Source organism: Cellvibrio polysaccharolyticus (assembly GCF_015182315.1).
Taxonomy (GTDB): domain Bacteria; phylum Pseudomonadota; class Gammaproteobacteria; order Pseudomonadales; family Cellvibrionaceae; genus Cellvibrio; species Cellvibrio polysaccharolyticus.
Window position 1 is genome coordinate 2648057 of sequence record NZ_PRDL01000001.1, and the last position, 115343, is coordinate 2763399.

A 115343-nucleotide genomic window follows, 5' to 3' on the forward strand; every position below is an offset into this window, starting at 1 on the left:
TCAACCCGAACGATCCGCGCAGGTGCTATAAACCGCACGAATAGTGTTTATTCAAAAAAGAAAGAACGTGCCCGTGGTGGCCTCAAACCAATGAGTGCTGTGTGCAAGCTGCACCTCAATCACAAACCGTTAATGACAGGATTTGACTCATGTTAAATTGGGACGATTTCAATACCGACGAAGTAACCACCAAAGCGCCCGAAGCCCCTGCCAAACCGGCAGCACCCGCTCGCACTGAAGCGGCTGCCCCTGCAACGCCGCCGGCAAAACCGCAAAATGTCAGCCCGGAGCTGGCCAAAGCCCGTGCAGCGCTGGAAAATCTTGATCCCACACCAGGCCTCGAAGAACTGGAAATGGGCGCTGCCCGTATTCAGGTTGACGACAAGATGATGATCAACTGTCGTGCCGACCTTAACCAGCTGGTGCCTTTTAAATACGATTGGGCATGGCAAAAATATCTCGACGGTTGTGCCAACCACTGGATGCCGCAAGAAGTTAACATGACCGCCGACATCGCCTTGTGGAAAAGCAAGGACGGCCTCACCGAAGACGAGCGCCGCATTGTCATGCGCAACCTCGGTTACTTCTCTACCGCTGACTCACTGGTTGCCAACAATCTGGTGCTGGCGATTTACCGTCTGGTGACCAACCCGGAATGCCGTCAGTACATTTTGCGCCAGGCCTTTGAAGAAGCGATTCACACCCACGCTTATCAATACTGCATTGAATCGCTGGGCATGGATGAAGGCGAAGTATTCAACATGTACCGCGAATTGCCCTCCGTTGCCAACAAAGCAGCTTGGAGTTTGAAACACACCCACTCACTGGGCATCCCGACCTTCACCACCGGCACCCCGGAAACCGATCAGGAATTGCTGCGCAATCTGGTAGCGTTTTATGCGGTTACCGAAGGCATTTTCTTCTATTGCGGCTTTACCCAGATCCTGTCCATGGGACGCCGCAACAAAATGACCGGTGTTGCCGAGCAGTTCCAATACATTCTTCGCGACGAATCCATGCACCTCAACTTCGGTATCGATATGATCAACCAGATCAAAATCGAAAACCCGCACTTGTGGACCGCAGAATTCCAGGAAGAAGTGGTACAAATGATTCTGCAAGGCACCGAACTGGAAATCGCCTACGCCCGTGACACCATGCCACGTGGTGTACTCGGCATGAACGCCACCATGATGGAAGAATACCTGCACTTTATCGCCAACCGCCGCTGTGCGCAGATGGGCTTGAAAGAACAATACCCGGGCGCTCAAAACCCCTTCCCGTGGATGAGCGAAATGATGGACTTGCGCAAAGAGAAGAACTTCTTCGAAACCCGCGTGATTGAATACCAAACCGGCGGTGCGTTAAGCTGGGATTAATCGACATATCGAAGGCAAGGATGCCTGATAATGACTTATTGAATATTTGATCTATATTAAAATCTCTGCCTGAAATAAGCCTTATCATGCAGGGGTTTTAACGAAGTACAAAAAACACGTAAAACACTATTATAAAAGTAACGCAACCCGTATTAGTCAGGATGATCTCTCCAGGAATGTGTTCCACATTCAGCCCAGGCTGAACAACACAAACCAACCAAGAGATTACCAACATGAGCACAAAGAAAGCTTTCTCCCCCGTCGCAGGTCTTATAGCCTCTCTGCGGCAAGATCCCAATGCCTCTGCCCTTTTCAAACACCTGGCCGCCTCGGCGCTAATTCAATTCAATGCAGGCCTGCAAACTGACACGCTGCCTGTCAACAAAACCGGCAAATCAATGAAAGTGTCTTGAACGTTACCTGCAAAAAATGCCACTGGAAAAGTTGCATCCTGTTCAGCAACACCGGTGGCATTTGAATAGTCTGTTTAATACTGATTGATGTGCGTGCATTACACGCAATACGCAATACGCAATACGCAATACGCAATACGCAATACGCAATAGCATGACAGTAACCGGAAGTAAAACGAAAATATCCCGGGATGTTTCGCACAGGCCGTTGGGCCAAGCGAAAATTTAATATTGATATTACTGAAAAGATACCAGCGGATTATTCAGAAGACATTTCTTGAGCAGCAGAACTCGCACTATCAACCTGCCCTTTTGCCATAACGATGTTATGGGATATCCCTGCCATGCTCAGCAACAAAACGATTACAACAAATGCGAAAGCTTTCATAACCTGGCTCCAATAGCGCTAATTGCATTGTGCAGACCGGCTTTGCTTTTATTTTCCGTCCATTATTAAATTCTATAGATTGTCTTCTTTACAACCATGACTCAGATCAAGTTTAAAACCATTAACATGCATATTAAATACCCATTAATGGATAAATAACACCCTGATTTTTCAGAGATATTTTCATTAGCTTTGAGGATTGCTATTCGGGATTTATTGAAAGAATAAAAAAGAGACTTCTCTGCTGGTCAGGGAAGTTAATGGAATAGATATTTTGAAAAAAATAACGGGTTTGCGACAACCGCAAACCCGTTTTTAACTTAGAAAAAAGCGGACTTCTAATCCTGCCGACTGATTTCCTGAATGTTTATACCACCCGTGCTCAGTCCTTCCCGACCATAAATAATTTTGATCGCTGACTGTGAATGGGTTGCGTCGAGGTCAAGGGAAATACTGTCGCCTTCCGAGGCAACTGCAAAACTCGCGTCCTTTGCTGCTAGCACCGTTCCATCACTACCGACCAGCGCAATTTTTCCCGCAGTTGCGCCACTACCTGTTTGGCTATATTTTATAGTTATATTTAGTGCTTTACCTGCTTCTACGGGAATAGCAATGTAGGTACGCACATTAGGAGGAAGGCTCTCACCGACGTTCGGCATCATTGTTGTATTGTTGCTAAAAAATGCGCCATTAGTATTCCACAGTGCTGAAGTCGAACTATTGTTAACAGAACCCGCAGGACGATAACGCAACACATTTGCTGCGGTGGAATAGAATGTCAGACCATCAACACTTACTTCACCGTCGGTGACTTTGATACTGTTATCGGCAACGGCATTATAAGCAGCGCCAAAAAGATTGGTATCTGCAGCCGCGTATGCAGCGGAATCAAATCCCCAGGTTGTGGTCACGGCAGATGCAGCGCTTGAAGAAGAGCTGGAAGATTCACCATTTCCCTCATCGCTGGAAGCAGCACTGCTTGAGCTACCGCCTTCGCCGCCGCTTCCATCTTCACTACTGCTACTGTTGCTCTGCGCACTGGAAGATTGACTGCTGGACGACTGTCCATTACCACCAGGATGAGAGAAGTTAATACAATCAGTGTCATTGCCAGGCAACGGGTCCCAACCTGCACCACCATTAAAAGCTGAGAAGATTTGGGCACGGTTGCAGTATTCGGCACTCACTTCACCTGGAGATAACTCATACCCACCAACGCGATTTGCAAGGTTGATACTATTACCATCGGTATCCACACTGCCAACTTCACGCCAACCACTGATCGCAGTAGGAGTTACCGGGTTTGGCGCCGGTTGACCATTTACACCCGCACCAGCCCAGCCCGCAGCATTGATGTGGTTTTCCATTTTGCTATTCACAAATACTACGTTATCAAAACTGCTATTACCGCCGGGGCTACGAGCCAGGTAAGTTGCACCCGCCGGAACAGTATGACCAACAGGCCCTACGCCGTGAGTTAAATGGCTGTTAAGAAAAACATAACCTTTGTCGGTCGCATTGACGACACGCGCCTGAACCAGGTAACCACCGTTATTGGCATTGCTGCTATCGCCCAGTGAGCGGATTTCACTTTCTTCAAATAAAGCAACGTTACTGCTGCCCCAGATAAAGTCTACGTTACCTGCTACCAACGTTTGATAAAACCAGCTGTAACCTTTCAGCTGAAGCGTGTCCTGCTCACTGATAAAGTCAGCATTTTTTGCAATCAAACGACCGGTCGAATTGAAATACAAGGTTTCTGCCTGGCCGCCACTGCTGGTTTTAATGGTGGTGTTTTTCAGGGTCAGGTTTTCCAGCGTTAACATGTCTGCCAACTCAACCAGAAATACCGGGCGCCCCGCCGAACCGGGATTAAAACCTTCAGAGTTTTGATATTGAATTACTACGCCTTCACGGCTTTCGCCAGTAATGGTCAGGTTATCTTTATTACGCAAATACAACAGCTCGGAATAGGTACCGTTATTCACAGTAATCGTTGCCGGCTCGGATTTGTCAAGATTCTCCATCACATGATTTAACGCGCCTTGCAGGGTGCGGAAATCAGCCAAACTACCGTTGTCATCCACCGTTAATGAGGTGAGGTTTACAGCAGGTGCTTCGCGGGTGGTAAATGACCAGTCAGCATTTTTGCCGATGCCTTGAAATGGCAAGGTTGCAAGCGTGGCGCCAATAAATGCCGACTCACTAATCGCTACGTAGTAACTGGTGTTGGGCTCCAGCTTTTTACTTTGCAATGCAATGGTCGCGGTGTTGCCAGCAATACTAATGGGTCGGGTATTCAGCGTGCGATAAGAGCCGTAACCAATAGTGTCTTTGTGATCGACCAATTTAATGGTGTCCACTACCGAGTCATCGCTACTTTTAAAAATACGGATAGCTCCAGTAGAGCCCAACACTGGCGGTGAATCAAAAGTCAGCGTCAGATTGGTATCCGCATAAACTTCCGCTTCGTTAACCGCTGGCGATACGAGGCCGTTCAGATTGTAAGTCGCCACCGGCATTACAAATGCCGGTGCAATGGTCGCGGTAATGGTACGAGTAAGATCCGCATCGGAACCGCTGGTAAAGGTGATAGTAGCTACACCTGCAGCCAGTGGATTCAAGGTGACTTCATAACCGTTTTGACTAACGCTCACTACCGAAGGATCGCTGGACGTTACGGTAAAGGTGTCATCCGCATTCTGCGTATTTTTGGCATTAACGGTAATAACTCTCGGTGCATCACCGGCTTCTACATTGAAGGCAGTCGCAGGTGAGATAGCCAGTTGCGATGGCACCGGCGGTTTATCATTGGCATTGCCGACTTTGATGTCATCAATTTCGAATGAGCGATTGTTTGAGAAAATACCAATCAACCCGCGCTCGGTAAGGCTGGCGTCACTGAAACTGGCAACTGCGAGATCGTTCAAATACAGTTTCATTTCAGTACCAATTAACTCCAGACGCAATTTGTACCACTCACCATCGGTACCGCCTGGCGTTCCCAGAGAAATGGCAGCAAGGTGACGCATAGTCCCTGTACTGGTTGGATTCCCTGTGGAGTTTCGCTCTACAATTTCGAAACGCGGCGGATTGGTTTCGTGAGCAACCATGCCCATGCCATACCAGTTATTTACATCCTGATAACGCGCCATCACGTATATGCTGCGCTGGGACTGGCCATTAGTATTCAGACGTGGACGGATACGCGCTTCAACATAGTAATCGGCTGAAGTAACGCTTGCTAACGCTTCGGGTTTAATTAAAGCCAGTACCCCACCGGTTGCTCCACTGCTCGCTACCGTATGACGTAAAACATTGTTATCCCCCGCATCATTCAAAACATCTAAAATGCCGTTGGCCCCCAGCACAGGCAACAAATCCCAGTTGCCTGTCCCGTTGGAAAAATCATCGCAGAAATACAAACCCGACTCGGAAGCACAGTCGAAAGCAGGTGCAATACTGCTTGCACTGCTGGATGCGCCATTGTCATCACTGGAGACGGAAGAAGCACTGCTTTCACCGCCACCGGATGGAACCGAGGAATTGGAACTGCTACCGCCACCGTTGTTACCACCATCACTGCTGGAAGACGAAGATGAGCTGGATGCGGAGGATGCATTCCCCAAATCAGTAAAGTCACAATCCAGCAGGTTTTCCGAAGCACCGTAACCTTTTACGCAACCGATATTGGCAGGCAGCAAACCGGATATTTGTGCAGGTGTATAAGCGCCCTCATCTGTCCAGACGACCCAATCAATCAGTGCCTTATAGCTGTTACTACCACCATCGCCAATTTGCAAATAGTTATTTGTCGCTGCTGTAGGAGAGAACTGCACCTCTTCCTGATTCAGAACAGGGATATTGGAGCCATCCAGATACGCTCGTGCCCAGCCGACAGTAGGGCTGGAGAGTGCTACTGTAAAGTGGTAAATACGGTACTCATCCATCGCCAAACCATAAGCATTATTAGGTGCAGGCGATCCTTCAAACTGTACGCCATAATTACTGGCACCATCCGCACGTAACACCACCTTCAAACGGCTGGCTGTAGCATCTGCCGCACCACCAAATGTGGTTTCCAATTCCAGCACGCGTGCATTGGCTGGTGGATTAAAGCCTTTAATTCCGGCAATAAGAGTAAAGTATTTAGGATATATACCATCGTTACGCACTACATCACTTATACGCGCACGATTATTTTTAGTACCCAATGAAGTTGAATCGAACACCACTGAGCCCAGCCCGGTTGCAGTAAAGTCACTGGCAGACCCCTGTATACCGAAAGAGGTAGTAGTCACACCATCAGCCAAAGTAATAGCACTGGCATCAAACGGTGAAACATCACCACTAAAAACATTCCAACCAACCGAAGATGGATCCTCTGTCACAGGCTCTGGTACGGGCGGTGGTGGTGGCTCGATATCCCACTCCGGGCGAGTACATGCCAACACCGGAGAACCGGTATCCAACTTGCCCACACCGGCATACTGTTGCACATGCGCAGGTACATCTGCAGCAGGAATCAGGCTTGCCTGATATAAATAACCCTGTGGCAGATTCAACGTGCCGGTAGAGGTATGATCAGCCAATTGCTGATCAGCAATAATATTGGCATCACCGTCTTTCTCTACCCAGATAACGCCATCACGCAACTGGTTACCGATTAATTCCCAGTAACCAATCGCAATACTGTCTTGCGACATCACCGGATTTTTTACCTGTTCAAACACGTTGTTTTCAACGCGAATGATGGCGCCCATACGGGAGTTAATCGCCGAGGTATCTACATTGTGGTAATAGTTGTTGTAAATATGCCCTTTACCAAAACGGAACAACGGCAAACGGGAATTTACTTTGTGCCAATAGTTATGGTGCCAGGTAATACGACGATCAAAGTTATCTTCATCAGAAGAACCCCAGAGAGACGTTTTCCAGCTGTCATGCAGGTAGTTGTAGGAAATGGTGATGTCTGCAACATCGCTGCGGCCACTGACCAGCTCATCGTAATAATCTTTTTGATAAGCTTCTTGTGCTACCGGATCGGTAATTGACGGTGGCACAGGTACATTCAGATCATTAAACAATTCGTTGTGATCAATCCAGACATTTCTTACCGGACCATTACGACCATCAATAGTAATAATGTCACCCTGGCCACGAACCTGCGGTACTTTGTGCATTTTCAGGTTGCGCACAATCACGTTACTGGCAGTGATGTGGATACCCACACCCCAAAACTCGGCATCAGCGCCTCGACCAATAATAGAAACATTCGGACGATTAAGTTTGATATCCGTATTGCCGGAGTTATGCCAGGTAATTACACCATCAATATAAACCGTAAGCGGTTGGTTGGCATAAGAAGGGTTGTTAAGCGCTGCGCGCAACTCTTCACCGCTACACACGGATACTTCAACCGCATTGGCACCGGAACCACCTGTGGTGCCGCCATTGAGGGAGGCGAAACCGAATACCGTATCAAAGTCAGGCCCGGAACTAATTACAGAAGAAGAACTGCTGCTCACTGCCTCAGATGATTGACTGGAAATACTGGACTCGCTTGAAGCGCTCGATTCACTTGAAACACTAACGTCGCTTGAACTACTGGAGATACCAATGTCACTCGATGAACTGGATTCGCTTGATTCGCTGGAGCTACTTGACTCACTCGAAACGCCAGCTTCACTTGAGCTACTAGACTCGCTGGATACACTCACTTCGCTTGAACTGCTGGACTCACTCGAAACGCTGGATTGACTGGATAAACTGGAAGCGCTCGAAATAACAGGCTGGCTTGATGCACTGGAGACCGGCGGGATTACCCCACCACCGGTTGAAGAGCGGGAACTCAGGCTGGATTGAGAGCTGGCACTACTACCGGGAACTACCGGCGTTGAACTTTGGCTTGAGGAAGAAGAGCTTTCTTCCATCGGCACGCCATGAAATATCAGGGTTTCGCGTAAATGATCCAGCGCTTGTTGCAGGGAAATAACAACGGTATTCACTGAGCCTGAATTGGCCACCAGCTCTACCACTGCCGGCGACGCCGCAAATTGTTCGGGCGCCAATGCGAAATCAAGCGGTGTAGCGAAATTGGCGGGTACGGGAGTTAGGTCAATACCATTGGCCGGATCAGCATCGGCATCAAGGGATTGCAGTAATCGGGCGATGTTAATCGCTATTGGCGATGCCGGATTAAGCGACTGCGCCATATCCAGAGGCGTCACTAATGCCTTGGCCGGAATTGGCGGAAATTCGAGATCGCCAATAAAAAAGGTCACCATCTCACCGGGGCGGTAATTAAATTCGCCCCGCTCATTGGTAACACCATTTTGTGTTTCTGTGCGGTAACCGATTCCCACCACAAACGAATCCACAAATACACCGACAGAAACTGCCGCGGCACTCGAAACCGACTGGGCAGAACTGCTAAGCACGGGAGCGCTGGACTGATTATTTATGCTGGATGATGAGCCGGGTTGAGGTAAACCTTTGTTGGAGCTACCCCCACAGGCAGCCAACAACAGTGCCATTGACAGGCCTGTCAGTAGTTGAGTTTTCATAATACTCTCTCTTATCGTTATTTTTGCTGCGCAAAATAAAACGCAGGCACAAAAAAACCACCGGAAAAGCCTGCGATGGCTCCGGTATTGATCCGATAATTGAATGCATTGCCTGGTATTACTTTTTATTTTATAAGGTCTGCCGGGGCAGCCCGAGCTCGTGGGCTCATAGTGATAACGCGATAAAACGGCAGAACGTCCCTGAACCTATAATTTTAAATATGAAATCGACAATCTATATTTGAAAAAAGGGATATTACAAAACGGGATATTGCATGGAATCGACCAACATGGAATGTAACGATAGCTCAATTTATTAATGTTATTTAAGCATTTCATTTCCAGAGGCAACGCTGGAGCCGTGTATCACGCCACACCCACCGTTCGCTTCCGTTCTTGCACTTGAAAAAAACTATCGCCAACTATAACCCATGATTTCGCGGCGCGTAATCCCCCACCACGTGAAAAACTTAAACCCGCCTGAAAAACATTATGATTTTTGCGCCATCCGCTTCGCCACAATTGGCTATAGCCCTCTCTTTTGAAAAACCCGCAATTTTCTATCCCTTGATACCACTTGAATATCGAATACTGTTTTTACATACAGTATACTCGACCCATTACTTCCGCTCTTTTGTCAAACAGTAACCTGCGGGGATTCTGGCAGACTCACCCTGGCAGTGCACATACCAGACGTTTCAAAAGGCACGAACTACCGGACCCCATCCACATGACTCACGCAACCACCCCGCCCGACCTCGCGCCGGACTACTACCTTACCAACTTTCGCTTTTTAGTAGATTGGGTGGCGGCGCGTTATAACGACTTGCTGGATAAGGATGACCTGGCCTTTATACAAACATTTCAGCAATTGGATCACCCGGCACAATGCCTGCTGGTGCGCTTATGCAGCCGCAAAGGCCCCCTTTTTCGCCAGGACAAACTTCGTTATCCCGAGGTTGACAGCATCAGCAATGCTGTCCAAACCCTGCTTGATGCCGGTTTGATGCAACAACACTTACCCATCTCTCTTACTGAGTTGGCAGCCAGCCTGACCAGGCATGAACTACTGACATTATTTGAAAAGCCGCTGACGGGTCTGAAACAGGCGCGCAAAGACGTGTTGATTCAAACCCTGGCAGCCAGCCACAGCGAACCGCAAACCTGGCAAAACTGGACCCGGAATCAATTGGGCGAAGCCTGGCACCTTGATCATCAAGCTATCGTTAGTCGGCTGCTGATACTGTTTTTTGGCAACCCTTACCAAAACCTCACCGACTTTGTTTTGCAGGATCTCGGGCTATTTCGCTACGAAAACTACCAGATTGATCACCGGTACCGCCTTTTTAAAAGCCGTGATGAACTGGAACAATACCAGCAGCTGGTTGCTCTGCGTGATGCGCTGGATGGCGAGCACACAATAGAAACACTGCAACAACTCGGCGAACAGTTGCCGCCGGTTAGCGATAATGAAAGGTTGCAGCGGCGGCGCGCCCGTTTGTGCAACGACATTGCTTACAAGCTGGAACGCAATGGCAATCATGAAGCCGCTCTGCAACTCTACGGGCAAAGCCATTTGCCCCCGGCGCGGGAACGCCGTATTCGTCTGCTGGAAAAACAGCAGAACTATACCGCTGCCTGGGCGTTGCTGAATGAACTATTGGCAACGCCCGCCAATGAACAGGAACTACAAATTGCCCGGCGTATGGCCCCCAAAATCGCCAAAAAACTGGGGCATCCGTTATTGCCGAAGACGGTGGGCTTTATTATTGAACAGCAACTGAGCTTGACCCCGTTACACAATGAGGCTGGAGAAATACTACGCGTTGAGGAGGTGGTACGACTGATATTGAACACCGAAACCGCCCCCTGTGTTTATGCCGAAAACGCTTTGCTAACCGGCATGTTCGGGTTGTGGTTGTGGCCGGAAATGTTTCGCGGTATTGAAGGCGCCTTTGCCAACCCTTTTCAGGCGGCACCGCTGGATATGTATCAGGAAAACTTTGTTAGCCGCCGCCCGGGAATTGATGAACTGCGCAGCCTGTTAAAAAATGGTGATTACCGGGAACATACTCTTCGTTGTTGGCAAGAAAAATTCGGCATTACCAACCACTTTGTGAATTGGTCTTTTTTAACCCGGGAACGGATAGAACTGGCGCTGCATTGTATTCCGGCGAGCCATTTAACATTGATTTTCGAGCGCATTTTATTTGATATAAAAAATAACCGCAGCGGCCTGCCGGATTTGATTCAGTTTTTCCCTGAGCAGGCAAGCTATCGCATGATTGAGGTGAAAGGCCCGGGTGATCGCATTCAGGATAACCAGCAACGCTGGCTGGATTATTTTGCGCAACATAGTATTCCTGCCGAGGTAGCCTATGTTCGCTGGCAATAAGCCCAAACAGGTAGCGATTAAAACGCTGGTAGAATTTGCCGCAAAAACCGGCAGTCTGGATCGTCGTTTCACCCCCGCGCCTACCGGGCTGGAAGGTATTGAGGGTCACAGAAAAGTAACCGGTAGCCGCCATGCGGATTACCAAACCGAAGTGACATTGAGCCTGATCTGGGACGATATTACTTTCCGTGGCCGCGCCGATGGTTATGATCCGCAAGCACACTGCATTGAAGAAATTAAAACCTTTTATGGCGATGTAGAACGAATACCCGAAAATCACCGCAACCTGCATTGGGCGCAAGCCAAATGTTATGGCTGGCTGTATTGCGCACAACATCAATGCGAAGAAATTGCTATTTCACTGATTTATTTTGACCTGGCCCACGAACAGGAATATCCGCTTGAAGAAACCTGGTCTGCCCTCGACTTGCAGGAGCACTTTGAAACCCTGGCAAAAAAATATTGTGCCTGGCAAGCGCAACTGAATCAACGCCAGCAACAGCTTCACGGCTGGCTGGAAAAGCTTCAGTTTCCTTATGGTGAAATGCATAGCTCACAGCGGCTTATGGCGGAAGCCGTTTATAAAGCCGCCGCCACCGGTCGTGTGGTAATGGCCGAGGCGCCCACCGGCACCGGAAAAACGCTGGCGGCTCTTTTCCCTGCCCTGAAAGCCATGCCGCGTACACCGGTCGATAAGATTTTTTATCTCACCGCAAAAACCACCGGCAAACAATTGGCGCTGGATAATATTCAACTCATCAGCAGCGACAAAACGCCGCTGCGCACTCTGGAGTTAACCGCACAGGAAAAAGCCTGCCTGGAACCGGACAAACAATGTCGCGGTGACGAATGCCCTTACGCGCTGGATTTCTACAACAAATTGGAAACCGCTCGCCAGACAGCGTTCAATGAACCGGTATTGGACAAAAGCACCCTCAACCGGCTGGCTTTCGAGTTTGAAATTTGCCCCTTTTATCTCAGCATGGAGATGAGCCGCTGGGTGGATATTGTGGTAGCCGATGTTAATTATTTTTTTGATGGCTCCCCCTTATTGCTGGCACTCACCAACGAATTCGATTGGAAACCTTACTTGCTGGTGGATGAAAGCCACAACCTGATTGATCGGGGTCGCGGCATGTACACCAGCAGCCTTTATCGTGCAGACGTATTGACTGCAAAAAAACAGGCCCCGACCGCGCTTAAAAAACCACTGGAAAAAATCAATAAAGCCTGGTTGATGCTGTTAAAAAGCTTGCCAGACGTTGACACAGATCTGGTACAACTTGACGTAATGCCGGAAAAACTCGGGCAGGCATTACTTGAGCTCAGTAATGTGTATATCGAATTTTTACAAAAAAATCCGGATCATCCGGTTCAGGAAGGCATTCTTCGCGAGGTATTTTTCGCCGCACTGGGCTACCAGCGGCTGGTGGAAATATTTGATGAAGACTTTTGTGTAGATATGCAAGTGCCAGGAAGCAAGCAGGAAGTACTTACATTACGCAATCTGATCCCCGCACACCAATTGGCAGCCCGCCTGGCGTTCGCCCATTGTGCCTGTTTTTTCTCTGCCACCTTACACCCTGCTCATTACTACCAGACGCTACTGGGCTTGCCCGACGACACGGTACACATCAAAGTGCCCTCACCTTTTCAGGCAAAACAATTGCGAGTACATGTGGCCAATCAGGTATCTACTCGATACCGGGATCGCCAGGCCGCCATCTCGCCCATTTGCGACATTATCCAGCAGCAGCTCGATGATCAGCCGGGCAATGCACTGATCTTTTTTTCCAGCTACGACTTTCTGCAACAGGCAGAAAAAAACTTGCGCCAGTGCTTGAAAGATCGCGACATTCAACTGCTGGTGCAATCCCGCCGCATGAGCGAACAGGACCGCGAAAATTTTATCGCGCAATTCAATCAGCACAATAATTTGTTAGGGCTGGCGGTATTGGGCGGCGCGTTCAGTGAAGGGGTAGATTTGGCAGGCGATGCCTTAAAAGGCGTATTTATCGCCACGCTCGGGCTGCCACAAGTAAACCCGATCAATGAGCACCTGCGCAACGTCATGCAGGAAAAATTTGGCCAGGGTTACGACTTTACTTATACCTATCCAGGCATTCAAAAAGTGATTCAGGCCGCTGGCCGGGTTATTCGTAAAACATCGGATTCCGGTTATTTGTGGCTGCTCGATCAACGCTTTCAGCAACCGCAAATTGCCGCACTCTTGCCGGAGTGGTGGCATAACGAAGAAAATCCTCCACACGGCTAATTATTCAACGCAGATAATCCGCCATTAATTGCTCCAGCCACTGCGCAAACACCCGTAATTTTCTGCTGACCAAATGGCGGTTGGCATACAGCAAGGAAACCGGCATGGGCGGCGCCTTGTGGTGTGGCAAAATCGGTATGAGCTTGCCGGTGTCAAACAAGGCATGCGATGTCGCATGAGGAATCTGGATAATACCCAACCCGGCAATGCAGGCAGCGTTGTAGGCTTCCACACTGTTCACCGTAATACGGCTGCGCATGGGCAAATAATCCACGCGACCATTGTTAACATATTCGAACTCGGCTTTACGGCCACCAAGTTGCTGGCTGTAATTTACCAGGTAATGATGTTCAAGATCCTCCAGGTTCAGCGGTTCGCCGTAACGCTCCAAATACGCCGGGCTGACACAATTACTTTGCGATAACTCACCGAGTTTGCGAGCAATAAGACTGCTATCGTTGAGCTGCCCTACCCGCACAATCGCGTCAAAACCCTCAGCCACCAAATCCACTTTCCGGTCAGTGCTGCTGAGTTGAATTTGCAGATCCGGGTGCTTTTCAAAAAATGCCGGTAACGCGGGGATAACCAGATCAGCGGCAAAGTTGGTTTGCATATCAATGCGCAGCACGCCGTGCAACTGCTGATCCTGCGGCTGAAACATTTGTTGCAGCTCATCAAAATCGGTTAACACCTCAACACAGCGCTGGTAATAACTTTGGCCATCGCGGGTCAATTCAACCCGCCTTGTAGTCCGGTTAAGCAGGCGATTACCCAGCTGTTGTTCGAGGCGCTGCACCGCTTCTGACACGCTTGTTTTCGGCAAGCCCAGCTGCTCCGCGCACCGGCTGAAACTGCCCAATTCAGCCACTCGCTGGAAAATCTGCATTTGTAAAATTCTGTCCATTCCGGCCTCCATTGTCCGAATATAACGAACAGTGTATTCGCTTAAAGCACGTTTATCCGAAAAGTTTCGATCAATAAACTGATCTTCGACCTACTTCATCAATCAGGAGAATTCAGGATGAGCAACAAAATCGCATTGATTACCGGTGGCAGCCGCGGGCTTGGGAAAAACGCTGCATTGGCGCTGGCGCGTGCCGGTCACGACCTGGTGATTACCTACCAGAGCAAGGCCGATGAAGCCGCTGCCGTGGTGGCAGAGATAAAAGACATGGGTCAACAAGCCGTTGCGTTGCAACTGGACACGGCACAGGTAGCAGGTTTTGCAGATTTCAAAGGCCGTTTGCAGCAGCAACTGGGCATTTTGTGGCAGCGCGATCGCTTTGATTATCTGGTCAACAATGCCGGTACCGGCATTCATACCAGCTTTACCGAAACCACCGAGCAACAGTTCGATGCAATGCTGAACCAGCACGTGAAAGGCGTCTTTTTTCTCACCCAAACCTTGCTCCCGCTGATCAACAACGGCGGCAGCATTCTCAATGTATCCAGCGGCCTCGCCAGGTTCAGCGTTGCCGGCTACGCTGCTTACGGCACCATGAAAGGCGCGGTTGAAGTGCTCACCCGCTACCTGGCATTGGAATTGGGAGAAAGAAAAATCCGTGTCAACGTGCTGGCACCCGGCGCCATTGAAACCGATTTTGGCGGCGGCGCGGTGCGGGATAACGCGGAATTGAACAAAACGTTCGCCGCCGGAACCGCCCTGGGCCGGGTCGGATTACCGGATGATATTGGCAACGCGGTGGTTGCCTTACTCTCCGAGCAAACCGGCTGGATCAATGGCCAGCGTATTGAAGCCTCTGGCGGGTTTCGTTTGTAATCTCACTCCGCCCCTTTTTCCTCTATTCACTTCCCGCCTCCCGAAGCCGTCTGCAGCGGCGGTTTCGGGAGCATTGCTATTTGCATTGCCTCCCATCCCGCCATAGAATGCGAACAATTATCATTATTCACTAAAACTGCCCCGTTGCCGTATCCGGAGTTCACCATGTCTACGGTAGAGCTTGATAATCAAGCCGATATCCAATCGCTCTACACCCACCATCACAGCTGGCTGAAAACCTGGCTTCGCCGCCGTTTGGGTAACGACAGTGACGCGGCTGATCTCGCCCAGGACACCTTTGTTCGCCTGCTGGTTAACCGACAGTCACTGAAAAATCCGGAAAGTCCGCGCGGTTATTTGCAGGTTATTGCCAAGCGTTTATGCATTGATTTATGGCGCCGTAAATCCATCGAGCAGGCATGGCTGGAGATAGTGGCCAGCCGACCGGAAGCCGTGCACATTTCACCCGAAGAACACGCCATTGTGCTGGAAACCTTTTACGAGCTGGATGAGATGTTGCACCGGCTGCCGCAGAATGTTGCCACCGCTTTTATGCTGGCGCAGGTCGACGGCCTGACCTATCGCGAGATTGCAGAGCAAATGTCGGTGTCCGAGCGCAGTGTGAAAAACTGGATGGCGAAAGCCATGTTGGAGTGCCTGCTACTGGAAGCCCGCTTCCACGAGTCGCTGACACCATGAGCCAGCCATTACCTCAGCACAAGGTTTTGCAGGAGGCGGCAAACTGGTTTGCCACCCTGTCGGATGAGCTGGTCAGCGAACAGGAAAAAAACCAATGGCAGTCCTGGCTGGATCAACACCCGGATCATCGTCAGGCCTGGTGTTATGTAGAAAATATCAGCCAACGATTCAATGTAGCCAGGCAACAGGCCGGTACATCCGGCACCAGCACCATACTCAATAACAGCCGTATGGAGCGCATCAAACGCCGGCAGTTGATGCGTAATACGATGGTGGTAATGTTGGGCGGCTGGCTTGGCTGGCAATACACCCCTCTCCCGGAGGTAACCGCCCGCGTTGCACATCGCTGGCGTGCTGACCATTACACCGGCATCGGTGACGTGCGTGAATTGGCCCTCGACGATGGCGGAAAACTGTGGCTCAACACCGACACAGCGCTGGATGTGCATTACTCCGCCGGTCACCGTAATTTGCTGCTGCACAGTGGTGAAATTTATATTGAAACAGCCGTTGACCCTCAACAGCGCCCCTTCACGGTAACCAGCCAACATGGGCAAATACGAGCACTCGGCACCGGTTTTACCGTACGGCAATATAAAACTGACACGCAAGTGTCGGTGTATGAAGGTGCGGTAGAAATTACTACCCGCTCGGGCCTGAAACAGCGATTGAACGCAGGGCAACAAACCCTTTTTAATGCCCACACTATTGCTGCCGAAGCGCGCGCTCGCCCGGGTCACAAATCCTGGAGCCAGGGCGTCATCGTCGCCGAGGATATGACTGTACAACAACTGCTGGATGAGCTGGGCCGCTATCACACAGGGCATATTGGCCTTCACCCTGCGTTGTCAAAACTTCGAGTAACGGGAACCTATCCGCTGCATCAGCCGCACCATGTTCTTGCCATGCTGGAAAACACACTTCCGCTAAAGGTGAGCCGTATTTTTTCCTGGTGGATTACCCTGGAACCAACGCCCTGAACTGTCAGATAGCTGATTTTTATCATTCACGCTTCCCCTTTTGCCATCTCAACCGTGTTTAACAAGCGAACACACCCTGTTTATAGATTGGAGTCTCGCTTGATGAAGTACTGCGGCAATACACGCACCACACTTGCCTTACATTCGCTGACCCTGGCAGTCAAACTCGTTTGCAGTGGTTTACTGTTGACGACTACATTGGCCTTGCCACTTACATTCAGCAACCCGGCAACCGCTCAGGAATTGCCGGCAACCACTCGCCTTCAGTTTGATATTGCCAAAGGGGATCTGGCGCAAGGCCTCAACCAATTTGCATCTCGTGCCGGTATTTATCTGAGCGTTAACAGCTCGATTACCCAGGGCAAAACAACCGCCGGGCTGCGCGGACAATTCACTGTTGAAGAAGGTTTGCAACGATTGCTGCAAGGCAGCGGCCTTCAATACCGTTTCCAGGATGCAAAAACCGTCACCATTACCGCAACCGGTGACGGCCCGGTAGCACTGCCTGCCGTAAAAGTGTCAGGTGCAGCATTGGGTTCTGCCACTGAAGATTCCAACTCCTACACCACGCAATCTGCCGGTGTGGGTGGAAAAATGGATGAATCCTTGCGGGAAATTCCGCGCTCGGTTTCGGTGATTACCCGCCAACAACTGGATGACCAACGCACGCTGAGTTTCTACGAGGTCATGAACCAAATGCCCGGCGTAACCACAACCTACGGCGGCGGTAACGATCAGGAAGTGAGTTTTCACTCGCGTGGTTTTCGTCTGGATAATGTCACCGCCGATGGCATGAGCATCTCAGCGGCCGGGCTTGCCGGTGGTAATACCCGCGGTGGCGGAAATAATAGCGGCATGGCCAAGTACGATAGCGTGCAATTGTTGCGAGGCCCGAACGGCTTGTTTTCCGGCAATGGTCAACCGTCCGGTACCGTGAACCTGGTGCGCAAACGCCCGACGGACAGTTTGCAAATAAAAACCGCATTGTCTGCGGGCAGTTGGGATAACTACGCCGGTGAAGTTGACCTGAGTTCGCCACTCACCTCGGATGGGCGACTGCGAGGTCGTGTAGTTGCGGCGCGACAGGATGCGGATCATTTTTATGATAGCGAGGGCAATCGCAAAACAACGCTGTATGGCATTGTCGATTTCAAGCTGGCAGACAGCACGGTGCTGAGTGTGGGTGGCAGCCGCGACACCCAACACGGTGCGCCGGATCAGCCAGCAGGTTTACCCCGTTACACGAATGGCGCAACACTTGATATCAGCCGTCGTGCCGGTTATCCCGGTTGGGCGGTGCGCAATTACGATGTCGATAATATATTCCTTACCCTGGAACACCGTTTCAACGAACAGTGGCGATTAAAAACTGGAGCATCCGACACCCGAACCCGTAATGGCGTTAACGAAATACCGGTGTATTCCGGAGCGGTTGACCTGCAAAGCCATATTGGCCTGGGCAGCTACGCAACCCTTGCGGATTGGAACCGTCAGGTAAAAACCTTCGATTTCAATCTGATTGGCGAATTGAATTTATGGCAGCGGCAACAACAACTGGTGTTCGGTGCTGACCTTAACGATTCCAGTCAATACAGCCTTATTGGTAGCGTTCCCGCGAATGATCCTGTTCGCAATCAGCCCATCGACTGGTCACAATTCAACTCGGAAACCGCGCTGAAGCGCTGGAGCAATACACCGGCGTGGGATAACGATACCCGGCACAAACAACAAGGCCTCTACGCCTACGGCAAGTTTCAACTCTACGGCCCATTGAGCCTTACGCTCGGTGGGCGCTATGCCGTATTTGATGGATACAGTACCGGCCTCAATGCCTACCCTGCCGAGGGGGAACCTTGCCCGAGCTGGGCAACAACCTGCGGTACTGCCGTTTCGCTTAATAATATGAGTAGCGATAATATTTTTATCCCCTATTACGCACTCACCTACGATATCAGCACAACCTGGTCTGCCTATGTTTCGCTATCCCGTAGTTACGAAAATCAAAGCAACTACTATGACCGAAACCACAACCCGCTCGACCCCACCGAAGGTAATAGTTGGGAGCTGGGGCTAAAAGGCGAGTTCTTTGAGGGGCGCCTTAACAGCAATATCACCTTTTATCGCAGCAAGCGCGATAACTATGCGGTATCGGTAGGCGGTGATGAAACCTTCAATCAAATTGGAAAAAGTTGTTGCTATGCAGGTAACGGGGAATTTCTGGCGCAGGGGGTAGAAATTGACCTCAGTGGTGCATTAACCGCTAACTGGCAAATCAATGCCGGTTACACCTACGACGACAACAAAACCGAGTACGGCAGTAATGAGGGTATCCGTTACGCCAGCTATGCGCCTCGCCATATTTTGCGGCTTTGGAGCAGCTACCAATTGCAGGGCGTTTTTGCCGGTTTGAGATTGGGTGGCGGGGTGCAGGCTCAATCCGACTTCTTCCGCAGCGGAACCGTACGAACCTGGAATCCAACCGGAGGACGGGATGGCGCTGGTGCTTTTGATGGCCCGAATGTGCCCTATCAATTTAACGAGCCGGGCCGCGCCTTGTGGAACTTCTTTGCCGAATACCGTTTGAATGACAACTGGTCTGCCGCGCTTAACGTCAATAATGCCTTCGATAAACGTTACTACCAGTCTGTCGGCACTACAACGGGTGGCAACTACTATGGCGCACCGGGCAACTGGACGTTAACCTTGAGAAGCACCTTCTGATCACCCGCCTTTTTAAAAGGCACACGCTTTTTACTGACATAAAAAAATACCTGCCGGGGTAACGGCAGGTATTTTTCAGAGAGATAAAAAATTGGCGCCAGTGATGCGCCAATTTTTTATCAATTTACTTCTTGAAGGTCAGAACCAGCCCGACAACCAGGCTCACAATCCCGCCGATGATCAGCGTCATGGAGCGGTCTGTTCCTGTACCGGTAACAGCCTCAGAAACTTCTGAAACGACTGATTGAGATTCCTGATAACCCATAAATGCAAGGCCAACACCCAGTACAATTAATGCAATGCCAATTATTCTTACCGGACTCATGCAAATTCTCCGTGATTGGTTTCCGATGGAAACAGCCCCTTGTATCGGTGGCCGTTAAATTTCAGTCTAGCAGCAGAAACAAACTTTGCCGCCCGCAAACCCATTTATGAGAACCGGATACAAAAAACGGTGACATAGCAATAAAGGCTGGACAAAAAACAATCAGCCCGCAATAAGCGGGCTGTTGTCTCAACACCTACTCAAAGTCCGGCAACTCATCCAGAGTGATTACCCGTTCATGGTTGTAGACATGGATTTTGTGGGCGTTGGTGTTGTAGTACTCACCAGTCCAGAAGTTACTGGAGCTGGTTACGCCTTCTGCGGTGTCGGTATCATTCCACACTACAAAGTAAAGCCACCAGGCACCGTCGGCTGCCATCAAATCCGGATCAGGAATATTACTGTTTTCACTGAGTGCGACCATCTTGCGCTCTTGTGGAAACTCGCTGGTCAGATTGTAGAAAGACAACTGCGATTCGTAATTCTGATTACCGTCATAAATATCGTAGCTGACAATATCCACATACTCATCACCCGGATACCAGGCTGCGCTTTGGCCGTTCCACACCCAGATCAAATTATTCAAGCCATAGTGATTGGTCAAACGATCGTACAGATGGCGCCACAAAACTACCTGGGCGTAAGCTGGCGGAATACCATCGGTACGATCACTGCGTCCCCACCAGAACCAGCCGCCAGACGCTTCGTGTAAAGGGCGCCACAGCACCGTTACACCGGCATTTTCCAATCGCTGCAACTCCGCCGCAATCAGGGCGATATCCGCCTCAATACTGGCAAAACTCAAGCTGCCGGTATCCAGCACTCCGTTGGCAATCGGGATAGTAAAGTCGGTGCTGTCCGTGTAGAACTCACCAATGGTCAGATCACTGGCATCAGGGTCGCGCCAGTGCCAGGCAAAGGTTACCAGGCCACCGCGGTTCCAATGGGTAATGGCTTCTTCTGTTTGCAACAGCCCCGGATTGCCTGCCCACAAGCCGTAGTTCATAAAGTCGTAACCCATAATTGCTGGCGCACGTCCGGTATCGTTGATCACTCGCTGATACTGGTCAATGTTGTCCTGCCAGGTCAGATCCTGCTGGCCGGATAGCATGTACTCACCCCAAATGGATTTCAAATAGCTGTAAACATTCTGTGTCGTGGTATTGGCGTTGTCATTAACCGGAGCATCACGCAGCGGGTCCTGGCTAGTGCTGCCAAAACCCGGGCACATACTTTGCGACAAACACACCTGGCCACTTTCGCTGCCCCAGCTGCCGTTGTCTACCGCGCAGAAATTCAACTGCGATGCACCAATCATGCAATAAGGATAACTGCCAGGGCCAGGATCTGCGGCTGAACCGTAAACGATACAGGAGTGGCTGTTTTCCCAACCCCAACCATCGCCATCCGGATCGGAATCTGCCGTACGGCAATAAGGCCAACCGTTACCCGCCGCATTGGGAATTACATTGCCGCCACCAACACTGCTCGATGAGCTGGAAACGGCACTGCTAATACTGCTCGAAGAATCGCTGGATGAGGATTCACTGGATGAAGCGTCACTACTGGTCACCGATGAAACACTGCTTACCGACGACACACTACTGACAGAAGAAACCGATGAGGCCGAACCGCCGCCACTGACTACCAGGGCGGTGAGCGTCGGCAAATAATTGCTGCCGAGTACATCCGCACAAAAACCGAAGGAGGTTTGATTACCCGCGTTGATTGGATTGTTGTAGGACAACCCGCTAACCGTGTTACCGCTGACCTGGCCATTCCACAAATTATTAATTTGTGAGTTGGCAAGATTAAGCGTCACCTGCCAGGAACTGACAGCAGCCGAACCATTATTCGCTACAGTAACTGCGGCACAATAGCCGCCACCCCAATCATTTTGAATAGTTAATGTAGCAACCGCCGTACCATTGTCAGACGTTACGGAATTGGCGTGACTGATGGAAGCGAATAACAGAAGGCTTGAAGATAGCGCATAAACTGCCGCGCGCCTGAAAATAGAAATCTCCATATATTTCTCCAGGAAATTAAAGCGTAGCAAGAAGGAAGGCAGCACCCGAAAACAAACAACCGGATTACCAGAGTGAATAAAAAAATTATTTTTATCTTGAATGGAAATCAAAATCCATAACATCAATTTCCGAAAAAATAGTGACAGAAAATTTTGGAAATAAGTATATGCAAATCACGTTTTAACGAGGAGGATTGCGACAAAATCACTTCAGAATGCGCTTATGTGACGATAAAAACGCATCAAGGTATAAAAAGGAAAACAACGCGACAAAAGGTTGCGCGACTCTGCGCATAACACAACAGCGTTAATTTTTAATCGTTATTCTTCAATTAACACCGGCAACTGGCAGGCAGTGATTAACATTAACTGCTTTCCCGCTCGATGAGTGTACATTGCAAATGAAAATGCGCCGGGGCGTTTTCCGGCGCGGGTAACGCGCCCACCAATTCGAGAATACGGCGCGCAGCAACTTCACCAATTTCCGTTGCCGGTGGACGAATGGTAGTAAGGCTGGGGTAAAGTTTGTCGGCAATAGCGTAATCACCAAACCCGACAATGGCACACTGCTGAGGAATATGAATACCGGCGCGCTGCGCTGCCAGCAGAGCACCGCAGGCCAGATTATCGTTAGCAAAAATAATCGCATCCGCCGGTTTATCACCGCCGATTAATGCTTTAAACGCTTCTTCGCCCGCTTCCAGCGGCAGCCTGGCGGTGGGGGTAAATATCTGTGCCGCTCGCCCCTCCTGTTCCACCACCTCTTTGTAACCATTGCTGCGGTCTACTGCGCTGCCATCACCGGCAATGCTGTTGGTCACAAAGGCAATGCGCTGGTAGCCCTTGCCAATCAGGTAGCGTGCGGCCATGCGCCCCACATCTTCGTGCATAAACCCGACCTGGATCGGGCTGCGTTCCGTTTGCAGATCCCAAATTTCCAGCACCGGAATGCCCGCCTGGGCAATCATTTTTTCTGTTGCTTCGGTATGAAAATAACTGGTCAGCACCAGCGCAGCAGGCGACCAGCCCAAAAAGCTGCGCACCGCATTTTCTTCCTGCTCCGACGAAAAATAGCTCGAAGAGAGCATCAGCTGATAGCCATTCTGGCTGAGGATATCGCTGAAACTCTGGATGGTATTGGCAAAAATTGGCCCGGAAATATTGGGAATGACCATCCCCACAATACGTGAGCTGGCAGACGCCAGACCACCCGCCACCAGATTGGGCACATAACCCAGCTCGGCCACCGCCGCAGCAATTTGCCCGCGCAGTTCTTCCGACACGGAATCCGGCTGTTTGAAATAGCGCGACACCGTAATGGCCGACACGCCGACATGACTGGCGACCTGGCGGATGGTAACGCGGCCAGCGGTGCTGCGGGGTTTTCGAGTGGTTGCGGGGAGTGAATTGTCCATATGCCTTTATCGTATATGAGGATAACCAACTGTTCTTTTCAATCTTAATTGCCATTCATTATATTGCGCAAATGTTACCGGTAACAAGAAGAGTGTTGCGCCGTGGGTATTTCCAATCTGATTTCTGGTTTTGGCCTGTTTTACCGTTCCCGTACGGAAGGTGAATCAACGAGCCATATTGATAAGAGTGCCGTTGCCAGCCCTGCATTGAATCGCAGCGAGGCGCGCTTTGCACTGACCTTGCAGGCGGTTGCCAAACGCTATGACCAGGCACGCCAGACGCTCACCGGGGTAGACCTCACCGTCAACGCCGGTGAATTTGTCGCCCTGGTAGGGCCATCAGGCTGCGGAAAATCCACGCTGTTGCGCATGGTCGCCGGGCTTGAAAGCGTTACCGGGGGCGAAATTCGCATTGGCGAACAACGTATTAATGAACTGACGCCGGGCGAGCGCGATATCGCCATGGTGTTTCAGGATTACGCGCTCTACCCCCATAAAACCGTATTTGAAAACATCGCCTTTGGTTTGCGCGTACGCGGTGCCGCGAAAGATGACATCAAACGTCGCGTCCATGAAGTGGCCGCGCAATTACAAATCACTGAATTCCTGTCACGCAAACCGGCCGCACTGTCTGGCGGCCAGCGCCAGCGGGTAGCAATAGGCCGCGCCCTCGCCCGCCATGCGCGGTTATTTTTATTTGATGAACCCCTCTCCAACCTGGATGTAAAACTGCGCAATGAAATGCGTGTAGAGATTAAAAAATTGCATCAGCAATTTGGTATTACCACGCTCTATGTTACGCACGATCAGATTGAAGCCATGACCCTCGCCGATCGCATAGCGGTGATGTCCGATGGCAAAGTTGAACAGTACGGCACCCCCGATGAAGTTTACAACCAGCCGGCAACCACTTTTGTGGCCAGTTTTATCGGGTCGCCGGAAATGAATTTGCTCACCCTGCCGCTGCAATCACGCGCCGGTATTCGCGGTGTGCTATTGGGAGATGTATTCCTGCCTTTGCCTGCAGAATTCTCTGCCTTTAAAGGTGACGATGTGGTGGTCGGCTTGCGCCCCGAAGCAGTTTTGCCTGCACAGGACGCGACCAATGCGACCACTGCTCGCTTGTTATTGATTGAACCGCTGGGTGCAGAAACCATTGTTACGCTGGATGTGCAAGGCCAACAACTTACCGCTCGCTGGGCAGCAGAGCGCAGCTTGTCAGAAGTCACTCATTTACCCATCACCGTTGATAACAAAAAACTGCATTGGTTTAACCCGAAAACGCGGGTGAACTTAGCCGTACATTTTTCCAACCCGGCTGGAGCGCAAGCCTGATGAAATGGCTGCGTTTAAAATGGCTGTTTGCTGCGCTGTTGTTCAGCACCAGCTTGCTGGTATCCGCAGCGGATACGCCCATCGAATTGCGTTTGTTTGCCGGTGGCAACACCACCCGCCCGGATCTGTTGCGCCAACTGTTGGATGACTACGAGGCGAAAAATCCCGGTGTGCGCGTGCACATCAGTGTGGGCAGTGCCACCGCAGAATTACAGCGCAAATATTTGACCACCCTGCTCAACGCACAAGACTCCACGTACGACGTGTTTATTCTGGACATTACCAGCCCGGCACAATTTGCTGCCGCGGGCTGGACCGAACCACTGAATGCCTACCTCGGTAATGAAGCCGCTCAACTGTTTAATGACTATTTACCGGTGTACCGCGAAGCCAACTGGTTTGACGGTCGGCTGGTCGCCCTGCCCGCTTACAGCGACGCCATGTTTATGTATTACCGCAAGGATTTGCTGGCGCAGTATGGCATCAATCCACCGCAAACCTGGCAAGAACTGGCCAGCGCCGCCAGTAGCATTCTTACGTCGGAAAATGATGGAAATTTACAAGGTTTGTCTATTCAGGGTGCACCTATTGAAGGCGCTGTGTGCACTTTTTTGCTGCCCTACTGGAGCCAGGGTTCGGATGTTATTGATCAACAAGGTCAGCTGAATTTCAACCGCGAGCACGCCAGCAAAGGTTTGCAACTATGGCGGGATTTAATTACCCGGGGCGTTATTAAAAAAACCGTAGCAGAAGTAAAAACCGGCGATACCTTGAATGACTTCAAAGCAGGAAAAGCCGTGTTTGCCATCAACTGGGGTTTTGCCTGGGACAGATTTCAGCGCGATGCCGACTCGCGCGTGCGCGATAACGTAGGCGTATTACGCTTACCGAAAATGATTGGCGGTGAGCATGCGAGTTGTATTGGCGGTTATCAATGGGCGGTGTCAGCCTTTTCCCGCCACAAAGCAGCATCGGTAGCGCTGGTGCGTTTTCTAGCGTCGAAAGAAGTCTCCACCCACCTGGCTTTACACGGCGGGCTGCTGCCTACCCGCACAGCACTTTATCGCAACGAGGCATTAACTGCGCAAATTCCCTGGTTGCCTTTTGCAGAACCGGTATTGCTTTCAGCCAAACCGCGCCCGGTAACACCGCGCTACGCCGAAGTTTCCAACGCGGTTCGCTCCACCACCTCGGCGGTGCTGGGCGGCTCCATGAGCGTGGACGAAGGCGTGAAGGATATCGAACGCCGGCTCACCCGCATTTTGCGCAACGCCAATACAGCAGGAGCGGCAAGCCATGATTAGCCCACGTCTGCGCCACTCTGGCGCCCTTGGCCGCAGTGATCGTCTGCTCGGTTTGGCGCTGGTAACACCGGCGGTGATTTTACTGGTCGCGCTTGTTGCCTGGCCGTTGGTGCGAATTTTTCACGATAGCTTGTTTGCGCTGCGCCTGACCGACCAGGCACCCGGATTATTTATCGGCCTGGAAAATTTTCTCTACGCATTGGAAGACCGCGATGTGCGCCGTGCCATGTGGGTCACCCTCGGCCTCACCCTGATTACCGTTCCGGGTGCGCTGGTATTGGGTTTGTTGCTGGCGTTGGCAGGCAATATCAATTTTCGCTGGCGCTGGCCCATCCGCCTCGCGTTGCTGTTGCCCTGGGTTTTACCCATGAGCTTTACCGGCATGATATTCGCCTGGTTTTTTAACAGCGACTACGGCGTGATTAACGATCTGTTGCGGCGCATGGGATATCAGCCGGTTGCTTTTTTATTGTCACCGGGCTGGGCATTTTTCTCGGTAGTGGTTGCAGTCACCTGGAAGACCTCATCCTTTGTTGCCCTGATTTTATTACCCGGCTTGCAAACCATTCCGCAAAGTTTGTATGAAGCGGCAAATCTCGAAGGAGCCAGCCGCTGGCAGCGTTTTTGCCACGTTACTTTGCCGCTGCTGATACCGGCCATTGTGGTTGCACTTATTTTTCGCACGCTCAGCGCGGTACAAACTTTTGATATTCCCTACGCCATGACCCAGGGCGGCCCCGGTCAGGCAACACAAACCCTGGCAATGCTGGTGAATACCGTGAGTATGGAATATCTGGATATCGGTTACGGCTCGTCGTTAGCGGTGCTGCTGTTTTTAATGTCGCTGATTATCAGCCTGCCCTATCTCGTGCATTTGCGCCGGAGTGTGTAATGAGCAACACCCAAAAAACTCGTCAGTTTTTTTCCAATGTGTTCGCGTCAAAAGCACTCTTGTGGTTGATAGTGGCGCTGGTGCTGATCAACGGATTATTCCCGGTGATGTGGATTTTTCTCACCTCGTTGAAAACCGAAATAGAGCTGACTGCCACGCCCATTACCTGGCTACCGCAGCAAGCCTCGCTGGTTAATTATCAGCAAGCTTTTAGCGAACAGCCGCTGTTGTTATTTCTTGGCAACAGCCTGGCGATTGCCTTCCTGTCGGCCTTGCTCGCGCTGGTAATTTCTATTGGCGCTGCCTACGCCTTTGCGCGGCTGGCATTGCCCAAAGCAGGCTTGTTGCTGGTGGGGTTGATTGCTCTTGCCATGTGCCCGCCCGCCACCTTGCAAGTTCCGTTATTTGAAATGATGCGCAGCCTGGGTTTGCTCAACACCTGGCTGGCATTGATTCTGCCGAATGCGGTACTCAGTTTGCCAGTGTGCATTCTGGTGCTGGTGGCTTTTTTTAAAAGCCTGCCGGAAAGCCTTGAACACGCGGCGATGCTCGACGGTTGCAGCCGCCTCAGCGCGCTCTGGCGCATTGTGCTGCCGCTTTCCTTACCCGGTGTGATTACCGCCGGCACCCTGGCGTTTGTAAATGCCTGGGACGAATTTTTATTGGCGCTGGTGCTTAACGCCGCGCCTGAAAACCGAACCCTACCCGTGGGAATTTTGTTTTACCAGGGCGAATTTACCTTTCCCTGGCCGCTTATTTCAGCAGCACTGATCGTAGGTATTGTGCCGCTGGTGGTGTTGATTGCTTTTTCCCAGCAACGGCTGGTCGGCAATCTCACCGCTGGCGGCATGAAAGGCTAACCACCACCAAAGCCTCGCTGTGCAAAGCGCATAACACGCACGCCCCGGCGATCAGTTTTGTATTCACCACTTGTTACGCGCCCGGAAAATACCAGGCGCTTTGGGAGACATCATGAGTTACCGCAACGCCACACAACACACTATCCCTTATTTCCGTCTTCGCCCGTTGGCACTGGCTACCGCGCTGGTTGCCACACTTCCAGGCATTGCTCTGGCACAAAGCACTGGCAATAACTCTTCCAGAAATATTACCGACGCCAGCCAGCTGGAAACCATTACCGTTACCGCTACCCGCCGTGCAGAGTCGCTACAAAATGTTCCCATTGCGGTTTCAGTGCTCAAAGGCGACGAGCTTGCGAAAACCAACCGCAACAGTGTTGCCACCATCGCTGCTGTGGTGCCCACCCTGAACTTTCGCACCAACGCTTCGAATAAAGATGCCTCTTTATTTGTGCGCGGTGTAGGTACCATTTCTACGTCACCGGGTGTTGAGCCAACTGTGTCTACGGTTATTGACGGTGTGGTTTATGCCCGTGCGGGTCAGGCGACCCTGGATTTATTTAATATCGAACGTGTTGAAGTGTTGCGCGGCCCGCAAGGCACGCTCTTTGGTAAAAATGCCTCTGCCGGTGTGCTCAATATTGTCACCAAAGAGCCCACCACAGACACCAGCGGTTTTATCGACACATCCTATTTTGGTGGCGGTGATGAAAAGCGGATCAGCGCCGGCATTTCCGGTTCCTTAAGTGATAACGCCCGCGCTTCGCTGGCCGTGCTGTGGGGTGATTACGATGGCAACGTCACCAACCTTTTTAATGGCGATAACGTGAATGGCTACAGCAAGGAAGGCATCCGCGGCAAACTGGTATTAACACCGTCCGACGATTTAAAAGTCACCCTCTCTGCTGACTACCTGAAGTCGGACGATACCATCCCGGTAGGTGTGCTCTACCGCAATAGCACCGCGGCCTACCCCACGGGCGTTATTACACCGACCAACCCCGCACTGGTGGCAGGAGGCGCACCAGTGGTTGCCAGCGAAGACAATCGCATCATCAACCAAAACCTTAAAACCCGTGTTGACGATGTAAACCAGGGTTTCTCTGCTCAATTGGATTGGTCACTGGGCGAGCATACCTTAACGTCCATCACCGCTTACCGCACTTGGGAAAATACCCAGATTCAGGACGGCGACCGCCTGCCAGCGATTCTTCCTGGCGTACAGGCACAATCGCATGACCGGGGAGATGTAGACTTCAATCAATTCTCCCAGGAATTGCGACTGGCCTCGCCGAAAGATAATTTTATTGAATACGTCGCCGGTTTATATTTCCTCACAACCGAAGATGAACAACGCTATCAGCGTGACATTATTACCGCCACGGGCGTACCGCACACCGGCGTGGCAGATTACAACGTCGATACCACCAGCTACTCGGTATTTGGTGAAACCACTTTCAACATCACTGACCGCTTCCGCACTCTGGCCGGCTTGCGCTGGACTAATGACGACATTGAATTTGATCATGTACGCGTTTCTACCTCTGACGTATCACAACCGGGTATTCGCCCGGGCGAGTCAGGTTCTGGCAGCACCCGCGAAGACGAAGTGTCTGGCCGTGTGGGTGTCGAGTTTGACCTGAATGATGAAATAGTTACTTACCTCACCTATTCACAAGGCTATAAAGGCCCGGCATACAACGTATTTTTTAACGCAGCTACCGTGAATGGTGATTACCTTCCGCTCGCACCGGAAACGTCTGAATCCGTAGAGCTGGGTTTAAAATCCACGCTGTTTGATAATCGCTTGCGCTTTAATGCCGCCATTTTTGACACGCAATATGACAACTACCAGGCCAACTTCCGCGATGTGGTGGGCGGTACGGTGGTCACCCGATTGATCAATGCCGGCGAAGTTTCTTCAAAAGGTGTGGAAGTGGATTTTGAAGCAAAAATCACGTCGCAATTTACCTTGTCAGGCGCCATCGCAAAAATTGATGCCCGTATTGACGACTTCAAAATTCCGGTGGGTTTAACCCCGGCACAAATCGCAGCGGCCAGCGTCAATGGCAAACCCTTGCCCTTTTCACCGGATGTAAAAGGCAGCTTGCAAGCCACTTACCTGATTGAACTCAACAACGGCTTGCAGGTGGAATTGGGAACCGACTACAACTGGCAAAGCAAAGTGCAATACGACCTGAGCCAAACTCCGGATACCATTCAAGGTTCTTATGGCATCTGGAATGCCAGCGTTGCCTTGTCTGACCCGGCTCAAGGCTGGCGCGTTGCGTTGCTGGGCAAAAACCTCGCGGACGAGTCTTATGCCTCTTTCCTGCAACAAGCTAACGGCGCTCTTTATCGCGCGGTACCCCGCGATGATGAACGCTACTTTGGCGTGAATGCGCGCTGGGATTTTTAAAAAATCAGAATGTATTTTTAAAACAGGATTGTTATGACATCGTCAATCGATTCGCCAACAGAAAAAACGGCAACCCGAAAAATTAAACTCGGGGCCTTTTTAATCCCCACCGGACATCACGTTGGCGCCTGGCGCCATCCTGATGTACCGGCAGACAGCGGGCTTAATTTTTCGCACTACAAACAGTTGGCGCAAACTGCCGAGCGCGCCTTATTCGATGCCGTATTTGTGGCCGATAACGTAGCGGTTACTCTGGGCAAAGGTGCCGACAAAGTCGCACGCGCCGATTACTTTGAACCACTGACATTGATGGCGGCACTGTCTGCGGTTACCGAGCATATCGGTCTGGTTTGCACACAAACCACCAGCTTTAACGAGCCGTACCACATTGCCCGAAAATTTGCCTCGCTGGATTATTTAAGCGGGGGCCGTGCGGGCTGGAATCTGGTTACGTCCGATGCCGCCGCTGAAGCCACCAACTTTGGCCGCGCCGAACATTTTGCCCACGCAGAACGTTACGAGCGCGCCGAAGAGTTTTTTGAAGTGGTCAGCGGTTTATGGGACAGCTGGGATGACGATGCCTTTGTTCGCAACAAAGCCAGCGGCCAATACTACGATCCGCAGAAATTGCATGTATTGAATCATACCGGCAAACATTTTTCGGTGAGCGGGCCGCTTAATGTGGCGCGCCCGGTACAAGGTCGTCCGGTTACTGTACAGGCAGGCTCCTCCGAGGCAGGCCGTGCATTGGCCGCTCGTACCGCTGATGTGGTATTTACGGCGCATCCGGCGCTGGCACCGGCACAGGATTTTTATCGCGATATCAAAAATCGCGCGGCGCAATTCGGTCGCGACCCCGACTCTGTAAAAATCATGCCGGGTATTTATGTGGTGGTAGGAAAAACTGCTGAGGACGCCCGGCAAAAATTTGAGCAGTTGCAACAACTCATCGAGCCGGAAGCCGGTTTGGCGTTGTTAGGGCGAATGATTGGCAACTTTGATCTGAGCGGTTATCCGCTGGACGAACCCTTGCCGCAACTTCCCCTTACCGAAACCGGGCAGCGCAGCCGCCAGGCATTGCTCACCAGTTTGGCAAAAGATGGCAACCTCACCCTTCGTCAGTTGTATACCCGCATTGCCGGTGGCCGCGGCCATAATGTGGTGATCGGCACCGCCGAAACGGTTGCCGATGTGATGCAGGAATGGTTTGAGCAAGGTGCGGCAGATGGATTTAATGTGCTGTCGCCCATGTTGCCGAGCGGCTTGACTGACTTTGCAGATCTGGTAGTTCCCGAGCTGCAAAAACGCGGATTATTCAGAACCGAATACGAAGGCAGCACCCTGCGCGATAACCTTGGCTTAAACCGTCCGGAAAGCCGTTACCGGTAGATTTGGCCTGCCAAAAAGCGGCCAAAACAACTGCCTTGCAAAAACGCCCATCATCCCTGAAAGGGTTTGATGGGCGTTTTTAGTGGGCAGAATAACGCTATTGTCTTTCCCAAAAGCGCTGATTCATTTTGAAAATATTTTTCTCCAGCACTGAAAAATACTTAAGCGCCTTGCGGAATTTTGGCAAATCACAGGCAGGCACTTCATACACCTCTGCGTCGTAACCGTCGGTATCCTGGGTGTATAAAATGGGCTTGAGGCTACCATCCATCGCTTCTTCCAAATCAATGTGATAAAAGTCGTAAACCTCTTCACCATCTTCATCATCTGGCAGTTGCTGCACCAGGCTGATACGAGCGCATTGCTCTTCCTCTTTATTTTCTACCCGGAACTGCCATTGCGCACCGCGGATATAAAGTGATGCATCATCGTCATCGCTGTAATATTTCTTGCCGTGGTATTGCGCCAGAGGAAGATTCATCATTTCTTCAAATTTTTCTCGCGATACCTGACTGAAAAATGCCGCTTGCAAGCTGATCATTTCCGAATATTCGCGCAGCAATATTGGCCAGTTTTCCAGCAAAAAATCCCTGTAGCTTTGTTCGGTGTTGCCGTCTATCGGTTGCCAATTATCATTATCACCGTCTTCAATCACTTTAAAGGCGGTGGAGAGCACATATTTCTTTTTGCCGGTCAGCGCGCCATAGAGGCTTTTTTGCTCCGCCAAATACACCATACAGGCGAAAGATTCGCCCGACTGAAAATAGGCCAATATCGAATCCGGCTGGCCGTGAATCATAAACACCCGTTTATAAACGCTACCGCTCCAATACTGTATATAAAGCTCGTCGCCCGCCTCAGGCGCCCAGCCGGTTAATACCTTGCTCTGCGCAAAACGCCGCAGATTTTCTTCACTGAGTGCTTCATCGTTAAAGAAAAAGGGAATTTCCGGTGGCGTGTTATCCGGTGTTTCAATGGTATCCAGCAACAAAGGGGAGGATTGGGCGAGTGCCGTAAAAATAGCCGTGGTATTCAACCAGCATTTCCATGACCAGATATCGTCATTATCCAGCTCATCGGGGGTTAATAAAAACTCCGGGCGGAATAACTGCTGCAAATACTCAATATCACTGAAATCATCGTCAGCATCGTCCCACAGCAGATGAGCAATGTGAATATTGTCTTCGCTTTGGAAGCGCTGGCGGTCTACCCCGTAATCGGTATTAATAAATACCCTGGCCCGAATACTGCCCTTCACTAACAGGCTACCGTGATTATAATCGCCCCAGAAAAGGTCTTTTACTGTCAGATTGCCCGTTACAAAAATTTCCTGGCCGCCCACCACCAGGTTATCGACGTCGAGATTACCCAGCACAATCAAACCGGTAGAGCCGTCGGTTTCGGCGTTAAATAGTTGGCTTGCTTTCAGGTTGCCATTCACCACGATAAACGGGTAAAAATCGTCCGTTTCGTCAACCGCATAAGCTTCATCAAGATCCAGCGGCTTATGCCACTGCTGATCACCGTCAAAGAAAATAATGTCGCACTGGTAGTCTTGCTGTTTGTACCAGCAATCTTCCGGAATCAGATGTTTAATGGCTTGGTAGGCAACCTTTTTCATACTTTCCTCTATCAATGGCTTGCAGGCATCCGTTTCGCGGTTATCAAATCACCATCACTAAAGACGGGTAACTACCTGAAAGATTACCGTGCACCCCACAAATACGACGACCGCAACCAGCGCCGCATAGTGAATGAGTTGGCGCGCATCTTTGGCGGCTTGTTGTCGTTGCAAGGTAAGTTCATAGGACAACTGGGCAACGGCGTCTTTCACTTCGAAGGCGGCTTTATCGAGTGCCAGCGACATTTCCTGAACACCGCGATCCAGCGCACGGTCTATCATCGGCTCGACTTTTTCGTCCATGAGTTTGCCCATGGATTCGTTGACCTGTTCAAGTTCTTTGGTCCAATCGGTTTCAAGCCAGGCCATGATGGGAATTCCTCTGCAAAAATATCTACCTTAACAGCTTTTGGTAGAAACGGACGACTTGAAAAGCCGCCATACCTTTTGACCAATGCCTCAAATTTGAAAAATAAAAAAGGCGCGCAGCTTAAACTGCGCGCCTCATGTCAGCACAATCCCCGTGTGACGTCAGGAGGTTTGCTCCAACACTGTCGACTCAGGGAAGCGTCCAGCGAATATTATCCAATTGCAAATGAACACCTTGTTGCTGACCCCAGAGTGGCAAGAGTACAAAAGGTGTATCAATTTTGCTCAAATCCAATCCGCCCGCTACCAGGTCAGCAACCGGCACAGTGATCGTTTCCCAACCATTTTCGCCTACCCGGCCGATAGGAATATCACCCGACGAACAGGGGTTAACACAATCGGCTTTTACTACCAGCCCGCCGGTATTGCTGCCGTAATCCAGCACGTTGATATCAAAACTCAGTGTGCCTGCTTGCAGGGCTGTGGCGTTGTAAGGCGTAGTGGATTGAAAAAATACAATGCCATTTTGCGCCGCACTGGTGAATTGCACATCAACTACTTTGCCGCGCGCCGGCTCATCAGCATCTACCACAGCGGTTACTACATGAGGCCCGGCAGTTTGCCAAATGCCAAGGCCAAAATCCCACAGGGCATCCACGTCGTCATTAAATACGTCAAAGGTTTCGGTGAGATTTACCGCTTCAGGAATGGGGTTGATATCACAACCACCATTGACATCGGCAAGGCAAACAATGCGAATATTATTCAATTGAATATGGGCGTTACCGCGAATCGGCTCAATTAAAAACGGGTTAACAATGTGCGTGTAATCAGCGGTGGGCCGCCAGGCTTCACCATCATTGCCTTCCATGGTGTAAAAACGCACTGACACTTCTGACCACTCACCGGTTGGCGGTACATCAATTTCGTGAAAGCTCAGGTTGGGCCAGCCGCTATCCAGTTTAATACGCAAACCGGCACCGGCATCAATGCTTAACACCCGCAAATCAAATTTCATCTCTCCGAGATTTTTTACCCGGCTGTGTAAATTGTCACCAAAATGAAGGCCATTGGTTGACGTCAAAAATGCACTGCCGGCGCCATTGAATTGAATATCCCACAGCGTTTGATCACCGTCTGCATAGGCCGGGTTGGAAACCACCGTGCCAGCATCCGGGTAAAAACCCGGGGTTAATATTTCAGTAACCGGCGCACCGTCTTTGTCTTCAAGCTGCAAGGTTTCAACACCATCGCGAAATAAAGACATTTCGGCACGCACATCTGCCGGTGGCGCATGACCGACCACTTCTGTTGCCTGGTCGCCAATAGTCGCGCAACCTTTGCCGGTTAGCGGGTCATTGGCACACTGATAAACGCGTACAAAATCCACTTCCATGGCTTGCGGGAAAACGCCCGAGGGTTCCGGCTCCGGCAGGAAAGAGGCACCTACCGCCACGTTCAACACAATATGAAATAACTCATCAAATGGCTGCGCACCGCTGCCCACTTGATAACCACGCTGCTGGCCGCCCCAGTAATAGGTGAACCAGCCTGCGGAGGTTTGTGTGGCGAAATGGTGATCATCCAGGTACCAGCGAATTTCGCCTTCTTCCCATTCAACGCTGTAAGTATGAAATTCTTCCCACACATTGGCCGGTGGCGTGTAACCCGCGCCGCTGTATTGATTCCATGGCCAGGAAAAACCGTAATGCAGTGTGCCGTGCACTTCATTTTCCGGGCCGAAATCGCTGTGCCCGGGCGCGAAAATTTCCAGAATATCTATCTCCCCGGAATGCGGCCAGGCACCGTAAACGGTTTGCGATGGTAGCGCCCAAATGGCGGGCCATAAACCTTTACCGAACGGAAGTTTGGCGCGTATTTCCATGCGGCCGTATTTCCAGTCGGCCATGCCACGGGTACGCAACCGTGCCGATGAATAAGGTTTACACACGGAAACATCGTTGGGGTTGTAGTTGGGGTCTTCCTGGTTAGTGGCCGGGCCGCAGTTATGTTCGCGGTGCGCAACCAGGTTCAAAATACCGTTATCCACGAAACTGTTTTTCGGGTCATCGGTGTAGCATTGGAATTCCCCATTGCCGCCGCCCCAGCAGTTCACTTCGTTTTCCCATTTGCTGCGATCAATGTCGGCGCTGTCAAATTCATCGCTCCATACCAACGCCCACCCATTGGCGGTGCCTGCCGCCGAACTGGAGCTGGCCGCTTCACTGGATGCGTCACTGCTGGAACTTGCCAGCTCACTGGATGCTTCACTGCTTTCGACGCTGCTGCTTGCCTCACTGGAGCTGGCCGGTGTCGCAGAAGACATACTTGATGCCTGGCTGGAAATAACCAGTACCGCCGAACTTACCGCCCGCGAAGAAATACTGCTGCTGGATAGCGCACTACTGGAAGACAGGCTGCTGGAAGAACTCTGGCTGGAGACAAGGCTGCTACTGGCGGACGACTCACTGCTGTGGCTGGAAACCACTTCTTCGGCAGGCGCACTACTCACCACCGCTACCGCTGAAGAAGCAATGCTGCTGGCTACACTGGCAACAACACTGCTGCTGGCATTATTGCTGTTTGAGCTACCGCCACAGGCAGTGAGCGCAAGCATCAGGCTGACGCCTGCCGCAAGGGGAAATGCTGATTTCATATTGACCTCATTATTGGAATACGCATTCACGGTTTTATTTATTGTTAAAAACGGAACAGGGGAATGCAGGTTTGGCTGGTGCCGGCAGGATGAAAGGAACCGATGCTTTTTCCGAATTATGGTGTTATGAAAAAGTCGATGAACAATGATTTCACGCTGCGTTGAATATCATCACCCACCATGGAGCCGGGGTCGTCCCACTTTGGTAGCAGCCATCAACATGACACCATTCCACTTTACGCAACCAAATATGGGAATGATTTGCCCGCCATGGAATACCGCCGGTTCACAATCGCGCAGACATGGGCAAGGCTACGGCAACAAATAGAAAGGCAAACTGAACAGGCAGCGAATTGATCAAGCGGGATATTGAAGAGAGACAATTTGAAGAGAGCGACTTGAAGAGCAACGGTTAAAGAGAAACGAAGCTACAGGAGAAAAAATATTAAAAGATACCTGCACCCACTCAGGTATCCAGATGCCCTTTGATAAACTGCTGCAACCGCTGCTGCATCAATTGCGTTTGGCCGCCAAGGCTGGCAATGGGCGAACCTTTGAGTTGATCTTCTGCCAGATCAGCGCCCAACCCGGCCAGCGCCACCGGACAGTCGATGGCCAGGACCAGTTTGCGCAATTGTTGAAGGCCATTGGCACCGGGCGGCGCCGGCGCGAAAAATACCAGCGCACGCGGCTGAATGGCCTGACAGAGCAAAGGTAATTCTTCCAATGGCTGACCAACCGCCAATACCCGCACCTCGCCACTATCCCCTCCCAACAAAAGCCCGGCGACCAGCAGTTCCAGCTCGCGACATTGCTCTGGCAAGGCTGCCAATAATATTCGGGGCTCGCCAGCCGGGCGCGCCAACTGCAAACGTTGCAGCACCCGCGCTCGCAAAAAGGCATCATAAAACAGCCATTGGCTACGCTGGCCGAAACCTGTCTGGTGCATCAACTCATGCCACACCGGCAATAACACTTCGTCAAAAACCAGTGGCAACCGCCATGAAGAAAAAATCTGGTCATACAATTGCTCAAGCCGGGATTCATCAAACGCAGCGACCGCCAGGCGAATACTGTGTTGCCACTCCCGGCAAGCCTGCAAGACATCATCAACCTGCGCCGACGCAAGCTCGCCAGCCGGGCTGGCCGCTTGCCCGGCAACCACGGGGCGTGCTGCCGCCTCAAGGGTTTTACTGCGCGCCAGCAGGTCGCCCACCTTGCTGACGGTAATGCCGCGCTCGATCCAGGTCATGATATGGCGGATGGTTGTCACATCCTGCGGGGAATAAAGACGATGGCCGCCCTCGGTACGCAGCGGCTGGATCAATCCGTAGCGTCGTTCCCAGGCGCGCAAGGTAACCGGGTTGACGCCGGTAAGACGCACTACGTCGCGAATCGGCAGCAATTCATCACTGGCAGAAGATTCGAAGGCGACAGATACAGCGTCTGGCAAGTCGGACATAACAGGTGAACCCGGGGCATTTGGTGGCCGCATTATAAATGACAAAGGTTGAATAGTGCGCTGAAATAAGGCAGCCTTCGAAACGCAAATAATGTTCAACTGGACAGGCCTTCACGTGACGCCTTTTCATGCAATCGGATAATCAAACATGATCAACGCAAAATTACTGCAACTGGTAATTGAAGCCTCCAACGATGGCATTGTGGTAGCCGAGCGGGAAGGCGAAGACAATATTCTTATTTACGCCAACCCGGCTTTTGAACGTCTCACCGGCTATACCGTAGACGATATTCTGTATCAGGATTGCCGCTTCCTGCAGGGCGATGACCGCGACCAACCCGGCTTGACCGCCATTCGCCGGGCCATTCGCAGCGATCTCCCCAGCCGGGAGATCATCCGCAATTACCGCAAGGATGGCAGCGCCTTCTGGAATGAGCTTTCGATTACCCCCGCCTTTAACGAAGCTGACCAGCTCACCTACTTTATTGGCATTCAAAAAGATGTCAGCGTTGAAGTACAAGCCACCGAGCGGGTTCGCGAGCTGGAGGCAGAAGTCGCCGCGCTGAAAAGCCGCCTTGCCGAATTGCAAGATCAACGCTGATAGCGTTTTTTGTCAGCACCTTGACGGAAGTACCGGCGCAATGTCTGTACTTCCTCTCCAGTCACTAACCCCGGCCAGGTAAAAACCAGGCTACTGTTAGCTCACCCCCACCGTCCCGCTGTGCTCTCAATTCAGCCATTCTGAAACCGTTAGCGCTTCGCTATTTGTCATCACTTTTCACCCCCATTCCCTTTCCATTTCGCTTTGTTCCTTTTTGTTTTATTGCCTCTTCCTTTGCCTCTTCTTCTGTCTTTTTTCCGAGGCTCTTTTGTCTCAGCGCATTTTTCCAATCTGCGCTCACGGCCAGGCATCAGCTTTACGCCAACCTGGGTTATTACCCCAGGTTTATCCGCACCCCGGCTTTTGCCTCAGAATGTAAAAATTGTACAAATATATTGACTTGTACAACATAAGTCTTATGCTGCAAAAGTTATACAAATATAAATAACTGTACAACAATGAGGTTCGTATGGGCACCAGCGACACTATCAGGATCGGCATAAGTGCATGCTTGCTCGGTCAACCGGTTCGCTACAACGGCGGCCATAAGGAATCCCGGTTGTGCAGCGAGATATTGGCCCGGCATTTCGAGTTTGTGCCGGTATGCCCCGAACAAGCCATCGGTTTGGGCACCCCTCGCCCGCCGATTCGGCTGGTAGGCGACCCGGCCAATCCGCGTGCGGTGGGTGTCAGCCGTAGCGATATTGATGTTACGGATGCGCTGACCGCTTTCGGCGAAAAAACCGCCCGCCAACTGCACGATATTTCCGGCTATATCCTGATGCAAAAATCCCCCTCCTGCGGTATGGAGCGGGTCAAGGTGTATCAGGAAAACGGCTATCCGGCGCCCAGCGGTCGCGGCTTGTTTGCCGCTGCCTTAATGAAAGAGCAAGCGGATTTGCCGGTAGAAGAAGATGGCCGGCTTAATGACCCGGTGCTGCGGGAAAACTTTATCACCCGCGTATTCGCCTACGCCGAATGGCAAAAATTGCTGCGCGACGGGCTGACGCGCAAGGCGCTTATTGTGTTTCACGAGCGCTACAAATATCAGCTGATGGCTACCTGCAACGAGCAATACCGCTTGCTGGGTCGTGCCATCGCGCAAAACGCCGCTACCCCGCTGGCCGATTTTGCCCCCCGTTATTTCAGCCAGTTAATGGCTGCCCTTCGCAAGCCCGCCAGCCGGGGCAGCCACAGCAATGTGCTGCAACACCTATCCGGTTATCTGAAGCGTGCCTTAACCCCATCGGATAAACAGGAGCTGCAACATCTGATTCATCAATATCGCCTCGGCATCGTGCCGCTGGTGGTGCCGATGACGCTGATCAAGCATCACTTTCGCCGCAACCCGGTGGCCTACATCCAGCGCCAGGCGTACCTGCAGCCCCATCCCGAAGACCTCAGCCTGAGGAACGGCCTATGAACTCCAATCAACCTCTCACCCGCGACACCTCCACGTCAGAAGTGCTGCTGCCTATTCGCGAAGTGGCGCTGCGCACTGGCGTTAACGCCGTTACCTTGCGCGCCTGGGAACGTCGTTACGGGTTAATTCGCCCGCTGCGCACCTTGAAAGGCCATCGTCTTTATTCCGTTGACCAGATCGCCCGCATTCACGATGTGCTCGGCTGGTTGCAGCGCGGTGTGGCGGTCAGCCAGGTCAAATTGTTGCTGCAAGAAGCTCAACAACCCGAAGAAACCCTGGACTCTTTCTGGACCGGCGGGTTACAGCAGTGGCTCGGCTATATTGAGGAATTGGCCGAGCGGCCACTGGATGAAAGCTTTAACCAGGCGCTGGCGCTCTACCCGCCGGAAACACTCTGTCGCTACCTGTTACTACCGCTTCTTGAAAGGCTGGAGCTGCGCTGGAACTGCCAATCGGCCACTGGCGTAGAGCAGGTGTTTTTTCTTTCCTGGCTGCGTAACAAACTCGGTTCCCGCATTGCCCACGACAATCGCCTGCGCAGCGGTGCCCCCTTACTCATGCTCAACCTCTCTGACCGGGTGATGGAACCGGGCTTTTGGCTGAGCGCCTGGCTGGCGAACAACAGCGACTGCCCGCTCAGCTTGTATGAGTGGCCTATACCGGCAGAAAACCTGACCTTTGCCGTCGCCAAACTCAAGCCCCGTGCGGTGGTGCTTTATGCCGATGGCTGCGTAAAACCCGGCTACCTGCGCGCCATGCTCGAAGCCGTTGACGTACCGCTGTTGCTGAGCGGCCATGCGGTCAGTATTCACCACGATATGCTGGGTTCAACGCCGGACATTCACCTCGCCGACAACCCCATCGCCACCCTGCACCGTTTACAGCAACTTAACCTCGTAGAGTCCTTCTCCGGAGCCAGCCATGTCTGATTTCCTCCAGCAATTCGCACGGGATTTTGCAGCCCTGAATGCCAGTAATCTGGATCAGCTGGGCGAGCTGTACACCCCGGACATAAGTTTTCGCGACCCCTTGCACAAGATCGACGGCCTGCCAGCGCTGAAGGACTACTTTACCCAGCTCTATGCCAACGTCACTGACATACGTTTTGAATTCCACGGTTACGACCAGGTGGCAGAAGGCGCCGGTTATTTACTCTGGACACTCTATTGTCGCCACCCCCGGCTGAACGGAGGCAACACCATTCGCGTGGAAGGTTGCAGCCATTTGTTATGGCGCGACAAGGTATATCAGCACCGGGATTATTTTGACGCAGGCGCCCTGCTCTACGAGCATCTACCCTTAATGGGATCAATCATCGCGTGGCTGAAAAGGAGGTTGGCATGAAGCGCATCTGGCTTACCGGCGCCAGTAGCGGCATAGGTGCAGAGCTGGCACGGGTTCTCCTCGCCGAGGGACACTGGCTGGCGGTCAGCGCACGCAATGCCGAGGCCCTTGAAGCATTGCGCGCGGCCTGGCCGCAGCAAGTGCTGGTATTGCCCGGCGACCTCACCGACAAGGCACAGGTCGAGGCGATGGGCGAGCAGCTCACCAATGCCTGGGGTTATGTGGATCAGGTGATTCTTAATGCAGGCACCTGCGAATATCTGGACGCCCGGCATTTTGAGGCCGACATGATTGAGCGCGTGGTCAGCGCCAATCTCTTCTCGGCGGCTCGCTGTGTAGAGGTAGCTTTGCCCTTGTTGCGCAAGGCGAGCGAGCCACATCTGGTAGCCGTTTGCAGTTCGGTAACCTGGCTGCCCTTGCCCCGCTCCGAAGCTTATGGTGCCTCCAAGGCCGCCATGCGCTACCTGTTCCAGTCACTGCGCATTGACCTTGCCCACGAAAACATTGATGTAACCCTGGTCAGCCCCGGCTTTGTTGATACGCCGCTAACCCGCGGTAACGACTTCCCTATGCCGATGCGCTGGCCGGTTGAAAAAGCGGTGGCTTACATCGCCGCCCGGCTGCCAAAACGCCCGCTGGAAATTGCCTTTCCCGGCCCTTTTATTTTTACCCTGCGCCTGCTGGCTGCTTTGCCACAAGGCTTGCAGCTGGCACTCGGAAAGCGCCTTGCCCGTTCTCATCAGGATAACCCTTCATGAAAATCGCTATTATCGGCAGTGGTATCTCGGGCCTTACCTGCGCTTACCTGCTTAACCGCAAACACGACATTACCGTATTTGAAGCCGGCTCCTGGATTGGTGGCCATACCCATACCGTTGATGTGGAAGTTGCCGGGCAGCGTTACGCCATTGATACCGGTTTTATTGTTTTTAACGACTGGACCTACCCCAATTTTATCCGCTTGCTGGATCACCTGGGGGTGGCTTCGCAGGCGACTGAAATGAGCTTTTCAGTGCGCGATCCGGAAACCGGTGTTGAGTACAACGGCAATAATTTGAACACCCTGTTTGCCCAGCGCAGCAACCTGGTGTCACCCAAATTCTGGGGCATGCTGCGCGATATTCTTCGCTTTAACCGCGAGGCAGTGGCTGACCTCGAACAACAACGCATTGCGGCGGATACCACGCTGGGCGCTTACCTTCGGGATAACGGCTACGGCCAGCGATTTATCCATCATTACATTGTGCCCATGGGCTCGGCCATCTGGTCGATGTCGCTGGCCGACATGCAACATTTCCCGCTGGAGTTTTTTGTACGCTTTTGCAAAAACCACGGCCTGCTATCGGTCAGTAATCGCCCGCAATGGCGGGTGATCAGCGGCGGCTCCCGGCAATATATTGCGCTGCTCACCGCCCGCTTTGATAAACACATTCGGGTGAACTGCCCGGTGCAACGGGTTGAGCGCGACGAAACCGGTGTAACGGTGCACAGCGCCACCGGCAGTGAACGCTTTGACCGGGTCGTGTTTGCCTGCCACAGCGACCAGGCTCTGAGCCTGCTGGCTGCACCTACCGAAAATGAACAACAAATTCTCGGTGCCTTGCAATACGCCGATAACGAGGTGGTACTGCACACAGATACCACCTTGTTGCCGCGTCGCAAGCTGGCCTGGGCGAGCTGGAATTACCGGTTGGGTAACTCCACCCGGCAACCGGCAGCAGTCACCTACAACATGAACATCCTGCAAGGCATTGAAAACGACACCACCTTTTGTGTCAGCCTCAATCAAACCGCCGCGATTGACCCGAAAAGAATCCTTGGCCGCTTTCGCTATGCCCACCCCCAATACAGCCTGGCCGGGGTGGCAGCGCAAGAGCGCTGGCGCGAGTTGCACGGCGAACTGAATACCTTTTACTGCGGCGCTTACTGGGCGAACGGTTTTCACGAAGACGGCGTGGTAAGCGCCCTGCGTGTAGCTTCCGCCTTCGGGGAGCAACTATGAACAGCGCCCTCTATTGCGGCTGGGTGAGCCATCACCGGCTGACGCCGCGCGATCACAGCTTTCGCTACCGCATTGGCATGCTCTACATGGATCTGGCCGAACAAACCGAGGTATTGGGGCTTTCGCGACTGGCCGGCAAATCGCGCTGGGCGCCGTTTGCCTTCAGAGAAACCGACTATCTACCGCACCTTACCCGGCAGGGCATATCGCTCAGTGACGCGGTGCGCTCGCGGGTGGCCGAAGCGCTGGAGCACAGGCCGGAGGGCAAGATTTGCGTGCTTACCCAGCCGCGCAGCTGGGGGCTGGCGTTCAACCCGGTGAGCTTTTTTTACTGCTTTGAAACTGACGGCAGCCTCGCCGCCATTCTTTGTGAAGTCAGCAATACGCCCTGGCGGGAGCGCTACCACTATGTGCTGCCCACCCACGCCTCGGGCGTGTCACGGCACCGGGTACCCAAGTGTTTTCATGTATCGCCTTTTTTGCCCCGCGATCTGGAATACCGCATGGCATTTACTCCCCCCGGCGAGCGGCTGCAAGCCACTATGCAAGACTGGGAAAACGAAGAAAAAATGTTTGAAGCCGTGCTGGGGCTGAAGCGCGTAGCGCTCAGCCGATCCGCCCTGCACCGCTACTTGCTGTCCTTCCCCTGGATGACCGGCAAAACGATACTCGCCATCTATTGGCAAGCGTTGCGCCTGTTGCTGAAACGTATTCCGCTGTTCAACCACGAACCTGCTATCGGTGAATATCGCACCGCGCATCTGGAGTCTCGCCATGACAAACCCTGGCTTTAACCCTGCCAATTCCGGTAGTGCACTGACCGACAGCAGCAACACCGGAATCGGCACCGGGATCGTAAAAAAACTGGTGTTGCGTCAATTGCAGCAACTGCGTACCGGGCACTTAAGCATTATTGAGAATGGCGAACGCTTGAATTTTGGTACGCCAGGTGCGGAGCTGCATGGCGAGATCCACGTCCACAATGCCGCACTCTGGCCGCTGGTAGCGGGTAATGGTTCTATTGGTGCCGGGGAAGCCTATATCCGGAATTACTGGAGCAGCCCGGATCTCACCGCGGTGGTGCGCATCTTTGTTGCCAACCTGGATATTCTTGATGCAATGGAAGGCGGGCTGGCGTTGCTGCGCAGACCTTTGATCAAAGTGCTGCACTGGCTGAACCGCAATACCCGCGAAGGTGCACGGCGCAATATTTCAGCCCACTACGACCAGGGCAACCAACTGTTCGAGCAATTGCTCGACCCCACCATGATGTATTCCGCCGCTATGTTTCGCAGTCCCGATGACACGCTGGAGCAAGCCCAGTGGAATAAACTGGATCGCATCTGTCGCAAGCTTGAACTGAAAGCCGATGATCATCTGCTGGAAATCGGCACCGGTTGGGGCAGCATGGCCATCTACGCCGCTACCTACTATGGCTGCAAAGTCACCACCACCACGCTGTCGCAAGAGCAATTCGACTACACCCGGCAACGGATTGAAGAACAGGGGCTGCAAGACCGCATCACCCTGCTACTGGAAGACTATCGCGACCTGACCGGCAAGTACGACAAACTGGTCTCCATCGAAATGATCGAAGCCGTCGGGCACCGTTTTTTGCCGGACTATTTCAAGCAGTGCGCGCACCTGCTAAAAGACGATGGCCTGATGCTGTTGCAAGCCATCACCATCCGCGACCAACGCTATGAGCAGGCCAAAAAATCGGTAGATTTTATCCAGCGCTACATATTCCCCGGCGGCGCACTGCCCTCGATGAGTAATATGTTGAACGTCATCAGCCGTGATACCGACATGAACCTGCATCATATGGAAGATTTCGGTTTGCACTACGCGCGCACACTTCGCCACTGGTACGACAACCTGCGCCGCAGCCGACACCTGCTGGAAGAATCCGGATACGACCAAACCTTCTTTCGCCTGTGGGAGTTTTACTTTTGTTACTGCGAAGGCGGTTTTCTGGAACGCAGCATTGGCACTGCCCATTTGCTACTGGCCAAACCCGCTGCCCGGCCACAACCTTTTGGTATGACCGCATGAACACGCGCGGCCGACTGGTGCTCAATGCCGGGCTGTTCCAGATCGGCTGGCTGGCCTGTGTATTCGGCGCACAACAGGGCTGGTTACTGTTAATTGCCATTGCCTGCCTGGCGGCGCATGTGCGCTGGGTAGCAGAAGATCGCAATGAATGGCGCAGCCTGGTTCAGGTGGCGGTATGCGGTTGGATTCTCGACTGCGTGCTGGGTTATGTGGGCGTTTTCGACTTTGGTGACAACCACCTGCTGCTGCCTTTGTGGCTGGCGCTACTCTGGCTGCTATTTGCCAGCACCTTGCGCTACAGCCTGCGCTGGACAGCGCAGCCCTGGTGGATGGGCAGTGTGCTGGGCGCCTGCGGCGGCGCCTTGTCCTATTTCGGGGGTGCCAAACTGGCCGGTGTGGGCTTGCCGCTTGGCCTCTGGCCAAGTTTGTTGCTGATTGCCGCCATCTGGGCGCTGCTGTTTCCCTTGCTGCACCGCGTGGCACGGAGCAGCATCCGCTTTAGCGATAAGGGCTGTTGAGTCAGGTGCTGCGGAGATCAGGGCTGTTTACGGAAAAATAAGGTGATTTGCCCTACCTCAAAACCGAACTTGGTCATAAACGAACGGTTGGCCATGGTGTTTTCATCAATCAGATACATCCAGTCATCCAGATGAACATCGTACACCTTGCCATCCACCGGCAGGCTCAATACATAACGCCAGCGAAACGTATTACCGGAAACCTCTCCCAACGCCTCACCCACGACATCTCCTGCGGTACCGCGCCACTTGCCATCGCCGGTGGGTGTCAGCGTCCATACACGCTTTTGCGTGCTGCCATCGTCGTAAGTAAAGGACTCGTCAAGAATCAGGTTTTCACCTTCCGAATAGCCGTGAATATCCACATAAAAACGCCGCACCACCTCGCCGGAGCGTTTTTGAAACATGCCCCAGGCCTCAACCTTACCCTCAAAAAACTGCCGCAAATCCAACGCCGGGGTGGCTTGCTGGTAGGTTTGCACCTCAACCCCGCTACAGCTCGCCAAACCGATACACAGCAACAACACTATTTTTTTCAGCATGACGATCTCCTCGGGTTCAGGGTTGTTGCGGGCCAAGTAATTGGCTGCGAAGTTTGGGGTTGCGGGTGCGCGGGTCGAGCCAAATGGCAAAAAACGCCCGCGCAAACGCCTCATCTTTTACCTGGTGCTGCAAGGTGTCACCGAAATAAAAACGCGCACCTTCACCGGGTAAAAATACGCCGGTAATACGATCACCCGCCTGCACATCCACAAACGCCAACAGCATTTCCTGCCGCCATTGCTCAAGGGACGCAGCGCTGGTATCGCCGGAGTGCAAACGTTTGATTTCTTTAAGGCTGGCCTTCACCAACTGGTCGCGGCTGATAGAACGGCGGTAAGTCAGCTCAAGAGCAAAAGGCGCTTTGCCCTCCTCCAGCTCACCGGGCGTTGCCGCGCCACTCCAAAAGTCGGCGTGATACACCGAAAAACCAAACATCCGCAGCTCACCACTGCCAACCAACCGGGCATCAGGCAAAGCCTCACGCCAATCGGCAGACACCAGCGAACTGAACAGCAACAAACTGACAAGGAAGGCTTTGAAGAAAAGTCTGGATAGCAACATAGGGATGGCATCCATAAAAGAGGGGCAATACAAACTTATACCAATTGTATTTTTTGTACAAGTTTATTTGAGGTGTGCACTCTTGGAGTAAAACCAGACTGCGCCATTAACCAGGGTGCTGTTCTGAGCACCCGTAAATCCAAAACCTGCCCTCTCGCAGGTAAGGGTGATTGAATCTACAATACGCCCAGCATCACTTTGACCTTAATGCTCAAGGTCAGTACACGCACAAAAGAGTCCACTATGAATTCAAAAAAACAATCTGCCTCCGCCCGGCATATTCTGGTTAAAACGGAAAGCGAAGCCGCGAAGATAAAGCAACTTATCGCCAAGGGCGCCGACTTTGGTGTAATGGCGAGAAAGCACTCACTTTGCAGCTCAGCCAAAAAGGGAGGGAACCTTGGCGAGTTCAAGCCAGGCCAAATGGTTAAAGCCTTCGATAACGTCGTATTCAAGCTGCCGATACATGTGGTGCACGGCCCGGTTAAAACCCAGTTTGGCTATCACCTGATTGAAACTATCTACCGTGATTAATAACGAGAGAAAAAGATGAACGTAAAAACGGTCGAACTCACCTTCGTAAAGTCCACCAAAGGCACTCATGTGTATGGATCAAACCTCGCGGATGCGCCTACCCAGTCCGTATACATTCAGCGATCAGCGCTCCCGGAAAAACCGCCTGCGGTAATTACGTTGACGTTATCCTGGGAGTGATTTTGCAAAACCAGCTTCCGCTTTGTGCTCAGACAGAGGCTGGGATGCAGATAAAAAATCAGGGTTGGCACCTCATCATGATCTGAGCAAAACGTTTTACACGAGCTATTGCCACCCCCTACGGAACTTAGTTCCGTTTCTTTACGGCTCAGCGTTAGCATTTGGAATATTTTATGGATAATAGCGATATGATGCTTAAATTGGCTATCGGTGTTGCATCAGTTTTCATCGGTTGGATGCTCGCTCAAGTCACAGGCCTAGTCAAAGACTGGTCTAAAGCACGAAAAATAAAAGTCCTTCTTCTTGAGGAATTGAGAGATATTGATAGAGAAATTGAACGAGTAATAACTTCATTCTCTAGAGACCTTCAGCTATATGGAGCCAAGGGAATTGATAATTCAGCCTGCATCGGCATAACAAATTATATTTTTTCCAATTATTACAAAGACGCCCTTTTATCGCTAAATCAAAACCAAAGAATTTCATACCAACTAATACATTCCTTGATTCGTAGGCTAAATGAAAGCTTAGATAATATTCGATGCTTAACAATAGAAATACAAAAGCACCACCAAAAAAATGGAACAACAGAAGAAACAGATAACCTAAGAAAAGAATGGGGAGAGATGATCAAAGCGGAATACATAAATGCTGCAGCTATAAGATGGCATACCCGATTTCACTTAGAGCACCAGAGCAACCCTGATCTTAGCTTGATGACGGAGTTTCACAAAAATTACCTAAAATTTCTAGAGGCTGCCCAAGAAGAGGCAAACAGATTAATCGATAGCGGCACAAAAATTGACATAACAAAGTTTGAAGAAATCTATTCTTCATCTTTTTTTGATGAGCAGTAAACTTTTTACCATAACAACGCAAGGTAAAAAAATCACCTCACCCATAAAAAATGCCAGCCGGAAAATCCGGCTGGCATTTTTGTTTTCCTGGCAAATTAATTATCAGAACTGATAGTTGGCACGCAGCAGGACGTTGCGTGGGGAGCCTGGCATGGATGAGGCGCGCCAGTATTCCTTGTCATTCAGGTTGGAAACCGCAAGGGTGATGTTCACATTGTTGACGCTGTACCCCACAGCAGCGTCGAAACGCTCATAAGATTCCAGACCTGGGGTAAAGCTTTGGGTGGTGTACAAATCGCCCATACGGGTTACGCCCACTTCAGCATACCAACGCTCGGACGGCACATAACGCACGAACAGGTTGCCGCTGTCTTTGGCAGTGTTTTGCAGGTATCTGCCCACGTTAGCAGGAGTCACTACGTCCTTACGAACTTGTGCTTCCTGCCAACCATAACCACCACGAACATAAATGGTGTCGATCAGGCGACCAATAAAGCTGAATTCCACACCCTTCGAACGGTGCTGACCTTGTACGGCCCAGGTGTAAGGATCGTTTTCCGGGTCCGGACGGTAACGGATATTATTTTTCTCGATATTAAATACCGAGATCTGGGTGTTCAAACGCTGGTTCAGCCAGTCACTTTTCACACCGATTTCATATTGTTCGTTAAATTGAGGGTCGGCATCGTACACAGCGGTGCTGCTGGTAGACACGCTCAACATGCCGCGACCGCCATAAGGAGCAAAACTTTTGTTGTAAGAGGCATAGAAACTGTGGGCTTCTACCGGCTGCCACACCACACCAACACTCGGGCTGAAAGTGCTGTCGTTATAGCTGCGGCTGCGATCAGCAGCTCCTGGCTCCAGCAAACGGTTGGTTGAGCCAAACTCATACCAGTCGTAACGCGCGCCCAATACCAGTTTTACTTCCGGCACGAGGGTAATTACGTCCTGAACAAACAATGCATGCGATTCTGCCTTGTGATGATTTTTCTGGCTCGGCGCAGGACGCGGTTGACTGTCACGCTCATTATAACGATCTGCATAATCGAACGGATTTACATAACCATAGAGCACCACCGGAGCACGGTTGCTGAACAATTCCGGCTCACGATCTTCCCAGGAAGAATCCAGACCTACCAACAGGTTGTGTTGCAAACCACCCGTCAGGAACTCACCTTTCAACTCCAGCGCGTTGGAATCAGTTTTGTTGATGGTTTCCTGCCAGGCGTAGGAATTTTGACGCACATAACCATTCCAGGTGCAGTTGCCACCGGTGAGCGTTTTGCCCGCGTCATCACAGTAAGTACCGCCGTAGAAGTGATCAAAGTTCTGCTCGGCTTCACGGTGGCTAAGCGCCCATTTCAAAGACCATTTGTCATTGAAGGCGTAAGTCAAATCTGAACGGAATACATTCAGAATATCGTCAACAAAATCGCCATCCTGCACAAAGCTGGCACGAATAGAGGTGCCTGCTGGCAGGTTTTCGTAGGAAGGGCCACGGTCCGGGCTGCGGGTGAGTTTGTCGTAGGTGTATTGCAGCGTCCACTCCAAACCTTCGCGGTTATTGAAGGTAACGCTGGGGGAAATCATGCGAATGTCGTTTTCCACCTGCGCACGGAAGCTTTCGCTGTCACCGGCTTCGGAGGTTACACGCACCGCCACGTTTTCGTTGATTACGTGGTTAACGTCAAGAGTTGCGCCGTAGTTGTCCCAGCTACCGGCGTACACGCCTACCGAGCTGTTGGATTCAAAGTTGGCGTACTTGCTGACCATGTTGATCACGCCGCCGCCAGCGCTGCGGCCGTACAGCAATGATGCAGGGCCTTTTAATACTTCAATACGTTCAATGTTGGCGGTGCTGCGGCGAATCTGGCCGCTTTCACGGATGCCATCGCGGTAAATATCACCGGAATCAGCTGAGAAGCCGCGGATGGTGATGCCGTCACCGCGCATATCGTAGTTGGTAGTAATGCCTGGTGTACCGGCCAGCATGACGCTGAGGTCATTCATGCCGTACAGCTTGTACTTTTGTACGTCGATGGTATCGATCGTCTGTGGTGTGTCCTTCACGTCCTGTCCATTACGCGTCACGCTGGCTTGCTTGTAGTTCACGTAGCTTTTGGTCGGGTCCTGCTCGCTCATGGATTCCACGACTACAGTGGGCAGCACCGCTTTTTTGCTGTCGTCCTGTTGCGCGAAGGCCGGTTGTGCTGCCGCCGCGACCAGAATAGCCAGCGCCAATGGGCGGATGGCGGTGCGCATTGGCAGAACTTGCGTGAAAGATGTTACGGACATGTGTGTTTCCCTCAAGGGTATTGTTGTGAGCGCGCGCACTATATCGAAACGCCAAAGAAATATAAATAAGAATCATTAGTGTTTTTATTGCAAATAGCTTTATGGAATGCAGTTTTTTATGCCACGCAAGCTTCCCGCAAGGATGGATGAATAGGATGTCAGCGCTCCAGGCGCCCTCTTCTTTCATCAACCTGCGGAACCGGCTCTATGCATCATTACTTGTTAAGGAAACTCCCGAGCGGTGTTATAGCGTTAACGGCGCTGTGCATCGTCAGCCTGGCTGGCTGCGAAGCCCAATCCCATGCGGATGAGCCAGCGGTGAGCCAGGCAGCCCTTGCTACCGGGTTACCGGAAGGTTTTATACAGGTGCCGCAGGCGTCACTGGCCTGGTTGACCATTGAACCGGTCAATGCCCCATCGGCGCTCGCCAACGGATTGATGTGGAGTTATGGCCGGGTAGAAATTCGCCAGGAAGAACAAATAGCCTTACCGGCACCCGTCGCTGGCAGAGTCACCGCCCTGCATGTCAGCGAAGGCGATACCGTGGCGCAAGGTGCAGCGCTGGCCACGCTGATCAGCCCGGAAGGTTCATCGCTGCGCACCGCATTCAGCCAGGCGCAGGTGGAACACGAACTGGCACTGGCCGAGGCAGAGCGCCAGCAATTTCTGCTGGATAAAGGCATCGGCATTGCCGCCGAAAAACGCCATGCCGATGCCGCCTTGCGCCAGGCGGCACAGGAACTGGCCAACGCCCGCTCGTCGCTGCGCTATCTCGGTGAAGGCAAAGGCGATGAAGTTACCCTGCTGGCACCCACCGCAGGCACCGTTATCGAACGGATGACCAGCCTGGGTATGGATGTAGAACCGGCGCAGGAACCGCTATTCCGCATTGGCAACCCGAACGCCACCTGGGTAGTCGCCGAGCTACCTGCCAATCTGCTTGCCGCGCTCAATGTAGATGATCAGGTGTATCTCCAATTTCCTGGCCAGGCGGAACTCTTGCACGGTCAGGTAGAGCGCATTAATAAAGTTCTGCAACGCGATACCTTGCGCGGCAAAGTATTTATTCGCCTGCCCGATGCCTCCGAACAGACCACCACGCTGACGCCCGGCACGCTTGCCAGAGTCGGTATTCAGGCCGCCAACGCCGGTGGCATCAACATTCCCCTCACCGCCTTGCTGATTCGCGATGAACAACAACCGGTGGTGTTTGTACAACACGACGACAACACCTTTGAAGCGCGCAGCGTTATCGCTGGCAACCCCTCCAACGGGCGGGTGCCGGTGCTTGCCGGTTTGCAAGACGACGAACGCATCGTCACCAAAGGTGGTTTGTTGCTGGATGGCGCCGCCAGCCAATTGTTGTACTGATAGCGGGAGTCTTTTGTGTTGCAGTCATTGATTCAACTGGTTGTTTACCGTCGCTGGGCGGCGGTTGTGTGCGTCGCGCTGGTGGCGATTTACGGATTTCACGCCTATCGCCAAACCGCGATTGAAGCCTACCCGGACGTTACCAATGTGCAGGTGGGCATTATTGCGCAATCGCCGGGGCTGGCACCGGAAGAAGTGGAGCGGCAAATTACCCTGCCGTTGGAGCGCGCACTTAACGGCACGCAAGGGCTGATGTCATTACGCTCTGAAAGTTATTTCGGTTTGTCGATTATCTCGCTGGTATTTGACGATGACGCCAACAGCACCGATGCCCGCATTCAGGTATCACAGCGTTTATCGCAAGCGGATCTCCCGGATGATGTCACCCCGGAAATGGCTCCCGACAATACGCCGCTGGGGAAAATTTATTACTACCGCCTCAACAGTGACCGGCACACCTTGCAGGAGCTGCGCGCCGAACAGGAACTGACCGTTACCCGGGTTTTAAAACAGGTGCAAGGCGTTGCCGATGTGGTGAGCCTGGGCGGTTTTTTAAAGGAATATCACGTTGAAGTGGATCCCTTTAAATTGATTGCCCACAACCTCAGCCTTGAAGATGTAGTTGAAGCAATTGGTGACTCCAATATCAATGTCGGTGGCGGCCTGCTAAGGCGTGGCGAGCAAGCGCTGATCGTGCGCGGCCTGGGGTTACTGCAAACCCCGCGTGATATTGAAAATATTGTATTGCCAGCCGAAGGTGATGCGCCGTTGCTGGTGCGCGATGTTGCACGCATTACGCTGTCGCACATGCCACGCCAGGGCGCCGTTGGAATAGACGGTTACGACGATGCGGTGATGGGCATCGCTTTGCTGCAACGCAATGAAAACCCGTCGCGGGTGCTGGATCAAATTCACGATAAAGTGGATCAACTGAACAAAACCCTGCCGCGTGGCATGCGCATCGAAGTGATTTACGACCGCTCCGAACTGGTCGCAGCGACTCTCTCCACGGTGCATCACAATTTATTATTCGGCGCCTGTTTAATTATCGGTGTGCTCTGGCTGTTTTTGCGCAGCCTGCGCGGCTCGTTAATTGTGGCTACAGTTATTCCGGTTTCGCTGCTGATGGCCTTTATCGGCCTTTACTGGCTGGATATGCCCGCCAACCTTATCTCAATGGGGGCGATTGATTTCGGCATTATTGTCGATGGTGCGGTGGTACTTACCGAAGCGATTATTCACAAAGCTCGCCAGGAGCGACCGCAAACCCGCAAGGCAATGCATGCGCTGATTATTCGCGCCGCGCTCTCGGTTGCCCGCCCCACGCTGTTTGCCATGGCGATTGTGATCGCCGCGTTTATTCCTATTTTTTCTCTCGAAGGTGTTGAAGGCCGTATTTTTCAACCGGTGGCAATGACCTACGCATTCGCGCTGATTGCCGCACTGATTCTCGCCATGACCTTGGTACCGGCGCTCTGCGCACTGCTGATGAAACCGGAAGCGATGTCGAGCGGCGAATCCGATGGTTTTGAAAAAACTGCACACCGTTATCGCCAGCGTTTGCAATATTGCCTGGTCACCCGTCACCGCCAATTTACTGTGGTGGGTGCAGGCATTCTGGTGCTGGTGATTTCACTGGCCATCGGCAGCCACCTCGGCACAGAGTTTTTACCGGAACTCGATGAAGGTGATGGTTATGTACTGGTAGAAATGCCCTCTTCCATCTCGCTGGAAAAAGGTCAGGAAATATTGCGCAGCGTTCGCTTGCGCCTCGGGCAATTTCCTGAAGTGATTACCGTAGTCAGCGAACAGGGGCGCCCGGAATCTGGCGACGATAACGAAACCATCAATATGGCGAAGGTGCTGATTCGACTGCAACCACAACAAGCGTGGCGTAAAGGTTTAACCAAGGAACAACTCATTGGCGACATGCGCGCAACTCTGGCGGATATTCCCGGTGTGCAATTCAATTTTGCGCAACCGATTCGCGACAGCGTTGAAGAATCCACTTCGGGCGCACGCGGCCATGTGGTGCTAAAACTCTTTGGTGCCGACATTGAAGTGATGCGCGATATTCTGGCGGAAACCCGAACGCTCATAGCACCGATTGAAGGCGTGGTTGACCTGGATCTTTATCGCGATGCACCGGCACCGCAACTGCACCTGGTATTTAACCGCGAAATTCTCGCTGCACACGGCATCACCATGAACACCGCCAACCAGGTTGCCGGGGCTGCCATCGCTGGCCTCGAAGCAACTACCTTATGGGAAGGTGAATTGGCCGTACCGGTGCGAGTACGCCTGCCGCTGGCCGACCGCATGGATGAAGCGCGTATTGCTGAAATTCCGGTCATGTCACCCGGCGGTGCACATATTCCCCTCGGCGACCTTGCCGACATTCAAATTAAAGTGGGCAACGCCGCTATTTTTCGCGAAGCCAATAGCCGTTACATGGTTTTAAAATTCAATGTAGAAGGCCGTGATATCGGCTCGGTCAGTCGCGAAGCCATCGCCGCCTTTGAAGAAAATATCACCCTGCCCGATGGTTACGAAGCCAGCTGGGGCGGCGAATGGGAAAACCAGCAGCGCGCCGCCGAACGTTTAAAAATTGTGGTGCCGCTTTCATTAGCCGTTGTATTTATTCTGCTGGTGATGGCGCTGCACTCCATGCGCAGCGCCGGGCTGATTTTGCTGAGTGCGCCTTTCACCATGGCAGGCGGTATTTTTGCGCTCTGGTTTACCGGCATCGATTTATCCATCAGCGCCGCTATCGGTTTTATCGCGCTTATCGGCCAGGCGGCGCTGGCCGGTTTGCTGGTGCTCAGCGCCGTTGACCAACGCCTGAAAGATGGCCTCGCTCCCTTACCGGCATTGATTGACGGCGCTGCACAGCAACTGCGCCCGGTATTACTGGTTACGCTGCTGGCGATGCTCGGTTTGTTGCCGATGGCAATTTCTACCGGTGTTGGCAGCGAAACCCAACGCCCTTTCGCCACCGTTATTGTTGGCGGCATGGCATTATTGCCACTGGTATCGCTGGTACTTTTACCGGCACTCTACGCTTTGTTTATTCCTGCGCGTTTGCCATCACCGTCATCGCCCTCTTCTTCCTCGTTAAATTCGGAGCAACATCCTCATGCGTAAATGGCTGTTAACAGGGCTTTGTTGTGCCAGCCTGCTGACCCAGGCGCACGCGCAATCGCTACCGGAAACGCTGTCGCTGGATGAATGGCTGGAACTGGTAGCGCAACACAACACCGAATTGCAAACCGGTGCGCTGCATCTGGATATCGCTCGCAGCCAGGTGAGTGCGGCGCGTGCCCTGCCCAACCCATCAGTTTCCTACAACCGGGAAGGCAGCGAAGAAGAATATATGATCGAGCAGGAAATTCCGCTGTTCGGCCAACGCAGCCGCCGCATCCAAACCGCACGCAGCGAACTGGCCGCAACCCATGCGCAACGTGACCTGACGCAACTGGACGTGCTGCACGATGCAGCAGCGCGCTTTATGCACTTGCAAATAGCCCAGCAACGCGAGTTGCAACAACAACAATTACTCGAAGCCACCGAACAAGCCACGCGAGTTATTGAAGGGCAATTCGAAGCCGGTTTGCGCAGTGAATACGATCGTATTCGTATGCACATTGAATTAACCGCCCGGCAAAATGCGCTTGAAGAATCACAAATAGAAACGCGCAATACCCGAATGGACCTGGCAGAGTTAATCGCCAAACCCGACTGGCAACCGCGTGCCGCAAACAACAGTATCCATTCGATCAAACAATTACCCGCTGCCGTGCGACCAACCAGTGAGTTGCCCACCGTGCGTATGGCACTGGCTGAAGAGTCAGTTAACCAGCAAAAATTACGTGAAGCACAACGCGAAGTGTGGCCAGCGCCGTCTATTAATGTCGGTACAGTACGCGATGACAATATGCGAGAAAATGTGATTGGCGTATCCATGACGCTACCGCTATTTGATCGCAATCGCGGTGCGATTTCAGCAGCTAGACTGGAAGCCCGCGAAGCAACTTTGCGCCGCGTTGAAACGACGCATTTGAGCGAGTTGCAATGGCAGAAAGCCCACCAGGAATGGCAACAGCGCCAGACTATGCTGGTGAGGTTTGAACAACAGATTTTGCCCGCCCTGCCCCGCTTGCGCACCATGGCAGAAGATGCCTGGCGCCTGGGCGAGAATAGCGTGCTGGAGATGTTGGATACATTGCAACAAATTGCGGATATTCAGAATGATTATCTGGATTTACTGGAAGCGACTTCTCAAGCGGAATTGGATTTACAAAAAGCGGCGGGATATTTACCAGCCTGGAAGCAGGCTTTTTAGATATTGGCAGCTACGGTGAAGACGGAGTTATTCAATACGTTTGTCATCCTGTTGTGTATTCCAAAAACACATGAATACATCCTTGTAGTTCCGACGAGTCATCCCTGACTCGACGGTTTTGGAATACACAACAGGATGACAAACTCACATAGTGCCGAACTCTGCGAGGATTATCCGGCTCCGCTTGCGGATATTTATGCGTTTTTGGAACAAAGAGCCTGACGGAAAACGGACAGGATGGCACGATCTAAACAGTGAGACTAAACAAATCTAAAGTAATGGTATGATTGTTCATTATTTTTCATAGCGGAGAAATCCCCCCCAATGCGCCTGCTTATCGTTGAAGATGATCGCGATCTGGCAAAGGGACTCGCCAACTCACTTACGCCTTCCGGCTTTACCACCGAAGTGGTGCACACTGGCCATAATGCGATTGCACAGTGCCAGCAACAACAATGGGACGCCATTATTCTGGATCTCGGTTTGCCGGATCTGGACGGATTATCGGTGTTGCGCAAAATTCGCCGCTACAGCAGTACGCCGGTGTTAATTCTCACCGCACGTTGCGAAGTGAATGACCGGGTAGACGGGCTGGACGCCGGTGGCGATGATTACCTCGCAAAACCCTTTGCGCTGCGCGAACTCGAAGCGCGTTTGCGGGCGCTGCTACGCAGAGCCAACCCGCAGGATTCTGAAGTGCGCTTTGGCGATATTCGTTTTGATACAACATCGCGCGAAACCCGCATTGGCAATAAAGACCCGGGGCTTACTGCCCGCGAATTGGCCACATTGGAATTGTTGTTACAACGGCCAGGGCGTGTGGTGAGCAAATCACGCTTTATTGATGCGCTTTACGATGCCAGTGAAGACGTTAATCCGTCCATGATTGAAGTTCATATCAGCCGTTTGCGTAAAAAACTGGGCGATGCCGGTTCATCGGTGATTGTTCGAGCATTGCGCGGTCTTGGTTATCGCCTGGAGTATCCCGATACTCATGAATAATTTGCGAACCCACAGTTTAAAAAAGCAACTGCTTAAACACCTTTGGATTCCGCTGCTGATTTTGCTTACCCTGGGTGGCATCGGTTCTACGCTGGTTGCTCATCAAATCAGTACGCTGGTACACGATCAGTGGCTGCTGGATTCGGCAATGACGCTCAAAGAGCAAATCAACATTGGTGAGCAACACGTAACGCTGGATTTGCCGCAGTCGGCCATTGAGATGTTTGTGTGGGATCGGGTTGATAATATTGATGGCCAGGTGAGTACCGCGCAGCAGGGTGTTATTTTCAGCACGTCCGCTTTCCCGGAAATTACCAAAGCAGCCAGTCATCGCAAGCCGGACTTTTATAACGGCGTGATTAATCATTACCCGGTGCGCATTGTCAGTTTCAGTTACACCCATCCGCAACAGCCCGATAATGCTATTTATATTCAAGTGGCTGAAACCCTGAAAAAGCGCGAGAACACCAGTGAATGGATTTTGTTGGTGATGTGCGCGCTTGAGATTGTAATTCTGTTACTGACGGGCTTGTTTATCTGGATGGCAGTAACCCGCAACGTCGGCAAAGTGGATGCCGTTGCCGAACAGTTGGCAAAATATCAGCCGGAGGACAATGCCCCCTTTCAACCGTTGGCATCGGTACCACGGGAAATTGAACCGCTGATTGATGCCATTAATCAATTGGTGAAGAAGATTCACGAAGCACAGGCCTTTCACAAACGGTTTATTGCCAATGCGGCGCACCAGCTACGCACGCCTTTGTCGAGCCTGTTATTGCAAATCGAATATGCCTTGCGCGAGCGGGATGAGCAGCGGCACACCCACGCATTGGAAGATGCGCACCGTGCCGTTACCCGTTTGCAACACGTTACCCGGCAACTGCTGACGCTGATGCAGTCGGAGCGTCAAACCGCCTCCATTTTGCAATTAAAACCTCTCGACCTTGCAGACCTTGCGCGCGGTGAAGTGGAACGCTTTTCCGATATGGCGTTGCACCGCGAAATCGATTTGGGGTATGAAGGGCCGGAGAAAGAGGTGATCATCAACGGCGAAGCGCATTTGTTGCGGGAGTTAATCAGTAATCTGCTCGACAATGCTATTCGCTACTGCCCAGCCCAAAGCACCATTACTCTGATCCTTCAGGAAAACCCGCTTTGCTTGTCGGTATTGGATGACGGCCCCGGTATTCCGCCTGAAGAACAGCGCTGGGTGTTGGAACGGTTTTATCGTGGCAAAACCGTTATTGCCGATGGTTGCGGGCTGGGGCTTTCCATTGCCGATGAAATTGCCCGCCGACACCAGGCGCAATTGATGTTGCGCACTGGCGAGCACGGCAAAGGCACAAGAGTCGATATTCTTTTTAACGGATAGTTATTTCACAACCGATAGCAAGTTGCTGTAGTCATCCGTCCATATAGTCGTGTTGCGGGTGTTTTCCGGCCATGAAACCACCTGCTGCGCTATTTCCGGGTGCTTGAAAAAACTTTCGTCAGCGGCAATCACCACCCACTCGGCATCATTCACGTCATCGTCATCTGCCAGCACCTTGAAATAGCGCGCACTTTTATTCATGGAAAGGGCAATTTCCCGCACCAGCGGCGACAAATTCAAATGGCTATTGGAAATGTGCACCGCCAGCGCGCCCGCCGGTTTCAGATGATTCCAATACAATTCAAAGGCTTCTTTGGTTAACAAGTGCGCAGGAATGGCTCCGCTACTGAACGCATCCACCACCAGCACATCGTAATTGTCACCGCCCTCTTCCGCGAGTTTTCTTGCCATGGAAACTCTGGCATCACCCAATACAATATCAATGTCGGCATCGCTGTCCGCCAGGTAGGTAAATTGATTGTTGGCGAAAGCTTTTACCTGCGGATTCAGTTCATAAAAGCGGTAAGTATCACCGGGGCGGCCGTACGCGGCCAGGGTGCCTGCGCCCAAACCGATAATGCCCACCTGCATATTGTCAGATACCGGAAGGTGTTCCAGCGCTAAAGCAACACCGGTGCCGCGCCGGTAGTAACTGACCGGTGTGCCCGTGGCATCAGCGGCCAACAATTGTGTGCCGTGCGATGTGGTGCCATCAATTAAACGGCGCTCCAGCCTGCCATTTACTTCTACGTCTTTAGCTTTGAGAATGCCGTAAAAATTTCTTACCGCAAGCACGTCATTCTGATTATTCAGCGTATTCAAATAAAAGAACCCGCCACCCAGCACCAGCGGATAAACAATTGCCAGCTGCGCCAGTAATAACGGCCTTTTTTCCTGTGGCAGGTGATACTCGCCCCTTTGCCAGAGCACGCACCCGGCAACCAGAAAAAATACCGTAATAATTGCTAATGGGAATTCGTAATAATTGGAAAACAACGTCTGCGCAAAAAACACCACAAAGGCACTGCCCAAAACTCCACCCAGAGAAATCATCAAATAGAACAAGGTAAGCCGCTCGGCACCGGGCTTGAGCAACGCCAGCTCACCGTGGCAAATCATGCAGGCAGACAGCAGGATCAATGAATAGATCGCCAGCTGGGAGAACAAATTGAACCAGGAACCAATGAAGAACATCACAATAGCAACCACAGACGTCGCCATAAACACAGCAAACCAATACCAGCGCACATACCAACGGTGGCTATGAAAGCTGATGATGTAAGTCAGTAAATAAATACACAGCGGCATCAACCACAAAAAGGGCACTGGCTGTACATTTTGTGTCATGGAGTTGGTGGTAGCCAGCAACAACACAACACCCACCGCTGGCAGTAACAACCACAAAAAAATGCGCGATCGAACCGCTTGCCCGGTAGCTGCCATGGCCTGAGGCTCAGCAAGCAGTAAGGGATTTTTCTTATACATCGACAGACAAACCGCGAGGATGGCAGCGGCGTAAACCCCGTAGCCGACTGACCAGAAGGCGGTTTGTGCAGAGAGCGAAAGAAAAGGCTCAAACACGAAAGGGTAACTTAATACCGCTAACAAAGAGCCGACATTTGACAATGAGTAGAGAAAATACGGCGGTTTTTCCTGATTGCCGTAGGTTAGCCAACGCTGTATCAAGGGGCCGGTGGAAGACAAAATAACGTAAGGAAGACCAACAGACGTTGCTAACAGCAGGATAATATTTTTTAGTGGCGCCTCGGTGCTCGCCTCGTACAACAAATTAACACTCAACGGCAGTGCCAACAAACTGAATATCGACAACAGCGCATGCAGACCAACCTGCAACCGCACATTGGCCAGTTTGGTCAGGCAGTAAGAATAAAAATAACCGCACAACAACAGCCCCTGAAAGAAAAACATGCAGGCCGTCCAGATAGACGCGCCACCGCCGAACAGTGGCAACATCAACTTTGCCATGAGGGGTTGAATTTGAAATACCAGAAATGCGCCGCTTAAAACGACAAATAAAACCAATGAAGAGGGCATACGGTTACTACATCAATCGGGAACGAAAATACGCGCTCCGGAAACGCATCGGCATAAAACTGCCGGAAAAGAATGATGCCAGAAAACTGCCTTTAACTTCTCGAACCACTGCACGTTATTGCCCCTGACGAAGCCGCCCTCCCCTCCATGCCGCCGGGTATAGCGCAAAACCGAACGTCCGGATCAGTCACTATTTCAGGATCTGCTTGCAGCTTTTGCCAATGTGTATTAGTGTAGCAATACACATAAGGTAAGAATCAATACACCTGCCTTGAAGCCTGTTTTGCCGGGTGCTCGCCGGGCAAGCGTGAAACGCCACAAGACCAACCGGCCATGCCGCCGGGTTACCGCCAAGACTAACGATAGGGATTTTTTATGCGTGCCTGCGTATCGCTACACAACTTGCAACGTAAACTCGACAGCACCCTTATTCTCAAAGGGATTAGCGCTGAGGTTTTGCCCGGTCAGGTAATTGCATTGCTGGGTAAAAACGGCTCTGGCAAAACCACCCTGCTGGAAACCATTCTCGGTTTTGGCTTTCCTTCAACCGGCAGCGCTGTCTTATGGGATGTTGCGGCAACAGAAATTTCCGGTGACATCAAGCAGCGCATCGGTTTTGTACCACAACAGGACGAGCTACTATCCAGCCTGACCGGAAAGGAACATCTGCGCCTATTCAAAAGTTTCCGGCCGCGCTGGAATCAACCACTGGTAGACAGGTTGACCATCGAATGGACCATCCCGATGGATCTGAACACCGGCAAAATGTCGGTCGGCCAGCGGCAAAAATTATCCATTTTGCTGGCACTCGCGCATGAACCGGAGTTATTGATTCTCGATGAACCGGTAGCCAGCCTCGACCCCATCGCCCGCCGCCAGTTTTTACAACAGCTGGTAGATATCGCTGCAGATGAACAACGCTCGGTTATTTTTTCTACCCATATCGTCACCGACGTAGAACGTGTGGCCAATCAGGTGTGGATGCTGCGCGAAGGTCAATTGACCTATCAGGGCGGGCTGGATGAACTGAAGGAATCGGTGGCAAAAGTTACCCTGGTAGCGGCTGAAGCGTTTACCGGGAAATTCTCCCTACCGGATGTAATCAATCAGAAAGTACAAGGAAATGTCGCCCAGCTGACATTTATGAACTGGAGTGAAAGCCGCGAAGCCGCCTTGCTACAGCAGTTCCCTGCTCGTATAGACGTGCAATACCTCGGGCTGGAAGATATTTTTCTGGAGATGAATGTATGAGCCTCTCCGTGCAAGTCAATCAATACTGGCAACTTGGCCGCGTGGTGCTATTGCCCGCTCGCTTTTTGCGCTGGTTATTTTCAATTCTTCTCTCTCTGATTGCCCTGGGTAGTATTTTTTTTCCACAGGGAAAGGAGGTTTTTCTAGCAGTTGGCGCGGGTGTTTCTTTTTTATTACTGGCAATAATAGGTATGCAAGTACCGGGGCAGATGTTGGCACTGGCAAGCAGCAAGCAGTTTCGCCATCTGGCTGATTTGCGAGGCAAACTCTTTGCTATATCTTTTGTATTCTGGTTTTCGACTGCACTCATCGCCAGTAGTTTTTTCTATCATCTTGAATCGGATAAATTAACTTTTTGGGATATGTTGACGATGGCAATAGTCGCCACGTCTTTTATCACAACAACCTTGACAATCATTGCTGCCTATTACCCGCCCGCAATGGCAGTTTATCCTATCGTTTTTTTTATCGCTCTTCCGGAATTTTTCCAAAGAACATTATTAACGGGAGAAATTCAAAGCCTCTATTTATGGGGTGGGAGCGCTTTCGTTTGGGCAGTTTTTTATGTCTGGTGGAAAAGGTGGCACCCGAAAAAATATTTAGCCAATGCAATGCTCTTATCCTCCAGGGAAATCAAGCAACATGTTGAGGAAAAGAAGTCAAAGGAACATAAATTTTCTTCTCAACCACTTTCATTAAGTGGCTCTTTGCTAATTGGCCAGTCAGACGGCTTTTTATTTTGGTTTAAACGGGAAATCATTCTGCCCTTTTTCTTTCTTGGTTTAGGGCTGGTTTTTATTGTCTGGCGGGACATAACACCGGAAAAGATACCGGAAATACTTGTTACAGGTTTTCTCTTTTTCCTGATTGCCGGGCGAGGCGGATCGTTTCTTCATTCGCTACATAAAAACCTTTATCGTCTATGGATGAACACAAACAAATCGAGAATGGAAGTGTTTTATTACCTGGAGAAGGCTTATTTCTCCTACTTTTTTGCATCAACCCTTCCTGCTGTTTTGTTTGTTGTACTGGTAAATCACTTCTTTTTCGAGGACCTTGTTAGCACCTTTTATTTTGGCTATTTACTGCTGATTGCTACCTTATTTGTTTCCTACTCATACTATTTGGGGCTGGTGATTTATGCGAAATTGACGGCGAGCCAGACGGTGCTTGGCTGGATTCTTCTGGCTACTTACATTTGCCTGATAACCGGCATGGTGTTCTTTAATATTCTGTGGGGTCAGAATATCAGCCAGGATCACGCGGATTATTTGTGGTTCTCAGGTGGCCTTGTTGTACTAACCGTGCTATTTCGCCAGTGGGCAAGATCCAGCTGGAAAAAGGTTAACTTTTACAGGGCGAAAAGCTGATGTTTACACTCAACGCGCAATCCGGCATTCCTATTTACCGACAGCTTGCCGAGCAAATCCGGCGTATGGTAGCTGGTGGGCAGTTGCAAGCCGGTGACGAATTACCATCGGTGCGTGAACTGGCGGTTGCGCACGCCGTAAACCCCATGACAATTTCCAAGGCTTACAGCTTGCTGGAGGTAGAAGGCATTCTGGCTCGTCAACGCGGCAAACCTATGCAGGTAGCTGCGCAAGAAAAGTCCGCCAATAGTGAACAGCAACGGTTGGAACATCTGCGCCCCCAGCTTGAACAACTGGTACTGGCGGCGCGGCAACTGGAAATTTCCGATGCATTATTAGTGACCAGCTTGCAGGAGTTGTTGACCAACAATAAACCCGGCGAAAGTTAATCCCGCTCCGAACGAAGCACTTTCATTTAAAAAACCTGAAAATTACAAGGAGGTAATTTTCAAAAAACTATCCACTTTTTTAAGATTCCCCGCAATTTTTGTAACGTCAAACAGAAGCCGGTACGTCAACCGATTGGAGTGATTCACGGCTTTGCAGAATCGCAGGCAGGTTGACTTCCAACCAATCCGCCAAATCCTGGACTTTTTCTGCGGCCTGCTCACCGAGCGGCGTCAAGGTGTATTCCACATGGGGCGGCACCGTGTTAAAGGAATGACGATTGACCATGCCATCCCCCTCCAGCCATTGCAGTGTCTGGGCAAGCATTCGTTCGCTCACGCCGCCAATTTCGCGCCGCAAAGCGCTGAAACGTCGGGTTCCCGGTAGCAAGGCAATTAACACCAGCACACCCCAGCGGCTGGTCAAATGCTGGAGAACTTCCCGCGACGGACAAGCCGCAGCCATCACATCGCCCCGCGCCAGTTTTTCTGACAAAGAGGCTACCGGACGCGCGGTACTAACCCCCACCGCCTCCACCTTTAACGCATTTTTGGCCTTCGAAACCATTTTATACTTACCTTTGTGTTAGTACTTACAAAAAATAATAAAGGGTTTTATAGTGGATTTTCAAGCGGTCGTGCTTTGGCACAGCTTTACCGAAAGTCGGCTAGCCTTATTGGGTACCAACCAAACCCGGCGGCAAACCGGTATAGCTGCCAGGCTTTCTGCACATGAGTTCACCTGTCCAGGGTCTTAAAGGAGTCAACCATGACTATTGCAATCACCGGCGCCACCGGCCAATTGGGTCGTATTGTTATCGAAAAACTGAAAGACAAAGTACCTGCTGCTGCCATTATCGCGCTGGTGCGCAGCCCGGAAAAAGCTGCTGATTTTGGTGTTACTGTGCGAGCAGCCGACTATGCCGCACCGGAAACGCTGTTGTTGGGATTAAGCGGCGTAGACACTTTATTGCTGATTTCTTCCAACGAACTGGGGCAGCGCGCCACCCAGCATCGCAACGTAATTGATGCCGCGAAAAAAGCCGGTGTTAAACACATTGTTTACACCAGCTTGCTGCATGCTGACACTTCATTGTTAAGCCTTGCTGGCGAGCACATTGAAACTGAGGCCGCGCTGAAAAATAGCGGTATTGCTTACACCATTTTGCGCAACGGCTGGTACACCGAAAACTACACCGGCTCTTTGGCTGGAGCTGTTGCCTCCGGTGCAATCAATGGCAGCGCTGGCAATGGCAAAGTTTCTTCAGCAACCCGTGAAGACTATGCCGATGCAGCGGTCGCCGTATTGACCGGTTCCGGGCACGACAACAAAATCTACGAATTAGCCGGCGACACCGCCTGGACACTACCCGAGCTCGCTGCTGAAGTATCCAGACAAACCGGCAAAACCATTGCGTACAACAACCTGCCAGAAGCCGATTACGCTGCCGCTCTTAAATCCCACGGTTTTCCGGAAGGTTTCGCTGCGGCATTCGCGTCATGGGATACAGGCGCATCAAAAGGCACGCTGTTCGATGACAGCCGCGTACTTTCCAAACTGATTGGCCGCCCCACTACACCGCTGTCCGAGTCGGTAACAGCTGCGCTAAAAGCATCCTGATATCGGATTTATTTTTATTGAAAAAACTGCCGGATCAATCCGGCAGTTTTCGTTTGAACACTATCACCAATTGTGCGTGTAGCTGATTTTCATTACTGCGCCGCTGGCGGGCAAGTGGCTGGTGTTGCTGTCGCTGCGCAGCAGCTGGCTGTACATCGGGTAGTAATAGCGGTTGAGCAGGTTCTCTACGCCAAACACAACCTGGCTTTCATCACTGATTTTCCACTGGCTGACCAGATCAAGCGTGGTGTAACCGCTGGTATCGCGGCGGCTGAAACCTACTACACCGTTTAACCGGTAATCCTTCCCGCGGTACGTAGTGCTTTGCAGGCGGTGGCTCCAGGCATCGGTTGGTCGGTATTCAACATACGCGGTGAGTTTTAACGGCGGAATACGGCTGCCCGGCATGTCCTGGTAGGCGGTGGCCGTTTGCCCTTTCTCGCGGCCTTTCATCCAGGTCACGCTGGAACCTGCATGCCAGCGATCGTCAGCGGTAAAATAATCAATGCCACCTTCAATGCCGTGAATGCGTTCGCTGGTGCGAGTTAAACGCAAACCATTGTTAAAACTTTGCACGCCGCCCAGATCTGAACTGGATTCAAACACGCTAATAGTTGCCAGCGTGTTGGACCAGCTACCGCGCCAACCCAATTCCGACGAGTCAATTTTTATCGCTTGCAAATCCGAGCTGCGAATATTGAAGGCAAGCGACGCGTTGCGAACCTGCAAACCGATATCCGGCAATTGAAAGCCCTGACTGAAAGAAGCGTAAATTTCCTGGGTTTTGCTCATGGCAAACACCACACCGGCATTATGCGTCCAGGAATCATAATCCACCGTGCCGCCTTTAACTTTGCCTGGGCTGGCAACATTCAATTGCGATAACGGCATAAAATCGTCAAAGCTGCCTTCGGCCTGGTCGTAACGGCTGCCGACTTCCAAAGACCACTTTTCATTAAAGCGATGCTGCAATTGAGCAAAGGCACCGGCGGCGCGGGTGGTCACTGCCGGCATATAAACCAGCTTGCCGGTTTTTTTGAAAACCAGCCCACCGCTCTGGTCATAAAGCGACGCATCAAAAGTATCAATCGGCATACTGGTGCGTTCATCGTGATAATCCACGCCCCACACCAGGCGAGTTTTATTCTGCTCGCCCAACGGTGATTTGATGGTCAAACGACCACCGAATACTTCGGAATTTTGTGTGGCCTGATCTACCTGTGCACCGCGCACTGGAATATTCCTGCCATCAAAAGGAGCAAAGCGGGTGAAAAAATCGCGGTAATAGATTTGCGCAGCCAGCGTATGACCACCGAGATTGCGGTGTTCGTAATCCAGCCCCACCAGCGTGTTGCGCACCTGGTTTTGCTCGGCAAGATCCAGCCCGCGAATAGCACGAGCGGGAACACTACCCGGTGCCAGTTTTGCTACCGACGGGTCAGACGCATAATCGGTATCCTGCTGCGCATCGTAATAACTGGCCGAGAATTGCACGCGCTGATGGTTGTCCGGTTTGTATCCGACTTTTGCCGCAAGGCTGTAAGCATCCGCATCAAACAAGTCGCCCTGGCTTGGCTCGGGTGCAATGCGATTGCCTTTGGCATCGAAAGAGCTGCCAATATGACGTGCGCCCAGACTCAGGCTGTAATCAACTCTTTGCTCCGCGCCGGAAATGTAATGTTGCAACTCGCCGCCCAGCCCTGCGGTGTCAAGCCGCGATAGCGGAGACAAACCGGTAATCGTAGTAGTGGAGCGGGTTTCACCCTCGCCCTGACGAGTGCGCACGGCAACAATACCGCCTGCGGCACCGCTGCCGTAAATTGCGCTGCTGCCGCGTAACACTTCAATTTGCTCAACGTCTGCGGCATTGATGTTGGCCAGGTTGCGGGAAGAACCGCGGTTGGTATTTAAGGGAATACCATCGACCAGGATCAACATTTCACGGCCACGCAAGGTTTGGCCAAAATCGGTAATGGTATGGCTGGAGCTACCCATGCCTGGCACAGCTTTACTCAGCAAAGTGGCAAGGCTGTCCGAGCCTTGTCGCAAGGTATCCAGTTCTTCTTTTTCCAGAATGGTGGATTGACGTGATGAGGCCACCACATCACTTTGCGTACGCCCCGATACATTCACCACCGGCAAAGTACCGTCACTGGAAGCTTCCTGCGGCTTTTCTTGCAACGAATAATTACCGGCGCCCAGTGGTACTGCTTGCAAGCCACTGTTTTCCAGCAAAACCGCAAAACCGGCTTCTACCGAAAACTGCCCGCGCAAACCGTTGGTTTGCAGCCCTTGCAAATGGTGGCTGCTCACACTCAAATTAACACCAGCCTGCCCTGCAAATGCCAGTAACGCCGGTTCCAGTGGGCCGGCCTCAAGCTGATAATTTTTCAATTGTTGTTGCTGTACGCTGGCTTGCGCCTCGGCAACCGGCACCAGCATCACGCTGCCAAACGATAAACCGGCCAACATAAAAATAGCGGTGTGGGTGGCGGCGCGGCGAACCGGCAAGCGACGCAGGGAATACCGGAAACGATTGGGGTTTTCAAACATCGGTGGAGTCCTGATCAAAGGTATTGAAGTGATTTCAAAAGACAGGACAGGCGAGAATAAAAAACCGGACAGCCATTCGGCCTTTTTTTGGAAATTTTTACGGCGGGTTAATTTTTACGGCGGGTTAAAAGTAATCCAGTATTGACTGCGGCGGTTAATACTGACCGGCAATGTCTCTGCCAGTAGCTGCAAGATGCTGTCGGTATCTGCCAGCTGAAAAGTACCGGATACCGGCACATCGGCCACGGCGGCATCGCACCGCAAAATACCTTTACGATAGCGGGACAGTTCGGCGAGAAAATCTGCAAGGCGCATCTGTCGCGCATACATCACGCCATTGCGCCAGGCATCCGCGGCTGCGACAAGCGGCACACTGTCGGCGATGGCCGCGGCAGTAAAACTGACTTGCTCGCCAGCGGCAACAACCCGCGATACCGCGCGTCGCGTAATAATTTCAACAGCGCCCTCAAAAACCGACAAGCGCGTGGATTTTTCTTCATTGCGTACCAGAAAACGGGTACCCAACGCGCGCAATTGGCCATGCTCGGTCGTGACGAGAAAAGGTCTGACAGCATCCGGGGCGGTTTGCAGCCAGATTTCCCCGGCCAGGTGTTTCAACAACCGCTGCTGCGCATCAAATTTCACCTGCACACGGCTGGCGGTGTTCATCGCCATTTCGCTACCGTCTGCAAGAATCATATCGCGGCGCTCGCCTGTGGCCGTGGTGTAAAAAACAGCATGACGGTTTTGAAACAATTGAAAACCCCACCAACTGGCAGCGGGCGCGGCCAACACCAGGGTTAAACTGCTGAGCAATTGCCGGCGGGACATACCACGGCGGGAGCGATTCAATACCGACATACCCAGCGCCGGTTCAACATTTGCCAACTGGCGGCTTAACTGCTGTGCCTGCTGCCACACATATTGATGTTCTGCACTTTGTTGTTGCCACTGTTCCAATGCCTGAAGGTCAGCCGCTGACATGGCATTGCCGTGCAGGCGCGCCAGCCAATCGGCAGCTTCATCAATAATACGGGAACGCGAATTTTCAGCAGCCGGGGTCATGACAGGCAATCAGGCCGGGGACAACATCAGTTGCAAACACTGGCGAAAAGCCTGTGACATATAGCGGGTTACGGTGCGCACACTGACGTTCAAGCGCGTGGCAATGTCTTCGTAACCCAGGCCTTCCAGCTGCGACATCAGAAAAGCAGCACGCACCGGTGCGGGTAACTCACCGAGCAAGGCATCTATTTCGTGAAGGGTTTCCAGCACAATGGCTTGTTCTTCCAGCGAGGGTACCCAGGATTCCGGCAGCGATGCCAGTGCTTCGGCAAATGCCTGCTCCAGCGATTGGCGCTCGAAGTGATTGATCATTAATCGACGGGCTATCGTAGCCAAATAAGCTCGGGGTTCCTGTATTTGCAGCAACATGCCGGAGCGGGATTTGAGCCAGACTCTGAGAAAAGTATCCTGAGCCAGATCCGCCGCGGTGGACGCATCCCCCAACCGCCGCCGCAACCAGCCTTGTAACCAGCGGTTATGGTCAACATAAAGCGCATCCAGCTGCTGATCCGCCAGGGTTTCCGGTAGCGCCAAAGTAGCTCCTCTGCTTACGATGCATCAGGTAGAAAATTTGTTGCTAATGATAATTATTTTCCCTACCAATTCCAAGTGGGCGCTAGCATCCTGAAATGGATTATCCGCAACAGAAACAGTAAAAATCATTGTTACTGCAACCAATCAACCGCTAATGCACACCTCACCTCTGCTCTCGCGGGTGACCACCCGAGCAACCAGAACCGCCAGCAGTGCGGCGGCGATCAGTAAAAACGCGCTTAATTCAAAGGTTGCGCGGTAACCGATCAGGTCAAACATCAGGCCGCCAGCTGTTGCGCCAAATGCAATGGCGAGCTGGACTACCGCTACCATCAGCCCGCCGCCAGCTTCGGCATCGTCCGGCAAGGTTTTTGCCAGCCATGTCCACCAGGCAACCGGTGCGGCTGTTGCTATCAATCCCCATAGAGTGAGCAAAGCTGTCACCACAGAAACCACACTACCCATGATTACCAAAGCTACAGCGATCAAAGCCATAAGCAGCGGGATAATCGTTAACAGGCGGTAAAGGCCATTTGTTAGAAAGTTGCCAATCAGCACGGTACCGGCAAAACCCGATAACCCCATCACCAACAAAATAAGTGAAAGGCCGGATGCATCTACGCCGGTTACCATTTCAAGAAAAGGCCGCAGGTAGGTAAACAAGGTAAATTGCCCGGCAAAAAACAGGCTCACCGCCAACATGCCAGCAGCAACCGGGGGCCGTTTTAACAACCGGAAAACACTGTTGGCTTTTGACTGACCGGTTGGTTTCATCGCAGGCAAGCTCACCAACAGCCAAACGAACGCAATCACCGCCATGGGAACAATACAAAAGAAGGCGCCGCGCCATCCCATTATCGAACCCAGAAAACTGCCTAGCGGTGCGGCAATAACCATCGCCAGCGCATTGCCGCCATTAACGATTGCCAATGCACGTGGCACCTGCTCGTCGGGCACCAAACGCATCGCAGTTGCGGCCGACAATGACCAGAAGCCGCCAATCGCAATACCAATCAAAGCCCGCCCCACCATGTACATAAAATAGCTGGAGGCAAGCGCAACCAACGCACCGGAAACAACCGTAAGCAACGTCAATAAAAGCAGCAGAATTTTTCGATCAAGACGCCCTGCCAATGACGCAATAAAAAGGCTCGTCACCAACGCAAAAGCACCGGACAAGGCAATGCCCTGCCCCGCCTGACCTTCAGTTACGCCCAGATCAGCCGCAAGCGGTGTTAATAAACTGACCGGCATAAATTCCGAAGCGACCAGAACAAACGCACCGAGCGACATGGCAAAAACCGCACTCCAGCGCGGTGAATTGTGGTGATGTTCAGATAACTTCGTACTCGATAAACCCGTTGGCATTAACGATTCTCCAATAGCTCGCGAACGCCCACTGAAACAGCAGGCGCGAGCTATAAAAAATTAAAATCAGGATGAGATGATTGAAACCGAAAAAACGGTTTGAATATTCCGTTTACTCAGCGCGTACGAGGGTGGCATGGTCGATAACGAACCGGGACTTCACATCGCCTTTAACACGGCAGTGTTAAGGATCAAATCAAAACTTTGTGCATGGGCTGCCATTTCTTCAGCATTACGTAAAACAACGACCTCGTTAGCCCCCGGAGCGTTTGGGGCTTCACGTTTGGATTCTGATGTAGCAAAGGCATATACAAACATAACCTACCTCAATCCTGTTACTGAACCGAAAAAATGAATAGCCATTTTCCCGGTTTCAGTCATTCAATCGGTAGAGTATTGCTGTGGTTTTCTTGCCTGATGCTATTGAGTTGCCTGGAAAGCTATACCTGCCCCAAGCCACCATCGACAGGAAGATCAATCCCGGTTACGAAGGAGCTGTCATCGCATGCCAGAAACAGTGCGACGCTGGCAGCCTCTTCCACGCGCCCTACGCGGCCCATCGGCATTGTTTCCAGCATTTTCGGTAGTGCTGCCTCAATAGCCTCCAACGGAACGCCCAATTTTCCAAATATCGGAGTTTCAACGAGGCCGGGGCTGATCGAATTAACCCGTATTTTTCGGTTCTTGAGATCTGTCGTCCAACTGCGCGCAAATGAACGCGTTGCCGCTTTGGTCGCGGAATAAACCGAATGTAGCGGGCTGCCTTTTTTATGAGCAACCGAGGCATTGAGAATAATCGACGCGCCCTCGCTTAACAGCGGTAGTGCCTTTTGCACGGAGAAAAACAAGCCGCGGACATTGGCATTGAACTGCTGATCAAAGTCCTCCGGCGTCACGGCCTCGAATGGAGCAAGATTGTTGACCCCGGCATTGGCAAACAGCACGTCGATCCTGCCAAAACGCGCGCCGACTTCCGTATAGAGCGCGTCCAGCGCATCCAGATCAGAAACGTCCGTGACGATGGGTACAACACTTTCACCAATTTCAGCAGCAGCTTCATCGAGGGAAGATTTTGTGCGACCGACGATAACGACTGTTGCGCCTTCCTGAGCAAACAGCTTTGCCGATGCGAGGCCGATGCCACTACCGCCGCCAGTGATTAGTGCAATCTTGCCAGCCAGTTTTGCCATTTCATATGCTCCTGATTAGTCATAAAGGTGCGAAAAAGTGCGTCGCACCAGCGCGGTTACAATTACGCTTCAACGTGGTGTTTACAGCTCGATACACCGATATCGCAGACCATGTTGGTGATAGAGAGGTCGCGTGCATTGAGTGAAGTGAAACTATAACGAGGCTTGACTGGATCATCTATTACATGGAGTATTAATTTCATAACCCATCGTCCGAGATTTTCATGCATCCATTTGATTCCGTCCTCAGCGCTATGCAAATCCGAAGCTCACTCTTCGTGCGCATGCAGGCCCATGCGCCGTGGGCCATATCATTCGATAGCGGCGCCCAGGCCCGGCTTGTCGTCATCGCCAAGGGGCGAGGTTGGTTTACCCACGCCGGGTATCCGCCCGTGGTCGTCCAGCAAGGCGATTGCCTCATCATCAAACAAGGGGTAATGGGTATTTTGGGTGATGCGCCGGATCGGGTTGCCGTGCCTTGCTGGCATATTGCCGACCATGTTACTGGCGAGGCCGTTTCCTTTGGCGGAGACGGTGAAGCCTGCGAGTTTTTCTCGACATTGTTCAGCTTTGACCACGCAGCAGGGGAACCCCTTTCAGCACTATTGCCGGATGTTGTGCAGGTCGCCATGCCGGAATCAGATGCAGGGAGAATGGTTTCAATACTGGAGCAGATCGGAATAGAAGAGGCGCATGAATCGCTGGGCGGCTCGTATGTTGTTGGCCGACTGCTTGATGTGTTGTTTATCCAGGCGATCAGAACCTGGGCAAGCGCCGAGGGCAATATGCCGGAAGGTTGGCTCGCCGGGCTGACACATCGCCAACTGTCGCAAACACTGCACCGAATCCACGCCGATCTTGCCCATCCGTGGACACTCGATCAACTGGCTCGCAGTGCAAGTATGTCGCGCTCCACCTTTGCTGCACTGTTCAAGTCGGTTGTCGGTATACCGCCTCTGACTTACATTGCGACCTGGCGCATTTATCAGGCAAAACTCATCCTTGCCTCCGGCCAATCAATCACCACGGCGGCAGAGCAAACGGGATATGGCAGTGACATCGCACTCAGCCGCGCGTTCAAGGTTGCAACCGGTATGTCACCGGGACAATGGCGGCGCGAGCAGACAATGTGAGGTCTGGACGACCAGCAAATTCCGATGCCACCCGCACAAACGCAACGAGCGATATCGAAAACACAGCGCCCCAGCTTTGCACTTACTTCAAGTTAGTACTGAAAAAGGCGGTTAACTTGTCGAAAGGGATGAGGCTCACGCGGTCGTAAAGATCCACGTGGCCAGCGCCTGGAATAATAAGCAATGGTTTGGGTTCGCCAGCAAGTCGGCAGGCCTTTTCGCTGAATTCTTTTGAATACGCAGCGTCCCCGGTAGCAAGTGGCGATGGCTTTCATGCGCGGATCAATTTTCGCCGCGCTGATGGCAAAACTTCCGCTACCGCAAATACCCAACACGCCGATTTGGTCGCGGTTAACCAAAGACTGGGGGCTTAAAAAATCCACTGCTGCACTAAAGGTCATCGCTGTAAATTTCAGGGGATACCAAATGACCGGGCTCACCGTCGCTCTCGCCCCAGAATGATAAATCTATCGACAAGGTAACGAAGCCTTGCTCGGCCAACTTTTGTGCGTAAAGATTGGAGCTTTGCTCTTTCACCGCTCCCATAGGATGGCCCACGATAATCGCAGGGCTTTTTGTATTTGCTTTGTGGTTTTTCGGAACGTAAAGGTTGCCCACCACCTTCATTTTATATTGATTATTGAAAGCGACCTTTTGCGTGGTCACTTTATCGCTTTGGAAGAAGTTATCCGCACCATTGGATAAGTCGGCACCCACTGCAGTAACTGAACTCGCCATAATTGCCAGCGCACAGAATATCTTTCTCATAAAAATCTCCTTGCTTAAGGGTTGCAAGCCAGAGTGGCGTTATCAATAACGAACCGGTACTTCACATCGCCTTTAACGAGGCGATCAAAGGCTTTATTAATTTCATCCGCGCGAATCAATTCGATATCCGCAAGGATATTGTGCTCGGCACAAAAATCCAGCATCTCCTGGGTTTCGGCGATACCGCCAATCATCGAACCACCAATCCAGCGGCGCTTCATAATCAAATTAAAAACATTGGGGGATGGATGCGGCGAAGCCGGTGCGCCCACCAGTGTTAATACTGCATCACGTTTGAGAAGAACCAGAAAAGCATCCAGATCATGCGGCGCTGCAACGGTATTTAAAATCAAATCGAAACTTTTTGCGTGCTGCTCCATCTCTGCAGAATTATTGGATACCACCACTTCATTGGCACCGAGTAATTTGGCTTCTTCGCGTTTTGCCTCAGTGGTCGTAAAGGCAACCACATAAGCCCCCAGTGCATGCGCCAGCTTGATACCAACGTGCCCTAACCCGCCAATACCCACGATGCCGATTTTTTTGCCAGGACCGGCATTCCAATGGCGCAAAGGTGAATAAGTGGTGATACCCGCGCAAAGCAGCGGCGCTACCGCAGCCAGTTCATTTTCGGAATGGCGAATACGCAATACATAACGTTGATGTACGACGATTTTTTGTGAGTAACCACCAAGCGTCCAGCCGGGGTTGTCTGGCGTGGGATAGTTATAAGTGCCGACCATGCCGTCGCAATAATTCTCCAAACCATCGTGGCACTCGTCACAATGTTTGCAGCTATCGACGATGCAACCTACACCAACCAGATCACCAGTTTTGAAACCGGAAACCTCTGCCCCTACAGCAGAAACCCGCCCGACAATTTCATGACCGGGCACGCAAGGAAATTGTGTGCCCTGCCACTCGGCACGAACCTGGTGCAGGTCGGAATGGCAAATACCGCAATAGGCGATATCAATTTGAACATCATGTGCGCCGGGTTCACGGCGGGTAATGCGCATAGGTTCAAGAGGTTTATCGCCCGCATGGGCACCGTAGGCATATACAAACATAGTGTTACCTTAATCCTGTAGCTGAGCCGAAAAAATGATTAGTCATTTTCCCGGTATCAATCATTCAATCGGTAGAGCATTTCTGTGGTTTTCTTGCCCGATCATATGGAGTTGTCAGTCAATTTCCCATTTGCCAGGTGACACAGCGTTTTAGATGAAGGCTGTTATTTTGTTACAGGCACTGGAGCTGAGTAACTGAATGCATTGTTGCTAACACCTGCATAAAAGGCTTTGCCTTGTTGCAAGGTCTTAAGCACGGAGTTATCGCCGGCATTCACCGTGAATGAAACAACTTCCGCTTCGTTGCCGGTGGCTAACCATGGAATTTCTGACTTGATAATTTTTCCGTCCGGTAATTGGCTGTAACTGTTGGCAAGCCCTTCACCTGCAAATGGTTTATCGGTTTTTATTTTCAATTCCAGTTTGAAGCCTTCCTGACCGTCTTTATCAAATACCGCCAGCGCCTCACTACCATCACGTTTCACCGACACATCTTTATCAATTACATAGGGATAATTGTAAAATCCGGTGAATCCTTGCAAGGCTGAGTTGTTATCCACCTTGCCCCACACGACCCAGTTACCGTCTTCAGCGGCATTATTTTCAACCCCTCTTACCTGAACGAAAAAGAAAGCCAGTGTGTAGTTGGCCACACCGTAAGCCTGGTCAGTGGTATACATCTCAATGCCGCCAATTACTTGGCCATTGGCATCACTTTTTACCGTTACGCCGTCAGGAAGCAGTTTTTGCACGTCGTCCGCTTTAAAATGGAAAAGTGTCATCATCGCAGCAGAGGTACGGGCTATATAAGGAGGTGCCGTAAGGTTAGCGGTAGCAGTATTTTCTGCCGCGTACACCACAGAGGGCGCGCCCGCGCAGAGCAGCATTACAAGGGCAAGGGATTTTCCAACGCTGGTAGTTAGAGGCTTTAAAATACAGCGAGGCAAGGTCTTTTGATCCATACAAAACGTCTCCAAAGAAAATTCAATGAACCTCATTTTCCGGAGGCATCCGCCAAACCGATAGATCATTCCTGTGGTTTTCTTGCCTGATTCTCTGCCAGTTCGTCCAAATGATAGACAGCCCTCAGGCCGGGCGAGTAGAGTTCTCTTCCACCATGAAATGACTACGCCCTCTGGAGAAGGCTCGATGGAAAGCCCCAAACCCGCACAGCATGACAAGCTGGTTCGCATCATTCAGGCCTTCACCAAAGACACCGGGGATTACGCCACACCTATTGCTGATCTGGGTTTGTACCGACGCAATGAACCTGCCCCGCCAAAAACCTGCATGGTTCCGCCCAGCATTGTGTTTATAGCCCAGGGTGCGAAGGAAATGTTGGTGGGCGGAGAAAGTTACCCCTACAGCCCATGGCGCTTCTTGCTCACCTCGGTAGACCTGCCCGCGAACTCTGCTGTGATAGAAGCCAGCCCGGAAAAGCCATGTCTGGGGTTTACCTATAAACTGGATTTGCGCGTACTGGCCGAGCTGGTTGCTCAGGGCGGCCTGCCCGCCATGCGTGAGCGAGCGGCTACCAAAAGTGTAGGGATTGGTACAGTAACGGAAAGTTTGCTTGACCCCTTTGAGCGGTTGCTGGGTTTATTGGAAGAACCGGACGCGATTCCAGTATTAAGCCCGTTGCTGCATCGGGAAATTCACTACCGGTTATTACTCAGCGACCAAACCGCCATGCTGCGGCAAATCGCCGCTATTGATTCCCAAGGCCATCGCGTTGCCAAAGCCATCGACTGGCTGAAATTGAATTACTCAACGTCTTTTCGGGTTGAAGAACTTGCCGCCCGCGTACAAATGAGCGCGCCCACCTTCCACCACCACTTTCGCCACCTCACCGCCATGAGCCCGCTGCAATATCAAAAGTGGTTACGACTCAGCGAAGCAAAACGCCTGATGCTCAACGAGCACCTCGACGCCGCCAGCGCCGCTTTTCATGTCGGCTACGAAAGCCCATCACAATTCAGCCGGGAATATGCACGGTTATTTGGTTCGCCACCGAAGCGGGATATTGCGAGCTTGCGGAGCCAGGCTGAAGAGTCGAGCGCCTCCACGCTTTTATCATCGTGATAATCACTACAAGAATGTTACGAAGGATGAACTTTTAATTCTAAAAAAATTATTCTTTTAGTTAAAAAATTAGCACAATAACGTTCGTCGATAAGGCCAAATGGATCTAATCCCCCATCAATAAACGCTCACGTGCAATAAAGTCGCTCAACTTATTAATCTGATGCCCCTCATCATTAAAATTCAGTGGCGACAGCCATTGGCTGTAAGCATTACGTAAACCCTGATATTCGCTATCAATAATGGAATACCAGGCGGTATCACGATTTCTTCCACGAGTAACAGCGGCTTGACGAAATATTCCCTCGAAGGTAAACCCGTAGCGTTGAGCTGCTGTTCGCGAGGGGGCATTCAGCGAATCGCATTTCCACTCAAAACGACGGTAGCCCAGGTCTTCAAAAACATATTTCAATAGAAGGAACATCGTTTCTGTGGAAAGGGATGTACGTTGCATGCGGGGTGAATACACTACATGGCCAACCTCAACAACCCCATTTTTCACATCAATACGCATTAAAGCGAAGGTACCTACCGCTTTACCAGTAACCAGATCGATTACGGCATAGTGCAAAGGGTCACTCGATTTCACGATAGTTCTTAAAAAATCCTGATAGCTATTCAGAGTGTCAAACGGACCGTAGGGAAGATACGTCCAGTGGCGCGCATCGGGCACACTCGGATAGGACTGGTAAAGATCCACAGCGTGACGATCCATATCAAGACGCTCTATCCTGCAAAGTTGGCCTGTAAGAGGTTGGCTGCCGGGCAATTCCGCCGCTTTCCAAGGAACAGCTTTGCCAACAGGCTGTTTAAACTGATTCAATTGCTCTGTCATATTCTTCACCCGCTCGCATCAAAGAAGATCTCAAATTAAACCACTTATGGCATGATAAAAAGATCCACAAGCCATCAATTTAATAGTGCCAGCCTCATGATTAATATCGGCCCCCTAGATGTCGAGACGAGTAAGCGCGTTTCCTTGCAAAAACAACTGATAAACCGGTTAAAACAAGCCATTCTGTCGGGGCGAATGCCAGCTGGCTCCCGGTTAGTCCCTTCCCGCTTACTGGCTACAGAGCTGGGAGTATCCCGAAATACCGTTATGCTGGCGTACGAGCATCTAATGGCAGAGGGCTATGTCACGGCTAATCGACAAGGCTCATGGGTAACCTCATTAATCATCCCGGCAGAACACTCGAACAAGACTCCAAAGATCGATTCAACACCCGTCCTTATGGCGCATCGTTTGCAATCTTTTAAAGAAATTCACTCTCAACCTGTCTCACATACAGCACTGTTGGCGCCGGGGATCCCGTCTCTTAAGGATTTCCCCTTAGCTGCATGGCGTCGTTCACTGGAGCGTGCGATAAAGCAAACAGGCACCAGCTCGCTGGCATACAAAGAAGCGCAGGGAGAGCCCTCTCTTCGCCAAGCTATCGCCATGCATTTGCACATTGCCCGCGGGGTACGTTGCGATGCTTCGCAGGTCATCATTACAGAAGGAGCAAGACATGCTTTGGAATTATGTGTCACCTTGATGACCAACGCCGGGGATAGTGTGTGGATAGAAAATCCCGGCTATCAAGGTGCCCGATCAGTTTTCAAAGCAAATGATTTGCGCATTGTGCCTATACCCGTGGATAACGCAGGGCTTGCCATTCCGGTGCGGGCCTGGCATAAACATTCTCCAAAGCTGATTTATACATCGCCCGCACATCAATATCCCACTGGAGCAGTCTTGTCAGTCTCCCGCAGGATGGAGCTGATTACTCGAGCCAAAGAATCCGGTACCTGGATTATCGAAGACGATTACGATGGGGATTTTCGACATGTGGGTGAGCCTATTGCCAGTATGCAGGGGTTAACAGAAGATGCCCCGGTTTTCTACATAGGTTCATTCAGCAAGACCATGTTTCCCACCTTGAGAATAGGCTTTCTTGTGCTGCCGAAGAACGTGATGCTTGAAGCTCAAAGCGTGCTTCCCGAGCTACTGCAAGGTGGAAATCAGCTCCAACAGCTCGCGCTTTCGGATTTCATAACCAGTGGCGAATTCGGACGTCATCTTGGGCGGATGAGGCGCCTTTATCGTGAACGCCGACACGTGCTAAATGAAGCCCTTGCAACGCATTTTCCACAAGAAAAAATCCTGGGCGGTAGCGCCGGAATGCATTTAACGCTAAAACTGCCGACAGGGTTGGATGATATGAAAATAGCCAAAATGGCGCACTCCAAAGGCATCGGAGTTCACGCACTTTCAGCGTTCTTTATGAAGCCAACACATTGCGATACCGGGCTTATTATTGGTTATGGAAATACTACTGCTGACAACATACCCCGAGCAGTCAATATCATTGCTCAACTACTGGGGACATACTCAAAATAATAAGGATGATTTATAGCATCAGTAAGTCAGCCTGAAAGAGGGTCGGATTTTTTACTAGCGAGATGTATAATGAAAAATAATTCCACCCTGGCAGCAGACCATCCCATGAGCGAAGACATCAACTTTAAAAACAACCCTTTACACGGGTTAAGCCTGGTAAAGTTATTAAACGAAATAGTCGATCATTATGGTTTTGAAATCCTCTACGCCTACCTCAATATTAACTGTTTTAAAACCAACCCCAGTATTGAGTCCAGCGTAAAATTTTTAAAAAAAACCGACTGGGCGAGAGAAAAAGTAGAAGGTTTTTATTTGTATCAATATAAAAGCTTGCCCAAAGCATCCGCGCAAGAATTTGAATATGCCCCCAGAGATCGCGTTATCCCTGAAGACGACAAACCAGGTGAACCAGCCGAGTTAAGTTTGGCCGATGCGGCACGACTCAAAGAAAAACGAGACAGAAAAACCGCCAGTTACGGCAGAGATAGAAGGCGCTAAAGCTTTCTGCGGTCATATTAGTTCAGTGACGGGAGCCCATCGCTATAGCCGGAAAAAGTTTAAAGCGCCATATGGAATTAGTTGGCCACAAAGGTTAAACCCGTTGCTTACGAGTAAAGATCTCCGTAAAGATCCAGATAAGTTAAATACAGACGCAGGTCGAACTCGTACTGGTGGTATTGCGGCTCCATATGTCGGCATAGCTGATAGAAGCTTTTGTTGTGCTCTTTTTCTCGAAAGTGGGCAAGTTCATGGGTCGTTATCATTTTTAGAAAAGCTTCCGGCCCATTCTTGAATACGCTTGCGATTTTGATCTCATTGACGGTTTTGGTTTTGTTGCCGTGGGCTTTGGTGATGTAATGATGTTGCCCCAGGGCGTGCTGAATAACTTTTATCTTTGAGTCATAGGTAACGCGGCTTAATGGCTGGGATTTCCCCAGAAACCTGCTTTTAAGATCCATGGTGTAATCATAGAGTTGCTTGTCAGTGCGAACCGCATGAGGCGTGGGATAGCGGCTCAAAATAATTTCGCCCAACCTTCCATCATCAAGTATTTTTTGGACTTGTTGGATAGTTTCCGTTTGGTAGCCAACAAGGTATTTAAGTTGATTCATAGGGGCTTCCCGGACTGCTGTAAGCCCAGTGATAGAAGGTGTTAAAAGGCAGCTAATATTTTCTCGTCGTAATCTGCTACCGTCAAGGTTACGTCGAATTGTTCTGCCAGGCGATCAAGCTCAAGTTGCTTGATCGCCAACTCATCCAGAGTGAGGGTATTGTCGTCCAGCTGCCACAAAAAACGCGAACCGGCATAACTGTATTGCATCGCCAACAAGGCATCTCTATTACCCTCAAGCGCGGCTTTCTCGAGCTTTGGCATTTTGCGGGTTATCTTATTCAACGCCTGCTTCAACTCCCAAACATAGGTAACCTCACGCATAAAATCGTGACGACGATACTTATTGAGCAGCCAACCGACAGTAAAGGCACTCACTACCACACCCAACAAATTCCAATGAAAATGGCTGCCACTTTCATCGGGGAAAAGCGCAATCAACGTTTGCGACACAGCCAAACTGCTTACTGCCAAGAAAGCGGCACAGCTAATAAACACTATTTTCAAGTGTTTTTGATAACGCGCCTTATCAATATCAATGAGCTGCATAAAATTCCGGATGAAGAGTTGAAGGTATTGTGTACGAAGCGCGGCTTAGCCGAACCGCGCATTTAAAAATTGAATAATATCGTTAGATTCATAAAGCCACTTCACCTCACCGCCCTCCTCAATACGCAAGCAAGGCACCATGACACGACCGCCTTGTGCGATTAATTCATCACGATATACCGTATTTTTAATATCTCTGATCTCAATATTGACATTCAACCGATGTATAGCACGGCGAGTTTTCACACAAAAAGGACACGCATAACGCTGATACAACGCCAAACCTTCCGTTTTAGCCTGCGCATCCGCCTGCTCAGCCGCAGCACGTTTCATTGGCTTTGGATTGGTAAGCCAGCTTACAAACACAATAACCAAGCCCAAGCCGTTTCTTACTGCTTTTACTACCATATGAATAACTACCTGTTGAAATTGGAAATGCGGGCTTTACAAGTAAGCGTTAGTATCTGATTGATAGTTGCACTACTTCCGCTGCCAAACATGGCCCAACAAAGAAATAAAAAAGCCCTTGAAAACAAGGGCTTTTCGTATGATTTTCTATTCATCACCTGGAATTACCAGATGCACAATCACTCCCACTCAATCGTAGCCGGCGGCTTGCTGGACACGTCATACGCAACGCGCGAGATGCCGCTGATTTCGTTGATGATGCGGTTGGAGACTTTTTCCAGCAGGTCGTATGGCAGGTGCGCCCAGCGGGCGGTCATGAAGTCGATGGTTTCTACAGCGCGCAGGGAAACTACCCACTCATAACGGCGGCCATCGCCTACTACACCAACGGATTTAACCGGCAGGAATACAACAAACGCCTGGCTGGTTTTGTGGTACCAGTCGGCAGCGTGTAATTCTTCGAGGAAGATGGCATCGGCTTCGCGCAGAATATCGGCGTATTCTTTTTTCACTTCACCGAGAATGCGCACGCCCAAACCGGGGCCGGGGAATGGGTGACGGTATACCATGTCGTATGGCAGGCCGAGTTCCAGACCAATTGCGCGCACTTCGTCTTTAAATAATTCGCGCAGCGGTTCAACCAGTTTGAACGCCATATCTTCCGGCAAACCGCCCACGTTGTGGTGCGATTTAATGACATGTGCTTTACCGGTTTTTCCAGCAGCCGATTCAATAACGTCCGGGTAAATGGTGCCTTGTGCCAACCATTTTACGTCTTTCAGTTTGGTGGCTTCTGCATCGAACACATCGATAAAGGTATTACCGATAATTTTACGTTTTTTCTCCGGGTCGCTTTCGCCTTTCAGGTTGCCGAGAAAAAGTTCTTCTGCATCGGCACGAATGACACGCACGCCCATGTTGTCAGCGAACATTTTCATCACCTGGTCGCCTTCGTTTTTGCGCAACAAACCGTTGTCTACAAATACGCAGGTAAGCTGGTCGCCAATGGCGCGGTGCAAGAGTGCAGCAACTACTGAGGAGTCTACACCGCCGGACAGGCCAAGCAGCACTTTGTCGGTACCCACTTGCTCTTGCACTTTTTTGATGGCGTCTTCAACAATCGCGGCTGGCGTCCACAGCGGTTCGCAACCGCACAATTGCAGTACGAAGTGCTCAACAATGCGCTTGCCTTGCAGCGTGTGGGTTACTTCCGGGTGGAATTGCACACCGTAGAATTTTTTCGCTTCGTTATACATACCGGCGATAGCACAAGACGGCGTGGAAGCCATCAATTCAAAACCTTCCGGCATTACAGTTACTTTGTCACCGTGGCTCATCCATACGTCCAGCAATGCGCTGCCGTCGGTGTCCAGATGGTCTTTGATGTCGTGCAGCAGCGAGGCCTGGCCTTCTACTTTGATTTGCGCGTAGCCAAATTCACGAATGTTGGAAGATTCCACCATGCCGCCCATTTGCATCGCCATGGTTTGCATGCCGTAGCAAATACCCAAAACCGGCACGCCGAGATCAAACACAACTTGCGGTGCACGCGGTGAACCGGCTTCGGTGGTAGATTCGGGGCCGCCCGCGAGAATAATACCGCTGGGGTTGTATTCGCGAATTTCGGCTTCGTCCATATCGAAGGCGCGGATTTCCGAGAAGACGCCAATTTCGCGCACACGGCGGGCGATCAATTGGGTGTATTGCGATCCGAAGTCGAGGATCAAAATGCGTTGCGCGTGAATGTCTTGAGTCATGCTGGTTCCTGCGGTCGGAAACGATAAAAAAGAAAAACAGAAGGAAACGCTGTAAAAGAAAAACTCGGGCAAGCCCGAGTTCATCAACAGTCATTCAAATAACGGCTTATGCACCACTAATCGGGTAGTTCGGCGCTTCTTTGGTAATTTGCACATCATGCACGTGGCTTTCGCCCATACCGGCTGACGTTACCCGCACAAATTGCGGTTTGGTGCGCATTACTTCGAGATCGCTGCTGCCGGTGTAGCCCATGGCAGAACGCAAACCGCCCATCATTTGATGCACGATAGCCGTGAGAGAACCTTTGTAAGGTACGCGACCTTCGATACCTTCCGGCACCAGTTTCTCGGCACCCTGGCTGGCGTCCTGGAAGTAACGGTCACTGGAACCCTGGGTTTGCGCCATAGCGCCCAGTGAACCCATACCACGGTAGGCTTTGTAAGTGCGGCCCTGGAAAAGCTCAACTTCGCCCGGCGCTTCTTCAGTACCGGCAAACATGGAACCCATCATTACCGCACTGGCACCGGCCACGATCGCTTTGGCGATGTCACCGGAATAGCGAATACCACCATCGGCAATCACCGGAACACCGCTGCCTTGCAAAGCAGCCACGACATTGGCAATGGCGCTGACTTGCGGAACACCGACACCACTGACGATACGGGTAGTACAAATAGAACCTGGACCAATACCCACTTTCACACCGTCAGCACCGGCTTCAACCAGCGCTTTGGCAGCGTCGCCAGTGGCGATGTTGCCGCCGATAACCTGCACTTCGGGATATTTGGTTTTGATGCTGCGCACGCGATCCAGTACGTTTTTGGAGTGGCCGTGGGCGGTGTCAACCACCAGCACGTCTACACCGGCTTCAATCAATGCCGCCACGCGGTCATCGGTGTCGGCGCTGGTGCCCACGCTGGCGCCTACGCGTAAACGACCTTCAGGGTCTTTACAGGCATTGGGGTATTTTTCAGCTTTGTTCATGTCTTTAACGGTAATCAGGCCACGCAGCTCGAATTTATCGTTAACGACCAGAATTTTTTCAATGCGGTGCTTGTGCAGCAGGCTCTGCACTTCTTTGGTAGCAGCGCCTTCTTTAACGGTAACCAGCTGGTCTTTCGGGGTCATGATGCTGGAAACCAGCGCATCCAGATTGGATTCAAAACGCACGTCACGACCGGTTACGATACCAACCAGGTCGCCTTTATCCAGCACCGGTACACCGGAGATATTGTGTTTGCGGGTCAGCGCAATAAGATCGCGGATAGTAGCGCCAGACTCGATAGTAATCGGGTCTTTCACCACACCGGCTTCGAATTTTTTAACCAGACGCACCTGATGCGCCTGCTGCTCAATGGGCATGCTCTTATGGATAATACCGATACCACCTTCCTGGGCAATAGCAATTGCCAGGCGGGCTTCGGTTACTGTGTCCATGGCTGCCGAAATCAGCGGGATGTTCAACTGAATGGCTTTGGTGAGGCGGGTTTTCAGTGACACATCCTTAGGCGTGACATCGGAATACCCCGGCACCAGCAGAACATCATCAAATGTGAGGGCTTCTTCGGCAATGCGCAACATATCAACCTCGTTCCAGAGCGTAAGGAAACGCGGAATTATAACGACTTACGCGGTTTCGGTAAATAAATGATATCTCTCACGATCATTAAATCACGCTATGACAGCACTGGATAAATACCGGTTTTACCGTAAAATCGCCTGCATGAATATCAACGACCTTCCCGAACCCGACCGCAATATCCTCTCTGTCAGCCAGCTGAACCGCAAGGCGAGGCAGTTGCTGGAAACCCATATGTCACTTTTATGGGTGGAGGGCGAGCTGTCCAACGTCTCACTGCCCTCGTCCGGCCATTGGTATTTCACCCTGAAAGATGACCAGGCCCAGGTGCGCTGCGCGATGTTCCGCAACCGCAATATGCTGGTGCGCTTTCGCCCGCAACAAGGCCAGCATGTGCGCCTGCGGGCAAAAGTCAGCTTGTACGAAGGCCGTGGCGACTATCAGCTGATTGCCGAGCATATGGAAGAAGCCGGTACCGGCGCTTTGCAACGCGCCTACGAAGAGCTGAAAAACCGTTTGGCCGCCGAAGGTTTGTTTGATCAAGCGGTGAAAAAACCCCTGCCCACCCTGCCGCGCCATATCGGTGTGATTACCTCTGCCACCGGCGCAGCGGTGCGGGACGTACTGAGCGTATTGAATCGCCGCTTTCCGTCCATACCGGTCACCATCCTGCCCGTGCCCGTACAAGGCAAAGAGGCGGCACCGCAAATTGTGCGCGCCATTGACCTTGCCAACCGCAGCGGTTTGTTTGACGTGCTGCTGTTAACCCGTGGCGGTGGATCGCTGGAAGACCTCTGGCCGTTTAACGAAGAAATGGTCGCCCGTGCTATTTATGCCAGTGCCATGCCGATTGTTAGCGCGGTGGGCCACGAAGTGGATTTCACCATCGCTGATTTTGTCGCGGATTTGCGCGCGCCAACGCCCTCCGTAGCGGCAGAGCTGATGACGCCGGACGGTGATAAGTGGCTGGAAAACTTTATCCAGTACGAATTTGCCCTTGAAGAAATACTGACGCGCAAGATTGAACACAACCGCCAAAAACTGGCCTGGTTACGCAGCCGCTTGCGCCATCCCGGTGAACGCCTGCAGCAGCAATCGCAACGGCTGGACAGCCTTGAGATACGCCTGAAACACCGCATCCAACATCAACTGCACGATGCCCGTCATCGCCTGCAGGCGCTGGTGCTTCGCCAGCAACCCCTGCACCCGCGACTTGCCTTGCAAACAGCGCAAAACCGCTTGCAGGATGCCCGGCAACAACTGCAGCAATCCATGACCCGCCAACTGGAACAACGCCAACAATCGCTGGCAAGCCATATACGCGTGCTGCAAACCGTCAGCCCGTTGAATACATTAGAGCGCGGCTACGCGGTGGTGCAGGATGCCGACGGCAATATTTTGCGTGACAGCGCCCAAACCAAACCGGGCGATGTGGTAACTGCGTCATTAGGCAAGGGAAAACTGGTGTGCGAGGTTCAGCAAAGCCTTGCCGAGCGCAGTATCTGACCCGCTTTTGAGGGGTTAACCCCTTCGGGGGAATTGCAAGCCCATGCCTCAATCAGTATATTGGCCGCTCTTGTCGGGGCGCCTTGGTACTGGTTGAGTATTCGGAGGCTGAGATCGGTACGGCCGAACCCGTAGAACCTGATCAGGTTAGCGCCTGCGGAGGGAACAAGGCATCCCTCCCTTTGTGTGCCAGCCTGTCTTTCCGCCAACTCCGTTGCTACGAGGCACACCTGTGTCACACGATTCCAATAAGCTGATCGCAATCGCCGGTGGCGGTTTGCTGGGGCGGTTACTGGCCTGGCAATTATTGCGCAAAGGCTTTGCTGTTCACCTCTACGAAGCCGGTGCATTTACCCCCTCTCCCGCCGCAGCGTTTACCGCCGCCGGGATGATTTCTCCTTACAGCGAAGCGGTGGTATCCGATTATTCGGTGTACCGCATGGGCCTGTTCGCGCTCGACCAATGGCAACAATGGGTTGCCGATTTGCAGCGCTCACCGGAACAACCGCCGTTATTTCATCGCCAGGGCAGTCTGGTTGTCGCCCACCCGCAAGACGTTAGCGAGCTGCAACAATTTCAGCATGAACTGCGCCATATTCTGCCCGGTGAAGGGGGTTATCGTACAGTTAACGGTGCTGATATCCGTCAGCTGGAACCCGATTTACAGCCCGGCTTTCAACAGGGTTTATTACTGGAAAATGAAGGCCATCTGGATAATCGCGGCTTGCTGGATCAACTGTTCGCCGACATTCAGGCGCTCGGCGGCCAATGCTTTGAGTTCACGCCGGTGCTGCATGTAAAACCGCATACGCTGGTGCTGGAGCACGAAGAGAAAAATTACCCGCTGGTAATTGATTGTCGCGGCCTGGGCGCGCGCAGCGAATGGCCTGAATTACGTGGCGTGCGCGGCGAAACGCTGCATGTACAAACCCGTGAAATCCAATTGCAACGGCCAGTGCGCCTGATGCACCCGCGCTATCAACTCTACATTGTGCCCAAGCCGAATCACCGTTTTATGATCGGCGCCACACAAATAGAAAGTGAAGATCGCACACCGATCAGTTTGCAGTCATCGTTGGAGTTGAGCAGTGCGCTCTATACCTTGTCACCGGCCTTTGCCGAAGCCCGCATTGTAGAAACCGGTGTAAATTTACGCCCGGCCTTTATGAACAACATGCCGCGCGTGGTCGTCAACGACGGCATCATTACCGCTAACGGTTTATTCCGCCACGGTTATTTGCTGGCACCGGCGGTGGTTTGTAATGTTATGGCCGCCATTCTTAATACAGCCGATGCCCCTTTTAATTCTTATTTGCGCAGCGCTTATGATCACACTCAGCCTTAATAATGAAAAAGTTTCGCTGGAACCGGAAACGCCACTCAGCCTCGCGCTGGAACAGTGGGGTTTTGGTGAAGGTAACGTAGCCGTTGCCATCAACGGTGAATTTGTCCCCCGCTCCCGCTATGCCGAACAACGGTTGGTCGATAACGATGAGGTGGATGTTGTCAAACCGGTAGGAGGTGGTTGATATGAGCGATGAATTAACACTGTATGGTAAATCTTTTTCCAGCCGCTTTTTGCTGGGCACTGCACTTTATGCATCACCGCAAATTATGCGCGATGCCATTACCGCATCGCGTTGCGACATTGTAACCCTGGGACTGCGGCGCCAGAACCCGGCCAACCGCGATGGCGATGCGATCTGGCAATATATTCAACAAAGCGGTTGCACCTTGCTGCCCAACACCGCCGGTTGCCGCTCGGTAAAAGAAGCAGTAACCCTGGCAGAAATGTCGCGGGAATTGTTTGACACCGATTGGATAAAACTGGAAGTGGTCGGCGACGATTACAACCTGCAACCCGATCCTTTCGGGCTGGTAGAAGCCGCCGATATTCTGATTAAAAAAGGTTTTGCGGTATTACCCTATTGCACTGACGATTTGATTCTTTGCAAGCGGTTGCTGGATGTGGGTTGTCAGGTGATTATGCCGTGGGGCTCACCCATTGGTACCGGCCAGGGATTACTGAATCGCTACAACCTGCGCACGCTGCGCGAACGTCTTCCGGACACGCCGATGATTATCGACGCCGGCCTTGGCGCACCGTCGCAAGCGACCGAAGCCATGGAGATGGGGTTCGATGGTATTTTGCTGAACACTGCGGTAGCAAAAGCAATTAATCCGCCGTTAATGGCTGAAGCATTTGCCGATGGAATTGATGCAGGCCGCAAAGCCTTTCGCGCTGGCCTGATGCAAAAACGCCAAACCGCCAGCCCCAGCACACCCACCATTGGCCAGCCATTCTGGCACCAGTAATTCTGTTTATATTCTCGCGGCTCTTCGGAGCCGTTTGAATGTATTGCAGCCTCAAACGAACCGCTTGAACCCGCCTGTAGTCTTTACTGCTTTGCCTTTTGAGTACGGCGGTTTCAATGGTCTGCCTTTTAAATTTTTTAATGCCTTTCTGTTAACTGCCTTTCTTTTAGCTGCCTTTCTGTTAACCGCCGTTTTGTTAAGTGGCTTCTGTTACACTTTCTTTTAACTGCTTTTGCTTTTAACCACGCCCTCACTTTTAATCAAAGCTTCTTAAAAAATTATTGCCTGTGAACCAATCGGCAAACAGCGGCTTATTAAGGAACCACAGCAACCGGCCCCAGTCGGAATTTCTGCAAGCACACACTTTCAACTGGAGGCAACGATGAAAATTCGCGATCTTATGACGCAGAAAGTTAAAACGATTTCTCCCGAAGAAACCATTCAGCAAGCGGCTCATTTAATGGCCAGTCTGGACACAGGTGCACTATTGGTCAACGAAGATGATCGGCTGGTAGGTATGATTACCGACCGGGACATTACCGTTCGCGCCGTGGCAAAAGACTTACCCAATGACACGCCTGTCGGCAGAATCATGAGCACAGAAATTCACTATTGCTTTGAGGATGAAGACATTATGCACGTGGCAGAAAATATGGCCGGCATACAAATGCGCCGCCTGCCGGTACTCAACCGCGATAAACGTCTGGTCGGGGTGGTTTCCTTGGGCAATATCGCCCGCGGCCAAAACCAGCGCGCCAGTGCCACCCTGCTGCAAGGTGTAGCACAAGCACACTAACCCCAACGCTTGAATTCCCCGCTATGAACCGCAAGGACGCGGAGCCCAACATGATGCACGTCAAGTTTCCAGGAGGTTCACTTGCAATTGCCGCGAAAAACACCATAGTTATCTTACCCATTTCCATACAAACTCAATCAATATCCGGCAGGCCATAAAGCCGGATCAGGGAGCAGTTTGAGAATGACTTTAGCGATTCATGCCAATGAACTGGACACCCCGGTTCCCGACCAACCCGCTGTTCATACGCTCCGCCTACTGACTCTCAACACCCACAAGGGTTTTACATCGTTTAACCGTAAATTTATTTTGCCCGAGCTGCGCGAAGCGGTGCGGGAGCTATCTACCGACATTGTATTTTTGCAGGAAGTGCTGGGCACTCATAAACGGCATGCCTCCCGTCATGCCAACTGGCCGGAGACCCCGCAATACGAATTTCTTGCCGATAGTATGTGGACGCAATATTCCTATGGCCGCAATGCGGTTTACCCGCATGGTGACCATGGCAATGCCCTGCTGTCGAAATACCCGATTATCAGCTACCAGAACCTGGATGTTTCTATCGGAAAAATTGAACAGCGCGGGCTGTTGCATTCCATATTACGTGTGCCCGGCCAACGCGAATTGCACGCAATTTGTTGCCACCTCGGGCTGCGCGAATCTCACCGCCGCCAGCAATTGAAATTGTTATGTGAATTACTGCAAAGCATTCCGGAAAATGACCCGGTGATTGTCGCCGGTGACTTTAATGACTGGCGACGCAACGCCGATGACATCCTCGCCAGTTGCGGTATGGAAGAAGCTTTTGTCAGTTGTACCGGCGCACCGGCGCGCAGCTTTCCGGCGCGCTGGCCCTTTTTATGTCTTGATCGTGTTTACCTGCGCAATGCAACCGCCCATAACCCTAAAGTGCTAAGTGACAAACCATGGTCTCATCTTTCCGATCACGCACCGCTGGCCGTAGAAATTCGGCTGTAAAACCTCATTGGCGGGATAACAACCGGGTGAGCCTGCTGGTCAACGGCGACGAATTTTTTCCTCGGGTTTTTGAGGCGATAAGGCACGCACAAAAAGAAGTGATTATTGAAACTTTTATTTTGTGGGAAGACAAAGTCGGCAAGGAATTACAAACCGCACTCATTGATGCAGCACAGCGCGGGGTACGCGTAGACTTTACCGTAGATGATTTCGGCACCATGGATTTGAGTACCGCGTTTGTCGAAAACATGATAGCCGCCGGAGTACATTTTCATCTGTTTGACCCTACCCCGAATTTGATGGGGGTACGCCTGAATATGTTTCGCCGGTTGCACCGCAAACTGGTTGTAATAGATGGCAAGCTGGCTTTTGTGGGCGGCATAAATTATTGCGCCGACCAACTCAGCGATTATGGCCCCATGGCAAAACAGGATTACACCGTCGAAGTGGAAGGGCCAGTGGTCGCTGACATTCACAAGGCCTGCATTGATTTGTTGCAGCAAGGTTTGCAGCAGGATAATACGCGGCCAGAGGTGACGCCCGTTACCGAAGCCTGCGGCGATATGCAGGCATTGCTGGCACTGCGCGACAACCAACGTCATCGCCGCAGTATTGAAGATCATTATTTGAGTGTTATCCGAAATTCAAAGCAGCGCTTGTTTATTGCCAACGCCTATTTTTTACCGGGTTATCATTTGCTGCGCGCCTTACGTAACGCGGCCCAACGCGGCGTTAAAGTAACCCTGGTCATTCAAGGCCAACCCGATATGCCCTGGGTGACCATGTGTTCACGTTTGTTGTACGGTTATTTAATGCGCGCCGGTGTAACAATTTACGAATATTGCCAGCGCCCCTTGCACGGAAAAATCGCCGTGGCAGACGACCAATGGGTCACCGTTGGCTCCAGCAACCTTGATCCCTTGAGTTTGTCACTCAACCTTGAAGCCAATTTGATGATCAATAACCGGGAATTTAATGAAACGGTTTATCAGCATTTAACCGATCTGGTGGAGTCGCATTGCAAACCGGTGAATATGAAAACCACCCGGCGCGGCTACTGGTGGCGAGCACCATTGATCGTGATCGCTTTTCACTTTTTGCGCTACTTTCCAAAAATGGCCGGCTGGTTGCCCGCTCATACACTGGCGATTAAAACCGTGGGCAAAACTGCTCAGGTCAAGGAGTAAGCAGCAATCGCCACATCCAGACGGTGAGCAGCGAAGCCAGCAAACTGTAACCGGTCAATGCCGATGCCAGCCGTGGTGCCAGGTTGTGGCTCATGGCCAACACCGCAGCCGAGATCATTGCGGGCATGGCTGCCTCCAGCACAATGACATTAGCGACCAATCCGCTTAAGCCCATGGCTTTAATCACCACCAACGCCACCGCAGGCGTTACCACCAGCATCAATACCAGTCCGATCAGCATCGGCGACAAGTATTCCCTGTCCAGGCGCATGCGCCATTGCAAACCCACCGCCACCATAACAACCGGCACCAGGCTGGCCGCAACCCGGTCCAGCGAGGTTTCCAGCCACTCCGGGTAAGTCCACAGCGACAGCGGAAAAGCCAGCATTAAAATAATAAAAGGCGGAAACGTAAAAATAGATTTTGCCAATTTGGCGGGCGAGATATTTCCACTGGAATAATTCACCGCCATCATTACACCGATGGTATTCAAGGCGAGAAAAGTACCCAGCTGATCATAAAGAATCGCGTAAGGAATAGCCTGGCTGCCAAGGTGCGCTTCAATCAAAGGGATGCCGACAAAACCGGTATTGCCCAGCGTAACAGTGAGCATCAAAACGCCGGTAATGCTGCGTGACCATCCCGCCAAACGGGCAATAAACCAGGTGATGGCCGCACTGAAAGCCATCAGGCCCCACGCAAAAAAGACCGGCAACAATGCCTCGGCATTCATCTGCAAGCGTGGAATTTCTGCCAGCACTAACGCAGGCAAAGCCACATAAATAACGTACATGTTCAGCGAAACAGAGGCGTCTTCCGGCATGCGCCGCACCCGCTGCAACGCCAGCCCGACAATAAGGCAGAGAATAATAAGTGCCAGGTTATTCATTAGGACCAACTCAAAAAAATAAACGGTTTAAAAACAAAACAGGACTTCGCTTCGCAGCGAAATCCTGTTGTTGTAGCTATATTCCTGAGTGATCAACCTGCTGCCTGAAAGGTAGCAACCTTGAACATTCGGAACCGATTATTATTTTTTGTATTTTGCAGAGTGTGCTTCGAGGCGTTTTTTTCTCGACAACTCACGGGAAGTCAATTTACTTTTCTTGCCCGAGTAAGGGTTATCGCTGGTTCTGAATTCAATACGAATCGGCGTACCGTGCAAATCGAGCACGCGGCGATAGGTTTTTTCCAGATACTTGACGTAGTGCCCCGGCACTTCACTGGTTTGGTTACCGTGAATAACAATAATCGGCGGGTTGTGACCACCCGGGTGCGCGTAACGCAATTTGATACGACGGCCGGAAACAATCGGCGGCTGGTGCTCGCGCACCGCGTCTTGCAACACACGGGTCAGGTAATTGGTAGAGAATTTATCCGTCGCGGAACGGTAGGCGTTCTCGATAGATTTATACAAATGCCCTACGCCGGTACCGTGCATGGCAGAAATAAAGTGGATATCGGCGAAGTCTACGAAACGCAGACGGCGCTCCAATTCGCTTTTCACATATTGTTTGTGGGAATCGTCCAGACCGTCCCATTTGTTGAGCGCAATCACCAGTGCGCGACCGGCTTCAATAGCCGTGCCCATCAAGTGCAGATCCTGCTCAACCACGCCTTCGCTGGCGTCCATTACCAGGATAACCACGTTGGCGTCATTGATCGCCTGCATGGTTTTTACGATGGAGAATTTCTCTACCATCAAATCCATATTTTTACGGCGTCTTACACCGGCGGTGTCAATCAGCGTGTAAGGTTTGTCGTGGCGCTCGTAATTGATATAAACGCTGTCACGGGTGGTGCCCGGCTCGTCGTATACCACAACGCGGTCTTCACCCAGCAAGCGGTTAACCAGCGTGGATTTACCCACATTCGGGCGCCCGACGACGGCGATTTTAATACCGCTGGCAACTTCTGCCTGTTCGTCTTCGAGGTTTTCAGGTATTTCACCCAAAATATCTTCCATCATGGATTTAACGCCACGACCATGGGTTGCGGTGGTGGCAAAAATCTCGCCCAAACCCAACTCATAGAAAGGTGCCAGCGCTATGTCCGGGTCCATACCATCAATTTTGTTAGCAACCAGAAAGGTTTTCTTGTTGTTAACGCGCAAGTGTTTGGCGATGGTGTAATCGGCATGGTCCAGGCCGGCACGGCTGTCCACGATGAACAAGACAATATCGGCCTCTTCGATCGCCTGTAGCGATTGCCCGGCCATCATGCTGTCAATGCCTTCTTCCTCGCCACTGATACCACCGGTATCAATCACAATAAAACGGCGATTATCCATCGTACCCTCACCGTATTTACGGTCGCGGGTCAGGCCTGGGTAGTTGGCCACAAGCGCGTCGCGGGAGCGGGTCAAACGATTAAAAAGGGTAGATTTGCCAACATTGGGTCGGCCAACCAGAGCAATTACAGGAATCATAGTCGCGGTATCACACAGGGAGTCAAACAGCAGAATTTCGTTTCAGGTGCGCATAATAGCTGACGGGACGAATTCTATACAGGAAATAATTAAATCGAGGGGCAAAGCGCAGAAAAAGCAGCAGAGCCGCTCCCGCAGGAACGGCCCCCATAAAGCCTGTTAATCAGCAGAAACGGAGAAGGCTGTCAGCTTGCCACGGTTGCCAAGCACGTACAGAACGTCACCATCAGTTTGCATTTGGGCGTAAACGCCTTTTTTGTCTACTTTGCGACGAGCCACAAATTCACCGGTGCTCTGATCAACAAAGTGCACAAACCCTTTGTAGTCACTGACGGCAACATAACCATCAATTGTTTGCGGCGAATTCAGTACACGACGCAGCAGTTGTTCGTTTTCCCAGCGCAGTTCACCGGTGGTTGCATCGTAAGATGCCAGTTTACCACCAGCGGTAGACAGGAACAGGTTGTTGCCGGCAAGCGCCAGGTTTTCACTGGTGGAGGCATCCTGCGCCCAGATGCTGCTACCGGTGCCACGCGCTACCGCGCTGACTTTACCCTGATAGGAAGCCACATAGAGCGTACCGTCGCGAAGAATCGGATTGGCACGAATATCAACCATACGATCCAACTCCGAACGACCTTGCGGCAACGCCAGACGCTGCTCCCACAAAATGGAACCGTTGTCCGGGTTAAATGCCATCAGACGACCATTGGAAAAACCGGCATAAATCGCATTGCTGGTAACGATCGGCGCTGGCGTACCGCGCAGGGTCAATACCGGCGGCGGGTTTTCATAAAACCACAATTCTTCGCCATCTTTTGCATTCAATGCATAAATACGGCCGTTCATGGTTTGAACACCCACCACTTCACCGTTGGTGGCCGGGGCAGCCAGAATCTCGCCATTCAATTGCTTGCGCCACAGCTCGCTTCCGCCTTCCTGGGACAACGCAATGACTTCACCATTGGCGGTAGCGACCAGCAACATGCCTTCATCGCTGCTAATACCGGCGCTGATGGAAGCGCGCAATTTCTTATCCCAGAGCTTTTTACCGTTGGTACGGTCCAGCGCATTCACCAGACCTTTGTGGTCAACGGTGTAGATAACATCGCCATTGATGGATGGCGTAAGACGAGTGAAACCATCACCCTGCCCTGCACCCACACCACGGCTCCATACTTTTTTTACCTTTACTGTCTCGTCAAACTTGACCAGCTCCATAGGTTCATTGCCGGTCTTTTTTCCAAAAATAGAACAACCGGACAAAAAAATCGCGCCGATCAGCACGATCCAGTTCAGGTATCTCATTGAGCATTCTCCGCGGAAGCTGACGCCGCTGGCGCCAGCTTGAGATCATCAAGTTTCAACTGCAACAGCATGCTACGTTCCTGCTGTTGCACATCGTTATCAGCCAGAGCCTGCTCATAGGAAGCACGAGCGGCATTGACATCACCACGCGCACTGAAAATATCACCTTGCACTTCTGCGTATTCGGATTTGAAAGCTTCAGCCGGGTTACCCAGCAGTTTTTCTGCCTCATCCAACTGGCTGTTGGCGATCAACACCCGAGCCAGACGCAAACGTGCAACTTGTTCAGTCGCTGCAGCGGGTTTGTTATCCAAAACCCATTTTAGTTCCGTAGCAGCCTGCTCAAGATTGCCTTCTTCTACCGCCAGACGGGCCAAAAAGAGTGCTGCGTTGTGCGCATAAAGGCCTGAACCACCGGATTTAAGCTGGTTAGCCAACTGGTTTACGCTGGAGCGCTTTTCCGCATCCAGGGTTTGGCCCGGCTGTACGCTGACCGCCTGCAAGAGTTGTTCGTACACCACAGATGCCTGTTCAGCTTTCTGTTGTTGGTTTTTCTTCCACTCGGTAATACCAAAATAGGTAGCAACGGCAACAACAATGGCAATAACAATCAGTTTTCCGTAATCCCGCCACCAGCGCTTTAATGTTTCTAATTGTTCTTCTTCGGTTAAATGTACGCTCACAATCCGCTCCTGTAGAGATCAAAATTTCGCCAGCGTTGGCAATTCGTTATTAATAATCAACCCGGCGTTCAGCATCAACCGGGTTAACCGTGCGGCATCACAGATGCCTGTATTCTTCCGCCCACTCATGACGAGTGGCAGAATGCAGGGTCAATCCATTGATTGTAAAAACTCGATGGCTTCTGCCTGCGTCAGCGTTTGCTGCGGTTCGTCAAGGCGCAAATATTTCACAACCACGGTACCGGATGCAACTTCATCTTCTGCCAGAATCAACGCTACATCAGCACCGCTTTTGTCCGCTTTCTTCATCTGGCTCTTGATGCTGCCGCCGCCACAATGCGTTAATACCCGCAAAAAGGGAAGCTCGTCACGCAGTTTTTCTGCGTACTGTACCGCTGCCTGACGCACACTGGCTTCACCCGCTGCAATCAGGTATATGTCCGCCTGCTGGTCAAGCCCCTCAGGCACTTGTTGCAGCTCTTGCAGCAACAATACGATACGTTCAAGGCCGATACCAAAACCTACCGCCGGACAGGATTTACCACCCAGCTGCTCGACCAGACCGTCATAACGACCACCGGCACAAACGGTTGCCTGGGCACCCAGCTTGTCGGTTACCCATTCAAAGGCGGTTTTGCCGTAATAATCGAGGCCACGCACCAGACGCGAATTCACCTGAAAGGCAATACCGGCGGCGCTGAGCAGTTGTTGCAGTTCTTCAAAATGGGCTTTGGAGGCAGCGTCAAGGTAATCCAGCAGCACCGGAGCACCATCCAGCAACGCCTGAGTGTCAGCATTTTTGCTGTCGAGAATACGCAACGGATTGGTTTCCAGACGGCGCTTGCTGTCTTCGTCCAGGCGGTCGTGATGCTGCTGCAAATAAGCCACCAGCGCCTCTTTAAAAGCGGCGCGTGACGGCGCATCGCCCAGGGAATTGATTTGCAGGGTTACTGATTCGCTAATACCCAGCTCGCGCAGAATACGGGAACTGATCAGCAAAATTTCTGCATCAATGTCCGGACCTTCCATACCGAAGGTTTCAACACCGATTTGATGGAATTGACGGTAGCGACCTTTTTGCGGACGCTCATGGCGAAACATCGGGCCGAGATACCACAGACGCTGGGTCTGGTTGTACAACAAACCATGTTCTTCGCACGCACGCACACAACAGGCGGTACCTTCGGGGCGCAAAGTCAGGCTGTCGCCGTTGCGATCTTCAAAGGTGTACATTTCCTTTTCAACGATATCGGTCACTTCACCGATAGAGCGTTTGAAAAGTTCGGTCGATTCAACAATAGGGAAACGAATTTCCTGATAGCCATAGCGGTGCAAAATATCAGTCGCTACCGACTCAACGTATTGCCACAGTGCCGAATCGCCCGGCAATAAATCGTTCATGCCGCGAACGGCCTGGATTTTTTTCAAAAGTTTTTCCCCAAAAACAAGCGCGGTTAATATTGCTTTTTATGCCGCGACAGCGGTCATGCAAGATTAACCACGCACAATAATATTTTTTTCTTCTTCCGCGAGACGGGCTTCTTTTTGTGCCGCTTTTTCGCGAATAAGACGCTCAAGGTTATCCACCAGAGAGTCATTACCCAATTTATGATTGGGTTGACCATCAATGTAAATCAGATTGGGCGTACCGCCGGCAAGCCCCAGGTCAGCTTCTTTCGCTTCACCCGGGCCGTTGACCACACAACCGATCACCGCCACGTCGAGTGGCACGGTGATGTCTTCTACCCGTACTTCCAGCTCGTTCATGGTTTTAATCACATCAAAATTCTGACGCGAGCAACTCGGGCAGGCGATAAAATTTACGCCCTTGCTGCGCAATTTCAGGCTGCGCAGCAAATCCCAACCTACGCGAATTTCTTCTACCGGATCTGCCGCCAGCGAAATGCGGATGGTATCGCCGATGCCGTCCATCAATAAAGCGCCGAGCCCCACCGCAGATTTCACGGTACCAGAACGCAAACCACCGGCTTCGGTAATACCCAAATGCAACGGCTGCTCGATTAAAGCAGCCAGTTTGCGATAGGCCTCTACCGCCATAAAAACATCCGATGCTTTTACGCTGACTTTGAAATTTTTGAAATTTAATTGATCAAGAATTTCAACATGACGCAAGGCGGATTCCACCAGCGCGTCCGGCGTCGGCTCACCGTATTTTTTTTGCAAATCTTTTTCCAGCGAACCGGCATTCACCCCGATACGAATGGGGATATTCAGATCACTGGCTTTGTCGATCACCGCGCGAATTCGCTTTTCACGACCAATATTACCCGGATTAATACGCAGACAATCCACACCGAGATCCGCTACCCGCAGGGCAATGCGATAATCGAAATGAATATCTGCCACCAACGGGATGGTGACGCGTTTTCTGATTTCGCCGAAAGCTTCGGCAGCTTCCATGGTCGGCACCGAAACGCGAACAATATCTGCACCGGCATTTTGAATGCGGGTGATTTGTTCAACCGTTGCCAATACGTCGGTTGTTTCTGTATTGGTCATACTTTGCACCGCAATCGGGGCATCGCCACCGACAGGCACATTGCCTACCATTATCTGACGCGACTTACGACGCTTGATGGGAGACGCGCAATGCATATTTACACCTTAAATTAACAACATGATCCCGGATCAATAACCCACTGTGAAGCTGTAAACCTCAGTCACACCTTCCGGCGGATTGACTTCAAAGGGGCGTTCATTCAACGTAATCGTCGCACTACGAACTTTACCCAGTTTGACCTTGAAAGGTGCTTGTCCCATTAACGCGACGCGGCTGCCCGGTTGCTGCAAGTTGGTTGCCAGCACATCGCCCTGCGCATCGCTCACTTCCAGCCAGCACTCGTCGCTGAACACAAAATACAAATGATCCAGCTGGCTTTGCGAGGCAGTTTGCACTTCTGCAGCCGCCGACAAATTTACCGGTAAATGCTCGGCGGCGATTGGCAGCGCACTGGAAGCGGCGGAACTGCTGGATGCGTCTGAAACATCCTGCGAAGCACTTTCTACTGCTCCGGCTTCATCAACCGTTTCAACCGGTGACAGCGCAACCGATGATGACGAGGAAGAAGCCACAGCCACCGGCGGCAACACAGGCTCGGACTGAATGCGGTTACCCAAAAACCAAACCGAAATCAGCAACAACAGCGCCAGCAAGCCCAGAATCAGCAAAATAAAACCGAAACCTTTTCGCTCGCCAGCGGGACGGACAACATATTCCGCTTTCGGAATTGCTCTGCCCCCTGAAGCAACTTGCCGCTCGTAAGCAGCGAGCACCGGCGCGCAATCAATTTTTACCAGCGCTGAATAGGCACGCAAATATCCGCGAATGTAGGTTTCCACATTCAGCTTGGTGTACTCATCGCTTTCGATGGCTTTTACCTTGCTCACCGTCATGTGCAAAGCGCCAGCAACGTGCTCGTGGGTCAGATTGGCACGCTCACGTGCCTGGGCCAGCATTTGTCCAGGTGACAAAGAGGTTTCAGTATCAGAGACCTGATCGTTAACAGACATTGGATTCTCAGTGATTCATAGTTTCTTTGTACTCCAGATATTCACGGGAGTACGGGAATAGGTTTCTCAGCGCCAGTGCGTAACTGGCTTCCTTGTCTTTATTACCAAAGGTGCGCTCAATACGAATGCCCAGCAGCAAGCTGCGGGCGGATGGGCGCGTGGTCGTGGTGTAAAGATCAAGGTAGGACTTGGCATTGGCATAATCCTGCTTGAGGAAGCTGATTTCTGCCAGCTCAATCATGGCCGATGGCAATTGGCGGTTAAGCACCAGCGCGTGTTTGAAAACCGTTTCGGCGCGTTCGTCTTTGCCCAGCTTGCGCGCAGTACGGCCAACGTTTACCAGGGTGCGGGCGCGGTTGTCGTAATCCAGATCGGCAGCGGCAATTTCAAATTCCTCCAGCGCCTCTTCATAACGCTTTTTGCGATACAGAAATAAACCGTAATCGTTGCGCGCCGTGGTCAAATTGCGGTCGCGACGCAGCGCATTACGATAGCTTTCTTCGGCGAGTTTTGATTCACCTTCAAGCTCGTACAATTTTGCCATGGCGGCGGTAGCCGGCGCCGAGTTGCGATCAATTTCAAATGCCTTGCGCAAATGGTGACGAGCCGATTCGCGATTACTGTTGCGAATATAACCTTCGGCCAGCTGAATATGCAGCTCCAGCGCTTTGACCTTGTCAACAGATTGCCGGTTGGGTTTGTTAGTCTCGGTGACGCACCCTGCGGTTAGTAATGCGACCAGACAAGCCAAAAAATAATGCCTTGCTTTCGCTACTTTATTATTCATCCAGTCACTCCTTAAATACGCGCGGCCCGGCGTTTCACAGGATTATGATTGTGCCAGTATTTTTACCGGTTGCGATTCATCGAAGCGTGCACGATGGCGCTCACTGCGACGGGTTATGTCATTCACACTGCCCGCCAACTGACCGCAAGCTGCATCAATATCGTCACCACGCGTGGTTCTTACCGTGGTGATGTAACCCGCCTGCATCAAAATATCCTGAAAACGGCGCAGCGCATTATTGCTGACGCGTTTGTAATTCGACAGGTTAAAGGGATTAAACGGTATGAGGTTGATCTTGACTGGAACGTCTTTGAGAAGTTCCGCCAGTTCGTGCGCATGGTGCGGACGATCATTCACCTGATCAATCAAGGTGTATTCGATGGTGATTTTGCGGTGAGTGTCGGGCAAGGCTTCAATATAGCGTTTGGCCGAATCCAGCAGCATCGCGATCGGGTATTTGCGATTGATAGGCACCAGCTCATTGCGCAATGCATCATTGGGGGCATGCAGCGAAATGGCCAGACAGGCATCGGTGTATTGACTTAAACGATCCAATGCCGGCACCACGCCGGAGGTACTCAGCGTAACGCGTCTTTTGGAAATGCCGTAGCAGTTATCGTGCATCATCAAATTCATGGAATCGACGACGTTATCGAAGTTCAGCAGTGGCTCACCCATGCCCATCATCACCACGTTGGTGACGGAACGCTCGGCGCCGTGCTGCAACTGCCCAAAAGATTTGGCGGCAATCCAGACCTGACCAATAATTTCAGCCGCCGTCAAATCGCGGTTAAAACCCTGCTTGCCCGTTGCACAAAAACTGCAGTCGAGCGAACAACCCACCTGGGAAGACACGCACAGAGTACCGCGATCACCATCGGGGATATAAACGGTTTCAACCACATTGCCACCGCTAACGCGGATCAGAAATTTGCGGGTGCCGTCGGTAGAGTCGAGCTGCTTTACCACTTCTGGCGGGCGAATTTCGGCAATTTTTTCCAGCTTGGCACGCAGGTCTTTGGAGACGTTGGTCATCTGGTCAAAACTGTCGGCGCCCAGCTGGTGAATCCATTTCATCACCTGAACCGCGCGAAAACGCTTTTCGCCCAGAGTTTCAAAAAATGCGACCAGCTTGGCCTCAGGCATTCCAAGCAGATTGACCTTCGCCACCTCTGCTGCCGCCACGGCAGGCGTGCCAGCGCTGGAATCAGCCGACATTGAGGATTGAATGTTATCTGTCATGAAAATTACCTGTATAAATAAAATTAAACGCCAACATTAAGCGAGCACCCCGGGTGCCCGCTGGCTGTGGCTGGTCAGCCATCAATCAGTTGCGCAGCAACACCGCGTCCTGATCAAAAAAGTATGCAATTTCACGCGCGGCAGACACCGGCGAATCAGAGCCATGCACCGCATTGGCACTGACGATTGAGCCAAATCTGGCTCTCAGGGTACCGGGTTCTGCTTTGGCAGGGTCGGTAGCGCCCATCAATTCACGGTTACGCTGAATAGCGTTTTCACCGGACAAAACCTGCACCACCACCGGGCCGGAGGTCATAAAATTCATCAGACCTTCAAAAAAAGGACGGCCGATATGTTCGGCATAAAAGCCTTCGGCTTGCTCACGGCTCAAACGAATCATCTTCATTGCAACAATACTTAAGCCCGCTTGCTCAAAGTGGGCAACAATCTCGCCAATGTGGTTTTCACCCACAGCATCCGGCTTGATGATAGATAAGGTTTGTTCTAAAGCCATGACTTTCTCCGACATCCAAATCTGCAATATTGGCCATTTTTCACGCAAATGACCGCATCAATAATAAAACTGCGGAATTATACGTGGTTTAGCGGATTTATTACACGGATAAAGCACCCAAAACGGGCATTGCCTGGCAGGAATTGCCGAATCACCATTTTGCGGCTCGTTCCCCGGAAAGCAAAAACCCGCCGGCCGGTAGCGAATCGGCCTGCGGGTTTTTTGAAAGTGTGCAAATCAGACAGTGGCGGCAGCGATATCCTGAATACGTTTGACCATGGATTTCAAACCATTGCCACGGGTGGCACTGAGGTGCTGTACCAGATTCAACTGCTCGAAATAGCTTTCAATATCAAACGCCAGCACGTCGGCCGGTGTTTTGCCGTTATAGGCAGCCAGAACAACCCCCAGCAGACCTTTTACAATAAAGGCGTCGCTGTCAGCGCGAAAATGCAGCTTGCCCTGCTCCAAACTATGAATCAGCCAGACCTGGCTCTGGCAGCCTCGAATCAGGTTTTGTTCAGTGCGGTGCTCATCTTCGAGGGCATCCAGCTCTTTACCCAGCTCGATGATGTATTTGTAACGCTCTTCCCAGGAATCGAAAAAAGCCAGCGTATCGACAATATCTGCCGCGGTAATATCAGTACCAAATTGAGACATGTAAGCGAATTTTCCAACCTTTTGCCGTCTTAAAACCGGCAGAATTCAATAAATACCCGGCCGTTAGAAAAACATGCCGGTTTGCAGCTGAGCTTCTTCGCTCATCATATCGCGGCTCCACGGCGGGTCGAATACCAGCTCAACCTTGACCAGCTTGACATTGGGCACCTTGCGCACGCGGTATTCTACATCGCCAACCAACACCGGCCCCATACCGCAAGCGGGCGCAGTCAGCGTCATCTGAATAAAAACGGTACCGCTTTCCTGATCAATATTCACGCTGTAAATCAGCCCCAGATTGACCAGATCAACCGGAATTTCCGGGTCGTAAACGGTTCCCAGTGCATGCCACACCTGGTCAGTAGAAATCTCATCCGTTTCTGCCGGAGGAAATGACAACTCATCAGAAGGCAAGCCCAGCAACCCGGCATCGGTGCCATCTACCCGCACCATCTGGCCGTGATAAGTCACCGTATAATTACCGCCCAGTGCCTGGGTGACGGTGACAAAAGTATCTTTGGGGATCACCAGTGGTGTTCCATCCGGCACGCGCCGCGCCGGACAATCTTCATTGGCTACAACAACCCGTCTTTCTGTGGACATATCAATTCACACTGAAGCTTTCGCCACACCCGCACATATCTTTGACATTGGGATTGTTAAATCGCAGCTCGCGATTAACACCTTCCAGCACATAATCAATATTAACGCCCTTCACTACCGATAAACTGCCCGCATCTATCAGCAGCTCAACGCCGTTATCGAGAGGGACGTGCAAATCGTTCCCGGTCGCTTCCGCAACCAGATCAACCACATATTTATAACCGGTGCAGCCGCTTTCACGAATGCTGAGGCGAACCGCACTGACATCGCCTTTTTTTTCGATTTCGCGTTTGAAATGCGCCATGGCGGCAGGCGTCAAGGTAACGATTTCACGCGCCGGATCAAATGCATCTACTGTCATTTGTTTCTCCTGACCCAAAACAGCCTGATTTTTCGGAAGGCGCGACAATTGCCGCGACCATTTCCTTTAGACACACAAAACTGGAAACATCCACTTTGTGTGCAGGGTTACAACAAAAATTGCTTCGCTTTATCAATCGCCGCAAACAGGCGATCAATGTCATCAAAGGTATTATAAAAACAGAAGCTCGCACGAACGGTGCCCGGAATACCCAGCTGATCCATAATCGGCTGCGCGCAGTGGTTACCGGTTCTTACCGCAACCCCTTGTTTGTCGAGCAATAAACCGAGATCTTGCGGGTGCACGCCTTTAATGAGAAAACTCAGCACACTGGCTTTATGCGCCGATGCGCCAATGATAAGAAGATCTTCAACCTGCTCTGCTTTTTGCAGCGCGTAAGTCAGCAAGGCTTCTTCGTGGGCATAAGCCGCTTTGCGATCCAGCTGGTTGAGGTAAGCGATGGCTGCGCCAAAACCGATAACGCCGGCAATATCCGGCGTACCGGCTTCAAACTTGTAGGGCAACTGGTTAAACGTGGTGCCCTGAAAGCTCACCGTCTCGATCATCTCGCCGCCGCCCTGATAAGGCGGCATGGCATCCAGCAATTCGCGCTTGCCATAGAGCACACCAAGGCCGGTGGGGCCGAATACCTTATGCGCCGAAAATGCGTAGAAATCACAATCCAGCGCCTGCACGTCGACATTCCAGTGGCTGACCGCCTGGGCGCCGTCAATCAGCACTTTGGCACCCACCCCGTGGGCCAGGGCGATGATTTTTTCTACCGGGTTTATCGAGCCCAGTGCATTGGATACATGCCCCACTGACACCATTTTTACCCGGCTATCCAGCAGCGCTGGCAATGCATCGATATCCAGTGTGCCATCAGCCAACACCGGTATCGCTTCAACACGGGCACCGGTGGCGGCTGCGATCAGTTGCCAGGGCACGATATTGGAATGGTGCTCCATCGCCGACACCAGAATACGATCACCGGGTTGTAACGTTGAGCGCCCCCAGCAGGCCGCTACCAGATTAATGCTTTCGGTAGTGCCTCGCGTCCAGATGATCTGCGCCTGCGACGGTGCATTGATAAAAGCGGCAACCGCGGTGCGGGCCGCTTCAAATTTCGCGGTGGCGCGATCTGCCAGCGCATGCGCACCGCGGTGCACATTGCTGTTGTCTTCGCGGTAATAACGGCTGATTGCCTCGATTACCGCTTCAGGTTTTTGAGTGGTGGCCGCATTATCGAGGTAAACCAGCGGTTGACCATTAACGTTTTGGTGCAAGGCCGGAAAATCCGCACGCACGTTTTCCACATCAAAAATGCCGGCCTCGGGGCTACCGGTAATGGGATGGGCTATTGATTCAGTCATGATGAATCTGCTGCAGCAATTCGTTGTCGCGCCCGAACAAACGGGCAATACGTGGCAACAAATAATCCTGCACCGAAGAAGACTGAATTTGCTCCAGCAACTCGTTGATAAAACCAAAGCTCAGCATAACCTCGGCTTCCTGACGGGACACGCCGCGGCTTTGCAAATAATAAAGCGCAGTGGCATTCAGCTGACTGACCGTTGCACCGTGCGCACAACGCACGTCGTCGGCATAAATCTCCAGTTCCGGCTTGGTATCAATTTCCGCTTTGGCCGAGGTGAGCAGGTTTTTATTGCTCAATTCTGCCAGCGTTTTTTGCGCATGCGGATGAATATAAATGCGCCCGTTAAATACCGCGCGCGAACTGTCGGCGATAATGCCGCGAAACACTTCGCTACTGGTGCAATGCGGCACCATGTGCTGCACATTGGTGTGGTAATCCACTACCTGATTATTGCGCGGCAAATAAATACCCTGCAAATCCAGAGAAGCACCCTCGCCACGGTGATTGACCTGATAATCAATACGCTTCAGGCGGCTGCCCTGGGCGATAGTGAAACCGCGAAAATGCGCACTGCGGTGCAAATCAATGTGCACGCCACCAATGTGAATCAAGCCTTCCTGCTCGAGGTTGATGCGGTAATGCTCAACCCGGGCGTTGTCGGCCACGTGAATTTCGCTCAGGCTGTTTACAAAACCATTTTGCTGTTCATCGGTGGTGATGAAGTGTTCGATAACCGTTAACGCCGAACCGGTTTCCGTCACCACCAGCAAGCGCTGGTTGGCAACCGTTGGCGTTACGCCGCTGGTAGAAACATGCACCACATACACCGGCTTTTGCAGCTGCACCGATTTGGGCACCGCCACCAGCACGCCGTCATCTACCCAGGCATTGGCCAGCGAGGAGAAAACGTGACGCTCGGTATCAACAATTTTGCCAAGATAGCGATTGATCAGATCTTGCTGCGCTGAATTGGCATCTTTAAAACGCACAATTTCCGCAGGCAATTCATCCGAAAGTTCAGTAGAAAAAATACCATCGACAAAAACCAGACGCGTTGCATCCACTTCAACGAAGTCGATATCCGCTGGTTGTTTGGCCACTGACCAGCCGGATACGCCAGCTTTTTGCAGCGGCAATAACGAGGTGTACTGCCAGGCTTCGGTTTTGCGCGTAGGCCAGGCGCGATTCAGCCATTGTTGCGCGGCATCGCGACGAAAATCAGCCAGCCATGCCGGGCTTTGTTGTTCGGCGGCGAAAGCGATCGCCAACTCCTGAAATTCACTCATGATTACACCGCCTCACTTTCCAGCCAGCCGTAACCTTTGGCTTCCAGCTCCAGCGCCAGCTCACGCGTGCCAGACTTGATAATACGGCCGTGCGCCAGTACGTGAACGTAATCCGGCACGATGAAATCCAGCAGACGCTGATAGTGAGTAATGACGATGAAGCTGCGGTCTTTATCGCGCATGGCATTGACGCCTTCGGCAACTACTTGCAGCGCATCAATATCCAGCCCGGAGTCGGTTTCATCAAGAATGCACAGACGCGGCTCGAGCAGCATCATTTGCAGAATTTCGTTGCGTTTTTTCTCGCCACCGGAGAAACCTTCGTTAACACCGCGCTTGAGAAATGCCTGATCGAGGCTGACGCGCTTGCTGGTTTCACGAGCCAGCTTCATAAATTCAACAGCCGACAGATCCGGCAAGCCGAGATGTTTGCGGCGCGCATCAACGGCAGCTTTTAAAAATTCCATATTGCTGACGCCGGGAATTTCTACCGGATACTGGAATGCCAGAAAAAGACCTTCGCGGGCGCGCTCTTCGGTTTCAAGCTCGAACAAATCCTTACCGTTAAACTCAACCGATCCACCGGTAACTTCGTAGCCATCACGACCGGAAAGCACGTTGCCCAGCGTACTTTTGCCTGAGCCATTAGGGCCCATAATTGCATGAACTTCGCCCGGTTTTACCGTCAGGCTGAGGCCCTTGAGAATATCTTTTTCTTCAACTTTGGCATGCAGATCAGTGATGCGTAACATAATTAAAATCCAATCGATAACATCAAACGGTGAATAGGATGAGCGGCGGCAGTTAACTGCCCAGCCGATTAGCCAACGGAACCTTCCAGGCTAACTTCCAGTAATTTTCCAGCCTCTACGGCGAATTCCATCGGCAGTTCCTTGAACACTTCACGACAGAAACCGTTAACGATCATTGAGACCGCTTTTTCGGCGTCCAGACCGCGCTGCATACAGAGGAACATCTGGTCTTCGCTCACCTTGGATGTGGTCGCTTCGTGCTCCAGCGTTGCTGACGGATTCTTGCTTTCAATGTAGGGAAAAGTATGCGCGCCGCATTGATCACCGATCAGCAGCGAATCACACTGGGTGTAGTTACGCGCACCATCGGCACCGGCATTAATGCGCACCAGGCCGCGATAGGCATTGGAGCTGTGGCCGGCGGAAATACCTTTGGAGATAATAGTAGAGCGGGTATTTTTTCCAATGTGAATCATCTTGGTGCCGGTATCGGCCTGCTGATAATTATTGGTGAGCGCTACCGAGTAAAACTCGCCGACACTGTTGTCGCCACGCAAAATACAGCTGGGATATTTCCAGGTAACGGCCGAACCGGTTTCTACCTGGGTCCAGGAAATTTTGGCATTGGTGTGGCAAACACCGCGCTTGGTTACAAAGTTGTAGATACCACCTTTACCCTGCTCATCGCCCGGGTACCAGTTTTGTACGGTGGAATATTTAATCTCGGCGTTGTCCAGCGCGATCAATTCCACCACGGCGGCGTGCAACTGGTTTTCATCGCGCATGGGCGCGGTGCAACCTTCCAGATAACTGACGTGAGAGCCTTCATCAGCAATGATCAGGGTGCGCTCAAATTGCCCGGTATTTTGCTCATTGATACGGAAATAGGTAGAAAGCTCCATCGGACAGCGAACACCTTTGGGGATGTACACAAAGGAGCCGTCAGAGAAGACCGCAGAATTCAGCGCAGCGTAGTAATTGTCTTTTTGCGGCACTACGGTGCCGAGGTATTTTTTAATCAGCTCGGGGTGTTTTTCTACCGCTTCGCTGATAGAGCAAAAAATAACGCCGGCTTCAGCCAGCTTTTCGCGGAACGTAGTGACTACCGATACCGAGTCAAATACGATGTCCATTGCCACACCAGCCAGCGCAGCCTGCTCGTGCAAGGGGATGCCGAGTTTTTCGTAAGTGCGCAACAGCTCCGGGTCAACTTCATCCAGGCTTTGAGGGCGATCCGCCATGCTTTTTGGCGCGGAGTAATAAGAAACTTTCTGGAAATCAATTTCGTCGTATTTAACGTGCGCCCATGTCGGCTCGTCCATCTCCAGCCAGGCGGCGTAAGCTTTGAGACGCCAATCCAGCAACCATTCCGGCTCTTTCTTTTTGGCAGAGATAAAACGAATCACATCTTCGTTTAATCCGGGCGGTAAGGTTTCAGAGTCGATCGTGGTATGGAAACCAGCGGCGTACTCTTTCCTGATCAGGCTTTCAACTTGTTCGCTCATTACTTCACCTTGCCCGGACTGTTACCGGGTGTTGGAATTACCAGCGGCAATTCGCAGTTGACTGGTCACGGTTAAAAAACACTGTCCTGACATTCACCACCCATTGACGGCGGTGTGTCGGCAGCTTGTGTGGAGATCGGAAGTCTCCTTTATAAATGATGAATTTTTTTCACCACTTGCCGAATATGTTCAATGGCAAAATCAATTTCACCCTGCGTGGTGTAACGCCCCACACTGAACCTGAGTGACGCCTGCGCCAGCGCGTCGGTCAACCCAATCGCCTTTAATACATAACTCGGCGACAGGCTGGCAGAATTACAAGCGGAGCCGCTGGATACAGCCAGCTCTCGCAGCGATAACAGCAGGGTTTCCCCGTTGCAACCGCCAAAGGCAACATTCAAATGTCCGCAGGCGCGATCTTGCGGATGGCCATTTAACTGCACATCGGGCAAGTCGGATATACCTCGCCAGAGGTGGTCGCGCAACGCGGCAATACGCACCGGTTCATCAGCCAGATGCTGCGCTGCCAACTCAGCCGCTCGCCCCATTCCCACGCACTGATGCGTGGGCAACGTGCCGGAGCGGAAACCTCGCTCGTGACCACCACCGTGGATGATCGCTTTTACTTTTACGTCACCGTGGCGTCGAACGTATAAAGCGCCGATACCTTTGGGGCCGTAAAATTTGTGCGCCGATAAAGACAATAAATCAATATGGCCGGGACTCACGTCAATTGCCAACTTGCCAGCGCTTTGTGCCGCATCGACGTGAAATAAACACTGATACTGGTGGGCAATAGCGCCAATGGCCTGCACATCGTTAATAGTGCCCAACTCGTTATTGACCTGCATGATGCTGATCAAAAAGGTGTCGCTGACAATTTCCGCCGCAACTTGCTGCGGGCTGATTTGCCCGTAGTGGTCCGGCTGCAATCGGGTGACACGAAACCCCCGCTGTTCCAACCAGGCAACCGGATCAAGTACCGCTTTGTGCTCTATCGCCGACACAATAATGTGGCCGCCATCAGGATGGCTCTCACGCCAGGCTTCGGCCGCCCCTTTGAGCGCCAGATTGTTCGCTTCGGTGGCGCCACTGGTCCAGACGACTTCGCGCGCATCGGCTCCGATTAACGCAGCAACTTGCGCGCGAGCTTCTTCTACCACTTCTTCTGCTTGCCAACCATAAAGATGGGAACGCGATGCCGGGTTGGCAAAAGTACCGTCGAGGGTCAAACAGGCCGCCATGCGTTCTGCCACTTCCGGTGCGACCGGGGTGGTGGCCGCGTAGTCAAGATAGACGGGCTTGCGAATAATGTTTGCGGTTTCGAGTGATTGCACCTGGCTCTCGCTAAAGAATATCGCTACAGACAATATTGTCATCAATGATGCGTGACACAACTTCTGACTGTTTCAAATCCTGCCGGCAGCGCACGGCCTGAATATCACGCCGGGCGACCAAATCAGCCAGGGTGATATTGCTGAGAAATTGATGAATTTGCGCACTTAAATCCTGCCAGAGATGATGCGTTAAACACACCTGGCCATCCTGGCAATTGCCTTGCCCTTCGCAACGGGTGGCATCAAGCGATTCACTGACCGCGTCTACCACCTGGGCAACAGAAATGATCGCCGTGTCGGCACCGAGGCAGTAACCGCCGCCCGGCCCTCTGACACTTCTCACCAGACTGACACGACGCAATTTGGCAAACAATTGCTCCAGATAAGAGAGCGAGATCCCTTGCCGTGCAGAAATATCCGCAAGGCTGACCGGCCCCTTCTCACAGTGCAAGGCCAGGTCCAGCATGGCGGTTACCGCATATCGGCCTTTGGTGGTCAGTCGCATGGTGTGATCCAAATAAATCCTGGAGAGACGCCAACCGCAAACAGGTTGGCTGGACGCTATAACCAAGCATTTTACTCAAGTATTCACTTTTTTCCAATCCATGCTGACTTCAAAAGCCGCTGGCGGTTATTTTTCAGGCGATTTTTTCGGGTCAAATTCCACCGAATCGCCGGTTTTGGCGGCTCCCAGGGCTTTACCCGAGTAAAAAATATGATTGCGGGTGGCGGTTAAAACACCACGCAGGATGTTCAATTCCATCTGATCCAGACGCACGCGATTGTATAAACGGCGCAAGCGGGTCATGGTTTGCTTGGGGTTTTCCGGGTCGAGGAAGCCAAGATCCACCAGCGTTTGTTGCAGATGTTCGTAGTAGGCATCCAGCGACCGGGCTTCTGCTGGCGGAAAATCCCACTGATGCTGCGTCAGCGTTTTGCCTTCGCTGGCCTGCAACCACGCCATACGCACTTCATAGGTAATTACCTGAACCGCAGTGGCCAGATTGAGCGAGCTGTAATCCGGATTGGACGGGATGTGCACGTGGAAATTGCATTTATGCAACTCTTCGTTGGTCAGGCCGCGATCTTCGCGACCGAACACCAGCGCCACTTCATGAGTGCCCGCTTCGCTGGCAACCTGAACACCGCATTCGCGCGGATCAAGCAGCGGCCAGGGAATACGGCGCTCGCGCGCACTGGTACCGACTACCAGACCGCAGCCGGCAATAGCTTCATCCAGCGTATCAACCACCACGGCATTTTCCAGCACGTCGGTGGCACCGGCAGATCGCCAAGTGGCTTTTTCGGAGGGATATTCTTTGGGGGCGACCAGATACAGGCGGGAAAGGCCCATATTTTTCATGGCGCGCGCTGCACCGCCAATGTTGCCAGGGTGCGTGGTATTTACCAGTACGATACGGATGTTATCCAAAGGCGTGGAAGTCATAAGACCGGTTCCCGAGGGTGTCGTAAAGGGCGCGAAGTGTAACACCACTCGCCGCTACTGGTAACTCCCGCAAAAAAACAGTAGAATTCGCGCCCTTGCGGCGAGAGGCAGACTTTTACGTCATGACCTGCGGCCCAGCTCTTTTACATTTTCTGAAACCCCGTTGATTGGTACTCCTATGGAACCCATGTTAACCATTGCCTTGCGCGCCGGTCGCAAAGCAGCTGAATTGATTGAACGCGCTTTTGAGCGTGTTGATTTGATCACTATCGAAACCAAAAGTCGCAATGACTATGTAACCGAAGTTGACAAGGCCGCCGAAAAAGAAATTATTTACCATCTGCGCAAAGCCTACCCCGATCACGCCTTTCGCGGCGAAGAGAGCGGTTTTATGGCTGGCAAAAACAGTGACTACGAGTGGATTATTGATCCGCTGGATGGCACCACCAACTTTATTCACGGGGTTCCTCATTTCTCCATATCAATCGCCTGCAAGTACAAAGGCCAGATTGAACACGCCGTTGTTATCGACCCCATCAAACGCGAAGAATTTACTGCCAGCCGTGGCCGTGGCGCCGCATTGAATGGCCGTCGTATCCGTGTAGCCAACCGCCGCAGCCTTGAAGGCACTCTGATTGGCACCGGCATTCCGTTTAGCGGTTATGCCCTGGAGCACATTGGTGGCTACCTTGCTTGCGTACAGGAAATTGCCGGACAGACCGCCGGTATTCGCCGCTGTGGCTCTGCCGCACTGGATTTGGCTTACGTAGCCGCCGGGCGTTTTGATGCTTTCTGGGAGCTCAACCTGAACGAGTGGGATATCGCTGGCGGTGTGTTGCTGGTGAAAGAAGCTGGCGGCCTGATCAGTGATTTCAATGGCGGCGCCGACTTTCTGGAAAGCGGCAATATCGTTTGCGGATCACCCAAGGTTTTCAAACCGATTTTGCAAATCGTCCAGAAACATCTGGGTCATTTGAAATAACCCCGAAAGCCGGCGCCTCACAACGCCGGCTTTTTTTATGACGTTTTCACCACTTTTGGCAGCAGTGAATTGAGCGCATCAATCAACCGATGCAACTCTACCGGCTTGGTCAAATACTGATAGAACCCCGCCTGCATTCCTTTTTCAATATCGTAGGGCATCGCATTGGCCGATAAACCAATTACCGGAATCGACCGGGTTGCCACATCGCGACGCAACACCGATAACGCCTCGTAACCGTCCATGCCCGGCAAATTGATATCCATAATAACGATATCCGGCTGCTGACAGCGCGCTTTAAAAATCCCCAAAAAGGCTTCTTCAGCAATATCCAGCTCAATGAGCGGGTAATGGGAAAGCATATGTTGCAAAAGACGGATATTGGAGGGGTTGTCCTCAATATATAAAATCCGGCAGGGTGATTGCCACAACAACGCGGGCCGCTCCTGCACGCCAGGAGCAGGTGCACGCCCCAGCGTTGGCGCCATGTTGTGCCATTGCTGACACAGGGGCATTTCGATCCAGAAAGTGGTGCCGACATTTTCTTCGCTGCTAAAACCGATGATGCCGTGCATCATTTCTACAATACGTTTGGTAATGACCAGACCCACGCCCGAGCCTTCAATTTTGCTCATCTCGGCATTCAAGCGGTTGAAGGGCTGAAAAACTTCGCGCTGCCGTGCCAGCGGAATACCCTGCCCGGTGTCGCGGATGGTGATGCGCAAACGCTTGTCTTCCTGCTGCGATACGATCAGCTCAACTTCACCGCCCATTTTGTTGTATTTGATAGCGTTGCCAACCAGATTAATCAGCGCCTGCTTGAGCTTGGTATTGTCCGCAGTGACATAGGCATTTTCATGAGCTTCGAGCGTCGCACGCAAACGAATACCCCGGGTATCCGCCTGTTGCTGCAATAAAGTAAAACATTCGCCGACCACGCGTGACACCAGCACCGGCTCCAGCGATACCGTCATATGGCCCGATTCAATTTTGGCCAGATCCAGCACATCATTAATCAATTGCAGTAAATGCTCGCCGGCTTTACGAATTTCGCCCACGTTTTCCAATTGAATACTAGTGAGGTTGGCATCGAACTCGAATAGTTGGGCATAGCCGAGAATGGCATTTAATGGCGTGCGCAATTCATGGCTCATGCTGGAGAGAAATTCGGATTTTGCCTGGTTGGCTTTTTCAGCCACATCGCGCGATTTGATAACGCGCTCTTCGGCACGTTTCATGTCGGTGATATCCATGTTGGTGCCGGCCATGCGAGTCGGGCGGCCGCTTTTATCAAAATGAATACGACCGCGACCGCGAATCCAGCGCAGATCACCCTGCTTGCTATAGATACGATATTCCACATCAAACATGCCCTTGCCTTCGGCATGGAAATTCAGGGCATTTTCAAAAATTTTCAGATCGGGCGGATAGATGTGGCGGCGCCACACCCGCAATTTGTCTTCGCCGCTGGTGACAACATCATCGTGCTCTTCATAGCCTATCAGCTGCCAGCAACGCGCTGAAAAATGCACGCCTTCGCGGTCGGCGTACCATTCCCAGATGCCGTCATTGGACGCCTGAATAATGCGCGCCTGCCGCGCCTCACTGTCGCGCAGCTGATCTTCTACGCGCTTGAGCTCGGAGATATCAAAATTCACACCGGAAATATAAATAACCCGACCGCTGGCATCGCGAATGGAATTGCCGCGCACCTGGGTCCAGACGTAATCACCCTGGCGAGTGAGTATGCGATAACAACAATCCAGCGGCTCGCCATGTCGCAAATGTTCGCGAATCGCTTCTATCATCGCATCGCGATCATCGGGATAAATAAAATCGGGGAGCTGACGCGCATCATTTATGCGATCAATATAGCTTTCGTCGTAACCGAGATCGCTCCAGTATTTGCCGGTCCACTCCAATTTATTGGAGGGAAGATGCCATTCCCAGAAGCCGTAACCGGTGCCATTGAATATTCGACGAAAACGGTTGAGCAGCTCGCGCATCTCATCGGCAGAGAGGGAGTCAATATCGCCGTCAATCAGATCTATCCGGTTCATTGGAAGGATCACCCGTCAGGAGTTGATTTTATTATTGTAGCCATTCGGCATACCAATGACGATCAGCGCTTTTTTGTTGCGGTAAAAACAAAATGGGCAGCCAAAGCTGCCCATCCATGCTACTGATTTATCAAGGGAGCGAGTCAACCGCATCATCACCCTCTTTCACCGTCGGAATCAAATCTTCCTTGGAGACATTCAGGCCAACCAGCACCGCCGTACATATGTACCAGCTGGTGTAGGTGCCCGAGGTAATACCAATAATCAGCGCCAGCGCAAAACCACCCAGCATTTTTCCGCCAAACAGGAACAGCGCAAACAACACCAGCATGGTGGTCAATGACAACACCAAGGTACGCTCCAGCGTCTGGGTGAGCGAGATGTTAATCACTTCGTGATCGGTACTTTTACGCAGGCGACGGAAGTTTTCACGAATACGGTCAAATACCACGATGGTGTTGTTAATGGAGTAAGCGATTACCGCCAATACCGCCGCCAGCACTGTAAGGTCAAAGTCCAGACGGAAGAGCGAAAACACACCCAGCACAATAATAACGTCGTGCAACAGACCCAACACCGCACTGATGGAGAACTTGTACTGGAAGCGAACAGCAACATACGCCATTACCACCAGCAGTGCGAAGATCACTCCCAGACCACCTTCATCACGCAATTCTTCACCCACTTGCGGGCCTACGAATTCGCTGCGGCGCAAATCCACTTCGGAATCTGTTTCTGCAGCCAGCACATCAAGGATGTAGCCCATAAAAGCGATGTCAGAGGCTTT

97 protein-coding genes and 1 riboswitch (1 of these 98 cut by a window edge) are annotated in these 115343 nt (G+C 51.7%); of the genes, 45 read left to right on the plus strand and 52 right to left on the minus strand.

Going from position 1 to position 115343, the window contains the following annotated elements:
• The first annotated feature begins 149 nt into the window (after positions 1 to 149).
• Complete coding sequence (locus tag C4F51_RS11380; protein ID WP_193909887.1) at positions 150 to 1379, plus strand: ribonucleotide-diphosphate reductase subunit beta; 1230 nt, start codon at positions 150 to 152, stop codon at positions 1377 to 1379.
• Positions 1380 to 2051: 672 nt separating this feature from the next.
• Here C4F51_RS11380 and C4F51_RS18265 read toward each other — a convergent pair.
• Positions 2052 to 2180, minus strand: a complete 129-nt coding sequence (locus C4F51_RS18265) for a hypothetical protein (RefSeq protein WP_268905037.1) — start codon at positions 2178 to 2180, stop codon at positions 2052 to 2054.
• 338 nt (positions 2181 to 2518) lie between these two features.
• On the minus strand, positions 2519 to 8746 hold the full coding sequence (locus C4F51_RS11385; RefSeq protein ID WP_193909889.1) for a pectinesterase family protein: 6228 nt from the start codon (positions 8744 to 8746) through the stop codon (positions 2519 to 2521).
• Between the two features lie 730 nt (positions 8747 to 9476).
• Here C4F51_RS11385 and C4F51_RS11390 point away from each other — a divergent pair.
• Together C4F51_RS11390 and C4F51_RS11395 are read left to right on the plus strand one after the other, a co-directional pair.
• Entirely contained in the window at positions 9477 to 11141 is a 1665-nt protein-coding gene (locus C4F51_RS11390) for a VRR-NUC domain-containing protein (protein ID WP_193909891.1), read from the plus strand.
• On the plus strand, positions 11125 to 13416 hold the full coding sequence (locus C4F51_RS11395; RefSeq protein ID WP_193909893.1) for an ATP-dependent DNA helicase: 2292 nt from the start codon (positions 11125 to 11127) through the stop codon (positions 13414 to 13416). Before C4F51_RS11390 ends, C4F51_RS11395 begins: the two co-directional genes overlap by 17 nt.
• 4 nt (positions 13417 to 13420) lie before the next feature.
• On the opposite strand, the gene C4F51_RS11400 is transcribed toward C4F51_RS11395, so the two are convergent.
• Positions 13421 to 14320 carry a LysR family transcriptional regulator gene (locus tag C4F51_RS11400; protein WP_193909895.1) on the minus strand — a complete coding sequence of 300 codons (900 nt, stop codon included), beginning with the start codon at positions 14318 to 14320 and terminating at the stop codon, positions 13421 to 13423.
• Between the two features lie 117 nt (positions 14321 to 14437).
• Here C4F51_RS11400 and C4F51_RS11405 point away from each other — a divergent pair, with 117 nt between their 5' ends.
• The 4 genes from C4F51_RS11405 (at position 14438) to C4F51_RS11420 (ending at position 19596) form a co-directional block, all read left to right on the plus strand.
• Positions 14438 to 15196, plus strand: a complete 759-nt coding sequence (locus C4F51_RS11405) for an SDR family NAD(P)-dependent oxidoreductase (protein ID WP_193909897.1) — start codon at positions 14438 to 14440, stop codon at positions 15194 to 15196.
• Between the two features lie 165 nt (positions 15197 to 15361).
• Positions 15362 to 15895 (plus strand): sigma-70 family RNA polymerase sigma factor, encoded by a 534-nt coding sequence (locus C4F51_RS11410; protein ID WP_193909898.1) that lies wholly within the window; start codon positions 15362 to 15364, stop codon positions 15893 to 15895.
• Positions 15892 to 16875: a FecR domain-containing protein gene (locus tag C4F51_RS11415; RefSeq protein ID WP_193909900.1), complete on the plus strand. Its 984-nt coding sequence runs from the start codon at positions 15892 to 15894 to the stop codon at positions 16873 to 16875. The genes C4F51_RS11410 and C4F51_RS11415 overlap by 4 nt, the downstream gene beginning before the upstream one ends.
• A 102-nt stretch (positions 16876 to 16977) precedes the next feature.
• On the plus strand, positions 16978 to 19596 hold the full coding sequence (locus C4F51_RS11420; RefSeq protein WP_235992460.1) for a TonB-dependent siderophore receptor: 2619 nt from the start codon (positions 16978 to 16980) through the stop codon (positions 19594 to 19596).
• A 124-nt stretch (positions 19597 to 19720) separates the two neighbouring features.
• On the opposite strand, the gene C4F51_RS11425 is transcribed toward C4F51_RS11420, so the two are convergent.
• The 3 genes from C4F51_RS11425 to C4F51_RS11435 form a co-directional block, all read right to left on the minus strand.
• Positions 19721 to 19921 (minus strand): DUF3185 family protein, encoded by a 201-nt coding sequence (locus C4F51_RS11425; protein WP_193909904.1) that lies wholly within the window; start codon positions 19919 to 19921, stop codon positions 19721 to 19723.
• A 196-nt stretch (positions 19922 to 20117) separates the two neighbouring features.
• Positions 20118 to 21950 (minus strand): glycosyl hydrolase, encoded by a 1833-nt coding sequence (locus C4F51_RS11430; RefSeq protein WP_193909906.1) that lies wholly within the window; start codon positions 21948 to 21950, stop codon positions 20118 to 20120.
• Positions 21951 to 22315: 365 nt separating this feature from the next.
• The gene (locus tag C4F51_RS11435; protein WP_193909908.1) at positions 22316 to 23365 is read right to left on the minus strand and encodes a LacI family DNA-binding transcriptional regulator; all 1050 of its coding nucleotides are present in this window, start codon (positions 23363 to 23365) and stop codon (positions 22316 to 22318) included.
• Positions 23366 to 23467: 102 nt separating this feature from the next.
• Here C4F51_RS11435 and C4F51_RS11440 point away from each other — a divergent pair, with 102 nt between their 5' ends.
• The 6 genes from C4F51_RS11440 to C4F51_RS11465 all read left to right on the plus strand — a co-directional run bounded on the left by C4F51_RS11440 (position 23468) and on the right by C4F51_RS11465 (position 31564).
• The gene (locus tag C4F51_RS11440) at positions 23468 to 24700 is read left to right on the plus strand and encodes an ABC transporter ATP-binding protein (protein ID WP_202987668.1); all 1233 of its coding nucleotides are present in this window, start codon (positions 23468 to 23470) and stop codon (positions 24698 to 24700) included.
• On the plus strand, positions 24700 to 26004 hold the full coding sequence (locus C4F51_RS11445; RefSeq protein ID WP_193909910.1) for an ABC transporter substrate-binding protein: 1305 nt from the start codon (positions 24700 to 24702) through the stop codon (positions 26002 to 26004). Before C4F51_RS11440 ends, C4F51_RS11445 begins: the two co-directional genes overlap by 1 nt.
• Complete coding sequence (locus C4F51_RS11450; protein ID WP_193909912.1) at positions 25997 to 26896, plus strand: carbohydrate ABC transporter permease; 900 nt, start codon at positions 25997 to 25999, stop codon at positions 26894 to 26896. The genes C4F51_RS11445 and C4F51_RS11450 overlap by 8 nt, the downstream gene beginning before the upstream one ends.
• Complete coding sequence (locus C4F51_RS11455; protein ID WP_193909914.1) at positions 26896 to 27756, plus strand: carbohydrate ABC transporter permease; 861 nt, start codon at positions 26896 to 26898, stop codon at positions 27754 to 27756. The genes C4F51_RS11450 and C4F51_RS11455 overlap by 1 nt, the downstream gene beginning before the upstream one ends.
• 112 nt (positions 27757 to 27868) lie before the next feature.
• Positions 27869 to 30175: a TonB-dependent receptor gene (locus C4F51_RS11460; RefSeq protein WP_193909916.1), complete on the plus strand. Its 2307-nt coding sequence runs from the start codon at positions 27869 to 27871 to the stop codon at positions 30173 to 30175.
• A 33-nt stretch (positions 30176 to 30208) separates the two neighbouring features.
• The gene (locus tag C4F51_RS11465) at positions 30209 to 31564 is read left to right on the plus strand and encodes an LLM class flavin-dependent oxidoreductase (RefSeq protein WP_193909918.1); all 1356 of its coding nucleotides are present in this window, start codon (positions 30209 to 30211) and stop codon (positions 31562 to 31564) included.
• A gap of 97 nt (positions 31565 to 31661) precedes the next feature.
• On the opposite strand, the gene C4F51_RS11470 is transcribed toward C4F51_RS11465, so the two are convergent.
• From C4F51_RS11470 to C4F51_RS11485, 4 genes are all read right to left on the minus strand, one after another.
• Positions 31662 to 33185, minus strand: coding sequence for a hypothetical protein (locus C4F51_RS11470; RefSeq protein ID WP_193909920.1), 1524 nt, complete (start codon positions 33183 to 33185; stop codon positions 31662 to 31664).
• Positions 33186 to 33242: 57 nt separating this feature from the next.
• Entirely contained in the window at positions 33243 to 33554 is a 312-nt protein-coding gene (locus C4F51_RS11475) for a hypothetical protein (protein WP_193909922.1), read from the minus strand.
• Positions 33555 to 33744: 190 nt separating this feature from the next.
• A complete protein-coding gene (locus C4F51_RS11480) occupies positions 33745 to 36210 on the minus strand; it encodes a glycoside hydrolase family 16 protein (RefSeq protein WP_193909924.1) in 2466 nt (821 codons plus the stop codon).
• A 466-nt stretch (positions 36211 to 36676) separates the two neighbouring features.
• Positions 36677 to 37672 (minus strand): MerR family transcriptional regulator, encoded by a 996-nt coding sequence (locus C4F51_RS11485; RefSeq protein WP_193909927.1) that lies wholly within the window; start codon positions 37670 to 37672, stop codon positions 36677 to 36679.
• A gap of 148 nt (positions 37673 to 37820) precedes the next feature.
• Here C4F51_RS11485 and C4F51_RS11490 point away from each other — a divergent pair, with 148 nt between their 5' ends.
• From C4F51_RS11490 to C4F51_RS11530, 9 genes are all read left to right on the plus strand, one after another.
• Positions 37821 to 38273: a PAS domain-containing protein gene (locus C4F51_RS11490; RefSeq protein WP_193909929.1), complete on the plus strand. Its 453-nt coding sequence runs from the start codon at positions 37821 to 37823 to the stop codon at positions 38271 to 38273.
• 469 nt (positions 38274 to 38742) lie between these two features.
• Complete coding sequence (locus tag C4F51_RS11495) at positions 38743 to 39696, plus strand: YbgA family protein (RefSeq protein ID WP_193909931.1); 954 nt, start codon at positions 38743 to 38745, stop codon at positions 39694 to 39696.
• The gene (locus C4F51_RS11500; RefSeq protein WP_193909933.1) at positions 39693 to 40625 is read left to right on the plus strand and encodes a MerR family transcriptional regulator; all 933 of its coding nucleotides are present in this window, start codon (positions 39693 to 39695) and stop codon (positions 40623 to 40625) included. The genes C4F51_RS11495 and C4F51_RS11500 overlap by 4 nt, the downstream gene beginning before the upstream one ends.
• Positions 40618 to 41040 carry a nuclear transport factor 2 family protein gene (locus tag C4F51_RS11505; protein ID WP_193909935.1) on the plus strand — a complete coding sequence of 141 codons (423 nt, stop codon included), beginning with the start codon at positions 40618 to 40620 and terminating at the stop codon, positions 41038 to 41040. Before C4F51_RS11500 ends, C4F51_RS11505 begins: the two co-directional genes overlap by 8 nt.
• Complete coding sequence (locus C4F51_RS11510) at positions 41037 to 41798, plus strand: SDR family NAD(P)-dependent oxidoreductase (RefSeq protein WP_193909937.1); 762 nt, start codon at positions 41037 to 41039, stop codon at positions 41796 to 41798. The genes C4F51_RS11505 and C4F51_RS11510 overlap by 4 nt, the downstream gene beginning before the upstream one ends.
• Entirely contained in the window at positions 41795 to 43042 is a 1248-nt protein-coding gene (locus C4F51_RS11515; protein WP_193909939.1) for an NAD(P)/FAD-dependent oxidoreductase, read from the plus strand. The genes C4F51_RS11510 and C4F51_RS11515 overlap by 4 nt, the downstream gene beginning before the upstream one ends.
• Entirely contained in the window at positions 43039 to 43836 is a 798-nt protein-coding gene (locus C4F51_RS11520) for a DUF1365 domain-containing protein (RefSeq protein WP_193909941.1), read from the plus strand. Before C4F51_RS11515 ends, C4F51_RS11520 begins: the two co-directional genes overlap by 4 nt.
• Entirely contained in the window at positions 43817 to 45097 is a 1281-nt protein-coding gene (locus C4F51_RS11525) for an SAM-dependent methyltransferase (RefSeq protein ID WP_193909942.1), read from the plus strand. The genes C4F51_RS11520 and C4F51_RS11525 overlap by 20 nt, the downstream gene beginning before the upstream one ends.
• Positions 45094 to 45615, plus strand: coding sequence for a DUF2878 domain-containing protein (locus tag C4F51_RS11530; protein WP_193909944.1), 522 nt, complete (start codon positions 45094 to 45096; stop codon positions 45613 to 45615). Before C4F51_RS11525 ends, C4F51_RS11530 begins: the two co-directional genes overlap by 4 nt.
• A 17-nt stretch (positions 45616 to 45632) precedes the next feature.
• Here C4F51_RS11530 and C4F51_RS11535 read toward each other — a convergent pair whose 3' ends face one another.
• Positions 45633 to 46157: a DUF3833 domain-containing protein gene (locus C4F51_RS11535; protein WP_193909947.1), complete on the minus strand. Its 525-nt coding sequence runs from the start codon at positions 46155 to 46157 to the stop codon at positions 45633 to 45635.
• Between the two features lie 16 nt (positions 46158 to 46173).
• Positions 46174 to 46719: a chalcone isomerase family protein gene (locus C4F51_RS11540; RefSeq protein WP_193909949.1), complete on the minus strand. Its 546-nt coding sequence runs from the start codon at positions 46717 to 46719 to the stop codon at positions 46174 to 46176.
• 243 nt (positions 46720 to 46962) lie between these two features.
• On the opposite strand from C4F51_RS11540, the gene C4F51_RS11545 reads away from it, so the two are divergent.
• On the plus strand, positions 46963 to 47253 hold the full coding sequence (locus C4F51_RS11545) for a peptidylprolyl isomerase (RefSeq protein ID WP_193909951.1): 291 nt from the start codon (positions 46963 to 46965) through the stop codon (positions 47251 to 47253).
• Between the two features lie 353 nt (positions 47254 to 47606).
• A complete protein-coding gene (locus C4F51_RS11550; protein ID WP_193909953.1) occupies positions 47607 to 48290 on the plus strand; it encodes a hypothetical protein in 684 nt (227 codons plus the stop codon).
• A 102-nt stretch (positions 48291 to 48392) separates the two neighbouring features.
• On the opposite strand, the gene C4F51_RS11555 is transcribed toward C4F51_RS11550, so the two are convergent.
• Positions 48393 to 50588 (minus strand): TonB-dependent receptor, encoded by a 2196-nt coding sequence (locus C4F51_RS11555; protein ID WP_202987669.1) that lies wholly within the window; start codon positions 50586 to 50588, stop codon positions 48393 to 48395.
• Positions 50589 to 50795: 207 nt separating this feature from the next.
• Here C4F51_RS11555 and C4F51_RS11560 point away from each other — a divergent pair, with 207 nt between their 5' ends.
• The 5 genes from C4F51_RS11560 (at position 50796) to C4F51_RS11580 (ending at position 58675) form a co-directional block, all read left to right on the plus strand.
• Positions 50796 to 51959 carry an efflux RND transporter periplasmic adaptor subunit gene (locus C4F51_RS11560; RefSeq protein ID WP_193909955.1) on the plus strand — a complete coding sequence of 388 codons (1164 nt, stop codon included), beginning with the start codon at positions 50796 to 50798 and terminating at the stop codon, positions 51957 to 51959.
• Positions 51960 to 51974: 15 nt separating this feature from the next.
• The gene (locus tag C4F51_RS11565) at positions 51975 to 55103 is read left to right on the plus strand and encodes an efflux RND transporter permease subunit (RefSeq protein WP_193909956.1); all 3129 of its coding nucleotides are present in this window, start codon (positions 51975 to 51977) and stop codon (positions 55101 to 55103) included.
• On the plus strand, positions 55096 to 56301 hold the full coding sequence (locus C4F51_RS11570; protein WP_193909958.1) for a TolC family protein: 1206 nt from the start codon (positions 55096 to 55098) through the stop codon (positions 56299 to 56301). The genes C4F51_RS11565 and C4F51_RS11570 overlap by 8 nt, the downstream gene beginning before the upstream one ends.
• A gap of 324 nt (positions 56302 to 56625) precedes the next feature.
• A complete protein-coding gene (locus tag C4F51_RS11575; protein ID WP_193909960.1) occupies positions 56626 to 57303 on the plus strand; it encodes a response regulator transcription factor in 678 nt (225 codons plus the stop codon).
• Positions 57296 to 58675 carry a sensor histidine kinase gene (locus C4F51_RS11580; protein WP_193909962.1) on the plus strand — a complete coding sequence of 460 codons (1380 nt, stop codon included), beginning with the start codon at positions 57296 to 57298 and terminating at the stop codon, positions 58673 to 58675. The genes C4F51_RS11575 and C4F51_RS11580 overlap by 8 nt, the downstream gene beginning before the upstream one ends.
• On the opposite strand, the gene C4F51_RS11585 is transcribed toward C4F51_RS11580, so the two are convergent.
• Positions 58676 to 60649: a spermidine synthase gene (locus tag C4F51_RS11585; protein ID WP_193909964.1), complete on the minus strand. Its 1974-nt coding sequence runs from the start codon at positions 60647 to 60649 to the stop codon at positions 58676 to 58678.
• 456 nt (positions 60650 to 61105) lie between these two features.
• On the opposite strand from C4F51_RS11585, the gene C4F51_RS11590 reads away from it, so the two are divergent.
• From C4F51_RS11590 to C4F51_RS11600, 3 genes are read left to right on the plus strand one after another with little or no spacing between them, the layout of a single operon-like run.
• Entirely contained in the window at positions 61106 to 61981 is an 876-nt protein-coding gene (locus tag C4F51_RS11590; RefSeq protein ID WP_193909966.1) for an ABC transporter ATP-binding protein, read from the plus strand.
• Positions 61978 to 63351, plus strand: coding sequence for a hypothetical protein (locus C4F51_RS11595; RefSeq protein WP_193909967.1), 1374 nt, complete (start codon positions 61978 to 61980; stop codon positions 63349 to 63351). Before C4F51_RS11590 ends, C4F51_RS11595 begins: the two co-directional genes overlap by 4 nt.
• Complete coding sequence (locus C4F51_RS11600) at positions 63351 to 63740, plus strand: GntR family transcriptional regulator (protein ID WP_193909969.1); 390 nt, start codon at positions 63351 to 63353, stop codon at positions 63738 to 63740. The genes C4F51_RS11595 and C4F51_RS11600 overlap by 1 nt, the downstream gene beginning before the upstream one ends.
• A 106-nt stretch (positions 63741 to 63846) precedes the next feature.
• Here C4F51_RS11600 and C4F51_RS11605 read toward each other — a convergent pair whose 3' ends face one another.
• Positions 63847 to 64305 carry a winged helix-turn-helix transcriptional regulator gene (locus C4F51_RS11605; protein WP_193909970.1) on the minus strand — a complete coding sequence of 153 codons (459 nt, stop codon included), beginning with the start codon at positions 64303 to 64305 and terminating at the stop codon, positions 63847 to 63849.
• A gap of 201 nt (positions 64306 to 64506) precedes the next feature.
• Between C4F51_RS11605 and C4F51_RS11610 the strand changes: the two genes are divergently transcribed.
• Positions 64507 to 65358 (plus strand): SDR family oxidoreductase, encoded by an 852-nt coding sequence (locus C4F51_RS11610; protein WP_193909972.1) that lies wholly within the window; start codon positions 64507 to 64509, stop codon positions 65356 to 65358.
• A 63-nt stretch (positions 65359 to 65421) separates the two neighbouring features.
• On the opposite strand, the gene C4F51_RS11615 is transcribed toward C4F51_RS11610, so the two are convergent.
• The 6 genes from C4F51_RS11615 to C4F51_RS11640 form a co-directional block, all read right to left on the minus strand.
• Entirely contained in the window at positions 65422 to 67911 is a 2490-nt protein-coding gene (locus C4F51_RS11615) for a TonB-dependent siderophore receptor (RefSeq protein WP_193909974.1), read from the minus strand.
• A gap of 114 nt (positions 67912 to 68025) precedes the next feature.
• Entirely contained in the window at positions 68026 to 68976 is a 951-nt protein-coding gene (locus C4F51_RS11620) for a FecR domain-containing protein (RefSeq protein ID WP_193909976.1), read from the minus strand.
• Positions 68977 to 68985: 9 nt separating this feature from the next.
• Positions 68986 to 69510, minus strand: coding sequence for a sigma-70 family RNA polymerase sigma factor (locus C4F51_RS11625; RefSeq protein WP_193909978.1), 525 nt, complete (start codon positions 69508 to 69510; stop codon positions 68986 to 68988).
• 144 nt (positions 69511 to 69654) lie between these two features.
• A complete protein-coding gene (locus C4F51_RS11630; RefSeq protein ID WP_202987670.1) occupies positions 69655 to 70803 on the minus strand; it encodes an MFS transporter in 1149 nt (382 codons plus the stop codon).
• A 234-nt stretch (positions 70804 to 71037) separates the two neighbouring features.
• Entirely contained in the window at positions 71038 to 71196 is a 159-nt protein-coding gene (locus C4F51_RS11635) for a hypothetical protein (RefSeq protein ID WP_235992520.1), read from the minus strand.
• Positions 71197 to 71318: 122 nt separating this feature from the next.
• On the minus strand, positions 71319 to 72068 hold the full coding sequence (locus tag C4F51_RS11640; protein ID WP_193909981.1) for an SDR family oxidoreductase: 750 nt from the start codon (positions 72066 to 72068) through the stop codon (positions 71319 to 71321).
• A gap of 224 nt (positions 72069 to 72292) precedes the next feature.
• Between C4F51_RS11640 and C4F51_RS11645 the strand changes: the two genes are divergently transcribed.
• Positions 72293 to 73201: an AraC family transcriptional regulator gene (locus C4F51_RS11645; RefSeq protein WP_193909983.1), complete on the plus strand. Its 909-nt coding sequence runs from the start codon at positions 72293 to 72295 to the stop codon at positions 73199 to 73201.
• Positions 73202 to 73591: 390 nt separating this feature from the next.
• Here C4F51_RS11645 and C4F51_RS18185 read toward each other — a convergent pair whose 3' ends face one another.
• The 3 genes from C4F51_RS18185 to C4F51_RS11660 all read right to left on the minus strand — a co-directional run bounded on the left by C4F51_RS18185 (position 73592) and on the right by C4F51_RS11660 (position 76070).
• A complete protein-coding gene (locus C4F51_RS18185) occupies positions 73592 to 73969 on the minus strand; it encodes an alpha/beta hydrolase (protein WP_235992325.1) in 378 nt (125 codons plus the stop codon).
• 14 nt (positions 73970 to 73983) lie between these two features.
• A complete protein-coding gene (locus C4F51_RS11655; protein WP_193909986.1) occupies positions 73984 to 75039 on the minus strand; it encodes an NAD(P)-dependent alcohol dehydrogenase in 1056 nt (351 codons plus the stop codon).
• A 164-nt stretch (positions 75040 to 75203) separates the two neighbouring features.
• Entirely contained in the window at positions 75204 to 76070 is an 867-nt protein-coding gene (locus tag C4F51_RS11660; protein ID WP_193909988.1) for a hypothetical protein, read from the minus strand.
• Positions 76071 to 76188: 118 nt separating this feature from the next.
• On the opposite strand from C4F51_RS11660, the gene C4F51_RS11665 reads away from it, so the two are divergent.
• A complete protein-coding gene (locus C4F51_RS11665) occupies positions 76189 to 77121 on the plus strand; it encodes an AraC family transcriptional regulator (protein ID WP_193909990.1) in 933 nt (310 codons plus the stop codon).
• Between the two features lie 106 nt (positions 77122 to 77227).
• Here C4F51_RS11665 and C4F51_RS11670 read toward each other — a convergent pair whose 3' ends face one another.
• The gene (locus C4F51_RS11670; protein ID WP_193909992.1) at positions 77228 to 77956 is read right to left on the minus strand and encodes a GNAT family N-acetyltransferase; all 729 of its coding nucleotides are present in this window, start codon (positions 77954 to 77956) and stop codon (positions 77228 to 77230) included.
• A gap of 96 nt (positions 77957 to 78052) precedes the next feature.
• Between C4F51_RS11670 and pdxR the strand changes: the two genes are divergently transcribed.
• Together pdxR and C4F51_RS11680 are read left to right on the plus strand one after the other, a co-directional pair.
• Entirely contained in the window at positions 78053 to 79504 is a 1452-nt protein-coding gene (gene pdxR, locus C4F51_RS11675) for a MocR-like pyridoxine biosynthesis transcription factor PdxR (RefSeq protein WP_193909994.1), read from the plus strand.
• Positions 79505 to 79609: 105 nt separating this feature from the next.
• On the plus strand, positions 79610 to 80002 hold the full coding sequence (locus tag C4F51_RS11680) for a VF530 family protein (RefSeq protein ID WP_193909996.1): 393 nt from the start codon (positions 79610 to 79612) through the stop codon (positions 80000 to 80002).
• A 107-nt stretch (positions 80003 to 80109) separates the two neighbouring features.
• On the opposite strand, the gene C4F51_RS11685 is transcribed toward C4F51_RS11680, so the two are convergent.
• The 5 genes from C4F51_RS11685 to guaB all read right to left on the minus strand — a co-directional run bounded on the left by C4F51_RS11685 (position 80110) and on the right by guaB (position 84911).
• Positions 80110 to 80616, minus strand: a complete 507-nt coding sequence (locus C4F51_RS11685) for a YgjP-like metallopeptidase domain-containing protein (protein ID WP_193909998.1) — start codon at positions 80614 to 80616, stop codon at positions 80110 to 80112.
• Between the two features lie 41 nt (positions 80617 to 80657).
• Positions 80658 to 81164 carry a DUF3087 domain-containing protein gene (locus C4F51_RS11690; protein WP_193910000.1) on the minus strand — a complete coding sequence of 169 codons (507 nt, stop codon included), beginning with the start codon at positions 81162 to 81164 and terminating at the stop codon, positions 80658 to 80660.
• Positions 81165 to 81209: 45 nt separating this feature from the next.
• Entirely contained in the window at positions 81210 to 81572 is a 363-nt protein-coding gene (locus C4F51_RS11695) for a glutaredoxin family protein (protein WP_193910002.1), read from the minus strand.
• A gap of 179 nt (positions 81573 to 81751) precedes the next feature.
• Positions 81752 to 83329 (minus strand): glutamine-hydrolyzing GMP synthase, encoded by a 1578-nt coding sequence (guaA, locus tag C4F51_RS11700; protein ID WP_193910004.1) that lies wholly within the window; start codon positions 83327 to 83329, stop codon positions 81752 to 81754.
• 106 nt (positions 83330 to 83435) lie between these two features.
• Positions 83436 to 84911 (minus strand): IMP dehydrogenase, encoded by a 1476-nt coding sequence (guaB, locus tag C4F51_RS11705; RefSeq protein ID WP_193910005.1) that lies wholly within the window; start codon positions 84909 to 84911, stop codon positions 83436 to 83438.
• A gap of 142 nt (positions 84912 to 85053) precedes the next feature.
• On the opposite strand from guaB, the gene xseA reads away from it, so the two are divergent.
• The 7 genes from xseA to clsB all read left to right on the plus strand — a co-directional run bounded on the left by xseA (position 85054) and on the right by clsB (position 91692).
• Positions 85054 to 86415 (plus strand): exodeoxyribonuclease VII large subunit, encoded by a 1362-nt coding sequence (gene xseA, locus C4F51_RS11710; protein WP_193912550.1) that lies wholly within the window; start codon positions 85054 to 85056, stop codon positions 86413 to 86415.
• A 64-nt stretch (positions 86416 to 86479) separates the two neighbouring features.
• Positions 86480 to 86597, plus strand: a riboswitch (TPP riboswitch).
• A 50-nt stretch (positions 86598 to 86647) separates the two neighbouring features.
• Positions 86648 to 87760, plus strand: coding sequence for an FAD-dependent oxidoreductase (locus tag C4F51_RS11715; RefSeq protein WP_193910007.1), 1113 nt, complete (start codon positions 86648 to 86650; stop codon positions 87758 to 87760).
• Positions 87741 to 87944: a sulfur carrier protein ThiS gene (thiS, locus tag C4F51_RS11720; RefSeq protein WP_193910009.1), complete on the plus strand. Its 204-nt coding sequence runs from the start codon at positions 87741 to 87743 to the stop codon at positions 87942 to 87944. The genes C4F51_RS11715 and thiS overlap by 20 nt, the downstream gene beginning before the upstream one ends.
• A gap of 1 nt (position 87945) precedes the next feature.
• The gene (locus C4F51_RS11725) at positions 87946 to 88731 is read left to right on the plus strand and encodes a thiazole synthase (RefSeq protein ID WP_193910011.1); all 786 of its coding nucleotides are present in this window, start codon (positions 87946 to 87948) and stop codon (positions 88729 to 88731) included.
• 382 nt (positions 88732 to 89113) lie between these two features.
• The gene (locus C4F51_RS11730; RefSeq protein WP_193910013.1) at positions 89114 to 89527 is read left to right on the plus strand and encodes a CBS domain-containing protein; all 414 of its coding nucleotides are present in this window, start codon (positions 89114 to 89116) and stop codon (positions 89525 to 89527) included.
• A gap of 183 nt (positions 89528 to 89710) precedes the next feature.
• A complete protein-coding gene (locus C4F51_RS11735; RefSeq protein ID WP_193910015.1) occupies positions 89711 to 90505 on the plus strand; it encodes an endonuclease/exonuclease/phosphatase family protein in 795 nt (264 codons plus the stop codon).
• Complete coding sequence (clsB, locus tag C4F51_RS11740; RefSeq protein WP_193910017.1) at positions 90454 to 91692, plus strand: cardiolipin synthase ClsB; 1239 nt, start codon at positions 90454 to 90456, stop codon at positions 91690 to 91692. Before C4F51_RS11735 ends, clsB begins: the two co-directional genes overlap by 52 nt.
• On the opposite strand, the gene C4F51_RS11745 is transcribed toward clsB, so the two are convergent.
• From C4F51_RS11745 to trmJ, 20 genes are all read right to left on the minus strand, one after another.
• Positions 91682 to 92581, minus strand: coding sequence for an AEC family transporter (locus C4F51_RS11745; RefSeq protein WP_193910019.1), 900 nt, complete (start codon positions 92579 to 92581; stop codon positions 91682 to 91684). The genes clsB and C4F51_RS11745 overlap by 11 nt on opposite strands.
• A 141-nt stretch (positions 92582 to 92722) precedes the next feature.
• Positions 92723 to 94120 (minus strand): ribosome biogenesis GTPase Der, encoded by a 1398-nt coding sequence (gene der / locus C4F51_RS11750; RefSeq protein ID WP_193910021.1) that lies wholly within the window; start codon positions 94118 to 94120, stop codon positions 92723 to 92725.
• 159 nt (positions 94121 to 94279) lie between these two features.
• Entirely contained in the window at positions 94280 to 95428 is a 1149-nt protein-coding gene (gene bamB, locus C4F51_RS11755) for an outer membrane protein assembly factor BamB (RefSeq protein ID WP_193910022.1), read from the minus strand.
• Positions 95425 to 96111: a YfgM family protein gene (locus C4F51_RS11760; protein WP_193910024.1), complete on the minus strand. Its 687-nt coding sequence runs from the start codon at positions 96109 to 96111 to the stop codon at positions 95425 to 95427. The genes bamB and C4F51_RS11760 overlap by 4 nt, the downstream gene beginning before the upstream one ends.
• Positions 96112 to 96261: 150 nt before the next feature.
• A complete protein-coding gene (gene hisS / locus C4F51_RS11765; RefSeq protein ID WP_193910026.1) occupies positions 96262 to 97539 on the minus strand; it encodes a histidine--tRNA ligase in 1278 nt (425 codons plus the stop codon).
• Positions 97540 to 97605: 66 nt separating this feature from the next.
• Positions 97606 to 98727 (minus strand): flavodoxin-dependent (E)-4-hydroxy-3-methylbut-2-enyl-diphosphate synthase, encoded by a 1122-nt coding sequence (gene ispG / locus C4F51_RS11770; protein WP_193910028.1) that lies wholly within the window; start codon positions 98725 to 98727, stop codon positions 97606 to 97608.
• Positions 98728 to 98760: 33 nt separating this feature from the next.
• The gene (locus C4F51_RS11775; RefSeq protein ID WP_193910030.1) at positions 98761 to 99642 is read right to left on the minus strand and encodes a RodZ domain-containing protein; all 882 of its coding nucleotides are present in this window, start codon (positions 99640 to 99642) and stop codon (positions 98761 to 98763) included.
• 7 nt (positions 99643 to 99649) lie between these two features.
• Entirely contained in the window at positions 99650 to 100429 is a 780-nt protein-coding gene (gene pilW, locus C4F51_RS11780) for a type IV pilus biogenesis/stability protein PilW (protein WP_193910032.1), read from the minus strand.
• A 42-nt stretch (positions 100430 to 100471) separates the two neighbouring features.
• Positions 100472 to 101647: a 23S rRNA (adenine(2503)-C(2))-methyltransferase RlmN gene (gene rlmN / locus C4F51_RS11785; protein ID WP_235992464.1), complete on the minus strand. Its 1176-nt coding sequence runs from the start codon at positions 101645 to 101647 to the stop codon at positions 100472 to 100474.
• A 109-nt stretch (positions 101648 to 101756) separates the two neighbouring features.
• Positions 101757 to 102185 (minus strand): nucleoside-diphosphate kinase, encoded by a 429-nt coding sequence (ndk, locus tag C4F51_RS11790; protein ID WP_193910035.1) that lies wholly within the window; start codon positions 102183 to 102185, stop codon positions 101757 to 101759.
• A 237-nt stretch (positions 102186 to 102422) separates the two neighbouring features.
• On the minus strand, positions 102423 to 102845 hold the full coding sequence (gene csdE, locus C4F51_RS11795; protein ID WP_193910037.1) for a cysteine desulfurase sulfur acceptor subunit CsdE: 423 nt from the start codon (positions 102843 to 102845) through the stop codon (positions 102423 to 102425).
• Positions 102846 to 102908: 63 nt separating this feature from the next.
• Positions 102909 to 103448, minus strand: a complete 540-nt coding sequence (gene sufT, locus C4F51_RS11800; protein WP_193910038.1) for a putative Fe-S cluster assembly protein SufT — start codon at positions 103446 to 103448, stop codon at positions 102909 to 102911.
• 1 nt (position 103449) lies between these two features.
• Complete coding sequence (locus tag C4F51_RS11805; protein WP_193910040.1) at positions 103450 to 103809, minus strand: HesB/IscA family protein; 360 nt, start codon at positions 103807 to 103809, stop codon at positions 103450 to 103452.
• Positions 103810 to 103916: 107 nt separating this feature from the next.
• Complete coding sequence (locus tag C4F51_RS11810; RefSeq protein ID WP_193910041.1) at positions 103917 to 105182, minus strand: aminotransferase class V-fold PLP-dependent enzyme; 1266 nt, start codon at positions 105180 to 105182, stop codon at positions 103917 to 103919.
• Positions 105175 to 106473, minus strand: a complete 1299-nt coding sequence (sufD, locus tag C4F51_RS11815; protein WP_193910043.1) for a Fe-S cluster assembly protein SufD — start codon at positions 106471 to 106473, stop codon at positions 105175 to 105177. The genes C4F51_RS11810 and sufD overlap by 8 nt, the downstream gene beginning before the upstream one ends.
• A gap of 2 nt (positions 106474 to 106475) precedes the next feature.
• A complete protein-coding gene (gene sufC / locus C4F51_RS11820) occupies positions 106476 to 107225 on the minus strand; it encodes a Fe-S cluster assembly ATPase SufC (protein ID WP_193910045.1) in 750 nt (249 codons plus the stop codon).
• A 68-nt stretch (positions 107226 to 107293) separates the two neighbouring features.
• Positions 107294 to 108730, minus strand: a complete 1437-nt coding sequence (gene sufB / locus C4F51_RS11825; RefSeq protein ID WP_193910047.1) for a Fe-S cluster assembly protein SufB — start codon at positions 108728 to 108730, stop codon at positions 107294 to 107296.
• Positions 108731 to 108879: 149 nt separating this feature from the next.
• Positions 108880 to 110109, minus strand: a complete 1230-nt coding sequence (locus C4F51_RS11830; RefSeq protein WP_193910049.1) for a cysteine desulfurase family protein — start codon at positions 110107 to 110109, stop codon at positions 108880 to 108882.
• Complete coding sequence (gene iscR, locus C4F51_RS11835; protein ID WP_193910050.1) at positions 110078 to 110572, minus strand: Fe-S cluster assembly transcriptional regulator IscR; 495 nt, start codon at positions 110570 to 110572, stop codon at positions 110078 to 110080. Before iscR ends, C4F51_RS11830 begins: the two co-directional genes overlap by 32 nt.
• A gap of 126 nt (positions 110573 to 110698) precedes the next feature.
• Positions 110699 to 111514: a tRNA (cytosine(32)/uridine(32)-2'-O)-methyltransferase TrmJ gene (trmJ, locus tag C4F51_RS11840; protein ID WP_193910052.1), complete on the minus strand. Its 816-nt coding sequence runs from the start codon at positions 111512 to 111514 to the stop codon at positions 110699 to 110701.
• A gap of 178 nt (positions 111515 to 111692) precedes the next feature.
• Here trmJ and C4F51_RS11845 point away from each other — a divergent pair, with 178 nt between their 5' ends.
• On the plus strand, positions 111693 to 112496 hold the full coding sequence (locus tag C4F51_RS11845; protein WP_193910054.1) for an inositol monophosphatase family protein: 804 nt from the start codon (positions 111693 to 111695) through the stop codon (positions 112494 to 112496).
• Positions 112497 to 112531: 35 nt separating this feature from the next.
• Here C4F51_RS11845 and C4F51_RS11850 read toward each other — a convergent pair whose 3' ends face one another.
• Together C4F51_RS11850 and secF are read right to left on the minus strand one after the other, a co-directional pair.
• Positions 112532 to 114556 carry a PAS domain-containing protein gene (locus tag C4F51_RS11850; RefSeq protein WP_193910056.1) on the minus strand — a complete coding sequence of 675 codons (2025 nt, stop codon included), beginning with the start codon at positions 114554 to 114556 and terminating at the stop codon, positions 112532 to 112534.
• A 130-nt stretch (positions 114557 to 114686) separates the two neighbouring features.
• Positions 114687 to 115343, minus strand: the 3' portion of a protein-coding gene (gene secF / locus C4F51_RS11855; RefSeq protein WP_193910058.1) for a protein translocase subunit SecF. 519 nt of this gene lie beyond the right edge of the window; only the last 657 of its 1176 coding nucleotides appear in the window; its start codon lies beyond the right edge, outside the window; it ends in the stop codon at positions 114687 to 114689.

Excerpts from the sequence above, each read along its gene's own strand:
- C4F51_RS11380 (WP_193909887.1), top strand. The coding sequence starts at position 150 with ATGTTAAATTGGGACGATTTCAATACCGACGAAGTAACCACCAAAGCG.
- C4F51_RS18265 (WP_268905037.1), bottom strand. The coding sequence starts at position 2,180 with ATGAAAGCTTTCGCATTTGTTGTAATCGTTTTGTTGCTGAGCATGGCA.
- C4F51_RS11385 (WP_193909889.1), bottom strand. The coding sequence starts at position 8,746 with ATGAAAACTCAACTACTGACAGGCCTGTCAATGGCACTGTTGTTGGCT.
- C4F51_RS11390 (WP_193909891.1), top strand. The coding sequence starts at position 9,477 with ATGACTCACGCAACCACCCCGCCCGACCTCGCGCCGGACTACTACCTT.
- C4F51_RS11395 (WP_193909893.1), top strand. The coding sequence starts at position 11,125 with ATGTTCGCTGGCAATAAGCCCAAACAGGTAGCGATTAAAACGCTGGTA.
- C4F51_RS11400 (WP_193909895.1), bottom strand. The coding sequence starts at position 14,320 with ATGGACAGAATTTTACAAATGCAGATTTTCCAGCGAGTGGCTGAATTG.
- C4F51_RS11405 (WP_193909897.1), top strand. The coding sequence starts at position 14,438 with ATGAGCAACAAAATCGCATTGATTACCGGTGGCAGCCGCGGGCTTGGG.
- C4F51_RS11410 (WP_193909898.1), top strand. The coding sequence starts at position 15,362 with ATGTCTACGGTAGAGCTTGATAATCAAGCCGATATCCAATCGCTCTAC.
- C4F51_RS11415 (WP_193909900.1), top strand. The coding sequence starts at position 15,892 with ATGAGCCAGCCATTACCTCAGCACAAGGTTTTGCAGGAGGCGGCAAAC.
- C4F51_RS11420 (WP_235992460.1), top strand. The coding sequence starts at position 16,978 with ATGAAGTACTGCGGCAATACACGCACCACACTTGCCTTACATTCGCTG.
- C4F51_RS11425 (WP_193909904.1), bottom strand. The coding sequence starts at position 19,921 with ATGAGTCCGGTAAGAATAATTGGCATTGCATTAATTGTACTGGGTGTT.
- C4F51_RS11430 (WP_193909906.1), bottom strand. The coding sequence starts at position 21,950 with ATGGAGATTTCTATTTTCAGGCGCGCGGCAGTTTATGCGCTATCTTCA.
- C4F51_RS11435 (WP_193909908.1), bottom strand. The coding sequence starts at position 23,365 with ATGGACAATTCACTCCCCGCAACCACTCGAAAACCCCGCAGCACCGCT.
- C4F51_RS11445 (WP_193909910.1), top strand. The coding sequence starts at position 24,700 with ATGAAATGGCTGCGTTTAAAATGGCTGTTTGCTGCGCTGTTGTTCAGC.
- C4F51_RS11450 (WP_193909912.1), top strand. The coding sequence starts at position 25,997 with ATGATTAGCCCACGTCTGCGCCACTCTGGCGCCCTTGGCCGCAGTGAT.
- C4F51_RS11455 (WP_193909914.1), top strand. The coding sequence starts at position 26,896 with ATGAGCAACACCCAAAAAACTCGTCAGTTTTTTTCCAATGTGTTCGCG.
- C4F51_RS11460 (WP_193909916.1), top strand. The coding sequence starts at position 27,869 with ATGAGTTACCGCAACGCCACACAACACACTATCCCTTATTTCCGTCTT.
- C4F51_RS11465 (WP_193909918.1), top strand. The coding sequence starts at position 30,209 with ATGACATCGTCAATCGATTCGCCAACAGAAAAAACGGCAACCCGAAAA.
- C4F51_RS11470 (WP_193909920.1), bottom strand. The coding sequence starts at position 33,185 with ATGAAAAAGGTTGCCTACCAAGCCATTAAACATCTGATTCCGGAAGAT.
- C4F51_RS11475 (WP_193909922.1), bottom strand. The coding sequence starts at position 33,554 with ATGGCCTGGCTTGAAACCGATTGGACCAAAGAACTTGAACAGGTCAAC.
- C4F51_RS11480 (WP_193909924.1), bottom strand. The coding sequence starts at position 36,210 with ATGAAATCAGCATTTCCCCTTGCGGCAGGCGTCAGCCTGATGCTTGCG.
- C4F51_RS11485 (WP_193909927.1), bottom strand. The coding sequence starts at position 37,672 with ATGTCCGACTTGCCAGACGCTGTATCTGTCGCCTTCGAATCTTCTGCC.
- C4F51_RS11490 (WP_193909929.1), top strand. The coding sequence starts at position 37,821 with ATGATCAACGCAAAATTACTGCAACTGGTAATTGAAGCCTCCAACGAT.
- C4F51_RS11495 (WP_193909931.1), top strand. The coding sequence starts at position 38,743 with ATGGGCACCAGCGACACTATCAGGATCGGCATAAGTGCATGCTTGCTC.
- C4F51_RS11500 (WP_193909933.1), top strand. The coding sequence starts at position 39,693 with ATGAACTCCAATCAACCTCTCACCCGCGACACCTCCACGTCAGAAGTG.
- C4F51_RS11505 (WP_193909935.1), top strand. The coding sequence starts at position 40,618 with ATGTCTGATTTCCTCCAGCAATTCGCACGGGATTTTGCAGCCCTGAAT.
- C4F51_RS11510 (WP_193909937.1), top strand. The coding sequence starts at position 41,037 with ATGAAGCGCATCTGGCTTACCGGCGCCAGTAGCGGCATAGGTGCAGAG.
- C4F51_RS11515 (WP_193909939.1), top strand. The coding sequence starts at position 41,795 with ATGAAAATCGCTATTATCGGCAGTGGTATCTCGGGCCTTACCTGCGCT.
- C4F51_RS11520 (WP_193909941.1), top strand. The coding sequence starts at position 43,039 with ATGAACAGCGCCCTCTATTGCGGCTGGGTGAGCCATCACCGGCTGACG.
- C4F51_RS11525 (WP_193909942.1), top strand. The coding sequence starts at position 43,817 with ATGACAAACCCTGGCTTTAACCCTGCCAATTCCGGTAGTGCACTGACC.
- C4F51_RS11530 (WP_193909944.1), top strand. The coding sequence starts at position 45,094 with ATGAACACGCGCGGCCGACTGGTGCTCAATGCCGGGCTGTTCCAGATC.
- C4F51_RS11535 (WP_193909947.1), bottom strand. The coding sequence starts at position 46,157 with ATGCTGAAAAAAATAGTGTTGTTGCTGTGTATCGGTTTGGCGAGCTGT.
- C4F51_RS11540 (WP_193909949.1), bottom strand. The coding sequence starts at position 46,719 with ATGTTGCTATCCAGACTTTTCTTCAAAGCCTTCCTTGTCAGTTTGTTG.
- C4F51_RS11545 (WP_193909951.1), top strand. The coding sequence starts at position 46,963 with ATGAATTCAAAAAAACAATCTGCCTCCGCCCGGCATATTCTGGTTAAA.
- C4F51_RS11550 (WP_193909953.1), top strand. The coding sequence starts at position 47,607 with ATGGATAATAGCGATATGATGCTTAAATTGGCTATCGGTGTTGCATCA.
- C4F51_RS11555 (WP_202987669.1), bottom strand. The coding sequence starts at position 50,588 with ATGTCCGTAACATCTTTCACGCAAGTTCTGCCAATGCGCACCGCCATC.
- C4F51_RS11560 (WP_193909955.1), top strand. The coding sequence starts at position 50,796 with ATGCATCATTACTTGTTAAGGAAACTCCCGAGCGGTGTTATAGCGTTA.
- C4F51_RS11570 (WP_193909958.1), top strand. The coding sequence starts at position 55,096 with ATGCGTAAATGGCTGTTAACAGGGCTTTGTTGTGCCAGCCTGCTGACC.
- C4F51_RS11575 (WP_193909960.1), top strand. The coding sequence starts at position 56,626 with ATGCGCCTGCTTATCGTTGAAGATGATCGCGATCTGGCAAAGGGACTC.
- C4F51_RS11580 (WP_193909962.1), top strand. The coding sequence starts at position 57,296 with ATGAATAATTTGCGAACCCACAGTTTAAAAAAGCAACTGCTTAAACAC.
- C4F51_RS11585 (WP_193909964.1), bottom strand. The coding sequence starts at position 60,649 with ATGTTGCCACTGTTCGGCGGTGGCGCGTCTATCTGGACGGCCTGCATG.
- C4F51_RS11590 (WP_193909966.1), top strand. The coding sequence starts at position 61,106 with ATGCGTGCCTGCGTATCGCTACACAACTTGCAACGTAAACTCGACAGC.
- C4F51_RS11595 (WP_193909967.1), top strand. The coding sequence starts at position 61,978 with ATGAGCCTCTCCGTGCAAGTCAATCAATACTGGCAACTTGGCCGCGTG.
- C4F51_RS11600 (WP_193909969.1), top strand. The coding sequence starts at position 63,351 with ATGTTTACACTCAACGCGCAATCCGGCATTCCTATTTACCGACAGCTT.
- C4F51_RS11605 (WP_193909970.1), bottom strand. The coding sequence starts at position 64,305 with ATGGTTTCGAAGGCCAAAAATGCGTTAAAGGTGGAGGCGGTGGGGGTT.
- C4F51_RS11610 (WP_193909972.1), top strand. The coding sequence starts at position 64,507 with ATGACTATTGCAATCACCGGCGCCACCGGCCAATTGGGTCGTATTGTT.
- C4F51_RS11615 (WP_193909974.1), bottom strand. The coding sequence starts at position 67,911 with ATGTTTGAAAACCCCAATCGTTTCCGGTATTCCCTGCGTCGCTTGCCG.
- C4F51_RS11620 (WP_193909976.1), bottom strand. The coding sequence starts at position 68,976 with ATGACCCCGGCTGCTGAAAATTCGCGTTCCCGTATTATTGATGAAGCT.
- C4F51_RS11630 (WP_202987670.1), bottom strand. The coding sequence starts at position 70,803 with ATGTCGCTCGGTGCGTTTGTTCTGGTCGCTTCGGAATTTATGCCGGTC.
- C4F51_RS11635 (WP_235992520.1), bottom strand. The coding sequence starts at position 71,196 with ATGTTTGTATATGCCTTTGCTACATCAGAATCCAAACGTGAAGCCCCA.
- C4F51_RS11640 (WP_193909981.1), bottom strand. The coding sequence starts at position 72,068 with ATGGCAAAACTGGCTGGCAAGATTGCACTAATCACTGGCGGCGGTAGT.
- C4F51_RS11645 (WP_193909983.1), top strand. The coding sequence starts at position 72,293 with ATGCATCCATTTGATTCCGTCCTCAGCGCTATGCAAATCCGAAGCTCA.
- C4F51_RS18185 (WP_235992325.1), bottom strand. The coding sequence starts at position 73,969 with ATGAGAAAGATATTCTGTGCGCTGGCAATTATGGCGAGTTCAGTTACT.
- C4F51_RS11655 (WP_193909986.1), bottom strand. The coding sequence starts at position 75,039 with ATGTTTGTATATGCCTACGGTGCCCATGCGGGCGATAAACCTCTTGAA.
- C4F51_RS11660 (WP_193909988.1), bottom strand. The coding sequence starts at position 76,070 with ATGATCTATCGGTTTGGCGGATGCCTCCGGAAAATGAGGTTCATTGAA.
- C4F51_RS11665 (WP_193909990.1), top strand. The coding sequence starts at position 76,189 with ATGGAAAGCCCCAAACCCGCACAGCATGACAAGCTGGTTCGCATCATT.
- C4F51_RS11670 (WP_193909992.1), bottom strand. The coding sequence starts at position 77,956 with ATGACAGAGCAATTGAATCAGTTTAAACAGCCTGTTGGCAAAGCTGTT.
- pdxR (WP_193909994.1), top strand. The coding sequence starts at position 78,053 with ATGATTAATATCGGCCCCCTAGATGTCGAGACGAGTAAGCGCGTTTCC.
- C4F51_RS11680 (WP_193909996.1), top strand. The coding sequence starts at position 79,610 with ATGAGCGAAGACATCAACTTTAAAAACAACCCTTTACACGGGTTAAGC.
- C4F51_RS11685 (WP_193909998.1), bottom strand. The coding sequence starts at position 80,616 with ATGAATCAACTTAAATACCTTGTTGGCTACCAAACGGAAACTATCCAA.
- C4F51_RS11690 (WP_193910000.1), bottom strand. The coding sequence starts at position 81,164 with ATGCAGCTCATTGATATTGATAAGGCGCGTTATCAAAAACACTTGAAA.
- C4F51_RS11695 (WP_193910002.1), bottom strand. The coding sequence starts at position 81,572 with ATGGTAGTAAAAGCAGTAAGAAACGGCTTGGGCTTGGTTATTGTGTTT.
- guaA (WP_193910004.1), bottom strand. The coding sequence starts at position 83,329 with ATGACTCAAGACATTCACGCGCAACGCATTTTGATCCTCGACTTCGGA.
- guaB (WP_193910005.1), bottom strand. The coding sequence starts at position 84,911 with ATGTTGCGCATTGCCGAAGAAGCCCTCACATTTGATGATGTTCTGCTG.
- xseA (WP_193912550.1), top strand. The coding sequence starts at position 85,054 with ATGAATATCAACGACCTTCCCGAACCCGACCGCAATATCCTCTCTGTC.
- thiS (WP_193910009.1), top strand. The coding sequence starts at position 87,741 with ATGATCACACTCAGCCTTAATAATGAAAAAGTTTCGCTGGAACCGGAA.
- C4F51_RS11725 (WP_193910011.1), top strand. The coding sequence starts at position 87,946 with ATGAGCGATGAATTAACACTGTATGGTAAATCTTTTTCCAGCCGCTTT.
- C4F51_RS11730 (WP_193910013.1), top strand. The coding sequence starts at position 89,114 with ATGAAAATTCGCGATCTTATGACGCAGAAAGTTAAAACGATTTCTCCC.
- C4F51_RS11735 (WP_193910015.1), top strand. The coding sequence starts at position 89,711 with ATGACTTTAGCGATTCATGCCAATGAACTGGACACCCCGGTTCCCGAC.
- clsB (WP_193910017.1), top strand. The coding sequence starts at position 90,454 with ATGGTCTCATCTTTCCGATCACGCACCGCTGGCCGTAGAAATTCGGCT.
- C4F51_RS11745 (WP_193910019.1), bottom strand. The coding sequence starts at position 92,581 with ATGAATAACCTGGCACTTATTATTCTCTGCCTTATTGTCGGGCTGGCG.
- der (WP_193910021.1), bottom strand. The coding sequence starts at position 94,120 with ATGATTCCTGTAATTGCTCTGGTTGGCCGACCCAATGTTGGCAAATCT.
- bamB (WP_193910022.1), bottom strand. The coding sequence starts at position 95,428 with ATGAGATACCTGAACTGGATCGTGCTGATCGGCGCGATTTTTTTGTCC.
- ispG (WP_193910028.1), bottom strand. The coding sequence starts at position 98,727 with ATGCATTGCGCGTCTCCCATCAAGCGTCGTAAGTCGCGTCAGATAATG.
- C4F51_RS11775 (WP_193910030.1), bottom strand. The coding sequence starts at position 99,642 with ATGTCTGTTAACGATCAGGTCTCTGATACTGAAACCTCTTTGTCACCT.
- pilW (WP_193910032.1), bottom strand. The coding sequence starts at position 100,429 with ATGAATAATAAAGTAGCGAAAGCAAGGCATTATTTTTTGGCTTGTCTG.
- rlmN (WP_235992464.1), bottom strand. The coding sequence starts at position 101,647 with ATGTCGGCTGATTCCAGCGCTGGCACGCCTGCCGTGGCGGCAGCAGAG.
- ndk (WP_193910035.1), bottom strand. The coding sequence starts at position 102,185 with ATGGCTTTAGAACAAACCTTATCTATCATCAAGCCGGATGCTGTGGGT.
- csdE (WP_193910037.1), bottom strand. The coding sequence starts at position 102,845 with ATGTCTCAATTTGGTACTGATATTACCGCGGCAGATATTGTCGATACG.
- sufT (WP_193910038.1), bottom strand. The coding sequence starts at position 103,448 with ATGTCCACAGAAAGACGGGTTGTTGTAGCCAATGAAGATTGTCCGGCG.
- C4F51_RS11805 (WP_193910040.1), bottom strand. The coding sequence starts at position 103,809 with ATGACAGTAGATGCATTTGATCCGGCGCGTGAAATCGTTACCTTGACG.
- C4F51_RS11810 (WP_193910041.1), bottom strand. The coding sequence starts at position 105,182 with ATGACTGAATCAATAGCCCATCCCATTACCGGTAGCCCCGAGGCCGGC.
- sufD (WP_193910043.1), bottom strand. The coding sequence starts at position 106,473 with ATGAGTGAATTTCAGGAGTTGGCGATCGCTTTCGCCGCCGAACAACAA.
- sufC (WP_193910045.1), bottom strand. The coding sequence starts at position 107,225 with ATGTTACGCATCACTGATCTGCATGCCAAAGTTGAAGAAAAAGATATT.
- sufB (WP_193910047.1), bottom strand. The coding sequence starts at position 108,730 with ATGAGCGAACAAGTTGAAAGCCTGATCAGGAAAGAGTACGCCGCTGGT.
- C4F51_RS11830 (WP_193910049.1), bottom strand. The coding sequence starts at position 110,109 with ATGACAATATTGTCTGTAGCGATATTCTTTAGCGAGAGCCAGGTGCAA.
- iscR (WP_193910050.1), bottom strand. The coding sequence starts at position 110,572 with ATGCGACTGACCACCAAAGGCCGATATGCGGTAACCGCCATGCTGGAC.
- trmJ (WP_193910052.1), bottom strand. The coding sequence starts at position 111,514 with ATGACTTCCACGCCTTTGGATAACATCCGTATCGTACTGGTAAATACC.
- C4F51_RS11845 (WP_193910054.1), top strand. The coding sequence starts at position 111,693 with ATGGAACCCATGTTAACCATTGCCTTGCGCGCCGGTCGCAAAGCAGCT.
- C4F51_RS11850 (WP_193910056.1), bottom strand. The coding sequence starts at position 114,556 with ATGAACCGGATAGATCTGATTGACGGCGATATTGACTCCCTCTCTGCC.